The organism is Burkholderia sp. CpTa8-5 (assembly GCF_017815045.1).
GTDB classification, from domain to species: domain Bacteria; phylum Pseudomonadota; class Gammaproteobacteria; order Burkholderiales; family Burkholderiaceae; genus Burkholderia; species Burkholderia sola.
Map to the genome: position 1 here is coordinate 1 of NZ_JAGIQD010000012.1, position 113,101 is coordinate 113,101.

A 113,101-nucleotide genomic window follows, 5' to 3' on the forward strand; every position below is an offset into this window, starting at 1 on the left:
CGAGCCCGGCAGCACGTGCGGCGCCGCGCTCATGTTCTCCTGGCCGCCCGCGATCACGATCTCCGCGTCGCCCGCGATGATCGCGTTCGCCGCCAGCATCACGGCCTTCAGGCCCGAGCCGCACACCTTGTTGATCGTCATGCCCGGCACCGCGCTCGGCAGCCCCGCCTTGATCACCGACTGCCGCGCCGGGTTCTGCCCGGAGCCGGCCGTCAGCACCTGGCCCATGATCACTCCGCTGACCTGGTCGGGCTTCACGCCCGCACGCTCCAGCACCGCGCGGATCACCGTCGCGCCCAGTTCCGGCGCCGCAATCTTCGCGAGCGAGCCGCCGAATTTGCCGACCGCGGTCCGCGCGGCCGATACGATCACTACATCCGTCATGTTCAGTTCCTGCATCGAAATCAGTTCGTCGTGGCGACGCCGGCACGAGACGGTCGCACATGGCGATGGCGCCGCCCGCCGCCGTATTGGCGGACAGCTTCCGTCCGCACCGGCGGCACGGCACACCGCCGCACGGGCAACCGTGCACGGGCGTCTGGCGGCGAACCGGATGTTTGCCGGACCGCGCGTGGCACACGCGGCGGCCGGCGCCATCCGGCGCCGATCAATCGTGTCGCGCCTGCGCGCGACACGCATTCACGCGGTTACGCAGCCGAGTCGCGCGCAGCCGCAGCGTCCTTGCGAGCGGCCGCTGCCGTCTGCTTCGCGCCGCGCGTGGCCGTTTCGCTGACCGCATCGAAGCCGCTCTGCGCCGCCTCGATCGCCTGCCCCGTCGCTGCGCGCACGGAGTCGGCCGCGGCGCTCGCCGCCGACAGCGCCGAATTCAGCGCGGCCACTACCGGTGCCGAGCCGGCCGGCGCATGCTTCGTCAGTTCGCCGAGCACGTCCTTCAGGCGTTTGTCGTTCTGTTCGTACTGCGCCTGCGCGACCTTCGCCCATTCGGACTGCGTCGACACCGCGATGTCGAACAGATGGCGGCCGTACGACACGACCTTGCCGGCCGCGTCCTGCGGCACCGCGACCTGCTGCACGAAGCCCGCGGCCGGGTTGTTGCTGCTGAACGCGTTCTTCAGCTTGTCCTCGTATTCCTCGAGCGCCGTCCGGGCCGCTTGCAGGTTGAGTTCGACGACAGCCTCGAAACCGTGGATCGCCGGACGGGCGATCGCAAACCACGCGGCGATACCGGATTGATAATCGGCGGCGAGTTTTTCGGGGGCAAATACGGACATCGGGCACGCTCCTGTTGGCAATGCGAGAGACGACGTAAAGAAAAACGGAAGCTTGATCGACCGCTGCTTCCTTATTGACAGCCCGCACCTGTTTGAGCACGGGCAGTGGAAGGAAGTCATTCTAGATCGATTAATTGTCAATTAAATGGCATTAATACTAGGTATAAACCCTTATTACCCTTTTGACCAGCAGCCGAAGCCGCAGGCGCGGCGAAATCTCAGACAAGACGCCACCCTCAGCGGCCCGCCATTCGTTTTTACCTTTTTGCAGCATAGCGCATCATGACGTGGCGCAATATTTGCCAATTCATTATTCCGCTTATTAGAAAACCGGCACCCATTGAAAATGGAGCAATCATTTATGTAATATTTTTTCTCGATTTGTTGTGAAATCGTTTTCTTGATTATTAATGACGAAATCAATAATCGGATGAATGGCCGGTCGCGACAAAAAAGGCCGCTCGAAGCGGCCTCGGTCGATGCGGTCGCGCGCGGGATCAGCCGGCCAGTTCGCGATGCAGCGCGCGGAACTCCTGCGCGAGCTTGTGCGCCGGCTCGAGATGGATCACCGGCGTCGACTGCTGATGCGATTCGCGGATCTTCACCGAGGCGGACAACCGCGACGCGAGCACCGGCAGCCCTTCGTCGACGAGCTCGTCGACCAGCCGTTGCGGCAGGCTCGCGCGCGGCTGGAACTGGTTGATGACGATCCCTTCCACCTCGAGCGCCGCGTTGTGGTCCTGCTGGATTTCCTTCACGTTCTCGAGCAGCGTGTACAGCGCGCGGCGCGAGAAATCGTCGCAGTCGAACGGGATCAGGCAGCGCTCGACCGCGATCAGCGCCGAGCGCGTATAGAAATTCAGCGCGGGCGGCGTGTCGATGTACACGGCGTCGTACATGTCGAGTTCGTTCAGCGCGTCGCGCAGCTTGTAGATCTTGTAGCGCGATTCGAGCTTGCCGTGCAGCGTGTCGAGATCCGGATGCGCGGGCATCACGTCGAGCCCGTCGAACGGGGTCGCGTGGATGAACGACGCGACGTCGACCGGACGGAAGTTGAAGGTCAGCGCGGTTTCGAAGAAGCCGGCGACGCCCGGTTGCGCATCGTCCGCGGCGTCGCCGAGCAGGTAGCGCGTCGAGTTCGCCTGCGCATCGAGATCGATGACGAGCGTGCGCAACCCTTCGCTCGCGCTGATCGCCGCGAGGTTGCAGACGATCGTCGACTTGCCCACGCCGCCCTTCTGGTTGAATACGACCCGTCGCATGGCGCCTCCTCGATCGAAACGTCGAAACGGCCAGCTTAGCCGATCAATAATGGCGACCGCGTGACGCAGGTCGAATTGGACGCGACGAGTACGCGACTTGGACGCGCGATGTGTCAGACGCGCGGCACGGCGCCCGACACGTACCGGTTGCCGGGCACGCTCCACCGCCACGGCAGATCCTGGCCGACGCGAATGCCGATGCGCGGCCCGCCCGCCAGATCGGCGGGCGGCGCCATCCCGTCGTCGACGATCGCGAACCCGTCGCGCGCGCCGACCAGGTCGACGCCATCCTGCGCGCCGCCGATCCCCATCGCCTGCGTCAGCCGGGCCGGCCCGCGGCACAGGTCGCGATCGCGCGTGCGCGGCGGCCGCGCCGCCCGCATCTGGTCGAGCCCGTGCAGCGGCTCCAGCGCACGGATCAGCACGCCCGTTCCCGCGCCGTCCGGGCCGCACACGCAGTTGCAGCACCAGTGCATCCCGTACGTGAAATACACGTAGAAGTGCCCGGGCGGCCCGAACATCGTCGCGTTGCGCGGCGTCTTGCCGCGATAGGTGTGCGCGGCCGGATCGAGCGCGCCCGCATACGCTTCCACTTCGACGATGCGGCCGGCCCGGCCGTCCGCGGACGCGAGGATCTTGTTGAGCAATTGCGGCGCCGCCTCGGTGGCCATGCGGTTGAAGAATGCGCGCGGGACGATGGCGCCCGGCCATGGCGCCGGCGGCTTACCGCGTCGCATCGTGCCGCTCCGTCATCGCCGCGAGATGAAGCTCGCGATACGCGTCGACCAGATCGTCGAGCCCGAATGCGAGGTTTCTGCCGCTGGGGTTCGGCAGCACCCACACGCGTGCATGCCCGATGCGGGCCGGCTGCAATCCCCACGCGACCTCGCGTTGCCCCGACAGCGCCGAATACGCGGCCTTGCCGAGAAACGCGACGAAGCGCGGCGCATGCTGCGCGACCTTCTGCTCGAACCCGGCGCCCGCGGCCGCGAATTCCGCGCGCGACAGTTGATCGGCGCTCGCGGTCGGCCGCGACACCACGGCCGTCAGCCCGCAGCCGTAACCGAGTATCGCGCGATCGTCCTGCGGCGAAAGTTCCGTCGGCGTGAAGCCCGCGAGATGGATCACGCGCCAGAAGCGGTTGTTTCGCCCCGCGAAGTGATGGCCGGTCGCGGCCGCGAGCAGGCCGGGATTGATCCCGCAGAACAGGACGTCGAGATGGGGTGCGATGAGGTCGGCGAGTGCGTCAGCCACGTTTGATCCGGAGAGCGGCGTGCAGGCACGACGTAAACGAAGCAAGGCCCGAAAACCCGGGCCAAGCGACTGGCTTGACTCGGACGTTCGGGCCCATCGTGATGCGAGGGTGCGACCGGCGATCAGAACGGAATATCGTCGTCCATCTCGTCGAAGCCGCCGCCTGCCGGCGCGCTCGGACGGCTCTGGCCGCCGCCACCCGCACCGCCGCGCGCTGCGCCGCCGGCACGGCCACCGCCGCCACCACGCTCCGCCTGCTCGCCGCGACCGCCGCCACCACCACCGTAGCCGCCGCCATAACCGCCTTCGTCACCGCTGCCACCGCCGCCGCCCGAACCGCCGCGGCCGCCGAGCATCTGCATCTGTTCGGCGACGATTTCGGTCGAGTAACGGTCCTGGCCGTCCTGGCCCTGCCACTTGCGCGTACGGATGCGGCCTTCGATATAGACCGACGACCCCTTCTTCAGGTATTCGCTGACGATCTCCGCCAGACGGCCGAAGAACGCGACGCGATGCCACTCGGTCATTTCCTTGAAATCGCCGCTTGCCTTGTCCTTGTAGCGGTCGGTCGTCGCGAGACGGATGTTCGCAACCGCGTCGCCGCTCGGCAGGTAACGGACTTCAGGATCGGCGCCGAGATTGCCGACGAGGATGACCTTGTTGACGGATGCCATGTGTTTCTCCAGTAAATTCGATGCCGGGCCGCCCGCGCGTATCGCCGGAACGGCCCGCCGGACAGGCCGGCGCGCGGCCGATGCCTGCCCGAAACAAGATTCAGGCCTTGCGCGGCGGCGCTTTCATGCTGGCCGCGATTATAAGCCACGCGGCAACGAGCCCCGAGCACGTATAAAACACCGTGTTCGCGCCGCCGTGCTTCAGCAGCCAGCCGCCCACGATGCCGCCGAGCGCGAGCCCGATCGACTGCGTGGTGTTGTAGACCCCCGTGGCCGCGCCCTTGCGCGAACCCGGCGCGAGCTTCGACACGAGCGACGGCTGCGACGCTTCCAGGATGTTGAACCCGAGGAAGTACACGAACAGGATCGCCGCCACAATCAGAATGGTATGCGGTGCGCTGCCGAGCAACAATTGGCCGATCAGGATAGCCAGAATGCCGCCGAGCAGCACCGGCTTCATCTTGCCCCGTTTTTCCGCGACGATGATCGCCGGCACCATCATCACGAACGCGAGCCCCATCACCGGCAGGTAGACCTTCCAGTGCGCGGCGACCGGCAGCCCGCCGTCCACCAGGAGGCGCGGCACGACGAGGAACAGCGCCGTCTGCGTCGCATGCAGCACCAGCACGCCGAAGTTCAGGCGCAGCAGCTCGACGTTGTGCAGCACCTCGGCGAACGGCGCGGGCACGTGCACGGGCTTCGCCGCGTCGGGCACGATCCACAGCACGACGCCGATCGCGAGGATCGACAGCACGCCGACGATCGCGAACAGCCCGCTCATCCCGACCCAGTGGAACACGATCGGTGCGCCGACGATCGCGACCGCGAACGACACGCCGATCGAGCCGCCGACCATCGCCATCGCCTTCGTGCGGTTCTGCTCGGAGGTCAGGTCGGCGATGAACGCGAGCACCGCCGACGACACGGCGCCCATCCCCTGGATCACGCGGCCGACGATGATCCATGTGATGTCGTGCGCGAACGCGGCGACGAAGCTGCCGAGCGCGAAGATCACGAGGCCGGTGGCGATCACCGGCTTGCGGCCGAACTTGTCGGACGCCCAGCCGTAGAAGATATAGAACAGCGACTGCGTGACGCCGTAGGCCCCGAGCGCGATCCCGACGAGCAGCACGTTGTCGCCGCCCGGGATGGTTTTCGCGTAGACCGAGAACACCGGCATGATCATGAACAGGCCGAGCATGCGCAACGCGAAGATCGCCGCGAGCGACGTGGTCGCGCGCAGTTCGGGCGCAGTCATGCGGGAAGACGTGGCAGACGGATTGGACATCGGGAATGAATTTCGAATGATCGGAATGTCCGCCCGGCGGCGGGCGGCGGAAGATCAGGACCGGCGGCCTGGCGGCCTTTCGGACGACACGTCGGGGCCGGATGCAGGCGGCCTGCGGGCCGCGCGGAACGTGCGGCGCGACCGCTTTTCCCGGCGCAGGTGTCGCCTTGCTGCCACCTGCTGTAAAGGCTGGGGGCCGTAAACGACGGTCTCGAAAAGCCGTTATAGTAGCAGGTTTGGTTCCCTCCATTTTCGCCAGGTTCATGGAACAGATCCGTATCCGTGGGGCACGCACCCACAACCTGAAAAACGTCAATCTCGACCTGCCGCGCCACAAGCTGGTCGTGATTACCGGGTTGTCCGGGTCGGGCAAGTCGTCGCTCGCGTTCGACACCCTTTATGCAGAGGGCCAGCGCCGCTACGTGGAAAGCCTGTCCGCGTACGCCCGCCAGTTCCTGCAGCTGATGGAGAAGCCCGACGTCGACCTGATCGAGGGGCTGTCGCCGGCGATCTCGATCGAGCAGAAGGCAACGTCCCACAACCCGCGTTCGACCGTCGGCACGGTCACGGAAATCCACGACTACCTGCGACTTTTGTACGCACGGGTCGGCACGCCGTACTGCCCCGACCACGACATCCCGCTCGAGGCGCAGAGCGTGTCGCAGATGGTCGACGCGGCGCTCGCGCTACCCGAGGAAACCAAGCTGATGATCCTCGCGCCCGTCGTCGCGAACCGCAAGGGCGAGCACGCCGAGCTGTTCGAGGAGATGCAGGCGCAGGGCTTCGTGCGCTTTCGCGTGCGCTCGGGCGGCGGCGCCGCGAACGAAGGCGTCGCGAAGATCTACGAGGTCGAGTCGCTGCCGAAGCTGAAGAAGAACGACAAGCACACGATCGACGTCGTCGTCGATCGCCTGAAGGTGCGTCCGGACATGAAGCAGCGGCTCGCCGAATCGTTCGAGACGGCGCTGCGCCTCGCCGACGGCCGCGCGATCGCGCTCGAGATGGATACCGACCGCGAACACCTGTTCAGCTCGAAGTTTGCGTGCCCGATCTGCTCGTACTCGCTGCAGGAGCTCGAGCCGCGCCTGTTCTCGTTCAACAACCCGATGGGCGCGTGCCCGGAATGCGACGGCCTCGGCCAGATCACGTTCTTCGACCCGAAGCGGGTCGTCGCGCACCCGTCGCTGTCGCTGGCCGCCGGTGCGGTGAAGGGCTGGGACCGCCGCAACCAGTTCTACTTCCAGATGCTGCAGAGCCTCGCGGCGTTCTACGAATTCGACATCGACGCCGCGTTCGAGGATCTCCCCGAAAAGATCCGCAAGGTGCTGCTGTTCGGCTCGGGCAAGCAGACGATCCCGTTCTCGTACATCAACGAGCGCGGCCGCACGACGATCCGCGAGCACGTGTTCGAAGGGATCATCCCGAACCTCGAACGCCGCTATCGCGAGACCGATTCGGTCGCGGTGCGCGAAGAGCTGTCGAAGTACCAGAACAACCAGCCGTGCCCGTCGTGCGACGGCACGCGCCTGCGCCGCGAGGCGCGCCACGTGCGGATCGGCACCGGCGACCATGCCCGCGGCATCTATGAAATCAGCGGCTGGCCGCTGCGCGACGCGCTCGGCTATTTCGACGGGCTGACGCTCGACGGCGCGAAGCGCGAGATCGCGGACAAGGTGATCAAGGAAATCGTCGCGCGCCTGACCTTCCTGAACAACGTCGGCCTCGACTACCTGTCGCTCGAGCGCAGCGCCGAGACCTTGTCGGGCGGCGAGGCGCAGCGCATCCGGCTCGCGTCGCAGATCGGCTCGGGCCTCACCGGCGTGATGTACGTGCTCGACGAGCCGTCGATCGGCCTGCACCAGCGCGACAACGACCGTCTGATCGCGACGCTCAAGCATCTGCGCGACCTCGGCAACTCGGTGATCGTCGTCGAGCACGACGAGGACATGATCCGCACGGCCGACTACGTCGTCGACATGGGCCCGGGCGCGGGCGAGCACGGCGGCGTCGTGGTGGCCGAAGGCACGCCGAAGCAGGTGCAGTCGAACCCGCAGTCGCTGACCGGCCAGTACCTCGTCGGCAAGCGCGTGATCGAGTATCCGGACGAGCGCATGTCGCCCGACCCCGAGCGGATGCTGCGCATCGTCGACGCGCACGGCAACAACCTGAAGCACGTCGATCTCGAGCTGCCGGTCGGCCTCTTGACCTGCATCACCGGCGTGTCGGGCTCCGGCAAGTCGACGCTGATCAACGACACGCTGTATCACGCAGTCGCGCGCCACCTGTACGGCTCGTCGGCCGAGCCGGCGGCGCACGAGGCGATCGAGGGCCTCGAGCACTTCGACAAGGTGATCAACGTCGACCAGTCGCCGATCGGCCGCACGCCGCGTTCGAACCCGGCCACGTACACGGGCCTGTTCACGCCGATCCGCGAGCTGTTCTCGGGCGTGCCGACGTCGAAGGAGCGCGGCTACGATCCGGGCCGCTTCTCGTTCAACGTGAAGGGCGGCCGCTGCGAATCGTGCCAGGGCGACGGCGTGCTGAAGGTCGAGATGCACTTTTTGCCGGACGTGTACGTGCCGTGCGACGTGTGCCACGGCAAGCGCTACAACCGCGAAACGCTCGAAGTGCAGTACAAGGGCAAGAACATCAGCGAAGTGCTCGACATGACGGTCGAGCACGCGTACGCGTTCTTCAGCGCGGTGCCGGTCATCGCGCGCAAGCTGAAGACGCTGCTCGACGTCGGCCTCGGCTACATCCGCCTCGGCCAGTCGGCCACGACGCTGTCGGGCGGCGAGGCGCAGCGCGTGAAGCTGTCGCTGGAGCTGTCGAAGCGCGACACCGGCCGCACGCTGTACATCCTCGACGAGCCGACCACCGGCCTGCACTTCCACGACATCGCACTGCTGCTCGAAGTGATCCACCGGCTGCGCGACCAGGGCAACACGGTCGTGATCATCGAGCACAACCTCGACGTGATCAAGACGGCCGACTGGGTGATCGACCTCGGCCCCGAAGGCGGCGCCGGCGGCGGCCAGATCATCGCGCAGGGCACGCCCGAGCAGGTCGCGAAGACCAAGGCGAGCTTCACCGGCAAGTACCTCGCGCCGCTGCTCAAGCGTCCGACCCGCAAAGTCGCGGCCGGCTGACGCCGTTCCGCCCTTCCCGCGCGCGGCCGCCCGGCCGCGCGCGCGTCGAGGGCGGCCGCGCCCCCTCGTTTTCCCTTCTGCGTTTACACCACGCGCCAAACCCCCCGTTTGCGGCCCATAATGGCAGCTATACTTTACGGCCGTAAGGTTCGCCATCCGCACCAATCCGGTGCGGCGCCGGGCGACCCGCGCTCTGCCGCGTGCTCCGCGGCACGACACAGGGACAACAGGAATCCACGATGGAGAAGCAACAAGAGTCGCGCGACACGCAGAACCGCGAGCCGCACCTGCGCAGCGTGCGGCTGACGAGCGACTTGAGCCTGCCGAAGCTGTCGGCGCTCGAGATCGGCAGCTATCTCTTCGCGCTCGTCATGATGTGGCTCGTCCTCGAGCTCAAGCTGCTCGGCGGGATGCTGGCCGGCCTGCTCGTCTATCAGCTGATCCACACGATCGCACCCGTGATCGAGCGCCATACCACCAGCATGCGCGCGCGCTGGGTCGCGGTCGTGCTGCTGTCGATCGCGATCGTCGGCGCGCTCACCGGCCTGACGCTCGCGATCATCGAGCATTTCGAGCACACGGTGCCGAACCTGCAGAGCCTGCTCGGCCAGCTGATGCAGATCGTCGAGCAGACCCGCGCACGCACGCCGGCCTGGATCGCCAATCTGCTGCCCGTCGACGTCGAGCAGATGAAGACGAAGGCGGCCGTGCTGATGCACTCGCACATGGACCAGCTCCAGCAAAGCGGCAAGAGCGTCGCGCGCGGCTTCGGCCATGTGCTGTTCGGGATGATCATCGGCGCGATGATCGCGATCGGCGTCGAGCAGGGCAAGGTGCGCCGGCCGCTGTCCACCGCGCTCGTCACGCGCGTGTCGCGCTTCGCCGACGCGTTCCGCCGCATCGTGTTCGCGCAGATCAAGATCTCGGCGATCAACGCGGCATTCACCGGCATCTACCTGCTCGTCGCGCTGCCGATCTTCCATCAGCGGCTGCCGCTGTCGAAAACCCTCGTGCTCGTCACGTTCATCGTCGGCCTGCTGCCCGTGATCGGCAACCTGATCTCGAACACGCTGATCGTCGCGGTGTCGCTGTCGGTCAGCATGGGCACCGCGATCGCGTCGCTCGCGTTCCTCGTGGTCATCCACAAGCTCGAATACTTCCTGAACGCGAAGATCATCGGCGGCCAGATCGAGTCGCGCGCATGGGAGCTGCTGCTCGCGATGCTGATCATGGAAGCCGCGTTCGGGCTGCCGGGCGTGGTCGCCGCGCCGATCTTCTATGCGTACCTGAAACGCGAGCTGTACCTGCTGCGGCTGATCTGAAACCGCCCGCTCGCGCACGGCAAACAAAAACGCCGCGCCCCGTGAAGGGCGCGGCGTTTTCGCTTGCGCAGCCGGCCTTTCGCGGCCGACGGATCAGCGGAACACGACCGTCTTCGTCCCGTTCAGCACGATCCGGTGCTCCACGTGCCACTTCACCGCCCGCGCGAGCGTCACGCACTCGACGTCGCGGCCGATCGCGGTCAACTGGTCGGGCGTCATGCTGTGGTCGACGCGCTCGACTTCCTGCTCGATGATCGGGCCTTCGTCGAGATCGGTCGTCACGTAATGCGCGGTCGCGCCGATCAGCTTCACGCCGCGGTCGAACGCCTGGTAGTAAGGCTTCGCGCCCTTGAAGCTCGGCAGGAACGAATGGTGGATGTTGATCGCGCGCCCGGCGAGTTGCGCGCACATGTTCGGCGACAGGATCTGCATGTAGCGCGCGAGCACGACCAGATCGGCCTGGTGCTCGTCGATCACTTCCAGCACGCGCGCTTCCTGCGCGGCCTTCGCGGCATCGGACGAACCGCCGATCAGCGGGAAGTGATGGAACGGAATGTTGTAGCTCGCCGCGAGCTGGTAGAACTCCTTGTGATTCGACACGATCGCCGGAATCTCGATCGGCAACTGGCCGGTGCGATAGCGGAACAGCAGGTCGTTCAGGCAGTGGCCGATCTTCGACACCATGATCACGACGCGCGGCTTCACGGCCGCATCGTGCAGCTCCCAGCGCATCGAGAACTGTTCGGCGAGCGGCGCGAATTCCTTGCGAAGCGTGTCGAGCGCCGACGCGGCATCCTCGCCGCCGCCGTCCTGCTCGAAGTGCACGCGCATGAAGAACTCGCTGGTGCGGCTGTCGCCGAACTGCGCGGAATCGAGGATGTTGTTGCTGCGCTCGAACAGGAAGCCCGAGACCGCATGGACGATGCCGTGCCGGTCGGGGCACGACAGTTTCAAGATAAAGCTGTGATCGGTCGGCATGACCGCTACTCCCATTGTTTCCGTATTCGTCAAATTGCCCGCTTGCGCCGCCCGGCTGCGCGCGCAGCGCGCGTCACGCGCCCGGCACGAACAGCGCGTCGATGCCGGCCGCGTCGGCCGCCGCAATCCAGCGGTGGCGCAGCAGCGTGTCGAGCGTCGCGAGGCTCGCATCCATCGTCGCGCGGCCTTCGCGCAGCCACGCGATCACTTCGGGCACGCCGGCCAGCAGGTGCTCGGCCACTTCGCCGTCCTGGTTGCGCGGCGCGAAGTCGTGCGGCAGCGGCAGGTCGTACACGAGGATCAGTTCCGACTGCGTGCCTTCCGGCAGCGAGTTCAGCACCTGCACCGCACGGCCCGCGATCGCGCGCGCCGCCAGGTCGGCCGGAATCCCGGCTTCTTCCCAGCATTCCTTCGCGAGCGTCTCGTGAACACCGAGCCCCCAGCCGATCCCGCCGGCGACGACGTTGTCGAGCATGCCGGGGTCGGTCGCCTTGGTCTCGCTGCGACGGCCGAGCCACATCTTCGGCGCGGCCGCCGCAGGCGGCTCGCCCGGCGTAACCGCATATTCTACGATGCCGTTCACGTGCACCGCATAGGTCTGCGTGCCGAAGAAGCGCGACGCGGCGCGCTCGATGTACGCGAGCGGCGGATCGTCGAAGCGGTTGCGGATCGCGTAGATCTCGTCGCGCCAGCCGGGAATCGCGCCTTCGGCGGCGAGCGCGCCGATCGCGCTGGCCAGCGCCATGCTGCGCGCGTCGACCGAATCGTAGCGCGCCGACAGCACGACCCGCTCGGCGGTCAGCTCGAACACGTCGGGCCAGCGCGCGAGCTTCGCGACGTCCTGGCGGCGCACCCAGCCGACCGCCTGGCCGGCGATCTCGAAACGCAGGTGCGCGGCCGGATCGAAGCGGCGCGCGGCCGCGATGCACGGAAACGTCATCGCGCTCAGTCCTTCAGCGCGACGCGGATGCCGATCGCGATGAACGTCGCGCCGGCGATCCGGTCGAGCCACACGCCGGCCTTCGGGCGACGCTTCAGCCACGCGCCGATCATGCCCGCGCCGACGCCGAACAGCGAGAAGACGGCGGCCGTCTGCAGCATGAACAGCGCGCCGAGCTCGAACATCTGCAGCGTCACGCTTTGCGCGCCGTGCGGATCGACGAACTGCGGCAGGAACACGACGAAGAACAGCGTGACCTTCGGGTTCATCAGGTTGCCGATCACGCTCTGCCGGAAGATCGTGGCGAGCGGCTGCGGCGGGCGCGCATGCGCGTTCGCGAGGCCCTGGCTGCGCAGCGCCTTGATGCCGATCCACACGAGGTACGCGGCGCCCGCGAGCTTCAGGATCTGGAACGCGACCGGCGACGAACGCAGCACGGCCGCGACGCCGAGCGCCGCGAGCGTCGTGTGGAACAGGATCCCGGCCGTGAAGCCGAGCGCGGCGACGAAGCCGGCCGCGCGGCCCTGCGAGATGCCGCGTGCGAGCACCTGCAGGTTGTCGGGACCCGGCGCGAACGTGATCGCGACCGACGTGGCGAGAAACAGCATGAAGTTGGGCATCGTGACCTCGCTGCGGAAGGTGAACCAAGCGTGAACCGGGGCAAGCCGGCGCGGCTGGCCCCGGGAGCGGACCGGCGTTCAGTGGCCGGCGAATTCGGTAACGGTATAGACCGGCAGTCCGGCGTCGCGCAGCAGCGTCGAGCCGCCGAGATCGGGCAGGTCGATGATCGCCGCGCCTTCGACGACCACCGCGCCGAGCCGCTGCAGCAGGTTGCGCCCCGCCATCATCGTGCCGCCGGTCGCGATCAGGTCGTCCATGATGATCACGCGGTCGCCGGGCTTGCACGCATCTTCGTGGATCTCGACCGTCGCGCTGCCGTATTCGAGGTCGTACGATTCCGAGCGCGTCTTGTACGGCAGCTTGCCGACCTTGCGGATCGGCACGAAGCCGACGCTCAGCTCGTACGCGACGATCGGCGCGATGATGAAGCCGCGCGCGTCGAGGCCCGCGACGTAGTCGAGCTTCGCGTCGACATAGCGTTCGACGAACAGGTCGACCAGGATGCGCAGCGCCTTCGGGCTCTGCAGCAGCGTCGTGATGTCGCGGAACTGCACGCCCGGCTGCGGCCAGTCGGGCACCGTGCGGATCTGGCTGTGGATGAAGGCGACCGGATCGAGCGGTGCGCCCGACGACGAATGCGGCATGAAACTCTCCGAAAAAAACGGTGCGCGAAGATCGGGCACCGTTTCTGATCAATACGGGTCAGGTTGTGAATCGCGGCTCATGCGGCCGCGGCCGGCGGATCGCGCCGATGGCGCGACAACCGCTCCTCCGCGAGCGCGAGTGCCTCGGGCAGCCCGCGCAGCACCACGATGTCGCTCGCGCGCAGCTTGGTCTGCGGATCGGGTTCGACGCCGCGGATGCCGTGCCGGCGGATCGCCGTGACTTCCAGCCCGAGCGCGTACAGCCCGAGTTCTTCCAGCGAACGCCCGACTGCGTCCGCACGCGCATCGACCGGCACCGATTGTAGCCGCACCTGCTCGTGGTCGTCGTCGTCCGCATCGTCCGCGCCGCGGAAATAGCCGCGCAGCAGGCTGTAGCGCTCGTCGCGCATCTCCTCGACGCGCCGCACGACCTTGCGCATCGGCACGCCGACCAGCACCAGCGTGTGCGACGCAAGCATCAGGCTGCCCTCGACGATTTCCGGAATCACCTCGGTCGCGCCGGCCGCGAGCAGCTTCTCGAGATCGGCGTCGTCGACGGTGCGCACGATCGCCGGCAGCGTCGGCTCCAGCTCGTGCACGTGATGCAGCACGCGCAGCGCGGACGGCGTGTTCGCGTAGGTGATCGCGACGGCCGCCGCCCGATGGATACCGGCCGCGAGCAGCGATTCACGGCGCGCGGCGTCGCCAAACACGACCGATTCGCCGGCCGTCGCGGCCGCGCTCACGCGATCGGGGTCGAGGTCGAGCGCGACGTACGAAATACCTTCCTGCTCGAGCATGCGCGCGAGGTTCTGCCCGGCACGACCGTAGCCGCAGATGATCACGTGGCCGCGCTGCTTCAGGCTTTGCGTCGCGATCCGCGTCATCTGCAGCGACTGCTGCATCCATTCGGTCGACGACAGCCGCATCACGATGCGGTCGGCGTTCTGAATCAGGAACGGCGCGGCGAGCATCGACAGCAGCATCGACGCGAGGATCGCCTGCAGCAGCGTCGAATCGACGAGATGCCGGTCGAGGATCAGGTTCAGCAGCACGAAGCCGAATTCGCCGGCCTGCGCGAGGCCGATCCCCGTGCGCATCGCGACGCCCGGCGTCGCGCCGAACAGCCGCGCGAGCCCGGCGATCATCGTCGCCTTGAACAGGATCTGCCCGACGAAGAAGCCAAGCACGATCAACGGATGCTCCCAGATCACGCGCGGATCGAGCAGCATCCCCGTCGTCACGAAGAACAGGCCGAGCAGCACGTCGCGGAACGGCTTGATGTCCTCCTCCACCTGATGGCGGAACGGCGTCTCGGAAATGAGCATCCCCGCGATGAACGCGCCGAGCGCGAGCGACAGGCCGAACTTGTCGGTGATGAACGCGGCGCCCAGCGTGACGAGCAGCAGGTTCAGCACGAACAGCTCCTGCGAGCGGCGCCGCGCGACGACGTTGAGCCAGCGCGTCATGAAGCGCTGGCCGATGACGAGCAGCAGCGCGAGCGCGATCACGATCTTGACCGCCGCGACGCCGAGCGTGAGCGCGAGGTCCTTCGACGATTCGGCGCCGAACGCGGCGATCACGATCAGCAGCGGCACGACCGCGAGATCCTGGAACAGCAGCACGCCGAAGATGTTGCGGCCGTGCTCGGTCTCGATCTCGAGCCGCTCGGCAAGCATCTTCGACACGATCGCCGTCGACGACATCGCGAGCGCGCCGCCGAGCGCGATGCTGCCCTGCCATGTGAGATGCTCCCAGCGCTCGAACAGCGCGCCGAGCGCGAGCGCGAGTACCAGCGTCGCGACGACCTGCAGCAGCCCGAGCCCGAACACGAGCCGCTGCATCGACCTCAGCTTCGCCAGCGAGAATTCGAGGCCGATCGAGAACATCAGGAACACCACGCCGAATTCCGCGAGGTGCTCGGCCCGTTCGAGATCCGCCGTGATGCCAAGCGCGTGCGGGCCGACCAGAATGCCGACGGTCAGGTAGCCGAGCATCGGCGGCAGGTTCAACGAGCGGAATACGACGACGCCCACCACCGAGGCCAGCAGCAGCAGCAGGGTCATTTCGAGCGGGGAAATCACGGGCGAAGCGTCCTCGTTCGTCGGGGCCACGGCAATGCGGGCGCGGGGTGGTGGCGGTGGACAGGCTGCTTCGGACGAGTCCGAAGGCGCGGCGCGGCGAACAAACGCCTTTGCTATACTCCGCGCATGATAGCGAAAATCAATGATGATCGGGCGCTCGCGCTCGCCCGCGACGTGCTCGACATCGAGGCGGACGCCGTGCGCGCGCTGCGCGACCAGCTCGACGGCGGCTTCGTCGAGGCCGTGGCGCTGCTGCTCGGCTGCCGCGGCCGCGTCGTGGTCTCCGGGATCGGCAAATCGGGGCATATCGCCCGCAAGATCGCAGCCACGCTGGCCAGCACCGGTACGCCGGCCTTCTTTGTCCACCCTGCCGAGGCCAGCCACGGCGACCTCGGGATGGTCACCTCCGACGACGTCTTCATCGGCATCTCCTATTCCGGCGAATCGGAAGAACTCGTCGCGATCCTGCCGCTCGTGAAGCGGATCGGCGCGAAGCTGATCGCGATCACGGGCCGCGCGGAGTCGAGCCTCGGCACGCTCGCCGACGTGCACCTGAACGCCGCGGTGTCGAAGGAAGCGTGCCCGCTGAACCTCGCGCCCACCGCAAGCACGACCGCCGCGCTCGCGCTCGGCGACGCACTCGCCGTCGCCGTGCTCGACGCGCGCGGCTTCGGTTCGGAAGATTTCGCGCGCTCACATCCGGGCGGCGCGCTCGGCCGGCGCCTGCTCACCTACGTACGCGACGTGATGCGCTCGGGCGACGACGTCCCGTCCGTCGGGCTCGATGCGACGCTGTCGGACGCGCTGTTCCAGATCACCGCGAAGCGCCTCGGCATGACGGCCGTGGTCGACGCCGACGGCAAGGTCGCCGGCATCTTCACCGACGGCGACCTGCGCCGCGTGCTCGCCCGCGACGGCGACTTCCGCACGCTGCCGATCACCGAAGTGATGACGCGCAACCCGCGCACGATCGCGCCGGATCATCTGGCCGTCGAGGCCGTGGAACTGATGGAGCGCCACCGGATCAACCAGATGCTGGTCGTCGATGCCGACGGCGCGCTGATCGGCGCGCTGAACATGCACGACCTGTTTTCGAAGAAGGTGATCTGATGAGCGCAGCGCTGACTGCGGCCGAACGCGCGAGCCGCGTGAAGCTGATGATTTTCGACGTCGACGGCGTGCTGACCGACGGCGGCCTGCTGTTTACCGCGGCCGGCGACGCGATGAAGTCGTTCAATTCGCTCGACGGCCACGGCGTGAAGCTGCTCGGCGAAGCCGGCATCGCGACCGCGATCATCACGGGCCGCCGCTCGGAGATCGTCGCGGCGCGCGCGAAGGAAATGAAGATCGCGCACCTGTTCCAGGGCGTCGAGAACAAGCTCGCCGTGTTCGCCGACCTGATCGCGTCGCTCGGCCTGACGGCCGACGCATGCGGCTACATGGGCGACGACTGGCCCGACCTGCCGGTGCTGCTGCGCTGCGGCTTCGCGACGGCCCCCGCGAACGCGCACCCCGAGGTGATCGCCCGCGCGCACTGGGTCGCCGAGGCCCGCGGCGGCCACGGCGCCGTGCGCGAGGTCTGCGATGCGATCCTGCGCGCGCAGCGCCGCTACGACGCGCTGCTCGCCGCCGCCTGCGGAGCCTGACCGATGAGCACGCATTTCCGCTGGACCCAGATGCTGCCGCTCGCCGCGGTCGCTGCGCTCGCGGGCGTCACCTGGTGGCTGCTGCAGGCCACGCTGCCGCCGCCCGGCGAGGGCGTCGCGCAGCCGAAACGCCACACGCCCGACTATTTCGCGGACAACTTCTCGGTCACCGAGCTCGACCAGACCGGCACGACCCAGTACCGGCTGACGGCCGCGAAGCTGGTTCATTACGAAGACACGGAAGGCAGCGACCTGACCGATCCGGCCATGCGCGCGTTCCAGCCCGGCAAGCCGGTCGTGACGACCACCGCGAAGCGCGGCACCGTCAACGGCGACGTGTCGATCGTCGATTTGTACGACGATGCGCGCATCCTGCGCGCGGCCGGCGGCGGCGATCCGCAGATGCAGGCCGATTCGCAGCATTTCCGGATCTTCGTCAATGACGATGTGATCCAGACCGAAAAGCCGGTTAAACTTCAGCGCGGCCTGTCGCTCGTCAACGCGACCGACGGCATGAAGTACAACAACGTCACCCGGGTCATCGAGCTTTACGGCAACGTGCGCGGCACGATTGCCGCGGCGGACACGTCCGGCGGCTCGAAAGGTCAACCCAAGTGACGCATCCCTCACGTGACTGCATGAACGAACCGTTCCCTCGACTGATTTCCGGCGGCGCTGCGCGCGCCGTCCGCGCCGCGCTCGCCGCGACGCTCGTGGCGCTCCCGCTCGTCGGGCTGGCGCCGCTCGCCCATGCCGAGAAGGCCGACCAGAACAAGCCGATCAACGTCGAGGCCGACAACCTGACCTACGACGACCTGAAGCAGGTCACGGTCGCGACCGGCAACGTCGTGATCACGAAGGGCACGATCATCATCAAGGGCGATCGCGTCGAAGTGCGCCAGGACCCGGAAGGCTATCAGTACGCGACGTCGTTCGGCAGCGGCAAGAAGCACGCGACGTTCCGCCAGAAGCGCGAAGGCCTCGACGAATACATCGACGGCGACGCCGAGCGCATCGACTACGACGGCAAGCAGGACCTGACCACGCTGACCACCGCCGCGACCGTGCGCCGCCTGCAGGGCACGTCGACGGTCGCCGACACCGTGCACGGCAGCGTGATCACGTACGACGGCCAGCGCGACTTCTACACCGCGAAGGGCGGCAAGGACGTCGCGGCGCCGGGCAACCCGAACGGCCGCGTGCGCGCGATGCTGTCGCCGAAGAACGGCGGCCCCGCGCCGCTGAACGGCGCGCCGGCCAAGCTGTCGCCGTCGACCACGATCCAGGGAGCACCGGGCCAATGAACGCGCTTCCGAACCGCCAGCCGGCCGGCACGACGAGTTCGCTCGTCGTCCGCAACCTGAAGAAGCGCTATGGCTCGCGCACGGTCGTCAAGGACGTGTCGCTCGACGTGAAGAGCGGCGAAGTCGTCGGCCTGCTCGGCCCGAACGGCGCCGGCAAGACCACGTCGTTCTACATGATCGTCGGCCTCGTGCCGACGGACGCGGGCGAGATCTCGCTGAACGGCAGCTCGATCGGCCTGCTGCCGATCCACAAGCGCGCATCGCTCGGCCTGTCGTACCTGCCGCAGGAAGCGTCCGTGTTCCGCAAGCTGACCGTCGAGGAAAACATCCGCGCGGTGCTCGAGCTGCAATACGGCGAGGACGGCAAGCGCCTGTCGAAAGACGCGATTTCGTCGCGCACCGAAGCGCTGCTCGACGAGCTGCAGATCGGCCACCTGCGCGAGAACCCCGCGCTGTCGCTGTCGGGCGGCGAACGGCGCCGCGTCGAAATCGCACGCGCGCTCGCGACCAACCCGAACTTCATCCTGCTCGACGAACCGTTCGCCGGCGTCGACCCGATCGCGGTGCTCGAGATCCAGAAGATCGTCAAGTTCCTGAAGCAGCGCAACATCGGCGTGCTGATCACGGACCACAACGTCCGCGAAACGCTCGGCATCTGCGACCACGCGTACATCATCAGCGACGGGTCGGTGCTGGCCGCCGGCGCGCCGAGCGAAATCATCGAAAACGAAAGCGTGCGCCGCGTGTACCTCGGCGAACACTTCCGCATGTAACGTCCTCCTCGTGGCTGGCTGCACCCCGCCCGGCATCGCCGCGCGGGGCTGCGCCCCGCTTTGCATCCACGCCCGCGGCCCTGCCCGCGGCCGGGCGGCGCGCCGCGCGTAATCGCGGATGGCTCAATGCGCCTGGGTCGTGGCAAACTGCCGGTATGACTCCCTCCTTGCCATGAAAGCCAGCCTTCAACTCCGCCTGTCGCAACATCTTGCGCTGACGCCTCAGCTGCAGCAGTCGATCCGGCTCCTGCAGTTGTCGACGCTCGAATTGCAGCAGGAAGTCGCGATGGCCGTCGCGCAGAATCCGCTGCTCGAGAACGACGACGAATGGATCGCCAGCCCGCTGCGCGTCGCGGCGGACGGATCGCTGATCGCGCAGACGCCGCCCGCACAGAACACCGAGCCGGCCGCGACGAACGGCAGCAGCACGTCCAGCGACCGCGCCGAGCGCGACGAGCCGGCCGGCGCCGACGAATACGACGGTTACGGGTCCGGCGACGGCAACGACGGCCCGCAGTGGAACCTCGACGAATACGGCCGCTCGAGCGGCGCGTCCGACGACGACGACCTGCCGCCGCTGCAGGTGCAGGAAGCCGCGACGTCGCTGCGCGACCACCTCGCCGCGCAGTTGCGCGTCACGCAGGCCGGCCCGCGCGATCGCGCGCTCGTGATGTTCCTGATCGAATCGCTCGACGACGACGGCTACCTGACCGCCACGCTCGACGAAGTGCTCGCCGACCTGCCGCCCGAACTGGAAATCGACTGCGACGAACTGAATGCGGCGCTCGCGCTGCTGCACAGCTTCGACCCGGCCGGCGTCGGCGCGCGCTCGGCGTCCGAATGCCTGAAGCTGCAGCTGCTGCGCCTCGATCCGTCCCCCACGCGTACGCTCGCGCTGGAGATCGTGTCGCAGCATCTCGAGCTGCTCGCCGCACGCGACTTCACCCGGTTGCGCAAGCACCTGAAGGCGAGCGACGACGCGCTGCGCGACGCGCATGCGCTGATCCGCTCGCTGGAGCCGTTCCCCGGCGCCGCGTACGGCAAGGCCGAGGCCGACTACGTCGTGCCCGACATCATCGTGAAGAAGGCCGGCCAGGGCTGGCTCGCGGAGCTCAATCCGGAGGTCGTGCCGCGCCTGCGGATCAACAACCTGTACGCGAACATCCTGCGCAACAGCCGCGGCGATCCGTCGGCCGGATCGCTGAAACAGCAGCTCCAGGAAGCGCGCTGGCTGATCAAGAATATCCAGCAGCGATTCGACACGATCCTGCGTGTCGCGCAGGCTATTGTCGAGCGTCAAAAGAACTTCTTTGCGCACGGTGAAATTGCCATGCGCCCCTTGGTTTTGCGGGAAATAGCTGATACGCTGGGCCTACACGAGTCGACTGTCAGCCGTGTGACAACCGGGAAGTACATGCTGACCCCGTTCGGGACGCTTGAATTTAAGTACTTCTTCGGATCTCACGTCTCGACCGACACCGGTGGCGCCGCGTCGTCGACCGCCATCCGAGCCCTCATCAAGCAACTGATAGGAGCTGAAGACCCAAAATCGCCACTTTCGGACAGCCGCATTGCCGAGCTGCTGGCAGAACAGGGTTTCGTGGTCGCGCGCCGCACGGTTGCGAAATATCGCGAAGCCCTCAAGATCCCGGCAGTGAATCTGCGCAAGTCTCTTTAAGCCTGCTGCCTGCCCGGCGGCAGGCGTGTCCCGACCACCGCGCACACGGGGAACAGGCCGGGCGACCTGTCCGCGATACGCCGCCTTCGTGCGGCACGGGCAAGTCGACCGGAGCGCCGCCTCGATGCGGCCGGGTGGTCACTCGCTTGGAGAAGCACTATGAACCTGAAGATCAGTGGACATCATCTCGAAGTCACGCCTGCCATTCGCGAATACGTGATCACCAAGCTGGACCGGGTGCTACGGCATAGCGATCAGGTGATCGATGGCACTGTGATCCTCTCGGTCGACAACCACAAGGAAAAGGACAAGCAGCAGCGCGCGGAAATCAACCTGCACCTGAAGGGCAAGGACATCTTCGTCGAAAGCGCGAACGGCAACCTGTATGCCGCGATCGATCTGTTGATCGACAAGCTGGATCGCCAGGTCGTCAAGCACATGGAGCGCCTGCAAACGCATGCGCACGATCCGATCAAGCTGCAGCCGTCGATCGACCAGATCGAACTGCCGCCGCAATAACCGTCACCGCAACACGCACGCCGCCCGGTTCGCCGGGCGTTTTTTTTGCCACGCCGAGCACAGGTGCAACCGGTCCGTCCGTGCTGCGCCACGCACGCGGCTGTGCTCTATAATGTTCCGGTTATCGCCGGGGGGTGTTGGATGCGGTAGCGGCGTTGCAGGTTGCCATGCCACATGCCTTGATATCGCCGAACATGGTAAATCAGTCCGCCGCCGCAAGGAGACCCCAGGCCGCCCAATCGCCTGCCAACATGAATCGCCTAGCCAAAATCCTGCCCATAGAGAACGTCGTCATCGACCTCTCGGTCACCAGCAAGAAACGCGTCTTCGAACAAGCCGGGCTGATGTTCGAGAATCAGAACGGCATCGGTCGCAGCACCGTCACGGACAACCTGTTCGCGCGCGAGCGCCTCGGTTCGACCGGGCTCGGCGAAGGTGTCGCGATTCCGCACGGCCGCATCAAGGGCCTCAAGCATCCGCTCGCCGCGTTCGTCCGCCTCGCCGATGCGATCCCGTTCGAAGCGCCCGACGGCCAGCCTGTCGGCCTCCTGATCTTCCTGCTCGTCCCCGAGCAAGCCACCCAGCAGCACCTCGAGATCCTGTCGGAAATCGCGCAACTGCTGTCCGATCGCGACGCGCGCGAGCGTCTGCACAACGAAACGGATATCGCCGAGTTGCATCGCCTGCTCACTCAGTGGCAACCTTGAGTTGTTCCGGGCGGAATATTTCCCCGTACGAGGCGGCACGCGCCGCCGTCCAGGGCCGCCCGGCGCCGGCCCGGCATGGCGACGTCCGTCGCCGCGCGCCCGCACCGGCCCATTGGAGTGACGAGAGTCATGGATACGTCCAGCATCAACGCCCAGAGCATCTTCGACGACAACGCAGCGACGCTGAAACTGAGCTGGCTGACGGGGCATGAAGGCTGGGAGCGCGGCTTTTCGGCCGACACGGTCGGCAACGCAACGTCCAGCGCCGACCTCGTCGGCCACCTGAACCTGATCCACCCGAACCGGATCCAGGTGCTCGGCGAAGCCGAAATCGACTACTACCAGCGCCAGACCGACGAAGACCGCTCGCGCCACATGGCCGAGCTGATCGCACTCGAACCGCCGTTCCTCGTCGTCGCCGGCGGCGCCGCGGCGCCGCCCGAGCTGGTGCTGCGCTGCACGCGCTCGTCCACGCCGCTGTTCACGACGCCGATGTCGGCCGCCGCGGTGATCGACAGCCTGCGGCTCTACATGTCGCGCATCCTCGCGCCGCGCGCGACGCTGCACGGCGTGTTCCTCGACATCCTCGGGATGGGCGTGCTGCTGACCGGCGATTCGGGTCTCGGCAAGAGCGAGCTCGGCCTCGAGCTGATCAGCCGCGGCCATGGCCTCGTCGCCGACGACGCGGTCGATTTCGTCCGTCTTGGCCCCGATTTCGTCGAAGGGCGCTGCCCGCCGCTGCTGCAGAACCTGCTCGAAGTGCGCGGCCTCGGCCTGCTCGACATCAAGACGATCTTCGGCGAAACCGCGGTGCGGCGGAAAATGAAGCTGAAGCTGATCGTCCAGCTCGTGCGGCGCCCCGACGGCGAATTCCAGCGCTTGCCGCTCGAAAGCCAGACCGTCGACGTGCTCGGCTTGCCGATCAGCAAGGTCACGATCCAGGTCGCAGCCGGCCGCAACCTCGCGGTGCTCGTCGAGGCGGCCGTCCGGAACACGATCCTGCAGTTGCGCGGAATCGACACGTTGCGCGATTTCATGGATCGGCAACGACTCGCGATGCAGGACCCCGACAGTCAGTTCCCCGGCAAACTGGTGTAACCCGCACGCGCCGGCCGCGCAACGCCGACGCGTCGAGCCGGTGCTATGATGAAACGTCAGGATTCTCTGTTCCCATGCGCATCGTCCTCATCACCGGCATCTCCGGCTCAGGCAAGTCCGTCGCGCTGAACGCGCTCGAAGACGCAGGCTATTACTGCGTCGACAACCTGCCGCCGCACGTGCTCCCCGAACTCGCCCGCTACCTCGCGCAGGACGGCCAGCGCCGGCTCGCGGTCGCGATCGACGCGCGCTCGAGCGCGTCGCTCGACGAAATGCCCGGCCTGATCCGCGAGCTGTCCCGCGAGCACGACGTGCGCGTGCTGTTCCTCAACGCGAGCACCCAGGCGCTGATCCAGCGCTTCTCCGAAACGCGCCGCCGCCATCCGCTGTCCGGCTCGCGGTCGCACGATGCGGACGTCGGCCTGCTGTCGTCGCTCGAGGAAGCGATCGAGCGCGAGCGCGAGCTCGTCGCACCGCTCGCCGAATTCGGCCATCAGATCGACACCAGCACGCTGCGCGCGAACGCACTGCGCACCTGGGTCAAGCGCTTCATCGAGCAGAAGAACAACGACCTGATGGTGATGTTCGAATCGTTCGGCTTCAAGCGCGGCGTGCCGCTCGACGCCGACCTGATGTTCGACGTGCGCGCGCTGCCGAACCCGTACTACGACCACGAGCTGCGCCCGCTCACCGGGCTCGACCAGCCGGTCATCGCCTTTCTCGACGCACTGCCGATCGTCCACCAGATGATCGACGACATCCATGCGTTCCTGATGAAATGGCTGCCGCACTTCCGCGACGACAACCGCAGCTATCTGACCGTCGCCATCGGCTGCACGGGCGGCCAGCATCGCTCGGTGTTCATCGCGGAAACGCTCGCCGCGCGCCTCGCGCGCGACGCGAACGTGATCGTGCGGCATCGTGACGCGCCAGTGGATGTCGACGCGTCGTCGCGGCTCGTCTCCGAGGTCGACCGACCCTAGCGACACCCGCCCCCACGCCCGCGCGCCATGTCCTCCCTATCGACCACCCTGATCGACCTGCCGCTGTTTCCGCTGCACACGGTGCTGTTTCCCGGAGGGCTGCTCCCGCTCAAGGTGTTCGAGGCGCGCTATCTCGACATGTCGCGCGCCTGCCTGCGCGACGACGCACCGTTCGGCGTGTGCCTGCTCAAGAGCGGGCCCGAAGTCGCGCAGGATGGCGCGGTGTCGGTGCCCGAGACCATCGGCTGCATGGCGCGCATCACCGAGTGCGATACCGGCGAATTCGGGATGCTGTATCTGCAGGCGGTCGGCACGCAGCGTTTCGAGCTGCTGTCGTATCGCGTCGAAGGCAACGGGCTGCTGGTCGGCATCGCGGAGCCGCTGCCCGACGACATCCCGCTCGAAGGCGAACAGGCGCTCGCGCAGTTCGGCTCGTGCGCCGAGGTGCTCGAGCGCATCATCGACGCGCTGAAGAAATCCGATCCGCAGAAAATGCCGTTCGGCGAACCGTTCCGCCTCGACGATCCGAGCTGGGTAGCGAATCGCCTCGCGGAACTGCTGCCGCTCGACCTGCGCGCGCGGCAGAAGCTGATGGAGTTTCCGGACGTCGGCGCGCGCATCGACGCCGTGCACCACGTGCTCGACCGGCACGGCTGGCTGTAGCGACCGCTCGCGCATCGCGCGTCGCGCCCACCCGAAGGGCTTTCCTGCGTGCGGCAACGCCGCGCCTTCCCGAACGCGGCCCGCGCCGCACCCTTCCCCGTTCGTTACAGCAGCGGCCCGCTCAGCGCATCGAGCAGCTTGCGCACGGGCGCCGGCACGCCGTACGCGTCGAGCCGGCTCAGCGGCACCCACGCTGTGTCCGCGTCCCGCGCCTGCGACGGCAGGCCGCCGCCGTCCGCCAGATCGCTCAGCCGCGGCTCGATCTCGAGCCGGAAATGCGTGAACGTATGCGTGAGCGGCGCGAGCGGCACCGTGCCGCCGCCGCCGAAGCCGCGCGCGAGATCCGCGAGCGCGGCATCGCCGTCCGCTTGCGGCAGGCTCCACAGGCCGCCCCAGATGCCGGTCGGCGGCCGTCGCTCGAGCAGCACGGCGTCGCCGTCGCGCAGCACGAGCATCCACGTCTTGCGCGTCGGCACGGCCTTCTTCGGCCGCGCGGCCGGCAGTTCGCGCTGGCGGCCGGTCGATTGCGCGACGCAGTCGCCCGCGAACGGGCAGCGCGCGCAGTCGGGCTTGCCGCGCACGCACAGCGTCGCGCCCAGATCCATCAGCCCCTGCGTGTACGCGCTCACGTCGGCCGCGTTCGCGGCATCGGGCAGCAGCGATTCGGCGAGCGCCCACATGTCGTTCTCGACCCGCTTCTCGCCCGGAAAGCCCTCGACGCCGAATACCCGCGCGAGCACGCGCTTCACGTTGCCGTCGAGGATCGTCGCGCGCGCGCCGTATGCAAACGACGCGATCGCGGCAGCCGTCGAGCGGCCGATGCCGGGCAGTTCGGCCAGCGCGTCGGGCGTCGCCGGAAACGCGCCGCCGTGCTCGGCGACGACGACCTGCGCGCAGCGGTGCAGGTTGCGCGCGCGCGAGTAGTAGCCGAGCCCCGCCCACAGCGCCATCACGTCGTCGGTCGGCGCGGCCGCGAGCGCGGCGACGTCGGGGTAGCGGTCGAGAAAACGCGTGTAATACGGGATGACGGTCGACACCTGCGTCTGCTGCAGCATGATTTCCGACAGCCAGATCCGGTACGGATCGCGGGTGTTCTGCCAAGGCAGGTCATGGCGGCCATGCTCGCGCTGCCACGCGACGAGACGCGTGGCGAACGTGCGGTGCAGCGGCGTGACGGGGAACGGAGCGGGGGCGATGCGGGGCGGCTTCAAGTTGTCTGATCGTGGAAAAGGGTTTCAACGCTGGCACGTCGGGCAGAAATAGGTCGACCGCTGGCCCTGCACGATCTGGCGGATCGATGTGCCGCATACGCGGCACGGCTGGCCGGCGCGATCGTAGACGAAGCAGTCGAGCTGGAAGTAGCCGCTTTCGCCGTTGCTGCCGACGAAATCGCGCAACGTGCTGCCGCCGCGCTCGATCGCGTCGGCGAGCGTCGCGCGCACCGCATCGGCCAGCCGCTCGTAGCGCGGCAGCGACACCTTGCCGGCGGCCGTCGTCGGCCGGATGCCGGCGCGAAACAGGCTCTCCGACGCATAGATGTTGCCGACGCCGACGACCATGTCGCCCGCGAGCAGCGCCTGCTTGACCGACACCGTGCGGCCGCGCGTGCGCGCATGCAGCAGCACGCCGGTGAACGCCGGCGAGAACGGCTCGACGCCGAGGCTCGCGAGCAGCGGATGCGCATGCACGTCGCCGGCTTCGCGCGGGTGCCACAGCACGGCGCCGAAGCGGCGCGGATCGCGGAACCGCAGCACGAATTCGTCGAAGATCCAGTCGATGTGATCGTGCTTCGCGGCGACCGGCACGCCGGCCGCGGGCAGCACGCGCAGCGTGCCCGTCATCCCGAGATGGACGATGAACCAGCCCGCATCGACTTCGAACAGCAGGTACTTGCCGCGGCGCTCGACGGCGAGCACCTCGCGCGCGCGCAACTGCTCGGCGAGCCCCGCCGGCACGGGCCAGCGCAGCATCGCGGTACGGACGTCGACACGCTCGACGCGGCGGCCCGCGACAAAGGGCTCGATACCCCGGCGCGTGACTTCGACTTCTGGCAACTCTGGCATGTTTTGCGGGTCTGAGGCTACGGTCTGCTTACATGGTGAACGCGCATGCGCCGCCGCGAGAACGGCCGTTCTCGCGGCGACCCCGAATTAAACACGGGAATGCCCGAAATCGCCGGCCTGGCAGCACGCGAGGCGGGCGATTTCGGGCATTCGCATGGGGATTCCGCAGGTAAGCGGACCCTATCACGATCGTGCGTGTATTGTAGCGAGCGCGTTACAATCGGTTGAAACATCGAACGGATTTCCATGACTCTGCCCTCGAAGCTGCTTCAGAAGCGCCCCGCCGCCGTGCGCGGCGCGCGCGCCTTCCCGGTCCGCCGTGCACTCGGTGCCGCGCTGTTTGCCGCCTGGACCCTCACCGCCTTTCCGGCCCACGCGCAGGCTCCGGCATCGGACGACGCGGAGCCGCAGGGTGCGTTCGAGCATGTGATGCCGGACGAGCAGAAGAATCTCCCCGGCGTGCCGCTGACGAGCCAGATCGTCTATCAGGTGCTCGCGGCCGAGGTCGCGCTCCAGCGCAACCAGCCGGCACCGGCGTACCAGACCTACCTCGCGCTTGCCCGCGACACGCGCGATCCGCGCATGGCGCAGCGCGCGACCGAAATCGCGCTCGGCGCGCAGAGCCCGGCCGACGCACTGTCCGCCGCGAACCTGTGGCGTCAGTACGCGCCGGATTCGAACCGCGCGTCGCAGGTCGACGCCGCGCTGCTGGTGCTCGCCGGCAAGCCGGCCGACGCGCAGCCGATGCTCGCGCGCGAGCTGGCCCGCGCGACCGGCGACACGCGCGGCCCGGCGATCCTCGCGCTGCAGGCGCTGCTCGTGCGCGGCCCCGACCGCGTCGGCGGCCTCGCGGTGCTGAAGGACATGCTGAAGAACGACATGAATCGCCCCGAGGCGCAGCTCGCGATCGCGCGGCAGCAGCTCGCGGTCGACGACAAGGACGGCGCCGCGCAATCGCTGAAGCAGGCGCTGCAGATCCGCCCCGACTACCTGCCGGCGGCGCTGATGCTGTCGCAGATGGGGCCGGCGGAGCGCGCGGCGGGCATCGCGTCGTTCGAGAAGTATGTTCAGCAGAATCCGAAGTCGCGCGACGCGCGGCTCGCGCTGTCGCAGCTCTATCTCGCCGACGATCGCCTCGACGACGCGCAGAAGCAGTTCGAGACGATGCGCAAGCTCGACGCGAAGGATCCGACGCCGCTGATGGCGCTCGCGCTGATCAAGATCCAGCAGAAGAAACTCGACGAGGCGACCGGCTACCTGAAGCAGTACGTGCAGCTCGGCGACAAGCAGCCGAACCTCGACGTCGGCCAGGGCTACATCTACCTCGCGCAGATCGCGATCGACCAGAACAACGACGCGCAGGCGTCGCAATGGCTCGACAAAGTCGACCAGACGAGCCAGCACTACCTGCCCGCGCAGATCACGCGTGCGCAACTGCTGCAGAAACAGGGCAAGACCGACGAGGCGCGCAAGGTGCTCGACAACCTGCCGATCTCCGATCCGCGCGACGCGGCCGTGGTCGCGCGCACCGATGCGTCGATCCTGTTCACCGCGAAGCGCTATCCGGAAGCGGAAGCGCGGCTCGGGCAAGCGGTCCAGGACTTCCCGGACGATCCCGACCTGCGCTACGACTACGCGATGGCGGCCGAAAAGACCGGCCACTACGCGACGATGGAAAAGCAGTTGCGCGAGCTGATCCGTACGCAGCCCGACAACCCGCAGGCCTACAACGCGCTCGGCTATTCGCTCGCCGACCGCAACCAGCGGCTGCCCGAGGCCAGCAAGCTGATCGACAAGGCGATGACGCTCGCGCCGAACGACGCGTACATCATGGACAGCCTCGGCTGGGTGAAGTACCGGATGGGCGACACGGCCGGCGCGACGAAGGTGCTGCAGCGTGCATACGAACTGCAGCCGAACGCCGAGATCGGCGCGCATCTCGGCGAAGTGCTGTGGAAGAGCGGCGCGCAGGACGACGCGCGCAACGCGTTGCGTGCCGCGCAGAAGCTCGAGCCCGACAACGAAACGCTCGTGCAGACGCTCAAACGCCTGCAGATCAACGGCCTCTGATGCGGATGTTCCCGATGTTTTCCCGGTTCTCCCGCGCGCAGCGCATGCTGGCCGCGGCCGGCGCGGCGCTTGCGCTCGCCGGCTGCGCGAGCACGCCGCCGTCGGCCAACGCGCCGACGGGCGCCGCGCTGCCGACAGCGGCGACGCATGCGTACCATGGCCGCTTCGCGGTGCGGTACGACGATCGTCTCGGCAACCCGCAGAACGTGTACGGCAACTTCGACTGGCAGGAGCACGGCGACGACGTGTCGCTCGAGCTGCGCAGCCCGCTCGGCCAGACGCTCGCGGTCGTGAAATCGTCCCCGCGCGCGGCGTCGCTCGAATTGCCGAACCGCCCGACCCAATATGCGCCCGACGTCGGCGACCTGATGCAGAAAACGCTCGGCTTCGAGCTGCCGCTCGCGGGCCTGCGCTATTGGCTGCTGCCGACCGCCGCGCCCGCGACGCCCGCGGAAACCGTGCGCGACCCGGCCGACGGCACGCGCATCAAGCAGTTGCACCAGGACGGCTGGACGATCGACTACCTCGCCTACGCGGATGCCCCGGCCACGGGCGTCAAACGCGTCAACCTCGTGCGCGCGACGCCGCCGCTCGACATCAAGCTCGTGCTCGATCAGTGAGCACGCGCGCCTAGCCCCGATACCCGCATGACCGATTCGACCCGCTCGCTGCGCAACTGCCTGGCGCCCGCGAAACTCAACCTGTTCCTGCACATCACCGGCCGTCGTCCGAACGGCTATCACGATCTGCAGAGCGTATTCCAGCTGCTGAACTGGGGCGATACGCTGCACTTCACGCGGCGCGACGACGGCCGCGTCGCACGCGTCACCGACGTGCCCGGCGTGCCCGAGGAAAGCGATCTCGTCGTGCGCGCGGCGAACCTGCTGAAAGCGCATACGGGCACCGCGCACGGCGTCGACATCGAGATCGACAAGATCCTGCCGATGGGCGCCGGCCTCGGCGGCGGCAGTTCCGACGCGGCGACGACGCTGCTCGCGCTGAACCGCCTGTGGCAACTCGATGTGCCGCGCGCCGAACTCCAGTCGCTCGCGGTCAAACTCGGCGCCGACGTCCCGTTTTTTATTTTCGGAAAAAATGCGTTCGCAGAGGGTATCGGAGAAGAATTAGCTGAGGTACAATTGCCGACTCGCTGGTTCTTGGTTGTGACGCCACGCGTTCATGTCCCGACCGCTGAAATATTTTCAGATGAGTTGTTGACAAGAGATACGAAGCCCGTCACAATTGCTGACTTTCTTGCACAGCAAACCAGCGATGCGGAATGGCCAGACAGCTTCGGCCGGAACGATATGCAGGAAGTTGTAACAAGGAAGTACGCGGAAGTTGCGCAGGTGGTCAAATGGTTGTATGATGTGACCCCCGCGAGGATGACCGGCTCCGGAGCAAGCGTGTTTGCAGCGTTTCACAGCAAGCACGAGGCAGAAGCGGCGAAAGCCAAGCTGCCCGCCAGTTGGAACGGCGCAGTTGCCGAGAGTCTGAACGAGCATCCGCTCTTCGCTTTCGCGTCATGAAGTTTTACTTTGCCGAACGGCCTACACAAGTTCGGTGAAGTTATCAGTTAAGTGTAGGGGAGTCGCCAAGTTGGTCAAGGCACCGGATTTTGATTCCGGCATGCGAGGGTTCGAGTCCTTCCTCCCCTGCCAAAAATTTTCCCGCATTTCCCGCCCAAGCCTGAAGCAGGTGCACGATGAGCAGCCACAGCCATGATGGCCTGATGGTCTTTACTGGCAACGCGAATCCCGCGCTCGCCCAGGAAGTCGTCAGTATCCTTGGTATTCCCCTCGGCAAAGCGATGGTCAGCCGTTTCTCCGACGGCGAGATCCAGGTCGAGATCCAGGAAAACGTGCGCGGCAAGGACGTCTTCGTCCTGCAATCCACGTGCGCACCGGCGAACGACAATCTGATGGAACTGATGATCATGGTCGATGCGCTCAAGCGCGCATCCGCCGGCCGGATCACCGCTGCCATCCCCTACTTCGGCTATGCCCGTCAGGATCGCCGCCCGCGTTCGGCGCGCGTCGCGATCTCGGCGAAGATCGTCGCGAACATGCTGGAAATCGCCGGCGTCGAGCGGATCATCACGATGGATCTGCACGCCGACCAGATTCAGGGCTTCTTCGACATCCCGGTCGACAACATCTACGCGACGCCGATCCTGCTGGGCGACCTGCGCAAGCAGAACTATTCGGATCTGCTCGTCGTGTCGCCGGACGTCGGCGGCGTGGTGCGTGCCCGGGCGCTCGCGAAGCAGCTGAACTGCGATCTCGCGATCATCGACAAGCGTCGTCCGAAGGCGAACGTCGCCGAAGTGATGAACATCATCGGTGAAGTCGAAGGCCGCACCTGCGTGATCATGGACGACATGGTCGATACGGCCGGCACGCTGTGCAAGGCCGCCCAAGTGCTGAAGGATCGCGGCGCGAAGCAGGTTTTTGCCTACGCGACGCATCCGGTGCTGTCGGGCGGCGCCGCAGATCGCATCGCCGCATCGGCACTCGACGAGCTGGTCGTCACCGATACGATCCCGCTGTCGGCCGAATCGCTGGCATGCTCGAAGATCCGCTCGCTGACGAGCGCGAGCCTGCTGGCCGAGACGTTCTCGCGGATTCGCCGCGGCGATTCGGTGATGTCGCTGTTCGCGGAATCCTGATCGCGAATCGACGGAACAAAGCATGCGCGAAAAGCGAAGCGGCAACGCTTCGCTTTTTGCACAATCGGACGGGATAGACGAAACCCCGGCCGTTTCATCGGGGGCCGCTTGATGGCCCCGTTTTACTGCCTGGTCGCGGGCAGCACATGGAGAATCACATGAAAGTCGTCGCTTTCGAGCGCCAACAGCAAGGTACGGGTGCGAGCCGCCGCCTGCGCAACGCCGGTAAGACCACGGGTATCGTCTACGGTGGCGAAGCAGCCCCGCAAAAGATCGAACTGGATCACAACGCGCTGTGGCATGCACTGAAGAAGGAAGCCTTCCACTCGTCGATCCTCGACCTGGAAGTCGCTGGCCAGTCGCAACAGGTTCTGCTGCGCGACGTGCAATACCACCCGTTCAAGCAACTCGTGCTGCACGTGGACTTCCAGCGCGTCGACGCGAAGAAGAAGCTGCACACGAAGGTGCCGCTGCACTTCCTGAACGCTGAAGTCAGCCCGGCCGTGAAGCTGTCGAGCGCAATCGTCTCGCACGTCGCAACGGAAATCGAAGTCGAGTGCCTGCCGTCGGCCCTGCCCGAATTCCTCGAAGTCGATCTGTCGAAGATCGAAGCCGGTCAGTCGCTGCACGCGAAGGACATCGCGCTGCCGAAGGGCGTCGCGCTGGTCGCGCACGTCGACGCGGAAAACCCGGTTGTCGCATCGGCGACGGTCCCGGCGGGTGCCGTGTCGGACGCAGCAGAAGGCGAAACGCCGGCTGCCTAAGCGGCTGCCTGCACGCCCCATCGATCCGTTTCACGAAACGGTCGACGCAACCCGCCGCGGCTTGCCCGGCGGGTTTTTCTTTTTCTGCGCCCAGGCGGCCGCCGCCGCCTTCGAAACGTCATGATCAAACTGATCGTCGGCCTCGGCAATCCCGGGGCGGAATACACCGCGACGCGCCACAACGCCGGTTTCTGGCTGATCGACCAGCTCGCCCGCGAAGCCGGCACGACGCTGCGCGACGAACGCCGCTTCCACGGCTTCTACGCGAAAGCGCGCCTGCACGGCGAGGAAGTCCATCTGCTCGAGCCGCAGACCTACATGAACCGCTCCGGCCAGTCGGTCGTCGCGCTCGCGCAATTCTTCAAGATCCTGCCCGACCAGATCCTCGTCGCGCACGACGAGCTCGACCTGCCGCCCGGCACCGTGAAGCTGAAGCTCGGCGGCGGCAGCGGCGGCCACAACGGCCTGAAGGACATCACCGCGCACCTGTCGTCGCAGCAATACTGGCGGCTGCGGATCGGCATCGGCCATCCGCGCGACCTGATTCCGGAAAGCGCGCGCGCCGGCGCGAAGCCCGACGTCGCGAACTTCGTGCTGAAACCGCCACGCCGCGAGGAACAGGACGTGATCGACGCATCGATCGAACGCGCGCTCGCCGTGATGCCGATGGTCGTCAAGGGCGAACTCGAACGCGCGACGATGCAGCTGCATCGCAACTGACCGCACCGCGCACCGGCCCGGTGCATCGGCCGTCCGGCGCCATCCGGCGGCCTCGCCCGCCCCACCGCGACGCGCACATGCGGTAATCTGGACGTTTTGCCCGACAGGAGCCAAGCGGTGAGCCGTTACTGGAGCGACGTCGTTCAGCAACTCGTGCCTTACGTGCCGGGCGAACAGCCCGCGCTCGCGCACCCCGTCAAGCTGAACACCAACGAGAATCCCTATCCGCCGTCGCCGCGCGTCGTCGCGGCGATCGCACGCGAACTCGGCGACACCGGCGACACGCTGCGCCGCTATCCCGACCCGGTCGCACGCGCGCTGCGCGAGACGGTCGCGGCCTATCACCGCATCCAGCCCGAGCAGGTGTTCGTCGGCAACGGCTCCGACGAGGTGCTCGCGCACGCGTTCCAGGCGCTGCTCAAGCACGACCGGCCGCTGCGCTTTCCCGACATCACGTACAGCTTCTATCCGACCTACGCGCGCCTGTACGGCGTCGAGACCACGGTCGTGCCGCTCGCGGACGATTTCTCGATCCGCGTCGACGACTATCTCGACGACGCCGGCGGCGTGCTGTTTCCGAACCCGAATGCGCCGACCGGGCGCGCGCTGCCGCTCGCGGACGTCGAGAGGATCGCGGCCGCGAACCCGTCGTCGGTCGTCGTGATCGACGAAGCGTACGTCGATTTCGGCGCGCAGTCGGCAATTACGCTGATCGACCGCCACCCGAACCTGCTCGTCGTGCATACGACGTCGAAGGCGCGCTCGCTCGCGGGCATGCGCGTCGGCTTCGCGTTCGGCGATGCCGCGCTGATCGACGCGCTGAACCGCGTGAAGGACAGCTTCAACTCGTATCCGCTCGACCGGCTCGCGCAAGTCGCCGCGCAGGCCGCGTACGAAGACACCGACCATTTCAACGCGACTTGCCGGCGCGTGATCGACAGCCGCGCGCGGCTCACGCATGCGCTCGACGCGCTCGGCTTCGAGATCGTGCCGTCGGCCGCGAATTTCGTGTTCGCGCGCCATCCCGCGCACGATGCGGGCGCGATCGCGGCGAAGCTGAAGGAACGGGAAATTTTCGTGCGGCACTTCCGGCTGCCGCGGATCGACCAGCATCTGCGCATCACCGTCGGCACTGATGCCGAATGCGATGCGCTCGTCGCGGCGTTGCGCGAGCTGCTGGGCTGACACGAAAGAACCGGCGCCGGGCGGCGCCGATCCGAAAGAAAGCGCGGCGCGCGCGCCCGTCGATCGAAGCGCGCGCGTCAGCGCAGGGTCACGATGCGTCGTCGCCCTTCACGGCGATCAACGCGTGGTACTTCTCCATCAATTGCGCGTGCGACTCGTCATGCTGCGGATCGCGCGGAATGCATTCGACCGGACACACCTGCTGGCACTGCGGTTCGTCGAAATGGCCGACGCACTCGGTGCACTTGTTCGGGTCGATCACGTAGATATCCGGGCCCATCGAAATCGCGCCGTTCGGGCACTCGGGCTCGCACACGTCGCAATTGATGCACTCGTCGGTAATCATCAAAGCCATACTGATCTCACTTCTTCAGGCCGGCGGCCGGCTTCGCAACGAAACCGGCCGGCGCCGCGTCACGCGGCAGGGCCTCCCATCGCCGTGACTTTCTCGGTCAGCCACTTCTCGACGGACGGAAACACGAATTTGCTGACATCGCCGCCCAATTGCGCGATTTCGCGCACGATCGTCCCCGAGATGAACTGGTACTGGTCGGACGGCGTCATGAACATCGTCTCGACGTCGGGCAGCAGATAGCGGTTCATCCCCGCCATCTGGAACTCGTATTCGAAATCGGACACGGCGCGCAGCCCGCGCACGATCACGCGCGCGTTGTTGATGCGGACGAAATCCTTCAGGAGGCCGGTGAAACTCATCACCTTCACGTTCGGATAATGGCCGAGCACCTCGTTCGCAATCGTCAGACGTTCTTCGAGCGAGAAAAACGGCTTCTTCGCGCGGCTGTCGGCAACGCCCACCACCAGCGTATCAAAAATGCTCGACGCACGCCGCACGAGGTCTTCGTGCCCGCGCGTCAGCGGATCGAACGTACCGGGATACACGGCGACTACCATGTCGCTCCTCCTGTCATCACGCAAACGGGATGGCAGCCGTGCGATGCACACGCCGCTGCCGAGATGGGCATGCGTCGCCTTTGCGGCGCGCCGCCTCGTATGGAACGCGCATTATTCATCATTTTCGCGCCGCAGCAAATGATAGTGAACCGCACCGGCCTTGCCGTGCTTCACCACCTGCCAGCCCGCGAGCGCGTCGTGCGCGGCCGGGTCGAGTTCCGCCCCCGTTTCGACGTACAGCGCGCCGCCCGCCGCGACGAGCGGCGCCGCGAGCGCGATCGCGCGCTCGAGCGCGGCCAGGTCGTCGAACGGCGGATCGAGGAACACCACGTCGAACGCGCCCGGCGTGAGCCCGGCCGCGAGCCGCAGCGCATCGGCTTCGGCGATCTCGACCGACCGGGCGCCGAGCTTGTCCTTGATCGCACGCAGCTGCTGCGCGGCGCGCGGATGGCGCTCGATCATCACGACGCTCGCCGCGCCGCGCGACGCGGCCTCGAAGCCGAGCGCGCCGGTGCCCGCGAACAGGTCGAGACAGCGCCAACCGTCGAGATCCTGGCCGAGCCAGTTGAACAGCGTCTCGCGTACGCGATCGGGCGTCGGGCGCAGGCCGTCGAGATCGAGCACCGCGAGCGGCGTGCGTTTCCAGTCGCCGCCGATGATGCGGACCGCGTGCGGCTTGCCGCGACTGGAAGGGGCCGCGGGGCGGCCGGAAGAGGAACGGGACATACGGGATATCGACAACGGAGGGACCGGGCGCGCGCGAGGGGCGCGCCAAACAGGCGCACGTTACCACAGCGGCGACGCGCACTGACGCGAGCGCCGCGCCGCACTGATAAAATGCACGGTTTCGGCCACCGAGCGCCGCGCCCGCGCGAACGCAGAACGGCCCGTCCGGCGCCCCGCCCTCGGCGGCGGCCCGCCCTCTTCCCGACGCCAGACCATGTTCAGTTTCTTCAAACGATTCAAGAAAACGCAGGAGCCCGATCCGGCGGAATCGCAATCGGCCGACGCGCAGCAAGCGGACGAAGCGTCCGACGCCGACGCGCCCGCGCCGGAGGCGCCGGCCGCGGCCGACGTGCCGCAGGCGAACGCGCAAGCGGCCGCGCCGGCCGTCGTGGTGACGGTCACGCCGACCAACGACGGCCGCGACGAAGTGGTCGAGACGGTCGAGATCGTCCCGCCGCCGCTGCAGGACGCGTCCGCGAAGAAGTCGTGGCTCGCGCGCCTGAAAACGGGGCTCGCGAAGACGGGCTCGAGCATCACCGGCGTCTTCGTCAACACGAAGATCGACGAGGACCTGTACGAGGAGCTCGAAACCGCGCTGCTGATGTCCGACGCGGGCGTCGACGCGACCGAGTACCTGCTCGACGCGCTGCGCGAGAAGGTGCGCGCGGGCCGGCTGACCGATCCGCAGCAGGTGAAGGATGCGCTGCACGACCTGCTCGTCGAGCTGCTGACGCCGCTCGAGAAATCGCTGATGCTCGGCCGCGCGCAGCCGCTCGTAATGATGATCGCCGGCGTGAACGGCGCGGGCAAGACGACCAGCATCGGCAAGCTCGCGAAGCATCTGCAGAGCTTTGACCAGTCGGTGCTGCTGGCCGCCGGCGACACGTTCCGCGCGGCCGCGCGCGAGCAGCTGGCGGTCTGGGGCGAGCGCAATAACGTGACGGTCGTGCAGCAGGAAAGCGGCGATCCGGCCGCGGTGATCTTCGATGCGGTCAGCGCCGCGCGCGCGCGCAAGATCGACGTGATGATGGCCGACACGGCCGGCCGCCTGCCGACGCAACTGCACCTGATGGAAGAGCTGAAGAAGGTGAAGCGCGTGATCGCGAAGGCGCACGACGGCGCGCCGCACGAGGTGCTGCTGGTGATCGACGCGAACACCGGCCAGAACGCGCTCACGCAGGTGAAGGCATTCGACGACGCGCTGGGCCTGACCGGCCTGATCGTCACGAAGCTCGACGGCACCGCGAAGGGCGGGATTCTCGCCGCGATCGCGCGGCAACGGCCGGTGCCCGTCTACTTCATCGGCGTCGGCGAGAAGGTCGAGGACCTGCAGCCGTTCAGCGCGGTGGAATTCGCGGACGCGCTGCTCGGCTGAACGCCGCCGGCTCGCATCGCACGGGGCGCCTTCGGGCGCCCTTTTTCATGCGCGCCCGATCCTGCTCGCCGCGGGGCCGCCACACTCGTTCGGCGCTTATTCGGCGTCGGGCTGCACGCCCGGCTCGGCGGCCTTGAATGCATCGAGCGTCGCCGCATGGTCGGCGATCCGCTGGATCGTCGGGAAACGCGTGGTGTCGATCGCAAAGCGGTTCGCGTTGAACACCTGCGGCACGAGGCACACGTCGGCGAGCGTCGGCGTGTCGCCGAAGCACAGCTTGCCGGTGCGCGGATCGTTCGCGAGACGCGCCTCGAGCGTGTCGAAGCCCGCCTCGATCCAGTGCCGGTACCACGCGTTCTTTGCGTCTTCGGGCACATTCAGCGTGTGCTTCAGGTACTTGAGCACGCGCAGGTTGTTGAGCGGGTGGATTTCGCACGCGATCTGCAGCGCCACCGACCGCACGTACGCGCGATCGACCGGCTGCTTCGGCAGCAACGCCGGCTCGGGATGGGTTTCGTCGAGATATTCGATGATCGCGAGCGACTGCTGCAGCGTCGCGTCGCCATCGACCAGCGTCGGCACGACCCCATCCGGATTCAGCGCGCGGTATGCGTCCTTCAGTTGCTCGCCGCCGTCGCGCAGCATGTGCACGGGCGCATAGTCGAACGGCAGCCGCTTCAGGTTCAGGGCGATCCGCACGCGGTACGACGCGGAACTGCGGAAATAGCTGTAGAGCTTCATGGGATGTCTCTCTTTTGGTCGTATTCGGCCGGCGGCGGCACGGGCGCGGCGCAGCGGGTGCGTACGCCGCCGGGAACCAGAGTGTAGCGCGGCACGGTGCGCGGCCGCGCCCGTGCGATACTCGGGGCATTCCTCACCGCTCACCGCGCGGCCCGATGCCGGCCGCCCGCCCCACGTTCCGATGACCGCTTCCCACGATCCCGCCGTCGCTCCGTTCCCTTGCGCCCGCTTCATCAAGGAAATCGGCCGCGGCCCCAACGGCGCGCGCGCCCTGTCCGCCGAAGACACGTTCGAGCTTTATCGCGCGATGCTCGATGCGCGCGTGTCGGACGTCGAACTCGGCGCAATCCTGATCGCCTATCGGCTGAAAGGCGAATCCGCCGACGAACTGGCCGCGATGCTCGCCGCCGCGCAAGCGTCGTTCGAGCCCGTGCACGTACAGGACGCCGCGTTCCGCCCGGTGTCGATCCCGAGCTACAACGGCGCGCGCAAGCAGCCGAATCTCGTGCCGCTGCTCGCGCTGCTGCTCGCGCGCGAAGGCGTGCCGGTGCTGGTGCACGGGGTGGAGCGCGATCCGGGCCGCGTGACGAGCGCCGAGATCTTCTCGGCGCTGTCGCTCGCGCCGTCGACGTCGCACGATGCGATCGAGGACACGCTCGCCGAGCGCCGCGTCGCATTCGCGCCGATCGACGTGCTGGCGCCCCGCATCGCGCACCTGCTGTCGATGCGCGGCGTGCTCGGCGTGCGCAACTCGACGCATACGCTCGTGAAGATCCTGCAGCCGTTCGCGCCGGCCGGGCTGCGGCTCGTCAACTACACGCATCCGCCGTACCGCGACAGCCTCGCGCAGCTGTTCCGCGACCATCCGGACGCCGCGCGGGGCGGCGCGCTGCTCGCACGCGGCACCGAAGGCGAAGCGGTGGCCGACACGCGGCGCCAGGTGCAGGTCGACTGGCTGCACGACGGCGTGTGCGACACGCTGATCGACGCCGAGCGTTCGTCGACCGACGCGCCGCCCGTCGCGCTGCCCGAGTCGCGCGATGCGGCGACCACGGCCGCGTGGACGGACGCGGTGCTGCGCGGCGAGGTGCCGGTGCCCGACACGGTCGCGCGACAGGTCGCGACGATCGTGCAGATCGTCCGCGTCGCGCGCTGACGGCGCGGCGGCGACCTGCCCCTTTATCCCGACATTTGACACGCGAGCGCATCCTGGCATAGAGTGGCCGTCATGCGTTCCTTTCCGAACACCCTCCGAATTACCTCCGGCCGCCTAGCGCGGCCGCTATCGCTACGACTAGCCTAAGGCTGTCGTAGCGCCGTGTGCTGTTCGCACGGTCCTCCCAGCAGTTCCCCGCCGTACCCCTCTCGCAGTTTTTACAACCCGAAGTCGTCAGCATTCGTCCGTCCATCCGTCGGCCGATTCGCGAAGATCATCCGCATCCGCGGCGCCATCGCGCGCCGGGTGCGAGGCAGCGCCAACCGGCGCCCGTGCCGCGCGTCTTCGCTCGCGACTTGAGACCCGAGGTCCAGAAGATGATGCGCAATCCGCAAGACAAGTACCGTCCGTTCGAGCCCGTCCGCCTCAATGGCCGCCGCTGGCCGGCCCGCACCATCGAGCGTGCGCCCGTGTGGATGAGCACCGACCTGCGCGACGGCAACCAGTCGCTGATCGAGCCGATGAGCATCGAGCAGAAGCTCGAGTTCTTCGACATGCTGGTCGCGATCGGTTTCAAGGAGATCGAAGTCGGTTTTCCGTCGGCGTCGCAAACCGACTTCGATTTCGTCCGCAAGCTGATCGACGACAAGCGGATTCCCGACGACGTGACGATCGAAGTGCTCGTGCAGTCGCGCGAAGACCTGATCGCGCGCACGTTCGATGCGCTCGAAGGCGTGCCGCGCGCGATCGTGCACCTGTACAACGCGGTCTGCCCGTCGTTCCGCCGCATCGTGTTCGGGATGTCGAAGGACGACGTGAAGGCGCTCGCGATCGACGGCACGCGCATCATCAAGGCACACGCGGCCGCGCGCCCCGATACGCACTGGACCTTCCAGTACTCGCCGGAAACCTTCAGCATGACCGAGCTGACGTTCGCGCGCGAGATCTGCGACGCGGTCGCGCAGACCTGGCGCCCGACCCGCGACCACAAGATGATCGTCAACCTGCCGGCCACCGTCGAGGCCGCGACCCCGAACGTGTTCGCCGACCAGATCGAATGGATGGACCGCAACCTCGCGTATCGCGACAGCATCGTGCTGTCCGTGCATCCGCACAACGATCGCGGCACCGCGGTCGCGGCGGCCGAACTCGCGCTGCTCGCGGGCGCCGACCGCATCGAAGGCTGCCTGTTCGGCAACGGCGAGCGCACCGGCAACGTCGATCTCGTCACGCTCGCGCTGAACCTCTACACGCAAGGCATCGACCCGGGCCTCGACTTCTCCGACATCGACGCGGTGCGCCGCGTCGTCGAGCGCTGCAACCAGATTCCCGTGCATCCGCGCCATCCGTACGCGGGCGACCTCGTGTTCACCGCGTTCTCGGGCTCGCACCAGGACGCGATCCGCAAGGGCTTCGCGCAGCAGCGCCCCGACGCGATCTGGGAAGTGCCGTACCTGCCGATCGACCCGGCGGATCTCGGCCGCAGCTATGACGCGGTGATCCGCGTGAACAGCCAGTCCGGCAAGGGCGGCGCGACGTTCCTGCTCGAACGCGGAATGGGTTTCACGCCGACGCGCCGCGTCCAGATCGAGTTCAGCCACGCGGTGCAGACGCTCGCCGACGCCTCGGGCGAGGAAGTGACGGGCGACGCGATCTGCGCGCTGTTCGCGCGCGAATTCTTCGAGACCGACGGCCCGGCCGCGCGCCACGGCAGCGGCGCGCGCTGGCAAAACCGCGAGATCGCGGTGACGCCCGCCGCCGATGCGACACCCGACGACGCCGCGCGACATTTCGCCGCGGCATTGGCAGGGGCCGCTGGCGCCGCGATCGACGTCGCGTCGTGCGAGCACACGCGCACCGCGGACGGCCGGATCGCGGTATCGGTCGGCTGCCGGGTCGGCGACGCGCCGCTGCGGCATGGGGTCGGCGTGCACGCCGACGCGGCGGTCGCGGCGCTCGATGCGGTCGTCAGCGCGATCAACCGCTCGGCATGGCACTGCGCGGACCACCGCGCGGCGGCCTGACCGCTCAGGGTTGAAACGTCAGCGAGCGGTGCGTGACCGCCCGTGCGCCGCGCGATCCGCGCCGCACGAGACAGCAAAAAGCGGCTCAGAAGGCCGCTTCGGTCGGGACATGAAAACGAGCGCCACCCGCGCTCACGTCTCGGTCGCGCACCGCGTCGCCTGCCATGCGAGCAACCGCCACTGCCCGTGCTCGTGCGTGTGCACGGCCGTGTAGGCGATCGGAAACACGAGGCCGCCGTTGTTCGTTTCCATCTCGATCAACGCGCGCCCGGTCACGACGCAGGTGGCATCGCCGACGGGCAGCAGGTCCTGCGACTGGATCTCGATCTGACGATAGCGGCGGCGGCCGGCGACGATGGCGTCGATGAACTGCTGCTTGGTTTCTCGTTTGCCGTTGGTGTGCACGAAGAACACCTTGTCCGACAATTGCGCGTCGAGCGCCTCGCCGTCCCCGTCGACCATCGCCCGGAACCGATCGCGCTCGAGCGCGCGAATCGCATCGACCACCTTCGCCATCGCCTGACTCCTCGGCAACGCGCCCGCCGTGCGCCGGCGTGCGGATCAGAAGTTGTACTGCACGTAGAACTGGTGGAAATTTATACCAGGATTCGGCTCTTTGATACCCGCGTTAGACACATGTTGGAAACGGTAACCCACCTGATACTGTTGCCGTTCGCCGAACTGCGCGCCGACGCCGACGACGTCCGCGAACTGGAACGATGTCGACAGCGACAGATTGTTCGAGATCGTCGGATGCGTGAGGAACCGGATGCCGGCGCCGGCTTCGACGAACGGGCGAACCTGGCCCGCGCTCTTGACGAAACGGAACATCGGCGTCGCGCCGAATTCACCGATGTTGGCGTGCACGTTGCCGCCGGTGTGCCAGTAGCCGACATGGCCTTCCATCACGAACGCGAAGTGCCAGCCGCCGATTTCCCACCAGTTCCAGCCCGGATCCCAGACCACGCCGAGATCGGCCTTGTCGATCCCGTGGCGATCGGAAAATCCGCCGCCCGCCTGGATCCCCCACCGGTCCGCGAACGCGGCGCCCGATCCGCCCAGCAGCGACGCGGCCAGCAGCGCATGCAGCGCAAGCCGGTTTCGGGGCCGGCGGTTCTTCTTATTGTTCATCTGACACTCCAACTTTATGGGTTGAATGGAGCCTTGCCGCAGCGGCCGGCCCGAGCGAACTGAATGGTATGGTAAAGGACTTTTCGAATCGGCATCGCGAAGCGAAATTGTTTGCTTCCAAAACTACAAAAATCGAAAACGTCTACTGATTACTATCGGAAACAAGCACTTACGGAACTTCGTACCACCAGCGCGGTCGCAAATTAGACTATCGACTCGAACGACTCGATAGAAAACCGGGAACTTGGATGCCCCCGTGGCCTCTAAGGAATTAGCACTCGGATTGTGGGAGTGCTAAGATGGGCTCCGGAATCTCATCCGAGACCAACGGTTTGTCCCTGATTCCAAAGGAGTTTTTAGTGAGCCACGCCCTGACCCTTCCGAACACCCTGAGCCCGACGCCGGCCAAGGCCGAATCGGCAGGCTCGCTGGCGCTCGCAGCCCAATCGATGTTGCCGGGCCAGCTCGGCAACATCGACGCGTACATCCAGGCCGTCAACCGCATTCCGCTGCTGACCGCCGAGGAGGAACGCCGGTATGCAACCGAATTCCGCGAAAACAACGACCTCGACTCGGCGCGCCGCCTCGTGCTGTCGCACCTGCGTCTCGTCGTGTCGATCGCGCGCAACTATCTCGGCTACGGCCTGCCGCACGGCGATCTGATCCAGGAAGGCAACATCGGCCTGATGAAAGCGGTGAAGCGATTCGACCCGTCGCAAAACGTGCGCCTGGTGTCGTATGCGATTCACTGGATCAAGGCCGAGATCCACGAGTACATCCTGCGCAACTGGCGCATGGTGAAGGTCGCGACGACGAAGGCGCAGCGCAAGCTGTTCTTCAACCTGCGCAGCCACAAGAAGAGCATGCAGGCGATGACGCCCGAGGAAATCGACGGCCTCGCGCAGGAGCTCAACGTCAAGCGCGAAGAAGTCACCGAGATGGAAACGCGCCTGTCGGGCGGCGACATCGCGCTCGAGGGCCAGGTGGAAGACGGCGAGGAATCGTACGCGCCGATCGCCTACCTGGCCGACTCGCACAACGAGCCGACCGCCGTGCTCGCCGCGCGCCAACGCGACATGCTGCAGACGGACGGCATCGCGCAGGCGCTCGACGCGCTCGATGCGCGCAGCCGCCGCATCATCGAGGCGCGCTGGCTGCAGGTCGACGACGACGGCTCGGGCGGCTCGACGCTGCACGATCTCGCTGCCGAATTCGGCGTGTCGGCGGAACGCATCCGCCAGATCGAGGCGAGCGCCATGAAAAAGATGCGCACCGCCCTCGCCGAATACGCGTAAATCCGCGGCGATCCAAAGCGCCTCAGCGAAAACCGCTGCCCGACCGGCAGCGGTTTTTTTTCGTCCGGTTTCCGCAGCTTTTCCTCTGCTTTTCAGCCGTTTCGCTCTCCGTTTTTGCGTCGATTAATTGAACTGATTCATCAGGCATTACGCCATGTGCGGCGCCCTTCCGCATAACCTTGATCCATCTCAATTTTTACCCCCTGTTTCGCGACGGTCTGCCGCATCGCAGCACTCGGCATCGGAAAGCAGTCCTTTTAAAATTGGCATGTCAGGCGCAAAAGGATTAAAACAGCTTCACGGCCGTCATAAATCCGACGTAAAGTCGCCCCCAATCCGACGTAAATCGATTCAGGATAATCGCCTTGATCTCGATCAATAAAGAGCCTGCGCCGCCTTCGCGGCCGGCCGGCACGATCGGCTGGCGTGCGCGCATCGCCGCATGGGCACGCGGTCCCACCCTCGCCCGCGACATCACCCTGGTGCTGATCGTCAAGCTGATCCTCCTGATGTCGCTCAAATACGCATTCTTCAATCATCCGCAGGCCGAGCACATGTCGTTGCCGCCTGCCGCCGTGGCCGAGAAGCTGCTCTCGGTGCCGGCGCCTGCATCTACCGAGGGAGACCATCATGATAAGTAGTGAAGTCGTCGATCTGTCACGTCTACAGTTCGGCATCACGGCGCTCTACCACTTCCTGTTCGTGCCGTTGACGCTCGGCCTGTCCTGGCTGCTCGTCATCATGGAAGCCGTCTACGTGATGACCGGCAAACAGGTCTACAAGGACATGACCCAGTTCTGGGGCAAGCTGTTCGGCATCAATTTCGCAATGGGCGTGACGACCGGCATCACGCTCGAATTCCAGTTCGGCACGAACTGGTCGTACTACTCGCACTACGTCGGCGACATCTTCGGCGTGCCGCTCGCGGTCGAAGGCCTGATGGCGTTCTTCCTCGAATCGACGTTCGTCGGCCTGTTCTTCTTCGGCTGGAACCGCCTGTCGAAGGTCAAGCACCTGATCGTCACGTTCCTCGTCGCGCTGGGCTCGAACCTGTCCGCGCTGTGGATCCTCGTCGCGAACGGCTGGATGAACAATCCGGTCGGCGCCGAGTTCAACTACCAGACGATGCGCATGGAAATGACGAGCCTGTTCGACGTGCTGTTCAACCCGGTCGCGCAGGTGAAGTTCGTGCACACGGTGTCGGCCGGCTACGTGTCGGCGGCGATGTTCGTGCTCGGCGTGTCGTCGTGGTATCTGCTGAAGAAGCGCGACGTCGACTTCGCGCTGCGCTCGTTCGCGGTCGCGGCCGGCTTCGGCCTCGCGGCGACGCTGTGCGTGATCGTGCTCGGCGACGAATCGGGCTATACGACCGGCGAAGTGCAGAAGATGAAGCTCGCCGCGATCGAATCGGAATGGGAAACCCAGCCGGCGCCCGCGTCGTTCACGCTGATCGGCATTCCGAACCAGGCGGAACAGCGCACCGACTATGCGATCAAGATTCCGTACGCGCTCGGCCTGATCGCGACGCGCTCGATCGACGAACCGGTGATCGGCCTGCGCGACCTCGCGAAGCACAGCGAGGAGCACATCCAGAGCGGGATGATCGCGTACGGCGCGCTGCAGAAGCTCAAGCAGGGCGACACGAGCGACGCGACCCGCGCGCTGTTCGACCAGCACAAGCAGTATCTCGGCTACGGGCTGATGCTCAAGCAGTTCACGCCGAACGTGACCGACGCGACGCCCGAGCAGATCAAGGCCGCCGCGAAGAAGACGATTCCGCCCGTCGCACCCGTGTTCTTCTCGTTCCGGATCATGGTGTTCCTCGGCTTCCTGTTCGTCGCGACGTTCGTTGCCGCGTTCTGGTTCTGCGCGCGGCGGCAACTGCTGCAGGACAACCGCCGCTGGTTCCTGCGCTACGCGGTGTGGGCGATCCCGCTGCCGTGGATCGCGATCGAATTCGGCTGGATCGTCGCCGAGCTCGGCCGCCAGCCGTGGACGATCGCCGGCGTGCTGCCGACGCACCTGTCCGCGTCGAGCCTGCAGCCGAGCGACCTGTACCTGAGTCTCGCCGGGTTCATCCTGTTCTACACCGCGCTGTTCGTCATCGAGATCAAGCTGATGTTCAAGTACGCGCGCCTCGGCCCGTCGTCGCTGCATACCGGCCGCTATCACCACGAACTCGTCGCTGCCGGCGAGCGGGCCGCCGTCTGAGCACGCACTCGCAACGGAACAAGGAATCGCTATGGACTATGCAACTCTCAAGCTGATCTGGTGGGTGCTCGTCGGCGTGCTGCTGATCGGCTTCGCCGTCACCGACGGCTTCGACATGGGCGCGACCGCGCTGCTGCCATTCCTCGGCAAGACCGACGAGGAGCGCCGCATCATCGTCAACACGGTCGGCGCGACGTGGGAAGGCAACCAGGTGTGGCTGATCACGGCCGGCGGCGCGATGTTCGCGGCCTGGCCGCTCGTCTACGCGGCGTCGTTCTCCGGCTTCTACTTCGCGATGCTGCTCGTGCTGTTCGCGCTGTTCTTCCGGCCGGTGGGCTTCGACTATCGCAGCAAGCGGCCGGACCCGCGCTGGCGCGCGGGCTGGGACTGGGGCCTGTTCGCCGGCGGCTTCGTGCCGGCGCTCGTGTTCGGCGTCGCGTTCGGCAACCTGCTGCAGGGCGTGCCGTTCAAGTTCGACAGCGACCTGCGCGTGACCTACTACGGCGGCTTCTGGGCGCTCTTGAACCCGTTCGCGCTGCTGTGCGGGCTCGTCAGCCTCACGATGCTCGTCGCGCACGGCGCCGCGTTCATCAAGATGAAGACCGACGGCGTGATCGCGCGCCGTGCGTCGATCGCGCTGCGTGTCGCGTCGTTCCTCGCGGTCGTGCTGTTCGTGCTGGCCGGCGTGCTGGTGGCCTCGTATATCGGCGGCTTCCACATCACCCACGCCGCGCCGACGGACACCGTCGCGAACCCGCTGCTCAAGGACGTCGCCGCCGGCGCGGGCCTGTGGCTCGCGAACTACGGCGACTATCCGTGGATGATCGCCGCGCCCGTCGTCGGGATCGCGGGCGGCGTGCTCGCGCTGCTGCTCGCCGGCTCGAAGCAGGAAAAGACGGCGTTCTTCTGCACCGGCCTGATGATCGCCGGCGTGATCCTGACCGCAGGCTTCTCGATGTTCCCGTTCATCATGCCGTCGTCGCTCGACCCGCGCAGCAGCCTGACCGTGTGGGATTCGACGTCGAGCCACATGACGCTGCAGGTGATGCTGTTCGCGGTGATCGTGTTCCTCCCGATCGTGCTGATCTACACGGGCTGGGTGTATCGCGTGATGCGCGGCAAGGTCACGCACCAGACGCTCGAAGAAAACAAGCACTCGATGTATTGATGCATTGAACCGGCCGGGGCGCGCAGGCGCCCTCGCCTACCGTTTCGCAAGGAGTCTGACCATGTGGTATTTCAGCTGGATTCTCGGTATCGGCGTCGCGCTGTCGTTCGGCATCGTCAACGCGATGTGGCTCGAAGCGCGGCAGAAGACGCAGGAAGCGTCCGTGCGGGCGCGCCGCGACTGACACACCGATGCACTGACGGGTGACGCGCGCGGCCAGATCGATCGCGCGCCGCCGTCCGGAAGAGAAAGAACCTCGCTTCGCGCGAGGTTTTTTTTCGTCCTGGCCGCGCGGGCACACGTCGTGCATCGATGCCAATTTAGCGCCAGATTGATACCACTTGAATACCAATAAAAGGTTTCATAAGATCGTTGGACACGGCCGCTGACAGGCCGATTCCTTCTGGGTGGGGGAGACATGCGATTCCCGTGTGTGGCGTGCGCCTGCGCGCCGTGTCGACGTCCGTGTTCCACGGTGCGCGCCGTCGTCGTGCTCATGCTCGTGCGCGGCCAACCGGGCGCCGCCGGCCGCGGCCGCCTCGTCGCCGCGGCGAACGTCATGGGCCGCCGATGAATCCGCGCACGCCGCCGCGCCGATCCGATCGGCACGCATGCCCGCCTCCCGTTCCGTAACGCACGCCCCCGCGTGCCGATTGTGCGCGGGGCTGCCGCATCGCCCCGCGTGCTGGTATCTCCCGCAGCTCCACTGAAAGACCCGATCGCAGCGACGTCGCGTCACGGCGCCGCCACGCCCTCTTTTTCTCAGGAGTTCGAATTGAAGCGTACCTTGCCATCCCTCATTGCCGGTCTGCTGATCGCGGTGCTGTCGCCCGCTGCGATCTCGGCGCTGCCGGCGTCGGCCACCGCCGGCGCGACCGCCGGCAGCGCGCAAGCGGCCGCCGCCCAGGCAGCCAGCCTCGCGACGCAGCTGTCGAACGGCCTCGCGTTGCGCGTCGCCGTCGACAACAACCACGCGGCCGCGGCCGGCGTGCCGTGCGCCGATCTCGGCGCAGACGGCGCGGCCTGCGCGACGGGCCGCCTGATCCTGCAAAACCGCGGCCACCAGGCGATCGCCGACGGCGGCTGGAAGCTCTACCTGCACAGCATCCGCCGCCTGCTGCGGATCGATCGCCCCGGCTTCGCGCTGCGGCGGCTCACCGGCGACCTGTACGAACTGACGCCGCAGCCGGGCTCGGTGCGGCTCGCGCCCGGCGAGCGCATCGAGCTGCCGTTCGTCGCCGAATACTGGCTGCTGCGCTACAGCGACGTGATTCCGCGCCCGTACGTCGTCGTCGACGGCGCGCCGCCGGCCGTGCTGCGCTACAACGACACCGACAACGAGCTGCGCTACGTCGAATCGCTGCCGGCCGACGCGCAGAACAACTCGACCGGCAACGCGCCGCCGGTGGCCACACGGCCCGATCCGGCCCGCGCGCTGCCGAGCGTGAAGCGCGAATTGCCGCTGCCCGGCACGCTCGAGCTGCGCGGCGTCGAACTCGCGCTGCCGGACCTGCCTGACGCGCAGGTCGCGGCGCTGCGCGAGCGCGCGACGACTCTCGGGCTCGACGGCGCACGCGTGCCGGTGCGCGGCTTCGTCGCGCCGCGCCGGCTGCCGGCCGACCTCGCGACACCGGGCGGCTACCGGCTCGCGATCGGGCCGCGCGGCGTGCTGATCGAAGGCTACGACCGCGCGGGCCTCTACTACGGCGTGCAGACGCTCTATTCGCTCGCGCCGGCCGGCGGCGGCGCGATCCCGGCGATGCTGGTCGAGGATGCGCCGCGCTTCACGCATCGCGGGATGCACGTCGACCTCGCGCGCAACTTCAAGCAGCCGGCGACGCTGCGCCGCCTGATCGACCAGATGAGCGCGTACAAGCTCAACCGCCTGCACCTGCATCTGTCCGACGACGAAGGCTGGCGCATCGAGATTCCCGGCCTGCCCGAGCTGACCGAGATCGGCTCGCGCCGCTGTCACGACCCGGGCGAGACGCGCTGCCTGCTGCCGCAGCTCGGCTCCGGCCCCGACAACCGCTCGGGCGGCGGCTACCTGACGCGCGACGACTACGTGGCGCTCGTGCGCTACGCGGCCGCGCGCTTCGTGCAGATCATCCCCGAGATCGACATGCCCGCGCACGCCCGCGCGGCCGTCGTGACGATGGAGGCGCGCTACCGGCGGCTGCACGCGGCCGGCCGCGAGCAGGAAGCGAACGCGTATCGGCTGCTCGACCCGCAGGACACGACGAACCTGACGACGGTGCAGTTCTACGACCGGCGCAGCGACCTGAACCCGTGCGTGCCGGGCGCGCTCAACTTCGCGTCTAAGGTGATCCGCGAGATCGCGGCGATGCACGCGGACGCGCAGGCGCCGCTGCAAACCTGGCACTACGGCGGCGACGAAGCGAAGAACATCTTCCTCGGCGGCGGCTTCCAGCCGCTGAACGGCACCGATCCGAACAAGGGGCGCATCGACCTGGCCGCGCAGGACAAGCCGTGGGCGCGGTCGCCCGCGTGCACGGCGCTGCTCCAGCGCGGCGAGATCAAGTCGATCGACGAGCTGCCGACGCGTTTCGCGAAACAGGTGAGCGCGGCCGTCGACGCGAACGGGATCGGCACGATGGCCGCGTGGCAGGACGGCATCAAGCACGCGAACGGGCCGCAGGATTTCAGCACGCGCCACGTGATGGTGTCGCTGTGGGACACGATCTTCTGGGGTGCGTCGGACAGCGCGCGCGACCTGAGCGGCAAGGGCTACCAGACGGTGCTCGCGCTGCCCGACTACCTGTACTTCGACTTCCCGTACACGCTCAATCCGCGCGAGCGCGGCTACTACTGGGGCTCGCACGCGACCGACGAGTACAAGGTGTTCTCGCTCGCGCCGGAGAACCTGCCGCAGAACGCCGAAGTGATGGGCGACCGCGACGGCAACGCGTTCGAGGTGACGGGCACGGGCCCGGCGCCACGCATCGAAGGCATGCAGGGCCAGGCGTGGGGCGAGGTGATGCGCAACGACACCTTCCTCGAATACATGACCTACCCGCGGCTGCTCGCGCTCGCCGAGCGCGCGTGGCACCGGGCCGACTGGGAGCTGCCGTATGCGGCCGGCGTGCGCTTCAAGCGCGGCGACACGCATCACGTCGACGTCGCCGCGCTGCAGCGCGACTGGGCCGGCTTCGCGACGCTGCTCGCGCAACGCGAATTGCCGAAGCTCGAGCGCGCCGGCGTCGGCTACCGGAAGCCGACCTTCACGCTGACGAATCCGTGAACGGCTGAAGAAGGCATCTGGCGATGCGCGAGGCGGGCAAACGCATCGCGCATCGCCCGCCCCAAAAGAAAACGGCTTGCGACGCGTACGTCGCAAGCCGTTGTTCTTTTGACCACCGGCCCGGATCCGCCGCGCGGATCGCTCACGCCGGCTTCACCGCATCACGCCGGTTGTGCAGCCGCCCCGCCGCCCGACGGCGGCAGGCGCGCGCCGAGCTGTTCGGCATAGCGCGCCGCCGCGTTGCCGCAGACGATGTGGAACGTGTCGAGCGACACCCATGCGACGTCGAGCGTGCCGAGACGCTCGCGATCGACCGCCGACGGATCGCGCACGACCACGCGCAGGCGCGTGGTGGCCACCGCATCGAGCGACACGACGTTGGTCGCGCCGCCGAACACCGCGAGCCAGCGGGTCGGCTCCGGATCGAGCGGGCCGGCGGCCGCGCCGGTGACGGGCTGCGCGGCGGCGGCCGGCGCCGTTGCTGCCGCGCCGGTCGCGCCGCTGCCGATCGCGGCACGCATTTCGTCGGCGATGATGTCGGCCTCGGGCCCGATGATCACCTGCACGCTGTTGCCGCCGCGCTTGAGCACGCCGCGTGCGCCGATCGACTTCAGTTCCGGCTCCGATACCTTCTCCGGATCGACGACGGTCAGGCGCAGGCGCGTCGTGCACGCGTCGACGACCGACAGATTGGCCGCCCCGCCGAGCGCGGCGATGTAGCGTTGCGCGCGCGGTACGGCAGCCGGTGCCGCCGCGCCCGGTGCGACGAAGCCGCCCGATGCGTACGATTCCGTGGCCGCATCGGTCGATGCCGGCTCACGGCCCGGCGTGGCCATGTTGAACTTGCGGATGAAGAAGCGGAACAGCCCGTAGTACGCGACGCCGTACGCGATACCGAGCGGAATCGCGATCCAGCCCTTCGTCGACAGCCCGTAGTTCAGCACGTAGTCGATCGCGCCGGCCGAGAACGTGAAGCCGAGCTTCACGCCGAGGATCTGGCAGATCGCGAGCGACAGCCCCGTCAGCAACGCATGGATCACGTACAGCACCGGCGCGAGGAACATGAAGCTGAATTCGATCGGCTCGGTCACGCCGGTCAGGAACGACGTCAGCGCCATCGAGAACAGCAGGCCGCCGACCATCGCGCGGCGCTCCTTCGGCGCTTCGTGCAGCATCGCGAGACACGCGGCCGGCAGGCCGAACATCATGATCGGGAAGAAGCCGGCCATGAAAGTGCCCGCGGTCGGGTCGCCCGCGAAGAAGCGGTGCAGGTCGCCGTGCACGATCTCGCCGCCGGCCGGCGGCGTGAAGTTGCCGAACACGAACCACGCGAGCGAGTTGATGATGTGGTGCAGGCCGGTGACGAGCAGCAGGCGGTTCAGGAAGCCGAACACGAACGCACCGATCGCGCCCGCCGTCGTCAGCCACTGGCCGGCCGCGTCGATCGCATGCTGGACCGGCTGCCACACGTACCCGAATACGATCCCGAGTACCACGCACACCAGCCCCGTGATGATCGGCACGAACCGCTTGCCGCCGAAGAACGCGAGGTAGTCCGGCAGCTTGATGTCTTTATAGCGGTTGTACAGCAGGCCCGCGACGACACCCGCGATGATCCCGGACAGCACGCCCATGTTCAGCTTGGGATCGATGTCCTTCATGATCGCGGTTTCGATCAGGTAACCGATCGCGCCCGCGAGCGCCGCCACGCCGTTGTTGTCCTTCGCGAAGCCGACCGCCACGCCGATCGCGAACAACAGCGGCAGGTTGTCGAAGATCGCGCCGCCGGCGTCGGCGATCATCTTGATGTTGAACACGTCCGGCTGGCCGAGTCGCAGCAGGATGCCGGCGACCGGCAATACCGCGATCGGCAGCATCAGCGCGCGGCCTAGACCCTGTATTTTCAGAAACGGATTCCCGTTCATTCAGTCCTCCAATCCTTGTCTCGTCATGAATCGTCGTTGAGGTGATTGCTTTGGTAGTGATACGGGTCGCGCGCCTGCCGCCGACGTTCAGTCGAGCGGCCAGACCTCGCGGCTTGCTGCCCTTACCGCCTGTGCCGAATCGAGCGCGAGCAGATCCTGCGCGCGCTGACGGCACAACTGGTAATCGAGACGGCGCACACGCGCCTTGATGCCCGGCACCGACACCGGATCGACCGACAGTTCGGTCACGCCGAGGCCCACCAGGACCGGCACCGCGAGCGGATCGCCGCCGAGCGCGCCGCATACGCCGACCCACTTGCCGTGCTTTTCCGCGCCGCGCACCGCGATGTCGATCAGGCGCAGCACGGCCGGATGCAGGCCGTCGGACTGCGCGGCGAGATCGGCCTGGCAGCGGTCCATCGCGAGCGTGTATTGCGTGAGGTCGTTGGTGCCGATCGACAGGAAATCCGCGTGCTGCGCGAGCTGGTCGGCCAGCAGCGCGGCCGACGGCACCTCGATCATCACGCCGACCTCGATCGGCTCGGTGCGGCCCTGCGCGCGCGCGAATTCGTCGATGCGCTTTTTCAGCCGCACGAGTTCGCCTGCGTCGGTCACCATCGGCAGCAGGATGCGCACCGCGCCGAACGGCTTCACCGCGAGCAGGCCCTGCAACTGATCGTCGAGCAGATCGGGGCGCACCTGCGCGAGACGGATGCCGCGCAGGCCGAGCGCCGGGTTCGGTTCGGGCGGCAGCGTCAGGTAGTCGACTTCCTTGTCGGCGCCGACGTCGAGCGTGCGGATGATCGCCGTGCGGCCCTGCAACGCGTCGACGATCGACTGGTAGCTCTGCTGGTGCTCGACCGCCGTCGGCGCGGCCAGACGATGGATGAACATCAGTTCGGTGCGCAGCAGGCCGACCGCGTCGGCGCCGTTGTCGACTGCGGTATTCGCGTCGTCGAGCGTCGCGATGTTCGCGGCGACCTCGATCGCGCGGCCGTCGACGGTCGCGGCCGCCACACCTGCCAGTTGCCGGTTCGCGTCGCGCACGCCGTCCAGGCGCTGGCGTTCGTGCCGCGCGCGCTCGACGTCGAGCGCGGTCGGCGCGTGTTCGAGCCGGCCCGAGCTCGCATCGACGACGACCTGCGTGCCGTCCGGAATCGCGTACAGCGCATCGCCGACCGCCACCAGCGCCGGGATGCCGAGCTGCCGCGCGATGATCGCCGCGTGCGACGTCGCGCCGCCGCGCGCCATCACGAGCGCGGTCACGCGTTCGCGATCGAGCGACGACAGGTCGGACGGCGTGAATTCGTCGGCCGCGAGCACGGCCTCGTCGGGCAGCGCGCGCGCGGCGCCGTTCGTGTGACCGAGCGCGCGCAGCACGCGCTTCTCGATGTCGCGCAGGTCGGCCGCGCGTTCGGCGAGCAGCGCATCGTCGAGCTTCGACAGCGTGTCGATCTGCGTGCGGATCGTCGCGCGCCACGCGAAGCCCGCGCCCTTGCCGAGGCTGATCAGGTCGCGCGCCGCATCGACGAGCGTCGGATCTTCCAGCAGCACGCGATGCACCGCGAAGATGCCCGCTTCGCCGACCGCGCCGCGCGCCGATGCGTTGCGCACCGTTTCGCCGAGTTCGGCGTCGACCGCCTTCAGTGCCTGGTCGAGGCGGCGGCTTTCCGCGGCCGGCGTGCCGGTCGCCTGCTCGGGCGGCACGATGTCCGCATCGTCGAGACGCACCAGCGTGCCGACCGCGATGCCGGGCGCGGCGCACACGCCGGCGAGCGTGTTCGGGTCAATGGGCGCGCCATCGCGCGGCGCGCCGGCGTGGCGTGCGACCGTCTGCGGCGCGGGCGACTTCAGCCGCGCCGGCTTTTCCTCCACTTCGCCGTGCGCTTCGCGCAGCAGCTCGCGCTCGACCGCATCGACGGCCTGCTGCGCGTGCGCGCCGCGGCCGACCAACTCGACCGTCGCGCCTTCGCCGGCGCCGAGACCGAGCAGGCCGACGACGCTCGCGATCGACGCCTTGCGGCCGTCGAACAGCACGTCGACGCTCGCGTCGAGCCCGCGCGCGGCTTCCCGCGCCCGTGCGGCCGGCCGCGCATGCAGGCCGCCCGGCTGCGCGAGCACGATTTCGCGGCGCACTTCGTTGTGCGCGGCCGCGCCGGCCTGCGCCGCCTGCGCGGCGGCTTCGCCCTTGCCGCGCAGCGCGAGCAACGGCGTCTCGCCGGCCGTCGCGAAACCGCTCGCGCGATCGACGACCTCGAACGCGTCGGAATTCGCGATCGCGATCACCGACACCAGCGAATGCGCGTTTCGCGCGACCGCGTCCTGGTCGAACTCGATCAACAACGCGCCCGCTTCGACGCGCGCGCCGGCTTCGACGTGCGCGACGAAGCCCTGCCCGTTCAGCTCGACGGTGTCGATGCCGATGTGCAGCAGCACTTCCGCGCCTTGCGGCGTCGTGATCGTCACCGCGTGGCCGGTGCGTGCGAGATGCGACACGACGCCCGCGCACGGCGCGACGAGCCGGCCTTCGAGCGGGTCGATGCCGATGCCGTCGCCGAACATCCCGCCGGAGAACACCGGATCGGGCACGTCGGCCAGCGGAACGATCGGCCCCGTCAACGGGCTAAGCAGGACGATCTGATCGGGGTTAGGGCTCTTCAACTGGGATTCCTCGGCGCGTCTCATCGGCTTTCTCGACTGTCAGTGCGTTTCGGTGACTTTATTCAGGTGGCGCGGCGTGTCGGGATTGCGGCCGCGCGCGACGGCGAGATCCGCCGCCATCACGTAGAACGAAAGAATGGCGGCGATCGGGTCGAGCGCCGAATGGGCCGACTGCGCGAGCGGCAGCACGGTGCCCTTTGCGTCGGATGTGCCGGGCGTGCCGGCTGGCGCCGCGAGCAGCACGGCGGCGCCGCGTGCGCGCATGTCCGCGGCAAGCTGCAGCAGGCCGGCCTGCTCGGGCCCCGGCGGCGCGAACACGAGCAGCGGATAGTCGCGGTCGATCAGCTCCATCGGGCCGTGGCGGACTTCGGCGCTCGAGAATGCCTCGGCCTGGATGCCGGAGGTTTCCTTCAGCTTCAGCGCGGCTTCCTGCGCGATCGCGAGGCCGAGGCCGCGACCGATCACGATCATCCGCTCGACCCCCGCGAGCGCGGCGACGGCCTGCGACCAGTCGAGCCGGCCGGCTTGCGCGAGCACATCGGGCAGGCCGCGCAATGCGGTGATCAGCGCGGCGTCGCGCTGCCAGTACGCGACGATCTGCGCGGACAGCGACAGCATCGCGATATAGCTCTTCGTCGCGGCGACCGACAGTTCGGGGCCGGCCAACAGCGGCAGCTGGTGCTCGCACGCGTCGGCGAGCGGCGACGGCAGCACGTTGACGGCGGCGACGGTGCGCGCGCCGGCTTCGCGCAGCGCGGCCATCGTGTTGACGAGATCGGGGCTCTTGCCCGACTGCGAGAACGCGAGCGCGAGCTGGTCCTGCACCTTCAGCGGCGCCTGCTGCAGCGTCGCGACCGACATCGGCAGCGACGCGACCGGCACGCCGAGGCGGCTCATCGTCAGGCTCGCGAAATAGCTGGCGGCGTGATCCGAGCTGCCGCGCGCGACCGTCAGCGCGACGGCCGGCGGGTGATCGAGCAATTGGCCGGCGAGCGCTTCGACGCGCGCGGTGTCGGCGAGTTGCGCGGCGACGACCTGGGCGGACTCGCGCGCTTCCTTAAGCATATTCGACAATCGATTCTCCTTCGACGTAGGTCGCGGTGAGGTTCAGGTCGCGATCGAACACCGCGAGGTCGGCCCATGCGCCGCGCTCGAGGCGGCCGCGATCGGCGATGCCGAGGTAGTCGGCCGCGTAGCGCGACATGCGGTTCGACACGTCGGCGATCGGCAGGCCGAGCGACACGAGGTTGCGCAGCGCCTGGTCCATCGTCAGCGTGCTGCCGGCGAGCGTGCCGTCGGCGAGCCGCACGCCGCCGAGGCACTTCGTCACGTGCTGGCTGCCGAGCCGGTATTCGCCGTCGGGCATGCCGGTCGCGGACGTGCTGTCGGTCACGACGTACAGGCGCGGGATCGCGCGCAGCGCCGCACGGATCGCACCGGGGTGGACGTGCAGCAGATCGGGGATGATTTCCGCGTACTCGGCGTGCGCGAGCGCCGCGCCGACGAGGCCCGGGTTGCGGTGATGCAGCGGCGACATCGCGTTGAACAGGTGCGTGAAACCGCACGCGCCGTGCTTGAGCGCGGCGACCGCGTCGTCGTAGGTCGCGAGCGAGTGGCCGAGCTGCACGCGTACGCCGCGCGCGGCCATCTCGCCGATGATCTCGATGTGGCCGGCGATTTCCGGCGCGAGCGTGACGACGCGGATCGGCGCGATCGACAGGTACTTCAGCACCTCGTCGAGCACGGCCGACACGGCCGCGTCCGGCTGCGCGCCGAGCTTGCCGGGGTTGATGTACGGGCCTTCGAGATGCACGCCGAGCACGCGCGCGCCGCCGGGCGTGCGGGTACGGGCGACGATGCCGAGGTTCGCGACGACCTCCATCAGTTCGTCGCGCGGCGCGGTCATCGTCGTCGCGAGCAGGCTCGTCGTGCCGAATTGCGCGTGCGTGCGAGCGATCGTTTCGATCGCATCGCCGCCTTCCATCACGTCGGCGCCGCCGCCGCCATGCACGTGCAGGTCGATGAAGCCGGGCAGGATGTAAGGCGCGTCGTTCGTCGCGGGATCGACGGGCGTGCCGTCGAGCGTGGTGATGCGGCCGTTCTCGCTATCGAGCGAACCGAGAATCCAGCCGTCGGAGGTGAGGATGTTGCCAGTCAGCATGACGTTCTCTTGATGATCGGGTGACGCGGGCATCCGCGTCGTGATTGGCCAATCCGTTGCGATTCATTACGCGCGATTGCGTTCCATCGCGATTGCGCGGAGGGTGCGAGGTGTGTGGGCAGTCTCGCGCGTCAGCGTTTCAGTTCGGCGACGAAGTCGTAGTAGTCGTCGCGGCAATACGTTTCGGTCACTTCGATCGCGCGCTGGTCGGCGCCGTAGCCGATCCGCGTGATCACCAGCAGCGCCGAGCCCGGCTTCACCGCCATCCATTTCGCGATCGCGTGCGTCGCGTTCGCGGCGCGAAAGTGCTGCAACGCGCGCACGACGGTCATGCCGCGCGCCTCGAGGTATTCGTACAGCGACGCGCCGAGCGCCTGCGGATCGGGCACCACCGCGGCCGGCAGCGTCGAATGCTCGACCGCCATCACGATGCCGTCCGCGCGGCGCAGCCGCTCCAGCCGCGCGACCGTCGCGCCGGGCGCGAGGCCGAGATGCGTGAGCTCGTCGCGGCTCGCGGTGCGCAGCGTGCGCGCCAGCCACACCGAATCGGGCACGAAGCCGCGCTGCTGCATCTTCGCGGTGAAGCCGACGAGACGCGACAGCGGATCGGCGACGCGCGGCGTGATGAAGCTGCCCGCGCCGCGCGCCCGCTTGATCAGGCCCTGCTCGACCAGCAGCGCGAGCGCACGTCGCGCGGTGATCCGCGACACGCCGACCGACACCGACAGCAGCCGTTCCGACGGCAGCGCCTCGCCGGCCCGCCACGCGCCGGCGTGAATCGCGCTCGCCAGGTTGCGGGCGAGCTGCAGATAGAGCGGCGTGTCGTCGAGGGGATCGGGCGCCAGTTCGGACCAGCCGGTTTCCATGTGCCTCCGGGTGTCGGACGACGATCTCGGACCGTCGAAAGTGAACGCATTATATAACCACCATAATACCAGTCAACGAACTGGTATTAGCGCTGCGGAAATCGCCGAAAGCCTTGCGCGGCAAGCGTTTTAGTGCCAGCAAAGCCTTTGTTTACAACGCAGTACGGCATAGGGATTTACCCGAAGTGGTATGCAAAGGGACGGCTCAGGCGCCCGGTTCGGCGGGATTTCGGGTGTGAATATGAGACCGGAATAGAACCAATTTGGCCAACTGGTATGCACCTGCCGAGCAGGCCGGCGCGATGCAGGCGTCAGTGGAATTCGCGGCTCGACGTGCGCAGGCCGCCGAGCAGCGGCGTCAGATCCTCGAAATGTTGCGCGACGAGGTGCCGCACGTCGCTGACGACCTGCCACACGCCGGACGCCGCGAGCAGCCGCGAATCGAGCGTTTCGCGACGCTGCCGCGCGAGCAGTTCGGGCCGGACGATCACGTTCACGCAACCCGTTTCGTCTTCGAGCGTCATGAACATCACGCCCTTCGCGGTGCCCGGCATCTGCCGCGCGATCACGAGACCGCATGCGCGTGCGAGCCGGCCGTCGAGGCGATCGCGCAGCTCGGCCGCGGACGACAGCCGCTGCGCGCGCAGCGCCGGCCGCAGCAGCGCGACCGGGTGGCGATTCAGCGTGAGGCCGGTGGTGTGATAGTCGGCGAGGATGTCGTCGGCTTCCGACGGTGCGCCGAGCGCGGGTTGCTCCACCTCGTCGATCGGCGCGGCGGCGAGCAGGTCGCGCTCAGGCGCCGCGGCGACGGCCTGCCACAGCGCATCGCGGCGATGGCCGGCGAGCGTCGCGAGCGCGTTCGCGGCGGCGAGCGCTTCGAGATCGCGCCGTTCGAGCTGCGCGCGCCGGGCGAGGCTGTCGACGTTGTCGAACGGGCCGGCGGCGCGGGCGGCTTCGATGCGGCGCGCAGCGGCTTCGCCAAGACCGCGCACGAGCGACAGGCCGAGCCGCACGGCCGGCTGGCCGTGTGGCGGCGGCTGATCGGGCAGCGCTTCGAGCGCGGCCTCCCAGTTGCTTTGCGTGACGTCGATCGGCAGCACCTTCACGCGATGACGCTTCGCGTCCTGCACGAGCTGCGACGGCGGGTAGAAGCCCATCGGCTGGCTGTTCAGCAGCGCGGCGAGGAAGATCGCCGGTTCGTGGCACTTGAGCCAGCTGCTCGCGTACGCGAGTTTCGCGAAACTGGCCGCATGGCTTTCGGGAAAACCGTATTCGCCGAAGCCCTTGATCTGCTCGAAGATCTGCTCGGCGAATTCGCGCGTGTAGTTGCGTTCGAGCATCCCGCTGATGATCTTGTCCTGATATTTCTCGAGATTGCCCTTGCGCTTCCATGCGGCCATCGCGCGACGCAAGTCGTCCGCTTCGCCAGGCGTAAAACCTGCGGCGACGATCGCGATCTGCATCACCTGTTCCTGGAAGATCGGCACACCCAGCGTGCGAATGAGCACTTCCTTGAGCGCGTCGCTCGGATACGTGACCTCACCCTCCTCTTCGCCGGCCACGATCCTGCGCCGCTGCAAATACGGATGCACCGCGCCGCCCTGAATCGGGCCGGGCCGCACGATCGACACCTGGACCACGAGATCGTAATAGTGGCGCGGCCGCAGCCGCGGCAGCATCGACATCTGCGCACGCGATTCGATCTGGAACACACCGACGGTATCGGCGCGGCAGATCATGTCGTAGGTTGCTTTGTCATCCTGCGGAATGTGTTTCAGCGTAAACGGTTCGCCGTCCGGCTCCGGCGGCCCGCGCCACGCGGTGCGCAGGTCGAACGCGCGATGCAGCGCCGACAGCATGCCGAGCGCGAGCACGTCGACCTTCATCAGCCCGAGCGCCTCGAGATCGTCCTTGTCCCACTGGATCACGCGCCGCCCGTCCATCGCCGCGTTCTCGACCGGCACGAGCCGCGTGAGCTTGCCGCGGCTGATCACGAAGCCGCCCGAATGCTGCGACAGGTGACGCGGGAAGTTGAGCAAGCGCCCCGCCAGTTCGGCCCATGTGCGAATCAGCGGCGTTTCGGGATCGAGCCCGGTCGACGCGAATTGCTGCAGCAGATCGCGGCTGCCGTCGAACCAGCGATGCCCCTTCGCGACCCGATCGACCAGCATCGGGTCGACGCCGAGCGCCTTGCCGGTTTCGCGCAGCACGCCGCGCGGACGATACGTCGAAACGGCGGCCGCGAGCGCGGCGCGGTCGTGCCCGTATTTTTTGTAGATGTGCTGGATCACTTCTTCCCGGCGCTGATGCTCGAAATCGACGTCGATGTCGGGCGGCTCGCCGCGTTCCGCGCTGATGAAGCGCTCGAACAGCATCGTGCTTTGCTCGGGATTCACTTCGGTGATGCCGAGGCAATAGCAGACCACCGAATTCGCGGCCGAGCCGCGGCCCTGGCACAGGATGTTCTGGCTGCGCGCGTATTTGACGATGTCGTAGACGGTCAGGAAGAACGGTTCGTATTTCAGCCGGGCGATCAGATCGAGTTCGTACCGGATCTGCTGCTCTACTTTTTCCGGGATGCCGTTCGGATAACGCCCGGCCGCTCCCGCAAAGGTTTCCTGTTCCAGATAGCGCGTCGGCGTGAGCCCCTTCGGCACGATCTCGTCGGGATACTCGTAGCGCAGCTTGCCGAGATCGACGTCGCATGCATCGAGAATCGCGCACGTCTCCGCCATCTCGTTCGGCGAAAACAGTTCTGCGATTCGCTTCCGCCAACGCAGATGCTGCTCCGCATTCGGCGCGAGCGCATAGCCGCATTCAGAAACCGGCATCCCGACGCGAATCGCCGTCATCACGTCCTGCAGCGGTTTGCAGGAGCGCTTATGCATCGTCACGTCGCCAAGCGCGACGATGCGCACGCCGCGCCGTTTGCCGGCCTCGCGAATCTCGTCGCGCTGCGCACCATCCAGCGCACGCTGCAACTGCACGAGCCCGAGCCGCGCACGCTCGCCGAAGGTCGCGCGGAACCATGCGACCTGCGCATCGAGCACGGCCGCCCGCACCGGATACGTCGGCACGAGAATCGCGAAGCAGTCGGGCATGCCGCGCAGATGGGCGAATTTCTCAGGCGGCCTCGACAACATTCGCGACGTCAGCCGGTAAGTTCCCTTCGGCGACTCCATCCGCCGCCACGAAATCAACTCGGACAGGTTGCCGTACCCTTCGCGGTTCTGCGCGAGCAACACGAGCCCGAACGCACCGGGGCCCGGATCCTGGCCGGGCGCGACTTCATCCGGCGTGACGTCGAAATACGAACCGATGACAAGCGGCAGCCCTTTCGCCTTCGCGGCGACATGCATGCGCGGCGCGCCGGCGAGCGAGCATTCGTCGGTGATCGCGATCCCGCGATAGCCGAGTTCCGCCGCACGCTCGACCAGTTCGTCCGCATGCGACGCGCCATGCAGGAACGAAAAGTTCGAGCGGCAGAACAACTCCGCGTAATCGGGCAGCAAACTGAATTCCGCAGCCATCTCCGCTCACCCGAACAAACCGTGCAGGAACCAGCGCGGGGCAGCCTGACTGCTCGTCCGCTCCATGAATACCCAGTAGCACGCGCCCTCTTCGTCCTGCGCGACGTGGTAATCGCGTGCGATCAACTGTCCGTCGAACCACCCGGCCTCGATCCGCTCGGCCGACGACATCATCCGGAGTGGCGTATGAAATACCGGCCGCTCGCCGCGCATCAGAAGCGGCAGCGGTTCGGCGAGCAGCCACGCGGGACGCGGCGGCGCGGCGGGCGAACCGGCAACAGGCTTGCCCGCTTGCGCATCGAGCGGCAACCAGCGGTTCGCGACCTCGGGACGATGATCGGCGACAGGCGCCGCGCGCAATACGTTGTCCGTGCCGAGCCGCGCGACCAGCAGCTCGAGCAACCGCTCGCGGGTTTCCCGCGTACCGCCCGGCTCGGGAAAAAGATCGTCGGCCGGCGGCGCGACCGGTTCGACGCGCGTGGCCTTCAGCCGCACCGCGATCACCGCGGCCGGCAGCTCGACGCGCGCGAGCCGCTCGCCGAGCAGCCGCATGAAATGCGCTTCGTCGCGCACGGGCGCCGCGAACGCGAGTTCGAGCGGGGTCGGCGGCACGGCCTGGCGGCCGCGCTCGTGCTCGAGCTCGAACGTCATCGCGGCCAGCGACAGTTGCCGCGCGGCCAGCCAGCCGCACAGCTGCACGACGAGCCGCCGTGCGGCGAACAGCACGGCTTCCGCGTAGTCGACGCGCTCCGGCAATTCGAGCCGCACGTCGAACACGGGCGGCACCGCCATCCACGCGAGCGGCTCGACCGCTTCGCCGTACGCCCGATCGAGCGCGGCCAGCAGCGCGGGACCGCAGCGCCGCTGCAGCCCCGCGCGCGGCAGGCGGCGCAGATCGGCAAGCGTGCGACAGCCGAGGCCGTCGAACCAGCCCGCATACGGACGCGCGTCGGGCAGCAGCACGCAGGGCAGCCGGTCGAGCGTGCGGACGAGCGACGCGTGACGCGCGACGCGGCGCCGCATGCGCGAGCGCGCCGACGTGCGCGCGAGCAGCCACGCGCCGCGCCCGGTCGGCGCGGCGGACAGGCGCGCCGCATAGCCGAGCGCCGCGAGCGTCGCGCGCACCTGGCGGCACAGCGACGGCAGCCCGCCGAACAGGCGCAGGCTCGGGCCGACGTCGACGATCAGCGTGGCTTCGTCGTCGAGCGCGACGCACGGCGAGAAGCGCAGCAGCGCGAGCGCGACCGCGCGCAGCGCATCGGCTTCGCGGGCGGGATCGCGTTCGACGAGCTGCGTCGCGGGCGCGAGCGTCAGCACGCCGCCGCGCTTCATGCCCGCGCGCACGCCCTGTCGGCGCGCGGCCGCATCGGCGATCAGCACGACGCCCTGCTCGAGCACCGCACAGCCGGCGTCGCTAGCCTCGCCGGCCGCTGCGTCAGACGGCGGCGGGGCGCACACGTCGAGCGGCAGGCGCGGCAGATGGATGCCGAGCAAGACGCGCATAGCGGCTCTCCACGATGGGCGACGGCAAATCGAGCACGAGCGGCTCGCTGCGCGCGGGCCCGCGACGCTTGACGATGTCGAGCGACACGCCGCCCGGCACCGGATGCAGCGCGACGCGCAGCACGGCCGGCGACGGCTGCCGCGCGGCCGACAGCGGGCGCAGCATCACGAACAGCGTGTCGCCGGTGCGCGCGGCCGCGAGATGCAGGCGGCGCAGCGCATCGGGCCGCGCGTCCTGCCAGAGCAGCAGCGCGCCGCAACAGCCGGTCTTGAGCGCCTGCTCGGCGGCCCACAATGCATCGGTGCGGCTACCGGCGCGCAACCACAGCAGCGCGTCGTCCGGCACGCCGAGGCTGGCGAGCGCGGTGGCATGCGGTGACTGCGGCGGCGCGACGAGCGCGAGCGGCCGCCGCGCGCTGACGGCGCGGGCGAGCGCGGGCGCGAGCAGCCGCATCTCGCCGCAGCCCGGCTGCGCGGCCAGCAGTTCGACGAGGCCGCCGACCGGCCAGCCGCCGCCCGGCAGCTCGGCCGACAGCGGCGCGAAGCCGGTCTCGATCGTGCGCGGACCGCCGCGCGCGAGCTGCGAGCCGCGCCACAGCGACGGATGAAGGGACTCGGGAGAAATGGAGGATGCGAGCATGATGCCACCCACAACTGTATGGATATACAGTATATGGCAATGCGTCCGCGCCGCACAGCAGCGGTGTAAAACCGGTTTTCGTCGGAAGAAATCGGGGAGAAGCCGGCGCGCCCGTCATGCCACGGCGCGCCGGCCCGCAACGCGTCAGCCGCGTCGACCACTTTACGTTATGCTGTCCGCCGACCCGACCCACACCATCGGAGGGGACTTGAAACGAACGATTCGTGCGATCGCATGGGTGGCCGTCGCGCTGGCGCTGCCGGGAGCAGCCTTCGCGCTGACCGACGGCAGCGCGCAATACGACGACTGCATGCTCAATGCGCTGCGCGAGAGCCGCAACGGCGCCGCCGCGCAGCTGATCCAGCGCTCATGCGATGCGCTGTACCGCAACAACGCGATGCTGCTGCCGCGCGAACGGCGCTTTCACGAGTGCGTGGTGCAGTCGCTGCCGGGCGTGCGCGACAACTATGCGATCCAGCAGATCATGTCGATCTGCTCGCGGCGTGGGGAGATGTGAGCGGGGGCTGAACGCCACGCTGTCGGCCCTCCTTTACGCGCACCGATATGAAAAAGGGGCTGCGCGATGTTTGCAGCAACGCCGGACAGCGCCCCCCCGTCAGGTCGTAGACAAACTCGGTGAGCGGTCAGTCGTAGAGCCAGCGCCCCGCTTTTGCCGATGCGATCAGCATTCGAACATTCAGATCCGGAACACGATGGATCACTTTTTTCTTAAACGGATTGATCAAGTCAAGAAACGAAGAATCGTCTTCTGGATAATATTTCTTAATATCGAACCCACTTATATCAACATTAAATTTCGCCGAATACTCCCGCATCAGATCCTCGACCTCACAATCATCAAAACGCAAGTCCAGATCCAAATCGGTACTTTCCGTTATCTCATCGGCCATGAATGATATAGAGAATCCGGATTTTTTCCTTACAAACTCAATCACCCTTTTTTCAAGATCCACCATAACCTACCCCCTTCCCTTGCAACTCTATTGTAGTGAGCCACCGTCTTGCCGGCAATAATAGAAATATCCCTTGCAAGAATCACCCAACCAAGCACGGGGATCGTTCTTCCTACGAAGGTTCCGATGTTTCTAACCAGCCTGATTTTCAAATTTCGCACCGGTCCGCCTACCAGTGTTGGCAATTTCCAACCAAACGGGAATTGAGCCTTTTGAAAAACTCTTCCAGAAGAACAATTCTCCCGCAGTCAGATTGACCATCCCATAGTAATGGTAAGCCGCACTCAATTTCTCGACAGCACTCATTCAGCGTCCTCGTTCGTAATTTTTAAAAATGTTTTTTAGTCTAACGAAGACGTACGGTTACCGTGCCGACAAACCCGGCCGATCTGTTGACCGATCGCACCGCAACGACGGTGGAATCTCACGCGGAATAAATCGTCATTCTGCTCGACGCGAGCAATGACGGGGCGCAACGGGACGCCGGAGAGAGAAAGTGCATAGCGATTCCGAATTCGAGCGGTCGCGCACACGTTCCATACCAACGTGTCGAACCGTTACCAAACGGCTTTATCCATGAACGTCAATGCAATTGCGGCGTGTAATCTTCACGCTACTCCCGCATCTCGAAAGCATTCCGCTCGCACACGAAAAAAAGGCCTGCACACGTGCAGGCCTTCGTTCGATCAACCGATCGCGTTCAGAACGACGCGACCATCGAGCCCTTGAACTGCTTCTTGATGAATTCCTTCACTTCCGTCGACTGGTACGCCTTCACCAGCTTCTTCACCCACGGCTGATCCTTGTCCTTCGCACGCACGGCGATCAGGTTCGCGTACGGGCTCGTCAGCGCTTCGAGCGCGATCGCGTCCTTGGTCGGCTGCAGGTTCGCGGCCAGCGCGTAGTTCGTGTTGATCACGGCCGCGTCGACGTCCGACAGCACGCGCGGCAGTTGCGCGGCGTCGAGTTCGGAGATCTTCAGCTTCTTCGGGTTCTCGGCGATGTCGAGCACCGTCGCGTTGTTGCCGCCCGTGCCGGCGCCCGACTTCAGCTTGATCACGCCTTGCGTCTGCAGCAGCAGCAGCGCGCGGTTCTCGTTCGACGGATCGTTCGGCACCGCGAGCTTCGCGCCCTGCGGCAGATCCTTCAGCGACTTGAACTTCTTCGAATACACGCCGATCGGCGAAATGTAGGTCAGACCCGCGCTGACGATCTTGTAGCCGCGCTGCTTCACCTGGCTGTCGAGGTAGGGCTGATGCTGGAAGCTGTTCGCGTCGAGGTCGCCCGAATCGAGAGCCGCGTTCGGCTGCACGTAGTCGTTGAACTCGATGACCTTCACGTTCAGGCCTTCCTTCTCCTTCGCGACCTTCTGCACGACTTGCCACACTTGCGCATCCGGGCCGGCGACCGTACCGACCTTGATCACCTTGTCTTCGGCATGCGCGCCTGCCGACAGCGTCAGCGCGGCGCCGGTGGCCAGCACGGAAAATACCTTCAGGAGACTGCGACGCTTCATCTGTTTCTCGCTTTCTTGCTTACTTGAAATGGGGCGCGATACGGGTATGCCCGGACTCGCAGGAAGGGGCAAATGGTGTCACAGGATCGGCGGGAAGTGAAATACATCCCGCTCATATGGGTATGCACCAGCGCAGTGCCGGCGGCCGATGCCCGATTCGGCCGTTAGTTGCACTTTTTCGTCGATGCATCGGCTCATCAGCCCATCGGCCGACACCCGTCACGCCGCCACCACCTCGTCGACCGCCTCCGCGCCGCCGAATGCCGGTTCGGCCGCCCTGCCGCCGGCCTCGCGCGCCGACGGGCCGCCGGTATTGCCGACCCGGAACGAACCGACCGCATCGCGCAGCCGCGCGGCCTGTTCCTGCAGCGACGCGGCCGCCGCCGCCGCTTCCTCGACCAGCGCCGCGTTCTGCTGCGTCACCTGGTCCATCTGCGTGACGGCGCGCCCGACCTGCGTGATGCCGCTCGCCTGCTCCTCGGACGCGGCCGCGATCTCGCCCATGATGTCGGTCACGCGCGCGACCGCCTGCAGGATCTCGCCCATCGTCGTGCCGGCCTGGCCGACCAGCGTCGAGCCGTTGCGCACGCGCTCGACCGAATCGACGATCAGCGCGCGGATCTCCTTCGCGGCCGTCGCGCTGCGTTGCGCGAGCGAACGCACCTCGCCCGCGACCACCGCGAAGCCGCGGCCCTGCTCGCCCGCGCGCGCGGCCTCGACTGCCGCGTTCAGCGCGAGGATGTTGGTCTGGAACGCGATGCCCTCGATCACGCCGATGATGTCGGCGATCTTGCGCGAGCTGTCGTCGATCTCGCCCATCGTGCCGATCACGCGGTTCACGACGTCGCTGCCGGTGCGCGCGATGTCCGACGCATTGTTCGCGAGCCCGCTCGCCTGCCGCGCGTTGTCCGCGTTCTGCTTCACCGTCGCGGTCAGTTGCTCCATGCTCGCGGCCGTTTCCTCGAGCGACGCGGCCTGCTCCTCGGTGCGCTGCGACAGGTCGTCGTTGCCGGCCGAGATCTGGCGGCTCGCCGACGCGATCGCTTCGGCCGACTGGCGAATCCCGCCGATCGTCGCCTGCAGCCGCGCCTGCATGTCGTGCATCGCGGCCATCATGCTCGTGCGGTCGCCGGCGCGCACCGGCACCGGCTGCGTGAGGTCGCCCTGCGCGATGCGCGCCGCGAGCGCGGCCGCTTCGTCCGGCTCGCCGCCGAGGCTGCCGCGCACGTTGCGGATGATCACCAGCATCGCCGCGCTGATCACGAAGCCGATCACGAACACCACGGCCAGATGGCCGAGCAGCGTCCGGTAATAGACGGTGTCGATGTCCTTCAGGAACACGCCGCTCGAGATGTTCCAGTCCCACGGCGCGAACCGCGTGACGTAGCTGATCTTCGGCACGGCCGTCTCGCTGTGCGGCAGCCGCCCGCGATATTCGGCGAACCCGCTGCCGGTCGCCTTCGCCGCGTTCAGGATCGTCACGAACAGCGGCTTGCCGTCCGGATCGAGATAGTCGCCGACCTGCGTGTCGACGAGCTTCGGCAGCGTCGGGTGCATCAGCACGACCGGCTTCGAATCCATCACGAACACATAGCCCGAATCGCCGTAGCGCATCGCGGCGAGGCGCGCGAGCGCGTCGCGCTTCGCGTCGGCCTCGGGCATCGTGCCGCTCTGCGCGAGCGCGTGATAGGCCTTCACGATGCCCGCCGCCGAGTCGACGAGATTCGCGATGCCGGCCTTGCGTTCGGCGAGCATCGTCGCGCGCGTCTCGTAGGCGCTCCATGCGCCGACGCCCAGAAGACCGATCCATACCAGCGCAAGCGCGAGCCACAGCTTGCGGTTCAAACTCATTCTGCTCATCTGCGTGCCTCTGTCGATGTCGATGCATCCGGCGCGCGAACGGCCTGCCGCGCGCAAACGGTTGCTCTTTCATTTACGGCACCGAGGCTTACATCTTGAATACGCGCCGCCGCGGCGAACCGGCGATCGACAGGCACGCCGTCCGTCACGCGCCGGCGCCGGCGCGACAGCCCGCGTCCGCTGTGCTAAAAAGACCGGCGGCCGGCGCGCCAAGCGCCGGCATCATTCCAGGGCCATCCATGTACGTCATCGACATCCACTACACCGCGTCGCTCGAGCGCATCGACGACGCGCTCGAACGCCACCGCGCGTATCTGCAGCCGCAGTTCGACAAGGGCATCTTCATCGCGGCGGGGCCGAAGGTGCCGCGCTCAGGCGGCATGATCCTCGCGGCCCGCATCGATCGCGACGAACTCGACGCGATCCTCGAAACCGACCCGTTCGTCACCGAGGGGCTCGCCACCTATCGCGTGACGGAATTCCGGATCACGCGCGCCGCGTCCGGCTTCAACGTGCCGGCGCTGCCGTAACGCGGCTTCGGCGCAATACGCGCACATGCCGACGCGCCGCCCGGCGGGCAGCGCATGCGCACGACGAAGCGAGCGGGAAAACGTGACGGCGCGAAACGGCCGTCACGCGAAACGCCGGGCCGCGCGCCCGGCGGCTGCCGGTCAGTCGACCAGCAGCTTCAGGTCGTGGACCCACGGCGCCGGGCCCTGGCCGTCACGCACGAACAGGCGCAGCTTGCCGTCGCGGTCGAACACGTAGCTCGCGGCCGTGTGATCCATCGTGTAGCTGCCGGGCGTCTTGCCGGGCACCTTCGCGTAGTACACGCGGAAATCCTTCGTGACCGTCTTGAGCGCCGCTTCGTCGGCCGGCCGCAGGCCGATGAACGACGGATCGAACGCGGGCACGTACTGGCCGAGCAGCGCCGGCGTGTCGCGTTCCGGATCGACGGTGACGAACAGCACCTGCACGCGCTTCGCGGCATCGGGCCCGAGCTGCTTCAGCGCTTCGGACAGCTCGGCCATCGTGGTCGGGCACACGTCCGGGCAGTGCGTATAGCCGAAGAACATCACGACGGCTTTGCCCTTGAAGTCGGCGAGCGTGCGGACCTTGCCGGTCGTATCGGGCAGCGAGAAGTCGCTGCCGAACTGCGTGTTGCCGGTGATGTCGAGATTCTGGAATTTCGGCGCGTTGTCGCATCCGGCGAGCAGCAGCGCTGCCGTGAATGCGCACGCGAGCATCCAGCCTTGGCGCGCGCGGCGCCCGAACCGTGATGGGAGCATTGCGTTCAAACCGTGCGGTTACACGCCGAGCAGCGGGCGTGCATAGTGATCGACGAGCAGCGCGACAAACAGCAGCGACAGATAGACGATCGAGTAGCGGAAGGCCTTGCGGGCGAGTGCGTCCGAATAGTCGCGATGGATCTTCCACGCATACGCGAGGAACACCGCGCCGAGCAGCACCGCGCTCGTCAGGTAGACGGCCCCGCTCATCCCGGAAATGAACGGCATCATCGTGACCGCGAACAGGATCACCGTATACAGCAGGATGTGCAGCCGCGTGAACTTCTCGCCGTGCGTGACGGGCAGCATCGGCAGCCCGGCATTCTCGTAATCCTTGCGGCGATAGAGCGCGAGCACCCAGAAATGCGGCGGCGTCCACACGAAGATGATCAGCACGAGGATCCACGCGTCGCCCGGCACCGCGCCGGTGACGGCCGCCCAGCCGAGCGCCGGCGGCATCGCGCCCGACGCGCCGCCGATCACGATGTTCTGCGGCGTCATCGGCTTGAGCAGCAGCGTGTAGACCACCGCGTAGCCGACGAACGTCGCGATCGTCAGCCACATCGTCAGCGGATTCGTGAACGTGTAGAGCGTCCATGCGCCGACGCTGCCGAGCACCGCCGAGAACAGCAGGATCTGCGGCGTCGTGATCTCGCCGCGCGCGGACGGACGCCACGCGGTACGGCGCATCATCGCGTCGATCTTCTGTTCGACAAGGCAGTTGATCGCGAACGCGGCGCCGGCCAGCAGCCAGATGCCGACGGTGCCGCCGATCAGCACGTGCCACGGCACCATGCCCGGCGTCGCGAGGAACATGCCGATCACCGCGCAGAACACCGCGAGCTGCGTGACACGCGGCTTCGTCAGCGCCATGTACTGGGAAAAGCGGCTACCGGGCGATTGGGAGAGGGTGCTTTGCATGGAGACGGTCACGCCGGGGCGACGTCGCGCGCAGGCTGCGCGACACGGCCGGGGCGGCTTGAAAGGATGCGAAAGTTTAACATGACGACGAGCAGCAGCAGGATCGCGGCCCCGCCGTTGTGCGCGACGGCGACGGGCAGCGGCCACTGCAGCACGATGTTGGTCAGGCCCGTCACGAACTGCAGCAGCACGACCAGCAGCACGCCGTTCGCGGGCCGCCGCAGCGATTCGAAGCGGCGCATCTTCAGCGCGAACGCGACCAGGTACGCGACCACGACGAACGCGAACGTGCGATGCGTCCAGTGGATCGCGACCAGCGCGTCCTGCGTGATCGCGTCGCCGTCCTTCGTCATCCCGAGCGCGCGCCACAGGTGGAAGCCGTGCTGGAAGTCCATCGGCGGAATCCACTGGCCGTTGCAGGTCGGGAAGTCGGTGCACGCGAGCACCGCGTAGTTGGTGCTCACCCAGCCGCCGAGCGCGATCTGCACGACCAGCAGCACGAGCGCCGCGAGCGCGGCCGCACGGTAGCGGCCGGCCTCCGGGTCATGCGACGGCAGCGGCGTCTGCCGCGCCGCGAGCCAGCCGAGCGTGCCGAGCAGCGTGAGGCCGAGCAGCAGGTGGATCGTGACGATCACCGGTTGCAGCTTCATCGTGACCGTCCATGCGCCGAACGCACCCTGCACGAGTATCAGCAGCAGCAGGCTCGTCGGCCACCACGGCGACACGTGCAGCGGGCGGCGGCGCAGCCGCGCGGCCCACGCGATCGCCACCTGCGCGATGATCAGCACGCCGATCGCCATCGCGAAATAGCGGTGGATCATCTCGATCCACGCCTTCGTCATGCTGACGGGCCCGGTCGGCATCGCCTGGTGCGCGGCCGTGATCGCGGCGTGCGCGATGAACGGCGACGACGTGCCGTAGCAGCCGGGCCAGTCGGGGCAGCCGAGCCCCGAATCGGTCAGCCGCGTGAAGCCGCCGAACATCACGAGATCGAGCGTCAGGAACGTGGTGATCCACACGAGCTTGCGGAACTTGTCGTCGTCGGCCTTCACCCACACGTACGACAGCGGCAGCAGCGCGATGCACGCGCCGATCAGGCCGAGTTGCAGTAGATACGACATCGGAATGGTGCCTCGTTCTCTCGCCTTAACCGATGCTCGACCACTTCAGCAGCTTCGTCACGTCCGACTTGATCTTGCTGGGATTCGGGTCTTTCGGGAAACGCATCATCAGGTTGCCGTTCGGGTCGACCATGTAGATGTGGTCGCTGTCCTTCGTGCCGGCATCGGCCGGCAGCCACGCGGCCACCGCGGCCGGATCGGCGACGAGCCGGCGCGTGTCCGGGTAAGCATCCAGCACCTTCTGCGGCGTCGCGCCCGCATCGCTGCGCAGCCACACCATCGTGATCCGGTGCCGCTCGCCCGCCTGCGTGACGCGGATCTGGCGCATGAAATAGAGCTTCTGCGCGCACGCGTCGTCGCACGCGCTGCGGTCGGTCATCACGAACAGCCAGACCCCGCGCAGCGACGACAGCGGCACCGTCTTGCCGGTTTCGTCGGTGACCTGCAGATCCGCCGGGATCGGGCGCTGCGGCTCGATCAGCGTGCCGTAGTTCGTCGATCCGCCCTTCGGCTTGATTACGTAATAGGTGAAGTACGACGCGATCATCGGCGCCGCGCACACGAGACCGAGCAGCACGAGCATCCAGCGGCCGCGCTTGCGGGCCGCAGGCGACATCGGCGCAGCGGCCGGACCCTGACGGGAAGATTGCATGGACAAATCAGACCTCTCGAAACGAACCCGCGGCGCCGGCGCCGCGTCCTGGCATGACGCTCACGCGCCGGCCGACTTCTTCGCCGCACGCCGCGCGGCGTACAGGCCGAAGCCGAGCGCGGCCGCCGCCATCGCCCACCACTGAAACATGTAACCGTAATTGCGCTCGACGCCGGTCGTCGCCGCCGGCCAGTCGCGCACGAGCTTGTCGCCGTCGTCGCTCGTCTGCTGGATCACGAACGGCTGCAGCGGCAGCCCGGTTTCCTTCGCATACGCGGCGACGTCGAGGTTCTGCCGGATCTTCTGGTGCGCGGCCGACCCGCCTTCGCCGAGCTCGAACGCCCGCGACGCATCCGCGCGCGCGATGCCGACGATCTCGACGTCGCCCGCCGGCGTCGCGAACGGCTCGATCGCCGTGCGATCGGCGATGTTGCGCGGCAGCCAGCCGCGGTTCACGAGCACGACGCCGCCGCCCGTGAGTTTAAACGGCATCACGACGTAAAAACCCGGCTGGTCGTTATACGGCCGATTGTCGAGAAACACCGCCTGCTCGGGCAGGAAACGGCCCTTTGCCCGTACGCGATGAAACTCGATCGACGCGAGCGGCACCGGCTGCGCGCCGAGCTCGACCGGCGCCGCCTGCTCGTAGCGCGCGATGCTCGCCTGCAGCGCTTCCTTCTGGTGCGCGCGGTCGCGCTGCCAGAAACCGAGCCGGATCGTGACGGCGACGACGACGAGGATCAACAGCGCAGGCAGCCAGCGAATCTTCATCGGGCGGCCCGCCCGGCGCGTTCGCGAAAGCGAAGTGCGATAATTATCCTCTTCCTTTCGAATTGCCGTCGTCCGGTTCGCGTCATGCACATACTCGTTCCCATCGCCTTCGTCCTCATCATTGCCAGCATGGGCTCGGCGCTCTACTTCATGATGCACGACCGCGGCCATACGAAGCGCATGGTCTGGTCGCTCGCCACCCGCGTCGGGCTGTCGGTGTCGTTGTTCCTGCTCATCCTGTTCGCGAACTGGATGGGCTGGATCCATTCGACCGGTTTGCCGATCGGACGTTGATGCCGTCGCCGCGCCGGCCGCTGTGACATTTAGCCGCACGGCCGCGCCACCAAGTAAAAGCGCCGCCTGACTGAGTCGCGGCGGCGCCAGGGTGGTGTCGCGCGCAGCGTCGCCGCCGCGCCCGCGACACCAATGAAAACGGCCCGCGCATCGCTGCGCGGGCCGTTTTCCATTTACAGCCAGTAGACGACGACGTACAGGCCGAGCCAGACGACGTCGACGAAGTGCCAGTACCACGCGGCGCCTTCGAATGCGAAGTGATGATCGGGCTTGAAGTGGCCGCGGATCATCCGCACCAGCACCACCGCGAGCATCGTGCCACCGAGGAACACGTGGAAGCCGTGGAAGCCGGTCAGCAGGAAGAACGTCGAACCGTACACGCCCGAGTTCAGCGTCAGGTTCAGTTCGTTGTATGCGTGGTAGTACTCGAAGCCCTGCAGGAACAGGAAGCAGACACCGAACACGAGCGTCGCGGCGAGCCACGCGATCGCCTTCTTGCGATGATCGTCGCGCAGCGCGTGGTGCGAGATCGTCAGCGTCACGCCCGACGACAGCAGGAACGCGGTGTTCAGCGTCGGGATCGGCCACGGGCCCATCGTCTTGAAGTGACCGGCGAGCGCGGCGGGGCCTTCGTTCGGCCACACGGCGGAGAAGTCCGGCCAGATCAGCTTGTAGTCGAGGCTGCCGAGCTGGTGCAGCGCGATTTCACGCGCATAGAACAGCGCGCCGAAGAATGCGCCGAAGAACATCACTTCCGAGAAGATGAACCAGCTCATGCTCCAGCGGTACGACTTGTCGACGTTCTTGCCGTATTGACCGCCTTCCGATTCGGCGATCGCGTCGCCGAACCAGTGATACAGCGTGAAGAGCAACCACAGCAGGCCGAGCAGCGCCGCATACGGCGCCCAGTCGTGACCGTTGATCCACAGCGCTGTCGACCCGAGCATGACCAGCAGGCCGATGGCCGCGCTGATCGGATGCTGCGACGGATGCGGCACGAAATAGTACGGGGTCTGGTTTTGACCGCTCATGCTTGATTCTCCACTTCAGTCCAATTTGTGTACCGGAAACCGCTCCGGCTTTATTTCTTGCGCGGCGAGACCGCCACCGCTCTTCCCTGCACGCCGCGCCGTGGCGCCGCGCACTGCATTCTTTCGAGGCAGCGGGCCGCTAGCCGCGCGCCTTCAGCCCACGACCGCACGCACGATCAGGATCAGCACGCCGATGAACACGCCGGCCGCGAGCAACGCGACGATCAGCACGTGCAGCGGATTGAGCTGCGTCGCGTCGGCCTCCAGGTCGCGCCGCTTGCGCACCCCGAAGAACGACCACAGCACCGCTTTCAGCGCCTGACCGAACGTCCCGCTCCGCTTGGTTTCCGTCATCGCCCCGTCTCCTTCGTCATGCGTCCGGCTTCACCGCACCCTGCGCCGCCGTACTGCGCTGCGCCGGCGCCGGCGTGGCCGGGGTATTCAGCTCGAAGAACGTGTACGACAACGTGATCGTCTTCACGTCCTTCGGCAATTTCGGGTCGATCACGAACACCACCGGCATCTTGCGCGACTCGTTCGCGGTCAGCGTCTGCTGCGTGAAGCAAAAACATTCGATCTTCTTGAAGAACTCGGTCGCCTGCTTCGGCGCGTAGCTCGGAATCGCCTGTGCGACGACCGGCCGGCCCTGCCCGTTCGTCACGTCGTACACGATCGTCGTCAGTTCGCCCGGATGCACGTCGAGGCTGTTGTGCTCCGGCTTGAACCCGAGCGGCCCGCGTGCGTTCGCATCGAACTCGACCGACACCGTGCGGCTGGTGTCGACCTGCGAGTTCTTCACCTCGCGCTCGCTGACATCGCGCTGCACCAGGTTGTTGATGCCGGTGATCTGGCAGATCGCCCGATACATCGGGATCAGCGCGAAGCCGAAACCGAACATCAGCCCGGCCACGACGAAGAGCTTCACCAGCATCGAACGATTGAACGCGCGATCCACGGCGCCCGCTTCCGGCTCTTCCGGCTTCGACATACGACGACTTCCTCGCTACTGCGTCAGTTGCTGCATCAGTGGGTGGACAGCCACCACTGCTTGATCACGACACCCACGAAAAAAACGGCGGCGATGACGAGCAGGGTGAGGCCGAGCCGCTTGTTGCCCGCGCGAATCTGCTCGGGCGTTCGTCTTTCTGATGGATTCCGGGTCATCTGAAACTTCGCTGAAACTTCCGTTCCGCGCCCGCCGCGCCTGCCTGCGCGGCAGGCAGCGGCGGAACGCTCGGTGAAACTTACTCGACGTGCGGCGGTTGCTCGAACGTGTGGAACGGAGCCGGGCTCGGCACCGTCCACTCGAGGCCCGTCGCGCCATCCCACGGCTTGTCCGACGCCTTTTCCAGGTCGCCGCCGCCGCGGTAGGCCGGCAGCGCGACCGCGAACAGGAAGTACACCTGCGCGAGGCCGAAGCCGAATGCGCCGATCGTCGCCACCTGGTTGAAGTCCGTGAACTGCGCCGGGTAGTCCGCATAGCGGCGCGGCATGCCCGCGAGACCGACGAAGTGCATCGGGAAGAACGTCAGGTTGAAGAAGATCATCGACGCCCAGAAGTGGATCTTGCCGCGCGTCTCGTTGTACATCCAGCCCGTCCACTTCGGCGCCCAGTAATACCAGCCCGAGAACAGCGCGAACAATGAGCCGGCCACCAGCACGTAGTGGAAGTGCGCGACCACGAAGTAGGTGCCGTGATACTGGATGTCGAGCGGCGCCATCGCGAGCATCAGGCCCGTCAGGCCGCCGAACGTGAACACGAACAGGAAGCCGATCGCGAACAGCATCGGGGTTTCGAACGTCATCGAGCCGCGCCACATCGTCGCGAGCCAGTTGAACACCTTCACGCCCGTCGGCACCGCGATCAGCATCGTCGCGTACATGAAGAACAGCTGGCCGGTGACCGGCATGCCCGTCGCGAACATGTGGTGCGCCCAGACCATGAACGACAGGATCGCGATCGACGCCGTCGCGTACACCATCGAGCTATAGCCGAACAGCGTCTTGCGTGCGAACGCCGGGATCACCTGCGACACGATCCCGAACGCTGGCAGAATCATGATGTACACCTCGGGGTGGCCGAAGAACCAGAAGATGTGCTGGTACATCACCGGGTCGCCGCCGCCTGCCGCGTTGAAGAACGACGTGCCGAAGTGGCGGTCGAACAGCACCATCGTGATCGCGCCTGCCAGAACCGGCATCACGGCGATCAGCAGGTACGCGGTGATCAGCCACGTCCACGCGAACATCGGCATCTTCATCAGCGTCATGCCCGGTGCGCGCATGTTCAGGATCGTCACGACGATGTTGATCCCGCCCATGATCGACGACGCGCCCATGATGTGGACCGCGAAGATCGCGAAGTCCATGCCCGGGCCCATCTGCGTCGACAGCGGTGCGTACAGCGTCCAGCCGGCGGCCGTCGCGCCGCCCGGCGCGAAGAACGAGCCGACCAGCAGCACGGCCGCGACCGGCAGCAGCCAGAAGCTGAAGTTGTTCATCCGCGCGAACGCCATGTCGGATGCGCCGATCTGCAGCGGAATCATCCAGTTCGCGAAGCCGACGAACGCCGGCATGATCGCGCCGAACACCATGATCAGGCCGTGCATCGTCGTGAGTTCGTTGAAGAACTCCGGACGCATGATCTGCAGGCCCGGCTCGAACAGCTCGGCACGGATGCCGAGCGCCATCACGCCGCCCGACAGGAACATGATGAACGAGAACAGCAGGTACAGCGTACCGATGTCCTTGTGGTTGGTGGCGAACAGCCAGCGACGCCAGCCGTGCGGGGCTTCGTGCGCGTGGTCGTCGTGCGCGTGGTCCGCGGCTACGTCGTGCCCGATGCTAGACATGAGAATCTCCTAATGCGAATACGTCGACTAACTCAGCGACACGTCAAGCCGCCGGGCCGATCTCGACACGCCGGGCTTCCTTCGCGTCAGCCCCGCCCGTGATCGTTTCCGGCTTTTTGAGAATAATGTGGTCTTCCGCCACGCCTGCTGCCTTCAGCGCATCGCGCACGGCCTGCGCCCGATGCTTCGCCAGTTCGGCGTTCGCGTCGGCCGAGCCCGTCTTGTCGGTGAAGCCCGACAGCGCGAGCTTCGCGTCCGGATGCGCCTTCGCATAGTCGGCCGCGGCGGCGATCGCCGCCTTCGCGTCGGCCGGCAGCACGCTCTTGCCCGTCTCGAAGTAGATCGTCGACAACGCGGCCGATGCCGCTGCCGCCGGCTGCTCGGCGCCCGACGCGGCTTGCGCCGGCGCCGAAGCCGCTTCGGCCGGGGCCGTTGCCGTCGCCGCGCCTGCCGTGTCTTCCGGCAGCTTGCCGTTGCGTGCGTCGGCCACTTGCTTCGGCTGCAGCAGGTCGTTCTTGTGGTTGCCCCACGAGTTGCGTTCGTACGTGACGACCGAAGCGATGTCGAGGTCCGACAGCGACGCCCACGACGGCATCGCGCCCTTGCCGTGCAGCACGCGCTCGACGTGCGCGGCGATCGGGCCGTTCACGATCGGGCTGCCGTCCATCGCCGGGAATGCGCCGAGGCCCTTGCCGTTCACCTGGTGGCAGGCCGCGCAGTTCGCCTTGTAGACTTCCTCGCCGTGCGCGACGAGTTCGGCCATCGTGTAGACCTTGTTCGGATCGACCGCCGCGCCGGCCAGCTTGGCCTTCTGCGCGGTGACCCACTTCGCGTAATCGTCGTCCGACAGGACAACGACTACGACCGGCATGTATGCGTGTTCCTTGCCGCACAGCTCGGTACAGAAACCGCGGAACGTGCCGACCTTGTCGGCCTTGAACCACGTGTCGCGCACGAAGCCGGGGATCGCATCCTGCTTCACGCCGAACGCGGGCACGTACCACGAGTGGACGACGTCGTTCGCGGTCGTGATGATGCGGATCTTCTTGTTGACCGGCACGACGAGCGGATTGTCGACTTCCTGCAGATAGGTGTCGGTGATCGGCTTCTTGCCCATCACTTCGTCGCGCGGGGTGGTCAGCGTCGACAGGAAGCCGATGCCCTCGCCCGGGCCCTTCACGTAGTCGTAGCCCCACTTCCACTGGTAGCCGGTGACCTTGATCGTGAGATCGGCGTTCGTCGTGTCCTTCATCGCGACGACGGCCTTCGTCGCCGGCAGCGCCATCAGCACGACGATGACGAACGGCACGATCGTCCAGATGATCTCGACGGTCGTGCTTTCATGGAAATTGGCGGCCTTGTGGCCCTTGGATTTGCGGTGCGCGAAGATCGAATAGAACATCACGCCGAATACGCCGACGAAGATCACCGTACACAGGATCAGCATCATCGTGTGGAGATCGTAGAGCTCCTCGGCGATCTTCGTGACAGGCGGCTGAAAGTTGATCTCGTTGACACGGGGGCCGCCCGGGCTATCACCGACCGCCAGGGCCGCACCGGCAAAGAGCAATCCGCTGCATGCCAGCACGCCCGCGAGGGCTCGCTTGATTGTTTTCATAGCATCCTTACCCAAAATTTCCATTCAAACCCTCCCCCGTCGCAAGCCGCCGGCCCGTTCCGGCCGATGACCGCGCCTCGTCAGCCGCAGCGCCTGAGCGACACGCGCAGTTCGTCGGCGAACTGCGCACGCTTGTACTGCGCGAGATGCTGCCCGATCACGACGGTCTGCCCGCGCGATACCAGTCGAATCGGATCGCGTGGCGTCGCACCCGGCTCGACCCGCACCCAGCGCGGGTTGAATTCGATCTGCGTGAGCCGCTCCGCATCCATCCGCTCGATCACGAGCCGGTGCGGAAACAGCCTGATGCGCTCGTAATCGACCGCATGGCGAGCATAGATCGCAAATGCGACACCCACCGCCAGCAACTCGATGCCGGTGAAGGGCATGACGAGCCAGGCCCCTCTCCACATCAGCAACGCCGCGATCGCCAGCGAGAAGCCCGCGAGCGACGCATAAAACAGCACGAACTGGCGTGGCGACACCGAACAGTTGCGTTTCATCAGCCAGTCTTCGAGGACCGGTTCGCTGTCCGCCGTCTTCGCCAAAACGCTCGCTGCTTCCATCGCCGCCTCACGCGAATGGCATGCGATGCATGCCTGCATCGGACTCGTCGCCCCGTATTGCGGGGACCCCGGGACGACAAGCTGACGCATTATAGGCGGGTTCAATGGCATCCACAAGCAAGCGCCTATCGCCCGCCAAGCCAAGCGCGACAAGCTTTCCGGCCGTTTTTGCCGCCAATTCGACCCCGCTTTGCGCCGCTAATTTCGGACATAACAAAACCCCTCTTTACCGCTTTACCGATTCTTCGGACGCCCCTTGCCGATGTCCTCGATGCGCACGATCCCGTGCCCTTCCGCGGTCGTGCGCGGCACGGCCTTCCATGCGTGGCCGTAGATCACCTCGAACGTGAGCGGGATCGTGCCGTCCTCGCGCCGGCGCGCGTCGAGCGCATCGCCGAGCGCCGTGCGAAAGCGCCGCGTCGCATGCTGCGGCGCCGTGCGCTCGAACGGATAGGCGCCCCAGCGGCGCACGTCGGCGAGCAGCGTATCGGGGGATTGGTAGGTGACGGTCAGCACTTCCTGGTCCATCACGGGAATTTCGAAGCCGCTCTCGACGAGCATGTCGCCGAGGTCGTGCATGTCGACGAAATCGATCACGCGCGCGGCGGGCGGCGCGACGCCGAGCGCCGCTTCGGCGTCCGCGCAGGCCGCGCGCAGCTCGCGCAGCGTGTCGGGGCCGAGCGTGCTGAACATCAGCAGCCCATTGACGCGCAGCACGCGCTGCCATTCGGGGAAGACGGTATCGGGACGCGAATGCCAGTGGAGCGCGAGATTCGACCAGATCAGGTCGAACGCGCCGCCGGCAAACGGCAGCGCGGCGAAGTCGGCCTGCGCGACGCGCGCGCCGCGCTGGCCCAGCGCCCGGCCGAGCGACGCCGGCAGCCAGCGGCGCCAGGTGGTCTGCTCGACCTCGCGCTGACCGGCCCGCGCGAGCATCGCGCCGGACAGGTCCACGCCGAACACCGGCGCTTCCGGAAAGCGCGCGCGCAGCGCCGGCAGGTCGTCGCCCGGGCCGCAGCCCGCGTCCAGCACGGCCGCGGGGCTCACCTTGATGTATTCGAGGCGCTCGTTCATCCGCTGCGCGATCTCGCGCGGCAGGAACGCAACCGCGTCGAACGTGGCGGCACGGCGATCGAAGATCCGCCGCAGGCGCCTGGCGTCATTGGCCGGACGGCCGGTTGAAGTCGAAGCTGGGGACATGTCGGGCACACTGGCGAAGAGCCCGAAGTATACTCGCTCGCCTCGCAAGCTTCATTGAGGCGGCATGCCAGGAGTGTTGCGATGGTCCGCGGTTCCGCCGAGCGCACGATGCGCGTCGTTTTGTCGCAGGTTCGCGCGCTGGTCGTGCGCGTCGCCGCGGTCACGCTACCGAATCGCTGTGCATTGTGCGGCAATTTGTCACACGTGGTGATTTGCGGCGCCTGCGATGCCGCGTACTGGAATGAAGCGCGGCTGCGCTGCGAGGTTTGCGCGGTGCCGCTCGGTGTCGGGCACGCGCGGTCACGCGGCGGCGGTCGCAGCGGCGTCGGTAGCACGTCCGCGTACCGGTGCGAAACGTGCCGCACCGCGCCGCCGCCGTTCGACGCGACGCTCGCGCTCGCCGATTACCGCGCGCCGCTCGACGAGCTCGCGCGCGGCCTGAAGTTTCACGCACGGCTCGCGCTCGGCGGCGAATTCGCGGCCCGGCTGGCGCGGCTGGTCGACGATACGCGCGGCGCGAGCGGCTTCGATCTCGTCGCGCCGGTGCCGTTGTCGCACCGGCGACTCGTCGCGCGCGGCTACAACCAGGCGTGGGCGATCGCGCGTCCGCTCGCGCGCCGGCTCGGCGTGCCGGCGGACGCAGCCTTGCTCGCGCGCGTCGCCGACACCGCGCCGCAGTCGCGGCTCGACCGGCACGCACGGCGCGACAACGTGATGGCGGCTTTCGCGGTGGCAAGCGGCGTCGCCGGCCGCCACGTCGCGCTCGTCGACGACGTGATGACGTCCGGCGCGACGCTCGCGGCGGCCGCGCAGGCGCTGAAGGCGGCGGGCGCCGTGCGCGTGACGAATCTGGTTGCGCTGCGCACCGCCAGGGATTAATTAGATAGAGAGGCCGGCCGCCCGCAGGCGGCCGTCACGAACCGGCCGGCCGGGAACTCGCGCGCATCGCGCGGCCCCGTCGGCCCAGCCAAACCGAAACATGTTCAACGTCGTCCTCGTCGCCCCCGAAATTCCGCCGAACACCGGCAACGTGATCCGCCTGTGCGCGAACACCGGCGCGCACCTGCACCTGATCGAGCCGCTCGGCTTTCCGCTCGACGACGCGCGGATGCGTCGCGCCGGCCTCGACTATCACGAGTATGCGCAGATGCGCGTGCACCGCGACTGGGACGCGTTCGTCGCCGCCGAAGTGCCCGATCCCGCGCGGATGTTTGCGTTCACGACGCGCGGCTCGGGCCGCTTCCACGATCACGCGTTCCTGCCCGGCGACTGGTTCGTGTTCGGCTCGGAAACGCGCGGCCTGCCCGCCGAGCTGCTCGAACGCTTCCCGAACGAACAGCGCGTGCGCCTGCCGATGCGGCCGGACAACCGCAGCCTGAACCTGTCGAACACGGTCGCGGTGGTCGTGTTCGAGGCGTGGCGCCAGGCCGGCTTCGAGGGCGGCGCCTGACGCGCGCCGGACGCGCCCCGCGGCGCTGAAGGCGTCAGGTTCGCGCGAGCCGCGCGCAGTACAGGTCGTAAATGTCGGGGGAAAAGCACGCGAATATCACGCGTGCGAGGCTCGGCGCCTGCGGCAGCATTTCGGCGACGGTGCCGACTGCAATGTCGACGGCCTCGCCGGCCGGATAGCGATAAATACCGCAACTGATCGCCGGAAACGCGATCGACGTCGCGGCGACTTCCTCGGCCAGTTCGATCGCGCGCCGGTAGCACGACGCGAGCAGATCGGCCTCGCCGCGCGCGCCGCCGTACCAGACCGGCCCGACCGCGTGGATCACGTAGCGCGCCGGCAGCCCGTGGCCGCGCGTGAGCTTCGCGTCGCCGGTGTCGCAGCCGCCGAGCGTGCGGCACTCGGCGAGCAGGCCGGGGCCGGCCGCGCGGTGGATCGCGCCGTCGACGCCGCCCCCGCCGAGCAGCGAGCCGTTCGCCGCGTTGACGATCGCGTCGACGTCGAGCGTCGTGATGTCGACGCGTTGCGCATCGAGCGTGGTGGAATGGATCTGCAGCATGACACCCTCGCGGAACGCCGGAGACGATTCAAGCGTAGTCCGCTTTGGCGCCGCGCGCCCGGCGCAATCGTGCCGGCGATCGCGGCCCGTGCTACTCGGCGCGCGCGTCGCGGCGCAGCAAGCCGCTGACGGCGTCGCGCGGCGCGATCCCGTCGAACAGCACGCCGCACACGGCTTGCGTGATCGGCATGTCGATCGACTGCGCGCGCGCGAGCGCCAGCACGGCCTGCGCGCAGCGCACGCCTTCGGCCACGTGGCCGAGCGCGCCGAGGACGTCGTTCAGCGTGCGGCCGGCCGCCAGTTGCAGGCCCACCGTGCGGTTGCGCGACAGGTCGCCCGTCGCGGTCAGGATCAGGTCGCCGAGGCCCGTGAGGCCCGTGAAGGTTTCCGCGCGGCCGCCGAGCGCCACGCCGAGCCGCGACATTTCCGCGAGGCCGCGCGTGATCAGCGCGGCGCGCGCGTTCAGCCCGAGGCCGAGGCCGTCGGAAATGCCGGTCGCGATCGCCAGCACGTTCTTCACCGCGCCGCCGACCTCGACGCCGACCACGTCGTCGCCCGTATAGATCCGCATCGCGCCGTGATGGAACGCGGCAAGCGTGCGCTCGCGGCATTCGGCCGACGCGCTCGCCACCGTCAACGCGACGGGCAGCGACTGACCGACCTCGCGCGCGAAGCTCGGCCCCGACAGCACGCCGTTGCTCTGCTGTTCGGGCAGCTCGGCCGCGATCACCTGATGCGGCAGCAGATGCGTGTCGGCCTCGAAGCCCTTGCAGACCCAGACGACGTGCGCGGGCACGCAGCCCGCGTCGCGCATCGCGTGACACAGCGTGCGCAGCCCGGCCACCGGCGCGGCGATCACGCACAGCGCGTCGTCCGCGGCGCCATGCGCGAGCGCGGCGCCGAGATCGGCGTCGTAGCGCAGCGCGTCGGGCAGCGCGATGCCGTCGAGATAGCGGGAATTTTCGTGCCGGGCCTGCAGCCCGGCGATGAGCGCGGCGTCGCGCGCCCACAGAAGCGTATCGTGCCGCGCGGCCAGATGGCCCGCGAGCGCGGTGCCCCAGGCACCGGCGCCGAGAACGGCTACTTTCATACCCAGCACCGGTCCGAGCGAAACGTCAGTTCAGCGTCGTGCCATTCGGCGCGCCGTTCGGTGCACCTGCCGCGCCGGCCTGCTGCTGAAGCTGCGCGAGACGCTGCTCGTACAGCGCCTGGAAGTTGATTTCCGCGAGGTGGATCGGCGGGAAGCCGGCGCGCGTGATCGCGTCGGCGATGTTCGAGCGCAGGTACGGGAACAGGATCGTCGGGCACGCGATGCCGACGAGCGGATCGAGCTGTTCGTCCGGAATGTTGCGGATGTCGAAAATGCCCGCCTGCTTCGCTTCGATCAGGAACGCGACCTTGTCCTTCACCTTCGCGGTGACGGTACCCGACACGACGACTTCGAACACGCTTTCCGCGAGGCGGTCGGCCTTGACGTCGACTTCGACTTCAACCGACGGCATGTCCTGCTCGAGGAAGATCGCCGGCGAATTCGGCTGCTCGAGCGACATATCCTTCAGGTAGACGCGCTGGATGTTGAAGAACGGTTGGTTTTCGACGTCGGACATGGTGTTTCCCTAAAAGTGGTGACGGGGCGGCCCGGCTGTTCGCCGGCCGCCACGGATGAATCCTGCGCGCCCAAGCCGCGGCGCGGCCGGCGGCCATTCTGCCCTAATCAGGCCGCTTGCAGAAGCGGCACGAGGCCGCCTTCGCGGTCGAGCTTCGACAGATCGTCGTAACCGCCGACGTGCGTGTCGCCGATATAGATCTGCGGCACCGTGCGGCGCCCCGTGCGCGTCATCATTTCCTCGCGGCGGGCCGGATCGCGATCGATCAGCACCTTCTCGATCTGCTCGACGCCGCGCAGCTTCAGCAGGCGCTCGGCCTGCATGCAATACGGACACACCTGCGTGCTGTACATCAAAACCTTGTTCACTTCGCCACTCCTTGTTTGACGACCGGCATCCCGGCCTGCTGCCAGGCGGCCACGCCGCCCTCGAGCACGTGCACCTCGGCGTAACCCGCCGCCTCGACCTCGCGCGCCGCCTTCTGCGACTGCTGGCCGTTCTGGCAGACGAGCAGCACCGGGGTGCTCTTGTTCTTCGCGACCTGCGCAATTTTCGCGCCGATCTCGCCCGCCGCGACCTGACGCGCCGACGGCAGATGGCCGGCGGCGAAATCGGACGCGGTGCGCAGGTCGATCACGACCGCGTTGCGGCGATTGATGAGCTGCGTCGCCTCCGCGGCCGACAGGCCGCCGCGGCCACGGCGCAGGGCCGGCCATGCCAGCAGGCCGCCGGAAACCAGCAGGATCGCGATAAGGGCCAGGTTCGTGTAATTGGTAAAGAACGTCACGGAATGTCGCCGGAAAAAGAGAAATCGGATGAGGACAATCCGACCATTATAAAATAACCGCCTTGCGCGATGGCGGGCCCGGTCCGGGCGCCGCGCGACGCGCCCCGCTTCCCTCTCACTACCGACCGCAAGATCCATGTACAAACTCGTTCTCATCCGCCACGGCGAATCGACGTGGAACAAGGAAAACCGCTTCACCGGCTGGGTCGACGTCGACCTGACCGAACAGGGTCGCAACGAGGCCTACCAGGCCGGCGAATTGCTCAAGGAGGCCGGCTACACGTTCGACATCGCGTACACGTCGGTGCTCAAGCGCGCGATCCGCACGCTGTGGCACGTGCAGGACAAGATGGACCTGATGTACCTGCCGGTCGTCCATTCGTGGCGCCTGAACGAGCGCCACTACGGCGCGCTGTCGGGCCTCAACAAGGCGGAAACGGCCGCGAAGTTCGGCGACGAGCAGGTGCTCGTGTGGCGCCGCAGCTACGACACGCCGCCGCCCGCGCTCGAGCCGACCGACGAGCGCGCGCCGTTCAACGATCCGCGCTACGCGAAGGTGCCGCGCGAGCAGCTGCCGCTCACCGAATGCCTGAAGGACACGGTCGCGCGCGTGCTGCCGCTGTGGAACGAGTCGATCGCGCCGGCGGTGCGCGCCGGCAAGCAAGTGCTGATCGCCGCGCACGGCAACTCGCTGCGCGCGCTGATCAAGTACCTCGACGGCATCTCGGACAGCGACATCGTCGGCCTGAACATCCCGAACGGCGTACCGCTCGTGTATGAACTCGACGAGAACCTGAAGCCGATCAAGCACTACTACCTCGGCGACGCGGACGCGATCGCGCAGGCGCAGGCCGCCGTCGCGAAGCAGGGCAAGGCGGGCTGACGCCCGGCGCGGCGCCGGGCCCGGCCTCGGCCCGCACGCCGCGCGAACCTTCCCGGCCCTGCCGCGGTCGAATCCGCTTTCGAACCCCGCAGCGCGCCCGGCGGCGCCCCGGCCGGGCCCTCAGCGGCCTTTTCGACGCTTTTCGCGCCGTTCCACTGAGTAATCGGACGAACAGTTATACTTGTCCGCTACATCCCCGCTACCGCCACGCGCTTCCCGACCGCACCAGACTCTCTATGCGAATGAATTTGAAGAACATCGGCCTGATTGCCGCGGGCCTCGCCACGGGCGTGTTCGCCACGCTGCAGGTTTCCGCATCGGCCGAGCAGACCGCCACGGCGCCGCTTCCCCTCGACCAGCTCCGCCTGTTCGCGGAAGTATTCGGGCAGATCAAGCGCGAGTACGTCGAACCGGTCGACGACAAGAAGCTGCTGACGGCCGCGATCAAGGGCATGGTGTCGAGCCTCGACCCGCACTCGTCGTTCCTCGACAAGACCGACTATGACGAACTGCAGGAGCAGACGAAGGGCCGCTTCGCGGGCCTCGGCATCGAGATCTCGCAGGAAGACGGCCTCGTCAAGGTGATCTCGCCGATCGAGGATACGCCCGCGTTCCGCGCCGGCATCCGTCCGGGCGACCTGATCACGCGCATCAACGACAAGCCGGTGCGCGGCATGACGCTCGACAAGGCCGTCAAGCAGATGCGCGGCGAGCCGGGCACCAAGGTCACGCTGACGATCTTCCGCAAGAGCGACGACCGCACGTTCCCGGTCACCGTCACGCGCGCGATCATCAAGGTCCAGAGCGTGAAGATGAAGATGCTCGATCCGGGCTACGCGTACGTCCGCATCACGAGCTTCCAGGAGCGCACGACGCCCGATCTCGCGCAGAAGCTGCAGGACATCGCGCGCCAGCAGCCGAACCTGAAGGGCCTGATCCTCGACCTGCGCAACAACGGCGGCGGCCTGCTGCAGAGCGCGGTCGGCGTGGCCGGCGCGTTCCTGCCGCCCGACTCGGTCGTCGTGTCGACCAACGGCCAGATCCCCGATTCGAAGCAGGTCTACCGCGATACGTACGACAACTATCGCCTGCCGTCCTTCGACGGCGATCCGCTGAAGAACCTGCCGCCGGTCTTCAAGACCGTGCCGATGATCGTGCTGACGAACGCGTATTCGGCGTCCGCGTCGGAAATCGTCGCCGGTGCGCTGCAGGATTCGAAGCGCGCGCAGATCATGGGCAAGACGACGTTCGGCAAGGGTTCGGTGCAGACGGTCCGCCCGATGACGGCCGACACCGCGCTGCGCCTGACCACCGCGTACTACTACACGCCGAGCGGCCGTTCGATCCAGAACAAGGGCATCACGCCGGACGTGCCGGTCGATCAGTACGCGGACGGCGATCCGGACGACGTGCTCGTGACGCGCGAGGTCGACTACACGAACCACCTCGCGAACACGCAGGACCCGAACGAGAAGAAGGAACAGGAAGAGCGCGAGCAGCGCCGGCTGGATCAGCTGCGCATTCTCGAGGAGCAGAACGACAAGAAGACGCCGGAGCAACGCCAGAAGGATCGCGATCGCAAGCCGATCGAGTTCGGCAGCGCCGACGACTTCATGATGCAGCAGGCGCTCAACAAGCTCGAAGGCAAGCCGGTCCAGGCGTCGAAGTCGCTGCTCGCCGAGAGCACGACGAAGGGCCCGGCCGCCAAGGCCGCCACGGCGGCGAAGGCATCGGGCGCGAGCGCCGCGAAGCCGGCTTCCGCACCGAAGCCCGCGTCGGCGCCGCAGTAAGCGCCGGGCGGCATCCAACGGGCCATCGCGGGAAGACCGCGATGGCCCGTTTTTCATGCGCGCCTAAAATAACGAACGTCCGCCCGCCTCGCTCACGATTCCCCATGAACGACGATCAACTCCTTCGCTATTCCCGCCACATCCTCGTCGACGAAATCGGCATCGACGCGCAGCAGCGCTTTCTCGATGCGCATGCGATCGTCGTCGGCGCGGGCGGCCTCGGCTCGCCGGCCGCGATGTATCTCGCGGCGTCGGGGGTCGGCACACTCACGCTCGTCGACGCCGATACGGTCGACCTCACGAACCTGCAGCGGCAGATCCTGCACGGGACGGCGTCGGTCGGCCGCAGCAAGGTCGAATCGGGGCGCGACGCGCTCGCGCAGCTGAATCCCGAGGTGACGGTGAACGCGGTCGCGGCGCGCGTCGACGACGCGTGGCTCGATGCGCACGTGCCGCACGCGAGCGTCGTGCTCGACTGCACCGACAACTTCGCGACGCGGCATGCGATCAACCGCGCATGCGTCGCGCACGGCGTGCCGCTCGTGTCGGGCGCCGCGCTGCGCTTCGACGGCCAGATCAGCACGTTCGATTTCCGCGACGCAGCCGCGCCCTGCTATGCGTGCGTGTTCCCGGAAGACCAGCCGTTCGAGGAAGTCGCGTGCGCGACGATGGGCGTGTTCGCGCCGACCGTCGGGATCATCGGCGCGATGCAGGCGGCCGAGGCGCTGCGCGTGATCGGCGGCATCGGCAAGACGCTCAGCGGGCGGCTGATGATGCTCGATTCGCTGCGAATGGAATGGACGACGATGAAGATCGCGCGCCAGGCCGACTGCCCCGTGTGCGGGGGCCGGCACTGACGCGCGACGGGCATGCGCCAGAGCGCGCATGCGTGACACTTCTCTACCGTTAGCGGCGGCGAAAACGCCTACGCGGCCGCATCCGCGCGCGGCTCGGCGACCGACAGCCGCTGCAGCGCCGCCTGCACTTCTTCCGGCTCGAACGCAGCCAGCACGTCGGCCGTCGGCTTCTCGAGCGCCTTCAGGTGCGCGCGCAGGATCTCCTGCTTCACGACGAGCAACTGGCTCGGGTGCATCGAGAACTCGGTGAGCCCCATCCCGAGCAACAGGCGCGTGAGCGCCGGGTCGCCCGCCATCTCCCCGCACACCGACACCGACACGCCCGCGCGCTTCGCCTCGCGCAACGTGTACGCGATCAGGTGCAGCACGGCCGGATGCAGCGGGTCGTACAGGTGCGCGACCGCGTTGTCGGCGCGATCGATCGCAAGCGTGTACTGGATCAGGTCGTTCGTGCCGATCGACAGGAAATCGAAGCGCTTCAGGAACAGCGGCAGCGCGATCGCCGCGGCCGGAATCTCGATCATCGCGCCGAGGCGCACGTTCGGATCGTATGCGAGCCCCGCGTCGTCGAGCTGGCGTTTCGCCTCGCGGATCAGGTCGAGCGTCTGGTCGATCTCCTGCGCATGCGCGAGCATCGGGATCAGGATCTTCACCTGGCCGAACGCGGACGCGCGCAGGATCGCGCGCAACTGCGTGAGGAACATCTGCGGCTCGGACAGGCTCCAGCGGATCGCGCGCAGCCCGAGCGCCGGGTTCGGCGCCGTTTCGTAGCCTTCGTCGAGCGCCTCGAGCGGTTTGTCGGCGCCGACGTCGATCGTGCGGATCGTCACCGGCATGCCCTTCATCCACTCGACGGCGCGCTTGTATGCGGCGAACTGCTCCTCCTCTTCCGGCATCGCCTTCTGATGCATGAACAGGAACTCGGAGCGAAACAGACCAACGCCGACCGCGCCGGCCTCGACGGCCGCCTTCGCGTCGTCGGGCAACTCGATGTTCGCGTACAGGTCGATCTTCGTGCCGCACAAGGTTTGCGTCGGCGAAAACTTCAGGCGCTGCAGCTTGCGTTGCTCGAGCAGCTTCTCGGACTGGCGATACGAGTATTCCTCGAGGACGATCGGCGCCGGATCGACGATCACGATGCCCTGGTCGCCATCGACGATGATCAGGTCGTCCTGGCGGATCAGCGAACTCGCATGCTGGACGCCGACCGCGGCCGGAATGCCGAGGCTGCGCGCGACGATCGCCGTGTGCGACGTGCGGCCGCCGAGATCGGTGACGAACGCCTGGAACGACTGCGTCTTGAACTGCATCATGTCGGCCGGCGCGATGTCGTGCGCGACGACGATCATCTCGTTCGTGCCGTTGCGGGCCGCGCGATCGAGCGCCTGCGACGCGGACGGCGCGCCGGCGAGCGCCTTCAGCACGCGCTCGACCACCTGCTCGATGTCGGCCTTGCGCTCGCGCAGGTATTCGTCCTCGATGTCGTCGAAATGGCGCGTGAGCAGTTCGAGCTGCTCGGTCAGCGCCCATTCGACGTTGTAGCGGCGCGTGCGGATCAGGTCGATGGTTTCCTGCACGAGCATCTCGTCGCTCAGGATCATCGTGTGGACGTCGATGAATGCGCCGACTTCGCTCGGCGTGTCGTCGGTCAGGTCGGCGCGCAGCGCTTCGAGCTCGCGACGCACGACGTCGAGCGCCGTGCGGAACCGCTCGACCTCGGCGTCGGTCTGGTTGACCTCGATCAGGTAATGGGCGACGTCGAGCGCCGCCGGCGCGATCAGGTACGCTCGCCCGATCGCGATACCTCGTGAGACGGGAATGCCATGCAGCGTGAAGGACACGCGCACCTCCTCTGTACAAGTAAAGCCGCGGCACACTGCTGCGATGCGCTTATGACCCCGGTTAGCGATTATAAATTCCGCGACTCCCTGTTGACTGCATGCAGCGCAGCATTGCGCATTTCGCATCAATGCTTCCGACGAAAAAAATGCCGCGACATCCGCGGCATTCCGACTGGAAACGGCAACGATCGCGCGTCGCGATCACTGGCCTTCGCCAAACTTGTCGGCGATCAGCTTCAGCAGCGCGTCCATCGCTTCCCGCTCGTCGGGACCTTCGGTCTCGATCGTCACGGTGCTGCCGATGCCGGCCGCCAGCATCATCACGCCCATGATGCTCTTCGCATTGATCTTGCGCCCGTTGCGTGTCATCCAGACTTCCGACTGGAAGTTGCCGGCCAGTTGCGTAAGCTTGGCCGATGCGCGCGCATGGAGCCCCAATTTATTGACGATGGTGGTTTCTTGTTGAAGCATGATTCTCGGTCGGATCGGTCGGGACCGCCGGCGGCGCGCGCAGGCGGGTCGGTCTAAAACGAAAAACGGAGACGGAGGCTCAGGGCGATTCGGTGCGCGGCTGCGGTTCGGGCGGAATCGGCGCGCACTGGCCGCAGCCGGTTTCGCTCGGCGGCGGCGGCGTGCCGGACGACACCTCGTGGACGCCCTTCGCGCCGCCGGACAGCGCCTTGTCGACCAGCTTGTCGAGCGGCACGGTGCGGTAGCAGACGGCCCGCACGAGCATCGGCAGGTTCACGCCGGCCAGCACGCGCACGTTGTCGAGCTTCGCGAGCTGGCCCGCGATGTTCGCGGGCGTCGCGCCGTACATGTCGGTCAGCACGACCACGCCGTTCTCTTCGCGCAGCCGCGCAAGTTCCGCGTGCGCGAACGCCATCACCTGGGCCGGATCGCTGTCGGCCATCACGTCGATGCAGCCGATGCGGGCGGGCACGCCGCCGTAGATGTGCGCGATGCAGTCCCGCAGCGCGGTGGCGAGCGGCGCGTGCGCGATGATCAGGATCCCGGCCATGTCAGATCGCTCCCGGCCGCCCCTGGCGGGCCGATACCCCGCGGCGGGGCAATGAGCGTAGCGAGTATGGGGAACGTTTCATGTTCAGCCTTGCAACAGTGTCGGCCCGACCGCCGGGCCTTCGGTGCGCCGATCACGGCACCGGGCAAGCGGGCATTGTAGCAGGCCGGTCAAGCTGCTCCGGCGACGGGGGACCTGCGCGGCCGCCGCCGGAGTTGCGCGGGAGGCGGCCTACGCGGCCGCACGCTCCAGCGCGTCGATGAACATCGCGGCGACGTCGAAGCCCGTCTGTTCCATGATCTCGCGGAAGCACGTCGGGCTCGTGACGTTCACCTCGGTCAGCCAGTCGCCGATCGCGTCGAGCCCGACCAGCAGCAGCCCGCGCGACGCGAGCACCGGCCCCAGCGTGTCGGCGATCTCGCGATCGCGCGGTGTGAGCGGCTGCGCGACGCCGAGCCCGCCCGCGGCCAGATTGCCGCGCACCTCGCTGCCCTGCGGAATCCGCGCGAGCGAATACGGCACCGGCTCGCCGCCGATCAGCAGGATGCGCTTGTCGCCGGCCTTGATCTCGGGAATGAACTTCTGCGCCATCACCGAGCGCGTGCCGTCGTGGCTCAGCATCTCGACGATCGAGCCGAGGTTCATGCCGTCCGGCTTCACGCGGAACACGCCCATCCCGCCCATCCCGTCGAGCGGCTTCAGGATCACGTCGCCGTGCTCGGCGTGGAACGCGCGCAGACGCTGCGCGTCGCGCGTGACGAGCGTCGGCGCGACGAACTGCGGAAACTCGCCGATCGCGAGCTTCTCCGAATGATCGCGGATCGACTGCGCCTTGTTGAACACGCGTGCGCCGGCGCGCTCGGCCAGCTCGAGCAGCCACGTCGACGTCACGTATTCCATGTCGAACGGCGGATCCTTGCGCATCAGCACCGCGCCGAACGATTCGAGACGGCGCGCGTCGACCGCGCCGGCTTCGAACCAGGTGTCGCGATGCAGGTCGTCCAGTTCCCCGACGAACGTGATGCGCCGCACGTCGGCCTCGACCGCCGAGCCCGTCCACGCGAGATGGCGCGGTTCGCACGCGTACACCGCATGCCCGCGCCGGGCGGCCTCCGCCATCATCGCGTAGGTCGAATCCTTGTAGATCTTGAAACGCTCGAGCGGGTCGGCGATAAAAAGAATGTCCATGCGGGTCCTGTACGTAGCGAAGGTCCGTTACACCTGGATGGCTTCGGGGTCGGTCTTTTCCAGTTCGATCGACGACGCAATCAGCGACAGCCGCGCGACCACGCCATACATGTAGAAACGGTTCGGCGGCGCGGCGCCCGGCTTGGCGCCTGCATCCGGCAGCGCGGTGTGCTCGAAGCCGAGCGGCACGTAATGCATGCCGGGCGCGTTCAGGTTCTGGTCGCGCTCGCGGCCGCCGTGCGTGCGGTAGAAGCCGCCGACCACGTAGCGGTCGATCATGTACACGACCGGCTCGGCCACTTCGTCGCCGACGCGCTCGAACGTGTAGACGCCTTCCTGCACGATCACGTCGCGCACCGCGAGGCCGGCCTTCGATTCGGCCATCTGCGCGCGCTCGGCCTTCGTCATGCGGCCGATCTCGGCCGCGTCGTGCACGGTCATCACGCCGCGGCCCGCGGTGCCCGCGTCGGCCTTCACGACGACGTACGGCTTCTCGCTGATCCCGTATTCGCGATACTTGCGCGCGATCTTCTTCAGCACGCCGTCGATCGCGTCCGCGAGCGCCTGCTCGCCTTCATGCGCCTGCCAGTCGACGCCTTCCACGTGCGCAAAATACGGATTCACCATCCACGGATCGACGCCGACCATCTTCGCGAACTTCTTCGCGACGTCGTCGTAGCACGCGAAGTGCGTCGACTTGCGGCGCACGGCCCAGCCCGCGTGCAGCGGCGGCAGCAGATATTGCTCGTGCAGGTTTTCCAGCACGGCCGGGATGCCGGCCGACAGGTCGTTGTTCAGCAGGATCGAGCACGGATCGAAATTCTTCAGGCCGAGGCGGCGCTGCGAACGCTCGAGCGGTTCGAGCACGATCTTCTGGCCGTCGGCCAGCGTGATCGGCGTCATGTCGGTGATGCCGGGGTCGAGCGAACCGAAGCGCACGTGCAGGCCGGCCTGGCGCATGATCGTCGCGAGCCGCGCGACGTTTTCCAGGTAGAACGCGTTGCGGGTCGGCAGCTCGGGAATCACGAGCAGATTCTTCGCGTCCGGGCAGATCTTCTCGATCGCGGCCATCGCGGCCTGCACGGCGAGCGGCAGCACTTCGGACGGCAGATTGTTGAACGCGCCGGGAAACAGGTTCGCGTCGACGGGCGCCAGCTTGAAGCCGGCATTGCGCAGGTCCACCGAACAATAGAACGGCGGGGTGTGTTCCTGCCATTCGAGCCTGAACCAGCGTTCGATCGCAGGCGTCGCGTCGAGGATCTTCTGCTCGAGTTCGAGCAGCGGACCGTTCAACGCGGTAACGAGGTGGGGAACCATGAATCACTCGCGAGCGGGAGAATGAAGATTGTAGAGCAATTGCCTTGCCCATTTGGGGATTGTTCCCGGCTTCGCAAGGGTTACGAGGAAGTTTTCGGCTATTGACCCGATAGCGTGAAGGGTTATCCGCTACGGCAGTGGGTGACAGGAGAAAAAAAACCCGCCGGGTGGGCGGGTCGAAGTCGCTGCGCTCATTCGGGGCGGGCGCCGTCTGCGCGGCGGCCCGCCATTGATTCGTGTGACTTATTCCACGTGCTCGCCGTGCAGGATCACGTCGAGACCTTCGCGCTCTTCCTCTTCCGTCACGCGCAGGCCGATCGTCAGGTCGATCAGCTTCAGCAGCACGAAGCTCAGCACGCCGCTGTAGACCAGCGTGATCAGCACGCCCTTCGCCTGCAGCAGCAGGCTGCCGTCGAAGCCGCCGATGTCCTTGACCGCGAATACGCCGGTCAGCAGTGCGCCGAGAATCCCGCCGATGCCGTGCACGCCGAACGCGTCGAGCGAATCGTCGTAGCCGAGCTTCGACTTGAGCCACGTCGCCGACCAGAAGCAGATCACGCCCGCCGCGATGCCGATCACGAGCGCACCCGGTACGCCGACGAAGCCGGCTGCCGGCGTGATCGCCACGAGACCCGCGACCGCGCCCGACACGATGCCGAGCACCGACGGCTTGCCCTTGGCGATCCACTCGGCGAACATCCAGCCGAGCGCCGCGCACGCGGTGGCGACTTGCGTCGTCAGCATCGCGAAGCCGGCACGGCCGTCGGCCGCGACCGCGGAACCCGCGTTGAAGCCGAACCAGCCGACCCACAGCATCGAGCCGCCGATCATCGTCAGCACCAGGTTGTGCGGCGCCATCGATTCGCGGCCGTAGCCGACGCGCTTGCCGAGCACGAGGCACGACACGAGGCCCGCGATACCGGCGTTGATGTGCACCACCGTGCCGCCCGCGAAGTCGAGCACGCCGTCGGCCGACAGCCAGCCGGTCGGCTCCCACACCATGTGCGCGATCGGCACATAGACGATCAGCGACCAGAGCGTCATGAACACGAGCATCGCCGAGAACTTCATCCGGTCGGCGAACGCGCCGCAGATCAGCGCCGGCGTGATGATCGCGAACGTCATCTGGTAGACGAAGTAGACCGATTCCGGAATCGTCGACGCGAGGTGGCTGACGGTCAGCGTGGTCGCCTTGTCGCCCTTGATGTAGTTCATGCCGTGCAGGAACACGCGCGACAGGCCGCCGATGAAGCCGTTGCCCGGCGTGAACGCGAGGCTGTAGCCGACCACCGTCCACAGCACCGTGATCACCGCGGTGATCGCGAAGCTCTGCATCACGGTTGCCAGCACGTTCTTCTTGCGGACCATGCCCGCGTAGAACAGCGCGAGGCCGGGGATCGTCATGAACAGCACGAGCGCGGTGGACGTCAGCATCCACGCGGTGTCGCCCGCGCTGATCTTCGACGAATCGACCGAGAACGGGGCGGTGGGCGCAGCCGGGGCGGCCGGCGCGGACGCGGCGGCGGCAGCCGATGCGTCGGTCGCGCCCGAAGCCGGTGCGGCAGCGGCGGTGGCGGATGCGTCGGCGGCCGGCGCCGAAGCGGCCGGGGCTGCGGCAGCCGATGCGTCGGAAGCCGTGGCGGCGGGTGCCGAAGCAGCCGCGGTGGAACCAGCCGCGGCGGACGCCGCGTCGTCCGCGAGCGCGGAACCGACGCCGGCCGCGATCAGCGAGCCGGCCATCAGCAGGGACATCAGAAGTTTGCGCATCTTGGGTTTCCTCTTGTCGCTTGTCTTGTCTGTTCTGTTACAGCGCGTCCGCGCCTGTCTCCCCGGTGCGAATCCGGATCACTTGTTCGATCGGCGTGACGAAGATCTTGCCGTCGCCGATCTTGCCCGTGCGCGCGGCCCGCTCGATCGCTTCCACCGCCTGGTCGACGAGATCGTCGGACACGGCCGCCTCGATCTTCATCTTCGGCAGGAAATCGACCACGTATTCGGCGCCGCGGTACAGCTCGGTATGCCCCTTCTGGCGCCCGAACCCTTTCACCTCCGTCACCGTGATGCCGGAGACGCCAAGCGCCGACAGCGCCTCGCGCGTCTCATCGAGCTTGAACGGCTTGATGATTGCGGTAATGAGTTTCATGAAGTCCTCTCGCTGGGTTGTCCCGTCGAATAGAGTTGGAATGTTGTAACGGACTCTTCTCAGCAACTCGCATGCCATGTTGGCCCGAACACCGTCTCGAAGGGCTCCGGAGCGGGGTCATATCCCGCGGTGTAAGGCGCCGAAGCCCGGCCGAATGGCCAACATCGGCCGGTTTGCTGGCGCGGCGAAAGGATCGTTGCTAGAGTGCACGCACGTCCCGGATCGCCGGGCCATTCACCCATGCGGGCGCCATGCCCGGAATTCGCGCCCCGCGCGCACCATTTCCGGTCATGCGTGCATCATGGGCACGTACGCAACTGAAGATGCACATTTTTTGTGCAAGGAAGGGGAATCACATGAAGCAACCCAGCGACGTTTTCAACGATCTGCAGTCGCGCGTCAGCGATTTGCTGAAAAACTCGCCGGCCAAGGACGTCGAGCGCAACGTGAAGGCCATGCTGTCGCAAGGCTTCTCGAAGCTCGACCTCGTCACGCGCGAGGAATTCGACACCCAGGCACAGGTGCTCGCCCGCACCCGCGTACGGCTCGAGGAACTCGAAAAGCGCGTCGCGGAACTCGAGCAGAAGCTCGCCGCCCCGCAGGCCTGACGCCCTACCCGGCCGCAAGGTCCGGGCGCGGGCCGCGTCGTGCGGCCTGCGCCCGCCACCCGAAGCCGTTCCGCCCCGCTTCGTCGTCCGTCGTTCTTCGCTGCACCCTCCGCTCTTCGTAGTCCATCGCTCTTCGCAGTCCATCGCTGTTCGTCGTTCGCAACACCTCGTTCTTTCCCCGCGCCACGCCGGCAAGCGCGCACCGATTTCTCCGATTCCCGCGGCATGCGGCCCCGAACGGCCGTCGCCGCCTGTCATGCAGGAGCCTCGCCATGTCGCTCGCCGTGGTGCGCAGTCGCGCGCCCGCTTCCGGCCGCGCGCCGGACGTCACCGTCGAAGTCCATCTCGCCAACGGGTTGCCGTCGTTCTCGATCGTCGGGCTGCCCGATCTCGAAGTCCGCGAAAGCCGCGAGCGCGTACGCGCCGCGCTGCAGAACTGCGGATTCGAATTCCCGGTGCGCCGTATCACCGTCAATCTCGCGCCGGCCGACCTGCCGAAGGAATCCGGCCGCTTCGACCTGCCGATCGCGCTCGGCATCCTCGCCGCGAACGGCCAGATCCCGGCCGACGCGCTGGCCGGCCGCGAATTCGCGGGCGAGCTGTCGCTGACCGGCGCGCTGCGGCCGATGCGCGGCGCGTTCGCGATGGCGTGCGGCGCCGCGCGGGACTGGCGGGCGGACGCATGCGGCGCGGGCGTCGTCGGCGGCGCGGGCCTGAATGCCGGCGCACCGCGCGATTCCGTCGCGGCATCGCGTCCGCCCGAGCTGTACCTGCCGCTCGACAGCGCCGCCGAGGCCGCGCTCGTGCCGGGCGTGACCGTATTCGGTGCGCGCGACCTGCCCGCGCTGTGCGCGCACCTCGCCGATGCGCCGGACGGACGGCTCACGCCGGTCGCGACGCCCTGTCTCGACGGCCTGCCGGCGCCCGCCGCGCCCGACCTCGCGGACGTCGTCGGCCAGCGCGGCGCGCGGCGTGCGCTGGAAGTCGCGGCCGCGGGCGGGCATCACATGCTGATGGTCGGCCCACCCGGGGCCGGCAAGTCGATGCTGGCCGCGCGCCTCGCCGGGCTGCTGCCGCCGCTGACCGATGACGAGGCGCTGACCTCGGCCGCGCTGCTGTCCGCGAGCCGGCTCGGCTTCTCGCCTGCGCAGTGGCGCCGCCGGCCGTTCCGTTCGCCGCATCACTCGTCGAGCGCCGCCGCGCTGGTCGGCGGCCGCAATCCGCCGCAGCCGGGCGAAATCACGCTCGCGCACCTCGGCGTACTGTTTCTCGACGAACTGCCGGAATTCGACCGGCACGTGCTGGAAATGCTGCGTGAGCCGCTCGAAGCCGGCCGCATCACGATCTCGCGCGCGGCGCAGCAGGCCGACTTCCCTGCCGCGTGCCAGCTGATCGCCGCGATGAACCCGTGCCCGTGCGGCTGGCACGGCGATCCGTCCGGACGCTGCCGCTGCTCGCCGGACGTGGCCGCGCGCTATCTGCGCAAGCTGTCGGGGCCGCTGCTCGACCGCATCGACATCCAGATCGACCTGCCCGCGCTGTCGCCGGCCGAACTCGCGACCCGCGCGACGGCGCCCGGCGAGCCGAGCGCGGCGGTCGCCGCCCGCGTCGCACAGGCGCGGGCGCTGCAACTCGAGCGGCAGGGCAAGACGAATCACATGCTGAGCGGCCGCGAAACCGACGACCTGTGCCGGCCGACCGACGAGGGCGAGCGGCTGCTGCGCGAGGCCGGCGAGCGCTTCGGCTGGTCGGCGCGCGCGTATTTCCGCGTGCTGAAAGTCGCGCGGACGATCGCCGACCTGGCCGGCGACCCGCTGCCGACGGCCGCGCAGATCGCCGAGGCGATCCGCTACCGGCGTGCGCTGACGGCACTGTGAGTGCGCGAGGAGGACAAAATCAGGCTGTCAAGACTTGACTTATACACAATTCCACTCATCCGGCCCCGGATCGCGGCTCGCCGCGGCCTTTGCCGGACCGAATTCGTATCCTGTTGTTTTAATTGATTTTTCTCAAACGTCGAACGGGCGACCAAACGAGCCGGAAGGCCGTCCGGCGCGGCTTTGCGGGAAATACGCGCGACTTTTCAACAAAGTTATCCACATGCGCTGTGGATAGTCGAAAAACTCTCGCAAAATCCGGCGATTAGCGTCGAAAGCTGCGAATGAACTTTCAGTTGTCACCGCGTGTCTGAGCGCCCTCGCCGGCCACCGTCAATCGAGTTTGAACGAGCCGAAAAACTGGTCGAGCTGCTCCTGCGCGAGCGGCCCGTCGGCGATCACGACGGCCTGGTACGCGTGCCGGCCGCGCGCGGCAAGCCGCGCGACGATCGTCTTGCGCGCGCGATCGCCGCCGGCGGCCGCGCCCGCGATGCGCAGTTCGAGCCCGTTCACCGCGCCGCCGGCGGCGAGCGGCACCGGCACCGACGCCGTCTGCGGCGTGCCTTCGAGGTTGCGCGACAGTCCCGCGCGCAGGAAGTCGAGCGCCGCGCGCCGTGTGTCGTCGCGATCGTCCGGCAACGTCAGCGTGCCGACCGCGAATACCGCGCCGTCGACGTGCGCGGCCTGCATCCGCATCGGCATCGATTTGCCGCCGAGCGCGACCGGCTGCTCCTCGACGGTCGGCTTCGCCGGCAGGTCGATCGTGTAGCCGGCGTCGTTGTGCAGCGTGCGCCAGTCGTACGACGGCGAGCACGCGGCCAGCGCGGCGCTCACGCAGGCGAGCGCGGCGAAGTGCCGCAGCGGGCGAAAAAGGGGGCGCAACGAATCGGTGACGTCCTTCGGCATGGCATGGATCGCGGCAGGCAAAACGGCGATTATCCACCGAACCTGAAACGGGGGATGCGCGGCCGCCGCCGATGCACACGCCGCATTCGCGCTAAAATAAGCGCCGAATTTCGACGTCCTTTGCATCGATCCGCGTCATCGACCCCGAGAGCACCAAGATGAACACCACGCCTCCCGCCCGCCGCAGCACCGGCCCCGTCCGCTACCTCGTCGCGGCCGCCGTCGTCGCGGCGATCGCCGTCGCCGGCTTCTTCGCGTTCAACGGCAAGTCCAGCGTGCCGGACGCGACCTTCACGCTGCTGTCGGGCCAGAAGGTCTCGACCGGCGGCGACCTGAAAGGCAAGGTCTATCTCGTGAACTTCTGGGCGACGAGCTGCGCGACCTGCATGCAGGAAATGCCGCAGATGGTCGATACCTACAATCGCTTCAAGGGTCAGGGGCTCGAATTCGTCGCGGTCGCGATGAACTACGATCCGCCGATGTACGTCGCGAACTACGCGCAGACGCGTCAGTTGCCGTTCAAGGTCGCGCTCGACGACGGCAGCGTCGCGAAGCAGTTCGGCAACGTGCAGCTCACGCCGACGACCTTCGTCGTCGACAAGGACGGCAAGATCCTGAAGCGCTACGTCGGCGCGCCGCAATTCGCGGAACTCGACGCGCTGCTCAAGAAGGCGCTCGACGGCAACGCGGCCTGAGCGCCGCACGACAGGACTCGCAGGGCCGCACGCCGCGCCCTGCTCCGCGAAACGGACCGCACTGCGGTCCGTTTGCTTTTCAGCGCTCGGTTTCGCCTTTCGCCGACAGCCCGTAGCGCTTCATCTTCTCGTACAGCGTCGCCTTGCCCACATGCAGCCGGTCGGCCGTCGCCGCGACCGCGCCGCCCGTCTGGTTCAGCGCCTCGGCGATCACCGCGCGCTCGAACTGCTCGATGCGCTCCTTCAGCGTCTGGTCGTTGTCGGCGTCGTCGCCGGCGCCCGTTTCCGGCGGCATGTCGGCCACGCCGAGCACGAAGCGGTCGGCCGCGTTGCGCAGCTCGCGCACGTTGCCCGGCCAGTCGCGCTGCATCAGGCTCGCGCGCTGCCGGTCGGTGAGCACCGGCGCGGGCCGCCCGTAGCGCACGGCCGCATCGAGCATGAAGTGCTCGAACAGCGGCACGATGTCCTCGCGGCGCTCGGCGAGCGGCGGCAGCGCGATCGTCACGACGTTGAGCCGGTACAGCAGGTCGCGCCGGAACGTGCCGGCCGCGACGAGCTCGCTCATGTCGCCCTTCGCGGCTGCGACCACGCGGCAGTTCACGCGGATCGGCTGGTTCGAGCCGAGCCGCTCGAGCACGCCGTCCTGCAGCACGCGCAAGAGCTTCACCTGCAGCGCGAGCGGCATGCTTTCGATTTCGTCGAGGAACAGCGTGCCGCCGGACGCGTATTCGAGCTTGCCGACGCGCCGCTTCGCGGCGCCGGTAAACGCACCGGGCTCGTAGCCGAACATCTCCGATTCGAACATCGGCTCGGGCAGCGCGCCGCAATTCACCGCAATGAACGGCTTGTCGTGGCGCGGCGACAGCTCGTGCAGGCTGCGCGCGATCAGCTCCTTGCCGGCGCCCGTGTCGCCGTTGATCAGCACCGACGCGTCGGTCGGCGCGACGTTCGCGATCAGCTTGCGCACCTGCTCGATCGCGGGGCTGCGGCCGATGATGCGCGGCGCGACGACGTTCTGTCCAGCCAGCTCGCGCCGCAGCGCGTGGTTCTCGAGCACGAGCTCGCGGCGCTCGAGCGCGCGGCGCACCGTCTCGATCAGGCGCTCGGCCGCGAACGGCTTTTCGATGAAGTCGTACGCGCCGTCGCGCATCGCCTGCACGGCCATCGAGATGTCGCCGTGCCCGGTGACGAGGATCACCGGCACGTCCGGCACGCGCTCGCGGCACTGCGCAAGCACGTCGAGCCCGCTCGCGCCGGGCAGCCGGATGTCGCTGACGATCGCGCCGGCGGTATCCGCGACGATCGCCTTCTCGGCCGCCTCGGCCGATTCGAAGCCGGCGACGTCGAAGCCCGCCAGTTGAAGGCTCTGCACGCTCGCCCGGCGCACGAGCGCATCGTCCTCGATATAGATCACTTGCAGCCGGTTGGCCATCTTGGTCACTTGCTCCTGACAGGCGCAGCGCTCGCGCGCGGCGCTCGTTGATGCCGGTCGTTCGCCGACCGGGTCTGCGGCCTACGGCGGGCTCGCGCTAATGCGAGCCCGCCGGCTCGGACACGGAGTCCGGATGATGCGTGCGGGCGCGACGCAGCGTCAAGACGAACAGCGCGCCGCCCGACGGGGCGTTGCGTGCGGTCAGCGCGCCGCCCGCGTCGCTCGCGATCGACGACGAGATCGCAAGGCCCAGCCCGAGCCCGCGCCCCATTTCCTTGGTCGTGAAGAACGGCTCGAACAGGCGCGGCAGCAGATCGGGCGCGATGCCGGAGCCGTTGTCGCGCACCTCGACCGCGAGCGTCGCGGCCGACACCGCGATCGTCACCTCGATGGCCGGCGCCGCGACGCCGGCGACCGCGTCGAGCGCGTTGCCGAGCAGGTTGATCAGCACCTGTTCGAGGCGCAGGTCCTCGCAGCGCGCGACGAGTTCCGGATAGTCGCGCGCCAGATCGAGCGGCGCGTCCTGCGCGGGCGACACGGTCGCGTCCTGCAGCGTCAGCGTGAGGGCGACGCCGCGCAGGCGTTCGTCGAGCAGCGACAGCACGCTGCGCAGCGCGCGCACGACGAGCGCCTGCTCGTTGCGCGGCTTCGCGCGGCCGACGAACAGCTTCAGCTGGTTCGTGATCTTGCCCATCCGCTCGGTGAGCGCGGCAATCGCCTCGAGATTCTCGCGCGCGGCCGCCAGCTCGCTGCGATCGAGCAGCACGCGCGTGTTGTCCGAGAAGCTGCGCAGCGCCGCGAGCGGCTGGTTCAGTTCATGCGTGATGCCGGCCGCCATCTGGCCGAGCGCGGCGAGCTTGCTCGCCTGGATCAGTTCGTCGTGCGCGGCGCGCAGTTCCTGCTCCGCGCGGATCCGGTCGCCGACTTCCTTCTGCAACTGCTCGTTCGCCTCCGACAGGTCGGCCGTACGCTCCTCGACGCGCCGGTTCAGCTCCGCGTACGCCTGTTGCAGCAGCGCGCGGCCGCGGATCATCTCGCGCACGCGGGCGCGGCGCATCCGCCAGTAGAACGCGAGCAGCGCGACCGACACGAAGCCGAAGCCGGTGACGATCGTCGCGTTGCGCGCATCGGCATCGATCGGCGCGATCGGCGCGAGCGTGACGAGCTGCCAGTCGGGCTCGCCGATCCGCCGCTTGCTGGCAAGAAAGCGCGGCGCGCGCCGGCCGGCGCCCAGGCGCACGATTTCCGCATCGGCGCCGAGCGTCTGCTCGACGCGCAGCGGCAGCGGCGTGACCGGTTGCTGCGCGTACTGGCGCGTTTCGTAGATCGATGCGGCCACAGGCCCCGTGAGCGGGCGCAGCGTGTGGTACTTCCACGCGGGCACCGACGACAGGAACACGACGCCGTGATCGTCCACGACGACGAGCGGCTCGGACGCATCGGCGCCCTGGAACCATTCGAGGTTGAGCTTCACGACGACGACGCCCGCGATCTTGCCGTCGTGCCACACGGGCTGCGAGATGTAGTAGCCGGGATCGCGCGAGATCGTGCCGATCCCGAAGAAGCGGCCGACCCGGCCGTTCATCGCATCGAGGAAATACGGGCGGAAACGGTATTCGATCCCGACGAAGCTGTCGGGCGCACGCCAGTTGCTGGCGGCGACGCACAGGCCGTCCGCGCCGATCACGTAGGTGACGGTCGCGTGCGCGTGTTCGTTGAGGTCTTCGAGATAGCGGTTGACGCGGGCGGTGTAGTCGCCGCGCTTCGGCTCGGCGAGCAGATCCTGTACGTACGGATGGCTGCCGAGCAGATAAGGCAGCGATTCGTAGCGGTCGAGCGTGCTCTTGAGCGCGTTGGTGGTGCGGTCGACGCGCACCGCGGCATTGCGCTGCAGCTCGGCGACGCCGCGCTGCCAGGTGATCGCCCACGTGAGCGCGCACGCCGCAACGAGCGCGGCGGCGAGCACGACGAGGATGAGCAGGCGGCGCGTCACGGTCGAGGCTTCCTGGCGATGCGGATCGCCTATTGTGTCATAGGCCTGCTCGTCGATGCCCCGGCCGCCGCGGGCCGCACGGCCGGCGGGCAGCGCCGCCGCCTGCTCGCTCATCGGGTCAGACGCCGGCCGTCTTCTCGGTCGGCGCGACTTCGCCGCCGCCCTTCAGCGCCTGGCGCAGCTTGTTGCGGTCGAGCTCCTTCTCCCATGCCGACACGACGACGGTCGCCACGCCGTTGCCGACGATGTTGGTCAGCGCACGGCATTCGCTCATGAAGCGGTCGATGCCGAGGATCAGCACCATGCCCGACAGCGGGATCGTCGGCACGACGGCCAGCGTCGCGGCGAGCGTGATGAAGCCCGCGCCGGTCACGCCGCTCGCGCCCTTCGACGTCAGCATCGCGACGGCCAGCAGCGTGAGCTGCTGCATCCACGTCAGTTCGATGTTGGTCGCCTGCGCGATGAACAGCACGGCCATCGTCATGTAGATGTTGGTGCCGTCGAGGTTGAACGAATAGCCGGTCGGCACGACGAGGCCGACGACCGAACGCGAGCAGCCGGCCTTCTCGAGCTTTTCCATCAGCTGCGGCAGCGCGGCTTCCGACGAGCTCGTGCCGAGCACGATCAGCAGCTCTTCCTTGATGTACGACACGAAGCGGATGATCGAGAAGCCGGTGAAGCGCGCGATCGCGCCGAGCACGACCAGCACGAACACGACCGACGTCAGGTAGAACGTGCCGATCAGCTTGAGCAGCGGCACCAGCGAGCCGACGCCGTACTTGCCGATCGTGAACGCCATCGCGCCGAACGCGCCGATCGGGGCCAGCTTCGTGACGATGTGCACGATGCCGAACAGCACGCGCGTGAGGCCGTCGATGAAGTCGGTCACGACCTTGCCGCGCTCGCCGAGGTGCGCGAGCACGCTGCCGAACAGCAGCGCGATCAGCAGGATCTGCAGGATTTCACCCTGCGCGAACGCGTCGACCATCGTGTTCGGGATGATGTGCATCAGGAAGTCGACCGTCGACTGCCCGTGCGCCTTCGCCGCGTACGACGCGACGGCCTTGCCGTCGAGCGTCGCCGGATCGATGTTGAAGCCGACGCCCGGACGCAGGATGTGCGTGGCCGCGAGGCCGAGCAGCAGCGCGAAGGTCGACACGATCTCGAAGTACAGCAGCGCCTTGCCGCCGACGCGGCCCACCTTCTTCATGTCCTCCATGCCGGCGATGCCGGTGACGACCGTACAGAAGATGATCGGACCGATCACCATCTTGATCAGCTTGATGAAGCCGTCGCCGAGCGGCTTCATGTCGGTGGCGATCGACGGGTAGAAGTGGCCGAGGATCACGCCGACGATGATGGCGAAAATCACCTGCACATAGAGCACTTTGTAGAAGGGTTTCTTCTTCACGATGTTTCCTGCTGAAGTAGATGAGCCGTGGAAACGGCGTCACGCGCGCAGGCGAATGTCTCAGGGGAAAGGCATTCGCCCGCGCGGCTGCCGTGCCGCAACAAGCGATGCCTCAGGACATCCGGAGGGGGAGGAAGGCATTGGTCATCGGTTGTCTCCTTGCTTGCTGTAGTAGTTCGGCCGGGGGATGGCCGTGCGCTTTATATCGCAAGGTCGATGCCAGGTTTCCGGAACCCCTCAAGCCGTTGTTTTCATTGTATTTCCCATAATGCGGCAGGCAAGGAAATCCGGGATTCCGGATTTCCGGAAAATATCCGTCCGGCGATCCGGACGGATGCATCGTTTCATCGGATGAATCAATGGTGGACGGCGCGGCTCGCGAGCACGCCCGTCTGCGCATAGAACTCCTGCCGAGCGAACGCGTCGCGCTCGCGGCGTGCGCGTTCGCCGCGATCCGCGAGCGAGCCGACCACGATCCCGACGAACGCGAGCGGCACCGACACCAGCGCCGGGTTGTCGAGGAACACCGGCGCATGCGCATGGTGCAGCACGTCGACCCACACCGACTTCGACAGCACCGTGAGCGCGACCGCCGACACGAGGCCGAGGCCGCCGCCGAGCACCGCGCCGCGCGTGGTCATCCCGCGCCAGAAGATCGACATCGCGAGCACCGGGAAATTGGCGCTCGCGGCCACCGCCGCGACGAGCCCGACCATGAACGCGACGTTCACGTGCTCGAACAGGATCGACAGCGCGATCGCAATGGCCGACAGCCCGATCGTCGCCGCGCGAGAGATGCGCATCTCGCGCCGCTCGTCGGGCTTGCCGCGCGCCCACATCTGCGCATACAGGTCGTGCGAGATCGTCGTCGCGCCGGCGAGCGTCAGCCCCGCGACCACTGCGAGGATCGTCGCGAACGTGACGGCCGCGATGAACCCGTAGAACCAGTTGCCGCCCACCGCCTGCGCGAGCTTCACCGCGACCATGTTCGAGCCGCCGAGCAGGTCGTGCGTCAGGTTGAACGTGCCGTTCGCGCCGAGCCGGAAGAATTCCGGATGCTGCGCGAGCAGCACGATCGCGGAGAAGCCGATCACGAAGGTCAGCAGGTAGAAGTAGCCGATGAAGCCGGTCGCGTAGAGCACCGACTTGCGCGCCTCCCTCGCGTTCGGCACCGTGAAGAAGCGCATCAGGATGTGCGGGAAGCCGGCCGTGCCGAACATCAGCGCGATGCCGAGCGACAGCGCGTTGGCCGGGTCGCGGATCAGCTTGCCGGGCCCCATGATCGACAGCGCGCCCGGATGCACGGCCACCGCGCGGCGGAACATCTCGTCGACGCTGAAGCCGAATTCCCCGAGCGCGAGCAATGCGAGCAGCGTCGCGCCGCACAGCAGCAGCACGGCCTTGATCACCTGCACCCAGGTGGTCGCGGTCATCCCGCCGAAGAACACGTAGACGACCATCAGCACGCCGACGATCAGCTCGGCCGTGCCGTACGACAGCCCGAACAGCAGCTGGATCAGCTTGCCCGCGCCGACCATCTGCACGACCAGGTACAGCACGACGATCGTCAGCGCGTTCGCCGAGGTCAGCAGCCGGATCGGCCGCTGCGCGAAGCGGTACGCGACGACGTCGACGAACGTGAACTTGCCGAGGTTGCGCAGCGGTTCGGCGATCAGGAACATCACGAACGGCCAGCCGACCAGGAAGCCGATCGAGTAGATCAGCCCGTCGAAGCCGAACATGAATACCATGCCGGACAGCCCGAGGAACGACGCAGCCGACATGTAGTCGCCGGCGATCGCGAGCCCGTTCTGCAACCCGGTGATGCCGCCGCCGGCCGTGTAGAAGTCGCGCGTCGAGCGCGTGCGGCGCGCGGCCCAGCGCGTGAGCGCGAGCGTCGCGAACACGAACGCGAAGAACATCCCGATCGCGACGGGGTTCAGCTCGACCTTGTCGGGCATCGGGCCGGCAACGCCGGTCGCATGGGCGGTGGAGGAAACGAGGGAAACGAGGATGGCCAGCGCGCCGGGCGCGCTCGAAATGCATCGCATGTCGGGCTCCGTCACGAACGTTGCAGGATCGCGTCGACGCGGCGGTCGAACGCACGGTTCGCGCGCAGCACGTAGCACGCGGTCAGGCCGATCGCGACCAGGATGATCGCGACGCCCGCGGCGATCCCGACCGTCGTCGTCGCGCCGCGGTACAGCGGCGCGGCGAGCACGTGCGGCGCGAGCGCGACGAGCAGGATGAAGCCGTAGTACGTGGCGATCATCAGCGCCGTCAGCGTGAAGCTGAAGCGGCGCCGGGCCCGCACGAGCTGCTGGTAGTCGCGGCGCGCCGTGACCGATTCGATGACGGAAAGCTCCATGGTGTCTCCATTTCCGGCTCGTCATGGCGAGCGGTGTTGCGTGGCATGGTCGGCGCGCGTCGACTCACCGCCCGCGCCGCGGCGGAACAAGCGATCTACACGACGCGATCCGCCCGCAGCCGCGCGACGTCCTCCGCCGACATCCCGAGCCAGCCGCCGAGCACCGCGTCCGTATCGGCGCCGAGCACCGGCGGCGCACCGCGCACCGGCAGCCGCGCGCCGTCGAAGCGGTACGGCGGCGCGAGCACGTCGACGCCGCCCGCGACCGGATGCGGCTGCCGCGTGACAAGCCCGGCGCGGGTCGCGCGTTCGGACGTCAGCGCTTCGTGCAATCCGAGCACTTCGCCGCACGGAATGCCCGCCTCGGCGAGCGCCGCCAGCAGCGTCGCACGCGAGCGGCGCGCGAGTTCGCCGCGAATCTCGGGCAGCAGGCCGGCACGATTCTCCGAGCGGCCAAGGTTGGTCCTGTAGCGTTCGTCCGCGGCGAGATCGGGCCGCCCGATCGCATCGCAGAAACGCGCGAACTGCGTGTTGTTGCCGACCGTGATCACGAGCGGGCCGTCGGCCGCGTCGAACACGCCGTACGGCACGATCGACGGATGCGCGTTGCCGTAGCGGGGCGGGTCCTCACCCATCAGCAGCGCGTCGAGCCCGTAGTACGCGGTGATCATCAGCCCGCAGTCGAACAGCGCCATCTCGATGCGCCGGCCGCGCCCGGTCGCGTGGCGCTCGTACAACGCGGCGAGGATCGCCTGCGCCGAATACATGCCGGTGAACAGGTCGACCGCCGCGACGCCGAACTTCAGCGGCGGCTGGCCAGCCTCGCCGTTGAGCGCCATCAGCCCGGCCTCGCCCTGCACGACGAGGTCGTAGCCGGGCCGCACGGCCTCCGGGCCCGAGCGGTCGTAGCCGGAGATCGCGCAATGCACGAGCCGCGGATTCAGTTCGGCCAGCGCGTCGTAGCCGAGCCCGAGCTTCTCCGCGCCGCCGCACTTGAAGTTGTGGAGCACCACGTCGGCCTGCGCGGCCAGCTCGCGCGCGATGCGCTGGCCGGCTTCCGTCTGCAGGTCGACGCAGATCGACCGCTTGCTGCGATTCACGCTGTTGAAATAGGTGGTCTCGGTGTCGCCGATCCGCAGCCCCCAGTCGCGCGTATCGTCGCCGCGCGCCGGATGCTCGACCTTGATCACTTCCGCGCCGAAATCGGCGAGCACCATCGCGCACCACGGGCCCGCGAGCACGCGCGAGAAATCGAGCACTTTCACGCCGGCCAGCGGCAGCGCGCGCGTGTCGTTCGTCATCGTCGTCTCCTCCATTCGCGTTTTCCGCGCTTATTGTTTCGACAGCGCGATGTAGCGCGCGAGGTGGTGATCCTCGTCGCCGAGCTGATGATCGATCATCACGAGACGCTTCGCGTAATGCGACAGCGGCAGCTCCCACGTCATCCCGATCCCGCCATGCAGCTGGATGCTTTCTTCCGCGACCAGCGTGCCGATCCGGCCGATGCTGTATTTCGCCGCCGAGAGCGCGCGCTCGCGCACCGCGCGCGGCGCATCGAGCTGCGCGGCCGCGTTGATCACCGCCGAACGCGCCTGCTCGACTTCGAGCAGCAGGTCGGCCATCCGGTGCTGCAGCGCCTGGAAGCTGCCGATCGGCAATCCGAACTGCTTGCGCGTGCGCAGGTAGTCGAGCGTGTGCGCCTTTGCGGCGTCCATCGCGCCGAGCGCTTCCGCCGACAGCGCGAGCAGCCCGTAGCCGAGCACGCGTTCGAGCAGTTCGGCGCCCGCTTCGCCGTCGAGTGCATCCGGCGCGCCGAGCGCGGCATCGGCCGGCAGCGCGACACGCTCGAAGCGCACTTCGGCCGCGCGACCGCCGTCGATCTTCCTGTAATCGCGCAGCGACACGCCCGGCGCATCGGCCGGCACGACGAACAGGCCGATGCCGGCCGCGTCGTCGTCGTTGCCCGACACGCGCGCGCTGACGACGAAGAACGCCGCCTGCGCGGCCTGGTCGACGACGCCCTTCGCGCCCGTCAGCACCCAGCCGTCGCCCGACCGTTCGGCGCGCGTGCGCACCGTCGTCAGCTCGTAGTGCGAGCCCGGTTCGTCGTGCGCGAATGCGGCGCTCGCGCTGCCGTCGATCAGCGCGGCGAGCCGCTCGCGATGCGCATCGCCGCCGGCGAGCGCCAGCGCACGGCCCGCGAGCAGCGCGCCGAGGAACGGCTCGACGACGAGCCCGCGTCCGAGGCATTCGAACACCACGGCGATGTCGAAGCCCGCGCCGCCGAAGCCGCCGTCGGCTTCGGCAAACAGCGCGCCGACCGTGCCGAGTTCGGCGAAGCGCTGCCACATCGCGCGGTCGAAGCCTTCGGCCGACTGCGCGATGCGGTCGCGCACCGGGAACGCGTACTGTTCGGCGATGAAGCGGTTCAACGTGTCCGCCAGCATCCGGCGGTCTTCTGTGTGCTGGAAATCCATCGTCGCGTCCCTCTTACAGCCCGAGCATCATCTTCGCGATGATGTTCTTCTGGATCTCGTTCGAGCCGCCGAAGATCGACAGCTTGCGGTTGTTGAAATACTGCTGCGCGGCGCTCGCGGCTTCATCGGGGCCGACCGGTTCGCCGGCATAATCGGCGTCGAGCGCGTCGTCGACGAACGGCTGCGCGTACGGCCCCATCGCGCGGCGCATCAGCGCGGTGATCTCCTGGCGGATCTGCGTGCCGCGGATCTTCAGCATCGAACTTTCCGCGCCCGGCACGCCGCCGCCCGCGACCGCGGCCAGCACGCGCAGGTTGGTCGTGCGCATGTTTTCGAGCTCGATCTCGACGCGCGCGACGCGTGCCGCGAAGAACGGATCGTCGGCGAGCGGCCGGCCGTTCTTCGTGACCTTCGCGGCGACCGCGCGCAGCCGGTCGAGGGCCGCAGTCGAGAAGCCGATCCCGGCGATGTTGGTGCGCTCGTACGTGAGCAGGTATTTCGCGTAGGTCCAGCCGCGGTTCTCTTCGCCGACGAGGTTCTCCACGGGCACGCGCACGTCGGTGAAGAACACCTCGTTCACCTCGTGCTCGCCGTCGAGCGTGATGATCGGGCGCACTTCGACGCCCGGCGTGTTCATGTCGATCAGCAGGAAGCTGATGCCTTCCTGCTTGCGCACGTCGGTCGCGGTGCGCACGAGGCAGAAGATCATGTTCGCGTAGTGGCCGAGCGTGGTCCATGTCTTCTGGCCGTTCACGACGTAGTGATCGCCCTGCGCGTCCACACCCCGCACCGCGCTCGTCTTCACCGCCGCGAGGTCGGAACCGGCGCCCGGCTCCGAATAGCCCTGGCACCACCAGTCGGTACCGTCGAGAATGCGCGGCAGCCAGTGGCGCTTCTGCGCTTCGCTGCCGTACTTGATCAGCACGGGGCCGAGCATGTTCACGCCGAACGGCACGATGCGCGGCGCACCGGCGAGCGCGCATTCGTTGTCGAACAGGAACTTCTGCGCGACGCTCCAGCCGGGGCCGCCGTATTCGCGCGGCCAGTGACTCGCGAGCCAGCCGCGCGCGTTGAGGATCGCATGCCATTCGCGCATGTCGTCGCGCGTCAGGTGCAGGCCGCCCTTCACCTTGCGCGCAATGCGCTCCGGCAGTTCGGCTTGCAGGAAGCGCTGCACTTCCGTGCGGAACGCTTCCTCTTCGGGAGTGAAATTAAGGTCCATCGTGGGTCCGTGGCGAATGCGGTGGGCGTTCAGTCGATGCGGTTCAGGCTCGCGAAATCCGCGCCGCGCGCGACGAGATCGACGAGCAGCGGCGACGGCTTCCAGAACAGCGGATCTTCGTTCGCGAACGCGCGGATATCGGCGAGCACGTTCGCGAGGCCGACCGTGTCCGCGTAGTGCATCGGGCCGCCGCGATAGCGCGGAAAGCCGTAGCCGTACAGGAACACCGCGTCGACATCGAGCGGACGCAGCGCGATCTTCTCGTGCACGACGTTCGCGCCTTCGTTGATCATCGCGGCGAGGTAGCGGCGCAGGATCTCGTCATCGGTGAACGTGCGCGGCGTGACGCCCTTCTTCGCACGCTCTGCCGCGACGATCGCGTCGACTTCCGGGTCGGGCGTGCCGACGCGCGCGCCGTCCGGATACAGGTAGTAGCCGCGGCCGGTCTTCTGCCCGAACCAGCCGCGCTCGCACAGCCGGTCGGAAATCTCGACGTAGCGCGCGTTCGGATCGCGCGTCGCCGCGCGGCGCTTGCGGGTCGCCCAGCCGATGTCGCCGCCCGCGAGATCGACCACCTGAAACGGGCCCATCGGGAAGCCGAATTCGCGCACCGCGCGATCGATCTGGTACGGCGACGCGCCGTCTTCCATCAGGTAGTCGGCGGCAGTGCGATAGACGGCGAGGATCCGGTTGCCGATGAAGCCGTCGCACACGCCCGCGCGCACCGGCGTCTTCTTCAGTTGCTTCGCCAGCGCGAACGCGGTCGCGACGACGTCCGCGCTCACGCGCGCCGGCACGACGATCTCGAGCAGCTTCATCACGTTGGCCGGCGAGAAGAAATGCAGGCCGATCACGTCGGCCGGCCGGTCGATGCTCGCGGCCAGTTCGTCGATGTCGAGATACGACGTGTTGGTCGCGAGTACCGCCCCCGGCTTGCACACGCGCGCAAGCTCGGTGAACACGGCCTGCTTCACGGCCATGTCCTCGAACACGGCCTCGATCACGACGTCGGCCTGCGCGAGCGCGTCGTACGACGTACTGCCCTTGAAGCGCGCGAGCCGGGCCGCGTGCGCGGCCGGCGTCATCCGGCCTTTCGCGACGAGGCCGTCGTACACCTTCTCGACGTGCGCACGGCCGCGCGCGAGCGACGCGTCGTCGCGCTCGATCATCGTCACCGGCAGCCCGGCGTCGAGCGCCGCGACCGCGATGCCCGCGCCCATCGTGCCGCCGCCGACCACGCCGATCCGCTCGACCGGCCGTGCGCTCGCGCGCCGCGCCTCGGGCGCCTTCGCCGCTTCGCGCTCCGCGAAGAACGCATGCACGAGGCCCGCGCGCTGCGGGCTGTCGATGCACTGCAGGAACAGGCTGCGTTCGTACTTCATCCCGGCGTCGAACGACTGCGTGAGCGCGGCCTCGACCGCGTCGACGATCTTCGCCGGCGAGAAGAGCCCGCGCGACCTCTTCGGCAATTCCGCGCGCGCCGCGTCGATCGCGGCCTGCGCGGCCGCGCGGTCGGCCAGGCCCTGCGCGTCGCGCGTGCGGCGCACCGGCGCGCCGAGCGACACGAGTTCCTGCGCATAGGCGAGCCCTTCGGCGAGCGTGTCGTCGCTGTGCGCGATGCGATCGACGAGGCCGAGCACGAGCGCTTCGTCGGCGCTCGCATGGCGGCCCGTCAGCATCAGGTCGAGCGCGGCCTTCGCGCCGATCAGGCGCGGCGCGCGCTGCGTGCCGCCCGCGCCGGGCAGCAGGCCGAGCGTCACTTCGGGCAGCCCGAGCTTCGCGCCGGGCACCGCGAGCCGGTAATGGGCGGCCAGCGCGACTTCGAGGCCGCCGCCGAGCGTCGCGCCGTGCAGCGCGACCACGACCGGCTTGGCACCCGATTCGATCCGCTCGCACACGTCGGGCAGCGACGGCGGCACGGGCGGCTTGCCGAATTCCCGGATGTCGGCGCCCGCGATGAAGTTGCGGCCGGCGCCGACGATCAGCACCGCGCGAATCGCGTCGTCGGCCTGCGCGGCGTCGATCGCGTCGGCGAGGCCGCGCCGCACGTCGGCGGACAGCGCGTTGACGGGCGGATGGTCGATCGTGACGACGAGCACCTTGTCGCGCCGTTCGCGCGTGACGGCGCCGGTGGCGGATGTTTCGGGGGAAGCGGGTGAATTCATCGTGTCTCCAGGTGCGGTGCGCCGGGCGGAGCCGCGCGCCAGGCCGGCGGGCGACGCCGGTTCGCGAGCGGGCTCCCGCTCGGCGGGCAACGGTCCGGCGCGGTGGCCGGGCATGACTCGATTCTCGATTGATCGAGATTCATTGACAATTCCCGCACGCCTTTACAAGCTGTCAAGTCTGACTTGACATTGAATGCTTTCGAACCGTTTCGGCCCGTTATTTCGGCTCGTTAGCGGGACGGATCAGGAGACACCCGCATGGA

At 67.5% G+C, this 113,101-nt stretch carries 108 protein-coding genes and 1 tRNA gene (1 of these 109 cut by a window edge); 42 read left to right on the forward strand and 67 right to left on the reverse strand.

What is annotated here, in order from left to right; genetic code table 11:
- The 7 genes from J8I35_RS19185 to J8I35_RS19215 form a co-directional block, all read right to left on the reverse strand.
- A partial coding sequence (locus J8I35_RS19185; RefSeq protein WP_280884565.1) for a beta-ketoacyl synthase N-terminal-like domain-containing protein occupies positions 1-384 on the reverse strand: 384 nt, incomplete at its 3' end.
- 263 nt (positions 385-647) lie between these two features.
- Positions 648-1,232: a TIGR01841 family phasin gene (gene phaP, locus J8I35_RS19190; protein ID WP_209926584.1), complete on the reverse strand. Its 585-nt coding sequence runs from the start codon at positions 1,230-1,232 to the stop codon at positions 648-650.
- A gap of 497 nt (positions 1,233-1,729) precedes the next feature.
- Positions 1,730-2,494, reverse strand: a complete 765-nt coding sequence (locus J8I35_RS19195) for a ParA family protein (protein ID WP_050014907.1) — start codon at positions 2,492-2,494, stop codon at positions 1,730-1,732.
- 113 nt (positions 2,495-2,607) lie between these two features.
- Positions 2,608-3,231 carry a DNA-3-methyladenine glycosylase gene (locus J8I35_RS19200; protein ID WP_124680164.1) on the reverse strand — a complete coding sequence of 208 codons (624 nt, stop codon included), beginning with the start codon at positions 3,229-3,231 and terminating at the stop codon, positions 2,608-2,610.
- Positions 3,218-3,748, reverse strand: a complete 531-nt coding sequence (gene mug, locus J8I35_RS19205) for a G/U mismatch-specific DNA glycosylase (protein WP_050014903.1) — start codon at positions 3,746-3,748, stop codon at positions 3,218-3,220. Before mug ends, J8I35_RS19200 begins: the two co-directional genes overlap by 14 nt.
- A gap of 122 nt (positions 3,749-3,870) precedes the next feature.
- Positions 3,871-4,422 carry a single-stranded DNA-binding protein gene (locus tag J8I35_RS19210; protein ID WP_050014902.1) on the reverse strand — a complete coding sequence of 184 codons (552 nt, stop codon included), beginning with the start codon at positions 4,420-4,422 and terminating at the stop codon, positions 3,871-3,873.
- A gap of 100 nt (positions 4,423-4,522) precedes the next feature.
- Positions 4,523-5,710 (reverse strand): MFS transporter, encoded by a 1,188-nt coding sequence (locus tag J8I35_RS19215; RefSeq protein ID WP_021162585.1) that lies wholly within the window; start codon positions 5,708-5,710, stop codon positions 4,523-4,525.
- 263 nt (positions 5,711-5,973) lie between these two features.
- Here J8I35_RS19215 and uvrA point away from each other — a divergent pair, with 263 nt between their 5' ends.
- Positions 5,974-8,859, forward strand: a complete 2,886-nt coding sequence (uvrA, locus tag J8I35_RS19220; protein WP_124593407.1) for an excinuclease ABC subunit UvrA — start codon at positions 5,974-5,976, stop codon at positions 8,857-8,859.
- 239 nt (positions 8,860-9,098) lie between these two features.
- Positions 9,099-10,181 (forward strand): hypothetical protein, encoded by a 1,083-nt coding sequence (locus J8I35_RS19225; RefSeq protein ID WP_050014898.1) that lies wholly within the window; start codon positions 9,099-9,101, stop codon positions 10,179-10,181.
- Between the two features lie 93 nt (positions 10,182-10,274).
- Here J8I35_RS19225 and purU read toward each other — a convergent pair whose 3' ends face one another.
- The 5 genes from purU to J8I35_RS19250 form a co-directional block, all read right to left on the reverse strand.
- Positions 10,275-11,159, reverse strand: a complete 885-nt coding sequence (purU, locus tag J8I35_RS19230; protein ID WP_050014896.1) for a formyltetrahydrofolate deformylase — start codon at positions 11,157-11,159, stop codon at positions 10,275-10,277.
- Between the two features lie 73 nt (positions 11,160-11,232).
- A complete protein-coding gene (locus J8I35_RS19235) occupies positions 11,233-12,099 on the reverse strand; it encodes an NUDIX hydrolase family protein (RefSeq protein ID WP_209926585.1) in 867 nt (288 codons plus the stop codon).
- Positions 12,100-12,104: 5 nt separating this feature from the next.
- Complete coding sequence (locus J8I35_RS19240; protein WP_050014892.1) at positions 12,105-12,719, reverse strand: LysE family translocator; 615 nt, start codon at positions 12,717-12,719, stop codon at positions 12,105-12,107.
- 78 nt (positions 12,720-12,797) lie between these two features.
- A complete protein-coding gene (locus J8I35_RS19245) occupies positions 12,798-13,364 on the reverse strand; it encodes an adenine phosphoribosyltransferase (RefSeq protein ID WP_126363367.1) in 567 nt (188 codons plus the stop codon).
- Positions 13,365-13,441: 77 nt separating this feature from the next.
- Positions 13,442-15,448: a monovalent cation:proton antiporter family protein gene (locus tag J8I35_RS19250; protein ID WP_050014889.1), complete on the reverse strand. Its 2,007-nt coding sequence runs from the start codon at positions 15,446-15,448 to the stop codon at positions 13,442-13,444.
- 126 nt (positions 15,449-15,574) lie between these two features.
- Here J8I35_RS19250 and kdsD point away from each other — a divergent pair, with 126 nt between their 5' ends.
- The 11 genes from kdsD (at position 15,575) to J8I35_RS19305 (ending at position 24,819) form a co-directional block, all read left to right on the forward strand.
- Positions 15,575-16,558, forward strand: a complete 984-nt coding sequence (gene kdsD / locus J8I35_RS19255; protein WP_209926586.1) for an arabinose 5-phosphate isomerase KdsD — start codon at positions 15,575-15,577, stop codon at positions 16,556-16,558.
- Positions 16,558-17,094 (forward strand): HAD family hydrolase, encoded by a 537-nt coding sequence (locus tag J8I35_RS19260; protein ID WP_050014885.1) that lies wholly within the window; start codon positions 16,558-16,560, stop codon positions 17,092-17,094. Before kdsD ends, J8I35_RS19260 begins: the two co-directional genes overlap by 1 nt.
- 3 nt (positions 17,095-17,097) lie before the next feature.
- The gene (gene lptC / locus J8I35_RS19265; protein WP_012329238.1) at positions 17,098-17,712 is read left to right on the forward strand and encodes an LPS export ABC transporter periplasmic protein LptC; all 615 of its coding nucleotides are present in this window, start codon (positions 17,098-17,100) and stop codon (positions 17,710-17,712) included.
- Positions 17,713-17,732: 20 nt separating this feature from the next.
- Positions 17,733-18,398, forward strand: a complete 666-nt coding sequence (gene lptA / locus J8I35_RS19270) for a lipopolysaccharide transport periplasmic protein LptA (protein ID WP_050014883.1) — start codon at positions 17,733-17,735, stop codon at positions 18,396-18,398.
- Entirely contained in the window at positions 18,395-19,171 is a 777-nt protein-coding gene (gene lptB / locus J8I35_RS19275) for an LPS export ABC transporter ATP-binding protein (RefSeq protein WP_050014881.1), read from the forward strand. The genes lptA and lptB overlap by 4 nt, the downstream gene beginning before the upstream one ends.
- Before the next feature lie 172 nt (positions 19,172-19,343).
- Positions 19,344-20,849 (forward strand): RNA polymerase factor sigma-54, encoded by a 1,506-nt coding sequence (locus J8I35_RS19280; protein WP_089488830.1) that lies wholly within the window; start codon positions 19,344-19,346, stop codon positions 20,847-20,849.
- 159 nt (positions 20,850-21,008) lie between these two features.
- Entirely contained in the window at positions 21,009-21,368 is a 360-nt protein-coding gene (gene raiA, locus J8I35_RS19285; RefSeq protein WP_006477786.1) for a ribosome-associated translation inhibitor RaiA, read from the forward strand.
- Positions 21,369-21,535: 167 nt separating this feature from the next.
- Positions 21,536-22,075: a PTS sugar transporter subunit IIA gene (locus J8I35_RS19290; protein ID WP_209926588.1), complete on the forward strand. Its 540-nt coding sequence runs from the start codon at positions 21,536-21,538 to the stop codon at positions 22,073-22,075.
- A gap of 129 nt (positions 22,076-22,204) precedes the next feature.
- Positions 22,205-23,173 (forward strand): HPr(Ser) kinase/phosphatase, encoded by a 969-nt coding sequence (hprK, locus tag J8I35_RS19295; protein ID WP_006483133.1) that lies wholly within the window; start codon positions 22,205-22,207, stop codon positions 23,171-23,173.
- A gap of 74 nt (positions 23,174-23,247) precedes the next feature.
- Positions 23,248-24,156 (forward strand): RNase adapter RapZ, encoded by a 909-nt coding sequence (gene rapZ, locus J8I35_RS19300; protein WP_050014875.1) that lies wholly within the window; start codon positions 23,248-23,250, stop codon positions 24,154-24,156.
- A 27-nt stretch (positions 24,157-24,183) separates the two neighbouring features.
- Complete coding sequence (locus J8I35_RS19305; RefSeq protein WP_050014873.1) at positions 24,184-24,819, forward strand: LON peptidase substrate-binding domain-containing protein; 636 nt, start codon at positions 24,184-24,186, stop codon at positions 24,817-24,819.
- 104 nt (positions 24,820-24,923) lie between these two features.
- Here the strand turns inward: J8I35_RS19305 and mutY are convergent, their stop codons facing one another.
- On the reverse strand, positions 24,924-26,030 hold the full coding sequence (gene mutY, locus J8I35_RS19310) for an A/G-specific adenine glycosylase (protein ID WP_050014871.1): 1,107 nt from the start codon (positions 26,028-26,030) through the stop codon (positions 24,924-24,926).
- 24 nt (positions 26,031-26,054) lie between these two features.
- Entirely contained in the window at positions 26,055-26,882 is an 828-nt protein-coding gene (mutM, locus tag J8I35_RS19315; protein ID WP_126363384.1) for a bifunctional DNA-formamidopyrimidine glycosylase/DNA-(apurinic or apyrimidinic site) lyase, read from the reverse strand.
- 246 nt (positions 26,883-27,128) lie between these two features.
- Here mutM and J8I35_RS19320 point away from each other — a divergent pair, with 246 nt between their 5' ends.
- The 8 genes from J8I35_RS19320 to hisC all read left to right on the forward strand — a co-directional run bounded on the left by J8I35_RS19320 (position 27,129) and on the right by hisC (position 34,289).
- Positions 27,129-28,952: a tetratricopeptide repeat protein gene (locus J8I35_RS19320; RefSeq protein WP_050014867.1), complete on the forward strand. Its 1,824-nt coding sequence runs from the start codon at positions 27,129-27,131 to the stop codon at positions 28,950-28,952.
- Positions 28,952-29,572 (forward strand): lipoprotein insertase outer membrane protein LolB, encoded by a 621-nt coding sequence (gene lolB, locus J8I35_RS19325; RefSeq protein WP_209926590.1) that lies wholly within the window; start codon positions 28,952-28,954, stop codon positions 29,570-29,572. Before J8I35_RS19320 ends, lolB begins: the two co-directional genes overlap by 1 nt.
- A 27-nt stretch (positions 29,573-29,599) precedes the next feature.
- On the forward strand, positions 29,600-30,481 hold the full coding sequence (gene ispE, locus J8I35_RS19330) for a 4-(cytidine 5'-diphospho)-2-C-methyl-D-erythritol kinase (RefSeq protein ID WP_050014863.1): 882 nt from the start codon (positions 29,600-29,602) through the stop codon (positions 30,479-30,481).
- Between the two features lie 55 nt (positions 30,482-30,536).
- Positions 30,537-30,613, forward strand: a tRNA-Gln gene (locus tag J8I35_RS19335).
- 44 nt (positions 30,614-30,657) lie between these two features.
- Positions 30,658-31,620 carry a ribose-phosphate pyrophosphokinase gene (locus J8I35_RS19340; protein ID WP_050014861.1) on the forward strand — a complete coding sequence of 321 codons (963 nt, stop codon included), beginning with the start codon at positions 30,658-30,660 and terminating at the stop codon, positions 31,618-31,620.
- A gap of 158 nt (positions 31,621-31,778) precedes the next feature.
- Entirely contained in the window at positions 31,779-32,384 is a 606-nt protein-coding gene (locus J8I35_RS19345) for a 50S ribosomal protein L25/general stress protein Ctc (RefSeq protein WP_069620276.1), read from the forward strand.
- Positions 32,385-32,504: 120 nt separating this feature from the next.
- Positions 32,505-33,104: an aminoacyl-tRNA hydrolase gene (gene pth, locus J8I35_RS19350; protein WP_124593413.1), complete on the forward strand. Its 600-nt coding sequence runs from the start codon at positions 32,505-32,507 to the stop codon at positions 33,102-33,104.
- 117 nt (positions 33,105-33,221) lie between these two features.
- Positions 33,222-34,289 (forward strand): histidinol-phosphate transaminase, encoded by a 1,068-nt coding sequence (hisC, locus tag J8I35_RS19355; protein WP_209926592.1) that lies wholly within the window; start codon positions 33,222-33,224, stop codon positions 34,287-34,289.
- Between the two features lie 88 nt (positions 34,290-34,377).
- On the opposite strand, the gene J8I35_RS19360 is transcribed toward hisC, so the two are convergent.
- The 3 genes from J8I35_RS19360 to rsmD form a co-directional block, all read right to left on the reverse strand.
- The gene (locus tag J8I35_RS19360; RefSeq protein ID WP_006477774.1) at positions 34,378-34,644 is read right to left on the reverse strand and encodes a YfhL family 4Fe-4S dicluster ferredoxin; all 267 of its coding nucleotides are present in this window, start codon (positions 34,642-34,644) and stop codon (positions 34,378-34,380) included.
- A 59-nt stretch (positions 34,645-34,703) separates the two neighbouring features.
- Entirely contained in the window at positions 34,704-35,201 is a 498-nt protein-coding gene (gene coaD / locus J8I35_RS19365) for a pantetheine-phosphate adenylyltransferase (RefSeq protein ID WP_044847476.1), read from the reverse strand.
- A 111-nt stretch (positions 35,202-35,312) separates the two neighbouring features.
- Complete coding sequence (gene rsmD / locus J8I35_RS19370; RefSeq protein ID WP_209926597.1) at positions 35,313-35,927, reverse strand: 16S rRNA (guanine(966)-N(2))-methyltransferase RsmD; 615 nt, start codon at positions 35,925-35,927, stop codon at positions 35,313-35,315.
- 214 nt (positions 35,928-36,141) lie between these two features.
- On the opposite strand from rsmD, the gene ftsY reads away from it, so the two are divergent.
- Positions 36,142-37,302 carry a signal recognition particle-docking protein FtsY gene (gene ftsY, locus J8I35_RS19375; protein ID WP_209926599.1) on the forward strand — a complete coding sequence of 387 codons (1,161 nt, stop codon included), beginning with the start codon at positions 36,142-36,144 and terminating at the stop codon, positions 37,300-37,302.
- A gap of 96 nt (positions 37,303-37,398) precedes the next feature.
- Here ftsY and maiA read toward each other — a convergent pair whose 3' ends face one another.
- Positions 37,399-38,043: a maleylacetoacetate isomerase gene (gene maiA / locus J8I35_RS19380; protein WP_209926600.1), complete on the reverse strand. Its 645-nt coding sequence runs from the start codon at positions 38,041-38,043 to the stop codon at positions 37,399-37,401.
- Positions 38,044-38,224: 181 nt separating this feature from the next.
- Here maiA and ybiB point away from each other — a divergent pair, with 181 nt between their 5' ends.
- Both ybiB and leuA read left to right on the forward strand, forming a co-directional pair.
- Positions 38,225-39,199 (forward strand): DNA-binding protein YbiB, encoded by a 975-nt coding sequence (gene ybiB / locus J8I35_RS19385; RefSeq protein ID WP_209926602.1) that lies wholly within the window; start codon positions 38,225-38,227, stop codon positions 39,197-39,199.
- Positions 39,200-39,576: 377 nt separating this feature from the next.
- Complete coding sequence (gene leuA / locus J8I35_RS19390) at positions 39,577-41,223, forward strand: 2-isopropylmalate synthase (RefSeq protein ID WP_209926609.1); 1,647 nt, start codon at positions 39,577-39,579, stop codon at positions 41,221-41,223.
- A gap of 132 nt (positions 41,224-41,355) precedes the next feature.
- Here the strand turns inward: leuA and J8I35_RS19395 are convergent, their stop codons facing one another.
- The gene (locus tag J8I35_RS19395) at positions 41,356-41,739 is read right to left on the reverse strand and encodes a nuclear transport factor 2 family protein (protein ID WP_011886076.1); all 384 of its coding nucleotides are present in this window, start codon (positions 41,737-41,739) and stop codon (positions 41,356-41,358) included.
- A gap of 45 nt (positions 41,740-41,784) precedes the next feature.
- Positions 41,785-42,354, reverse strand: coding sequence for an acyloxyacyl hydrolase (locus J8I35_RS19400; protein WP_209926611.1), 570 nt, complete (start codon positions 42,352-42,354; stop codon positions 41,785-41,787).
- Positions 42,355-42,713: 359 nt separating this feature from the next.
- On the opposite strand from J8I35_RS19400, the gene rpoH reads away from it, so the two are divergent.
- The 6 genes from rpoH (at position 42,714) to J8I35_RS19430 (ending at position 50,290) form a co-directional block, all read left to right on the forward strand.
- Positions 42,714-43,649, forward strand: coding sequence for an RNA polymerase sigma factor RpoH (rpoH, locus tag J8I35_RS19405; protein ID WP_089488834.1), 936 nt, complete (start codon positions 42,714-42,716; stop codon positions 43,647-43,649).
- A gap of 359 nt (positions 43,650-44,008) precedes the next feature.
- The gene (gene cydP, locus J8I35_RS19410) at positions 44,009-44,290 is read left to right on the forward strand and encodes a cytochrome oxidase putative small subunit CydP (protein WP_027806881.1); all 282 of its coding nucleotides are present in this window, start codon (positions 44,009-44,011) and stop codon (positions 44,288-44,290) included.
- The gene (locus J8I35_RS19415) at positions 44,280-45,860 is read left to right on the forward strand and encodes a cytochrome ubiquinol oxidase subunit I (RefSeq protein ID WP_089488835.1); all 1,581 of its coding nucleotides are present in this window, start codon (positions 44,280-44,282) and stop codon (positions 45,858-45,860) included. Before cydP ends, J8I35_RS19415 begins: the two co-directional genes overlap by 11 nt.
- Before the next feature lie 31 nt (positions 45,861-45,891).
- Positions 45,892-47,028 carry a cytochrome d ubiquinol oxidase subunit II gene (gene cydB / locus J8I35_RS19420; RefSeq protein ID WP_050014841.1) on the forward strand — a complete coding sequence of 379 codons (1,137 nt, stop codon included), beginning with the start codon at positions 45,892-45,894 and terminating at the stop codon, positions 47,026-47,028.
- Between the two features lie 61 nt (positions 47,029-47,089).
- Positions 47,090-47,212, forward strand: a complete 123-nt coding sequence (gene cydX, locus J8I35_RS19425; protein ID WP_060733353.1) for a cytochrome bd-I oxidase subunit CydX — start codon at positions 47,090-47,092, stop codon at positions 47,210-47,212.
- A 591-nt stretch (positions 47,213-47,803) separates the two neighbouring features.
- The gene (locus J8I35_RS19430; RefSeq protein WP_209926613.1) at positions 47,804-50,290 is read left to right on the forward strand and encodes a family 20 glycosylhydrolase; all 2,487 of its coding nucleotides are present in this window, start codon (positions 47,804-47,806) and stop codon (positions 50,288-50,290) included.
- A 161-nt stretch (positions 50,291-50,451) separates the two neighbouring features.
- On the opposite strand, the gene nagE is transcribed toward J8I35_RS19430, so the two are convergent.
- The 8 genes from nagE to imuA all read right to left on the reverse strand — a co-directional run bounded on the left by nagE (position 50,452) and on the right by imuA (position 63,576).
- Positions 50,452-52,215, reverse strand: a complete 1,764-nt coding sequence (gene nagE, locus J8I35_RS19435) for an N-acetylglucosamine-specific PTS transporter subunit IIBC (RefSeq protein WP_209926621.1) — start codon at positions 52,213-52,215, stop codon at positions 50,452-50,454.
- Positions 52,216-52,302: 87 nt separating this feature from the next.
- Positions 52,303-54,900 carry a phosphoenolpyruvate--protein phosphotransferase gene (ptsP, locus tag J8I35_RS19440; protein WP_209926622.1) on the reverse strand — a complete coding sequence of 866 codons (2,598 nt, stop codon included), beginning with the start codon at positions 54,898-54,900 and terminating at the stop codon, positions 52,303-52,305.
- A 15-nt stretch (positions 54,901-54,915) separates the two neighbouring features.
- A complete protein-coding gene (locus J8I35_RS19445) occupies positions 54,916-55,941 on the reverse strand; it encodes an SIS domain-containing protein (protein ID WP_050014835.1) in 1,026 nt (341 codons plus the stop codon).
- Positions 55,934-57,037, reverse strand: coding sequence for an N-acetylglucosamine-6-phosphate deacetylase (gene nagA, locus J8I35_RS19450; protein WP_050014925.1), 1,104 nt, complete (start codon positions 57,035-57,037; stop codon positions 55,934-55,936). Before nagA ends, J8I35_RS19445 begins: the two co-directional genes overlap by 8 nt.
- Positions 57,038-57,168: 131 nt before the next feature.
- The gene (locus J8I35_RS19455) at positions 57,169-57,903 is read right to left on the reverse strand and encodes a GntR family transcriptional regulator (protein ID WP_050014833.1); all 735 of its coding nucleotides are present in this window, start codon (positions 57,901-57,903) and stop codon (positions 57,169-57,171) included.
- 311 nt (positions 57,904-58,214) lie between these two features.
- Entirely contained in the window at positions 58,215-61,433 is a 3,219-nt protein-coding gene (locus J8I35_RS19460; protein WP_050014831.1) for an error-prone DNA polymerase, read from the reverse strand.
- A gap of 6 nt (positions 61,434-61,439) precedes the next feature.
- The gene (locus J8I35_RS19465; RefSeq protein WP_209926624.1) at positions 61,440-62,936 is read right to left on the reverse strand and encodes a DNA polymerase Y family protein; all 1,497 of its coding nucleotides are present in this window, start codon (positions 62,934-62,936) and stop codon (positions 61,440-61,442) included.
- The gene (gene imuA, locus J8I35_RS19470; protein ID WP_209926626.1) at positions 62,869-63,576 is read right to left on the reverse strand and encodes a translesion DNA synthesis-associated protein ImuA; all 708 of its coding nucleotides are present in this window, start codon (positions 63,574-63,576) and stop codon (positions 62,869-62,871) included. Before imuA ends, J8I35_RS19465 begins: the two co-directional genes overlap by 68 nt.
- A gap of 208 nt (positions 63,577-63,784) precedes the next feature.
- Here imuA and J8I35_RS19475 point away from each other — a divergent pair, with 208 nt between their 5' ends.
- Positions 63,785-64,093: a VF_A0006 family four-cysteine protein gene (locus J8I35_RS19475; protein ID WP_050014825.1), complete on the forward strand. Its 309-nt coding sequence runs from the start codon at positions 63,785-63,787 to the stop codon at positions 64,091-64,093.
- A gap of 127 nt (positions 64,094-64,220) precedes the next feature.
- Here the strand turns inward: J8I35_RS19475 and J8I35_RS19480 are convergent, their stop codons facing one another.
- The 4 genes from J8I35_RS19480 to J8I35_RS19495 form a co-directional block, all read right to left on the reverse strand.
- Positions 64,221-64,553 (reverse strand): DUF1493 family protein, encoded by a 333-nt coding sequence (locus J8I35_RS19480; RefSeq protein ID WP_063772900.1) that lies wholly within the window; start codon positions 64,551-64,553, stop codon positions 64,221-64,223.
- Positions 64,554-64,682: 129 nt separating this feature from the next.
- Positions 64,683-64,856 (reverse strand): hypothetical protein, encoded by a 174-nt coding sequence (locus J8I35_RS19485; RefSeq protein ID WP_209926628.1) that lies wholly within the window; start codon positions 64,854-64,856, stop codon positions 64,683-64,685.
- 394 nt (positions 64,857-65,250) lie between these two features.
- The gene (locus J8I35_RS19490; RefSeq protein WP_124593422.1) at positions 65,251-66,066 is read right to left on the reverse strand and encodes a MetQ/NlpA family ABC transporter substrate-binding protein; all 816 of its coding nucleotides are present in this window, start codon (positions 66,064-66,066) and stop codon (positions 65,251-65,253) included.
- 219 nt (positions 66,067-66,285) lie between these two features.
- A complete protein-coding gene (locus J8I35_RS19495) occupies positions 66,286-67,926 on the reverse strand; it encodes a methyl-accepting chemotaxis protein (protein WP_209926630.1) in 1,641 nt (546 codons plus the stop codon).
- 239 nt (positions 67,927-68,165) lie between these two features.
- On the opposite strand from J8I35_RS19495, the gene J8I35_RS19500 reads away from it, so the two are divergent.
- Positions 68,166-68,456, forward strand: a complete 291-nt coding sequence (locus tag J8I35_RS19500; RefSeq protein ID WP_050014820.1) for a YciI family protein — start codon at positions 68,166-68,168, stop codon at positions 68,454-68,456.
- A gap of 141 nt (positions 68,457-68,597) precedes the next feature.
- Here the strand turns inward: J8I35_RS19500 and J8I35_RS19505 are convergent, their stop codons facing one another.
- From J8I35_RS19505 to J8I35_RS19525, 5 genes are read right to left on the reverse strand one after another with little or no spacing between them, the layout of a single operon-like run.
- Positions 68,598-69,215 (reverse strand): SCO family protein, encoded by a 618-nt coding sequence (locus J8I35_RS19505; protein ID WP_209926632.1) that lies wholly within the window; start codon positions 69,213-69,215, stop codon positions 68,598-68,600.
- 18 nt (positions 69,216-69,233) lie between these two features.
- Positions 69,234-70,136, reverse strand: coding sequence for a heme o synthase (cyoE, locus tag J8I35_RS19510; protein WP_050014816.1), 903 nt, complete (start codon positions 70,134-70,136; stop codon positions 69,234-69,236).
- 8 nt (positions 70,137-70,144) lie between these two features.
- On the reverse strand, positions 70,145-71,257 hold the full coding sequence (locus tag J8I35_RS19515) for a COX15/CtaA family protein (RefSeq protein WP_050014814.1): 1,113 nt from the start codon (positions 71,255-71,257) through the stop codon (positions 70,145-70,147).
- Positions 71,258-71,282: 25 nt separating this feature from the next.
- Positions 71,283-71,909: a cytochrome c oxidase subunit I gene (locus J8I35_RS19520; RefSeq protein WP_050014811.1), complete on the reverse strand. Its 627-nt coding sequence runs from the start codon at positions 71,907-71,909 to the stop codon at positions 71,283-71,285.
- Positions 71,910-71,969: 60 nt separating this feature from the next.
- Complete coding sequence (locus J8I35_RS19525) at positions 71,970-72,680, reverse strand: SURF1 family protein (RefSeq protein WP_244140617.1); 711 nt, start codon at positions 72,678-72,680, stop codon at positions 71,970-71,972.
- Between the two features lie 84 nt (positions 72,681-72,764).
- On the opposite strand from J8I35_RS19525, the gene J8I35_RS19530 reads away from it, so the two are divergent.
- Positions 72,765-72,974 (forward strand): twin transmembrane helix small protein, encoded by a 210-nt coding sequence (locus tag J8I35_RS19530; RefSeq protein WP_006477735.1) that lies wholly within the window; start codon positions 72,765-72,767, stop codon positions 72,972-72,974.
- 173 nt (positions 72,975-73,147) lie between these two features.
- On the opposite strand, the gene J8I35_RS19535 is transcribed toward J8I35_RS19530, so the two are convergent.
- The 8 genes from J8I35_RS19535 to J8I35_RS19570 all read right to left on the reverse strand — a co-directional run bounded on the left by J8I35_RS19535 (position 73,148) and on the right by J8I35_RS19570 (position 80,241).
- On the reverse strand, positions 73,148-74,005 hold the full coding sequence (locus J8I35_RS19535) for a cytochrome c oxidase subunit 3 (protein ID WP_050014804.1): 858 nt from the start codon (positions 74,003-74,005) through the stop codon (positions 73,148-73,150).
- Positions 74,006-74,158: 153 nt separating this feature from the next.
- Positions 74,159-74,359, reverse strand: a complete 201-nt coding sequence (locus J8I35_RS19540; RefSeq protein WP_050014802.1) for a DUF2970 domain-containing protein — start codon at positions 74,357-74,359, stop codon at positions 74,159-74,161.
- A gap of 16 nt (positions 74,360-74,375) precedes the next feature.
- Positions 74,376-74,993 (reverse strand): cytochrome c oxidase assembly protein, encoded by a 618-nt coding sequence (locus J8I35_RS19545; RefSeq protein ID WP_124593424.1) that lies wholly within the window; start codon positions 74,991-74,993, stop codon positions 74,376-74,378.
- Positions 74,994-75,028: 35 nt separating this feature from the next.
- Entirely contained in the window at positions 75,029-75,169 is a 141-nt protein-coding gene (locus J8I35_RS19550; RefSeq protein ID WP_089435671.1) for a cytochrome oxidase small assembly protein, read from the reverse strand.
- 80 nt (positions 75,170-75,249) lie between these two features.
- On the reverse strand, positions 75,250-76,857 hold the full coding sequence (gene ctaD / locus J8I35_RS19555) for a cytochrome c oxidase subunit I (RefSeq protein WP_050014798.1): 1,608 nt from the start codon (positions 76,855-76,857) through the stop codon (positions 75,250-75,252).
- Positions 76,858-76,900: 43 nt separating this feature from the next.
- On the reverse strand, positions 76,901-78,499 hold the full coding sequence (gene coxB / locus J8I35_RS19560) for a cytochrome c oxidase subunit II (protein WP_209926635.1): 1,599 nt from the start codon (positions 78,497-78,499) through the stop codon (positions 76,901-76,903).
- Positions 78,500-78,555: 56 nt separating this feature from the next.
- On the reverse strand, positions 78,556-79,080 hold the full coding sequence (locus tag J8I35_RS19565; protein WP_050014795.1) for a DUF2244 domain-containing protein: 525 nt from the start codon (positions 79,078-79,080) through the stop codon (positions 78,556-78,558).
- Positions 79,081-79,275: 195 nt separating this feature from the next.
- The gene (locus J8I35_RS19570; protein ID WP_209926636.1) at positions 79,276-80,241 is read right to left on the reverse strand and encodes a methyltransferase domain-containing protein; all 966 of its coding nucleotides are present in this window, start codon (positions 80,239-80,241) and stop codon (positions 79,276-79,278) included.
- Between the two features lie 81 nt (positions 80,242-80,322).
- On the opposite strand from J8I35_RS19570, the gene J8I35_RS19575 reads away from it, so the two are divergent.
- Entirely contained in the window at positions 80,323-81,120 is a 798-nt protein-coding gene (locus J8I35_RS19575) for a phosphoribosyltransferase family protein (RefSeq protein WP_209926638.1), read from the forward strand.
- 100 nt (positions 81,121-81,220) lie between these two features.
- A complete protein-coding gene (gene trmL, locus J8I35_RS19580; protein WP_124556154.1) occupies positions 81,221-81,691 on the forward strand; it encodes a tRNA (uridine(34)/cytosine(34)/5-carboxymethylaminomethyluridine(34)-2'-O)-methyltransferase TrmL in 471 nt (156 codons plus the stop codon).
- A 34-nt stretch (positions 81,692-81,725) separates the two neighbouring features.
- Here the strand turns inward: trmL and J8I35_RS19585 are convergent, their stop codons facing one another.
- From J8I35_RS19585 to J8I35_RS19605, 5 genes are all read right to left on the reverse strand, one after another.
- A complete protein-coding gene (locus J8I35_RS19585; protein WP_050014787.1) occupies positions 81,726-82,250 on the reverse strand; it encodes an O-acetyl-ADP-ribose deacetylase in 525 nt (174 codons plus the stop codon).
- Between the two features lie 91 nt (positions 82,251-82,341).
- Positions 82,342-83,340 (reverse strand): NAD(P)H-dependent glycerol-3-phosphate dehydrogenase, encoded by a 999-nt coding sequence (locus J8I35_RS19590; RefSeq protein ID WP_050014785.1) that lies wholly within the window; start codon positions 83,338-83,340, stop codon positions 82,342-82,344.
- 25 nt (positions 83,341-83,365) lie between these two features.
- The gene (gene secB, locus J8I35_RS19595) at positions 83,366-83,857 is read right to left on the reverse strand and encodes a protein-export chaperone SecB (RefSeq protein WP_006481561.1); all 492 of its coding nucleotides are present in this window, start codon (positions 83,855-83,857) and stop codon (positions 83,366-83,368) included.
- Between the two features lie 107 nt (positions 83,858-83,964).
- The gene (gene grxC / locus J8I35_RS19600) at positions 83,965-84,225 is read right to left on the reverse strand and encodes a glutaredoxin 3 (RefSeq protein ID WP_006477722.1); all 261 of its coding nucleotides are present in this window, start codon (positions 84,223-84,225) and stop codon (positions 83,965-83,967) included.
- Positions 84,222-84,644: a rhodanese-like domain-containing protein gene (locus J8I35_RS19605; RefSeq protein ID WP_050014781.1), complete on the reverse strand. Its 423-nt coding sequence runs from the start codon at positions 84,642-84,644 to the stop codon at positions 84,222-84,224. Before J8I35_RS19605 ends, grxC begins: the two co-directional genes overlap by 4 nt.
- 136 nt (positions 84,645-84,780) lie before the next feature.
- On the opposite strand from J8I35_RS19605, the gene gpmA reads away from it, so the two are divergent.
- The 3 genes from gpmA (at position 84,781) to moeB (ending at position 88,174) form a co-directional block, all read left to right on the forward strand.
- A complete protein-coding gene (gpmA, locus tag J8I35_RS19610; protein WP_050014779.1) occupies positions 84,781-85,527 on the forward strand; it encodes a 2,3-diphosphoglycerate-dependent phosphoglycerate mutase in 747 nt (248 codons plus the stop codon).
- Between the two features lie 236 nt (positions 85,528-85,763).
- On the forward strand, positions 85,764-87,317 hold the full coding sequence (locus J8I35_RS19615; protein WP_050014777.1) for a S41 family peptidase: 1,554 nt from the start codon (positions 85,764-85,766) through the stop codon (positions 87,315-87,317).
- A gap of 104 nt (positions 87,318-87,421) precedes the next feature.
- Positions 87,422-88,174, forward strand: a complete 753-nt coding sequence (gene moeB / locus J8I35_RS19620) for a molybdopterin-synthase adenylyltransferase MoeB (RefSeq protein ID WP_050014775.1) — start codon at positions 87,422-87,424, stop codon at positions 88,172-88,174.
- Between the two features lie 68 nt (positions 88,175-88,242).
- Here the strand turns inward: moeB and ptsP (J8I35_RS19625) are convergent, their stop codons facing one another.
- The 7 genes from ptsP (J8I35_RS19625) to J8I35_RS19655 all read right to left on the reverse strand — a co-directional run bounded on the left by ptsP (J8I35_RS19625) (position 88,243) and on the right by J8I35_RS19655 (position 95,684).
- Positions 88,243-90,015 (reverse strand): phosphoenolpyruvate--protein phosphotransferase, encoded by a 1,773-nt coding sequence (ptsP, locus tag J8I35_RS19625; RefSeq protein WP_050014919.1) that lies wholly within the window; start codon positions 90,013-90,015, stop codon positions 88,243-88,245.
- Positions 90,016-90,216: 201 nt separating this feature from the next.
- Complete coding sequence (locus tag J8I35_RS19630) at positions 90,217-90,486, reverse strand: HPr family phosphocarrier protein (protein ID WP_006477716.1); 270 nt, start codon at positions 90,484-90,486, stop codon at positions 90,217-90,219.
- Positions 90,487-90,565: 79 nt separating this feature from the next.
- The gene (locus J8I35_RS19635) at positions 90,566-91,036 is read right to left on the reverse strand and encodes a PTS fructose transporter subunit IIA (protein WP_050014761.1); all 471 of its coding nucleotides are present in this window, start codon (positions 91,034-91,036) and stop codon (positions 90,566-90,568) included.
- Positions 91,037-91,267: 231 nt separating this feature from the next.
- The gene (gene gshB / locus J8I35_RS19640; protein WP_124593426.1) at positions 91,268-92,224 is read right to left on the reverse strand and encodes a glutathione synthase; all 957 of its coding nucleotides are present in this window, start codon (positions 92,222-92,224) and stop codon (positions 91,268-91,270) included.
- Between the two features lie 27 nt (positions 92,225-92,251).
- Entirely contained in the window at positions 92,252-93,541 is a 1,290-nt protein-coding gene (gshA, locus tag J8I35_RS19645; RefSeq protein ID WP_050014757.1) for a glutamate--cysteine ligase, read from the reverse strand.
- 243 nt (positions 93,542-93,784) lie between these two features.
- A complete protein-coding gene (locus J8I35_RS19650; protein WP_050014755.1) occupies positions 93,785-95,308 on the reverse strand; it encodes an ammonium transporter in 1,524 nt (507 codons plus the stop codon).
- Positions 95,309-95,345: 37 nt separating this feature from the next.
- Positions 95,346-95,684, reverse strand: a complete 339-nt coding sequence (locus J8I35_RS19655) for a P-II family nitrogen regulator (protein WP_006398175.1) — start codon at positions 95,682-95,684, stop codon at positions 95,346-95,348.
- Positions 95,685-96,040: 356 nt separating this feature from the next.
- On the opposite strand from J8I35_RS19655, the gene J8I35_RS19660 reads away from it, so the two are divergent.
- Together J8I35_RS19660 and J8I35_RS19665 are read left to right on the forward strand one after the other, a co-directional pair.
- On the forward strand, positions 96,041-96,292 hold the full coding sequence (locus J8I35_RS19660; protein WP_006489451.1) for an accessory factor UbiK family protein: 252 nt from the start codon (positions 96,041-96,043) through the stop codon (positions 96,290-96,292).
- Between the two features lie 272 nt (positions 96,293-96,564).
- Complete coding sequence (locus tag J8I35_RS19665; RefSeq protein WP_209926640.1) at positions 96,565-98,169, forward strand: YifB family Mg chelatase-like AAA ATPase; 1,605 nt, start codon at positions 96,565-96,567, stop codon at positions 98,167-98,169.
- Positions 98,170-98,502: 333 nt separating this feature from the next.
- On the opposite strand, the gene J8I35_RS19670 is transcribed toward J8I35_RS19665, so the two are convergent.
- Positions 98,503-99,075: a hypothetical protein gene (locus J8I35_RS19670; protein WP_124556159.1), complete on the reverse strand. Its 573-nt coding sequence runs from the start codon at positions 99,073-99,075 to the stop codon at positions 98,503-98,505.
- A gap of 158 nt (positions 99,076-99,233) precedes the next feature.
- Between J8I35_RS19670 and J8I35_RS19675 the strand changes: the two genes are divergently transcribed.
- Positions 99,234-99,770, forward strand: coding sequence for a TlpA disulfide reductase family protein (locus J8I35_RS19675; RefSeq protein WP_050014745.1), 537 nt, complete (start codon positions 99,234-99,236; stop codon positions 99,768-99,770).
- Between the two features lie 79 nt (positions 99,771-99,849).
- Here J8I35_RS19675 and J8I35_RS19680 read toward each other — a convergent pair whose 3' ends face one another.
- The 9 genes from J8I35_RS19680 to J8I35_RS19720 form a co-directional block, all read right to left on the reverse strand.
- On the reverse strand, positions 99,850-101,202 hold the full coding sequence (locus tag J8I35_RS19680) for a sigma-54 dependent transcriptional regulator (protein ID WP_176016590.1): 1,353 nt from the start codon (positions 101,200-101,202) through the stop codon (positions 99,850-99,852).
- A gap of 97 nt (positions 101,203-101,299) precedes the next feature.
- Complete coding sequence (locus tag J8I35_RS19685; protein ID WP_209926642.1) at positions 101,300-103,309, reverse strand: ATP-binding protein; 2,010 nt, start codon at positions 103,307-103,309, stop codon at positions 101,300-101,302.
- 4 nt (positions 103,310-103,313) lie between these two features.
- A complete protein-coding gene (locus tag J8I35_RS19690) occupies positions 103,314-104,606 on the reverse strand; it encodes a dicarboxylate/amino acid:cation symporter (RefSeq protein ID WP_209926644.1) in 1,293 nt (430 codons plus the stop codon).
- A gap of 356 nt (positions 104,607-104,962) precedes the next feature.
- Complete coding sequence (locus J8I35_RS19695; RefSeq protein ID WP_209926646.1) at positions 104,963-106,657, reverse strand: cation acetate symporter; 1,695 nt, start codon at positions 106,655-106,657, stop codon at positions 104,963-104,965.
- Between the two features lie 11 nt (positions 106,658-106,668).
- On the reverse strand, positions 106,669-106,974 hold the full coding sequence (locus J8I35_RS19700) for a DUF485 domain-containing protein (protein ID WP_014895931.1): 306 nt from the start codon (positions 106,972-106,974) through the stop codon (positions 106,669-106,671).
- Positions 106,975-107,069: 95 nt separating this feature from the next.
- Positions 107,070-108,275 carry a CaiB/BaiF CoA-transferase family protein gene (locus tag J8I35_RS19705; protein WP_209926648.1) on the reverse strand — a complete coding sequence of 402 codons (1,206 nt, stop codon included), beginning with the start codon at positions 108,273-108,275 and terminating at the stop codon, positions 107,070-107,072.
- A gap of 30 nt (positions 108,276-108,305) precedes the next feature.
- On the reverse strand, positions 108,306-109,451 hold the full coding sequence (locus J8I35_RS19710; RefSeq protein ID WP_209926656.1) for an acyl-CoA dehydrogenase family protein: 1,146 nt from the start codon (positions 109,449-109,451) through the stop codon (positions 108,306-108,308).
- 13 nt (positions 109,452-109,464) lie between these two features.
- Complete coding sequence (locus J8I35_RS19715; RefSeq protein WP_209926658.1) at positions 109,465-110,673, reverse strand: acyl-CoA dehydrogenase family protein; 1,209 nt, start codon at positions 110,671-110,673, stop codon at positions 109,465-109,467.
- A 29-nt stretch (positions 110,674-110,702) separates the two neighbouring features.
- A complete protein-coding gene (locus J8I35_RS19720; RefSeq protein WP_209926660.1) occupies positions 110,703-112,838 on the reverse strand; it encodes a 3-hydroxyacyl-CoA dehydrogenase NAD-binding domain-containing protein in 2,136 nt (711 codons plus the stop codon).
- Between the two features lie 258 nt (positions 112,839-113,096).
- Between J8I35_RS19720 and J8I35_RS19725 the strand changes: the two genes are divergently transcribed.
- A protein-coding gene (locus J8I35_RS19725) for a LysR family transcriptional regulator (protein ID WP_209926663.1) crosses the window boundary here: on the forward strand, positions 113,097-113,101 show its beginning. Its footprint extends 958 nt past the window's final position; 5 of the gene's 963 nt are visible here — the first part of the coding sequence; the start codon lies at positions 113,097-113,099; its stop codon lies beyond the right edge, outside the window.

What these genes read in the sequence shown, in the direction of transcription:
- ptsP (WP_209926622.1), bottom strand. Translation starts at nt 54,900, where the DNA reads ATGAGACGCGCCGAGGAATCCCAGTTGAAGAGCCCTAACCCCGATCAG.
- lptC (WP_012329238.1), top strand. Translation starts at nt 17,098, where the DNA reads ATGAGCACGCATTTCCGCTGGACCCAGATGCTGCCGCTCGCCGCGGTC.
- nagA (WP_050014925.1), bottom strand. Translation starts at nt 57,037, where the DNA reads ATGCTGACTGGCAACATCCTCACCTCCGACGGCTGGATTCTCGGTTCG.
- J8I35_RS19460 (WP_050014831.1), bottom strand. Translation starts at nt 61,433, where the DNA reads ATGGCTGCGGAATTCAGTTTGCTGCCCGATTACGCGGAGTTGTTCTGC.
- lptA (WP_050014883.1), top strand. Translation starts at nt 17,733, where the DNA reads ATGAACGAACCGTTCCCTCGACTGATTTCCGGCGGCGCTGCGCGCGCC.
- J8I35_RS19340 (WP_050014861.1), top strand. Translation starts at nt 30,658, where the DNA reads ATGAGCAGCCACAGCCATGATGGCCTGATGGTCTTTACTGGCAACGCG.
- J8I35_RS19710 (WP_209926656.1), bottom strand. Translation starts at nt 109,451, where the DNA reads ATGGATTTCCAGCACACAGAAGACCGCCGGATGCTGGCGGACACGTTG.
- ftsY (WP_209926599.1), top strand. Translation starts at nt 36,142, where the DNA reads ATGTTCAGTTTCTTCAAACGATTCAAGAAAACGCAGGAGCCCGATCCG.
- J8I35_RS19235 (WP_209926585.1), bottom strand. Translation starts at nt 12,099, where the DNA reads ATGACGTTTCCGTGCATCGCGGCCGCGCGCCGCTTCGATCCGGCCGCG.
- J8I35_RS19225 (WP_050014898.1), top strand. Translation starts at nt 9,099, where the DNA reads ATGGAGAAGCAACAAGAGTCGCGCGACACGCAGAACCGCGAGCCGCAC.
- J8I35_RS19200 (WP_124680164.1), bottom strand. Translation starts at nt 3,231, where the DNA reads ATGCGACGCGGTAAGCCGCCGGCGCCATGGCCGGGCGCCATCGTCCCG.
- J8I35_RS19675 (WP_050014745.1), top strand. Translation starts at nt 99,234, where the DNA reads ATGAACACCACGCCTCCCGCCCGCCGCAGCACCGGCCCCGTCCGCTAC.
- lolB (WP_209926590.1), top strand. Translation starts at nt 28,952, where the DNA reads ATGCGGATGTTCCCGATGTTTTCCCGGTTCTCCCGCGCGCAGCGCATG.
- hprK (WP_006483133.1), top strand. Translation starts at nt 22,205, where the DNA reads ATGGATACGTCCAGCATCAACGCCCAGAGCATCTTCGACGACAACGCA.
- J8I35_RS19535 (WP_050014804.1), bottom strand. Translation starts at nt 74,005, where the DNA reads ATGAGCGGTCAAAACCAGACCCCGTACTATTTCGTGCCGCATCCGTCG.
- lptB (WP_050014881.1), top strand. Translation starts at nt 18,395, where the DNA reads ATGAACGCGCTTCCGAACCGCCAGCCGGCCGGCACGACGAGTTCGCTC.
- J8I35_RS19345 (WP_069620276.1), top strand. Translation starts at nt 31,779, where the DNA reads ATGAAAGTCGTCGCTTTCGAGCGCCAACAGCAAGGTACGGGTGCGAGC.
- kdsD (WP_209926586.1), top strand. Translation starts at nt 15,575, where the DNA reads ATGATAGCGAAAATCAATGATGATCGGGCGCTCGCGCTCGCCCGCGAC.
- J8I35_RS19395 (WP_011886076.1), bottom strand. Translation starts at nt 41,739, where the DNA reads ATGGCGAAGGTGGTCGATGCGATTCGCGCGCTCGAGCGCGATCGGTTC.
- J8I35_RS19630 (WP_006477716.1), bottom strand. Translation starts at nt 90,486, where the DNA reads ATGCTTCAACAAGAAACCACCATCGTCAATAAATTGGGGCTCCATGCG.
- J8I35_RS19515 (WP_050014814.1), bottom strand. Translation starts at nt 71,257, where the DNA reads ATGTCGTATCTACTGCAACTCGGCCTGATCGGCGCGTGCATCGCGCTG.
- ybiB (WP_209926602.1), top strand. Translation starts at nt 38,225, where the DNA reads ATGACCGCTTCCCACGATCCCGCCGTCGCTCCGTTCCCTTGCGCCCGC.
- J8I35_RS19490 (WP_124593422.1), bottom strand. Translation starts at nt 66,066, where the DNA reads ATGAAGCGTCGCAGTCTCCTGAAGGTATTTTCCGTGCTGGCCACCGGC.
- coxB (WP_209926635.1), bottom strand. Translation starts at nt 78,499, where the DNA reads ATGGAAATTTTGGGTAAGGATGCTATGAAAACAATCAAGCGAGCCCTC.
- J8I35_RS19585 (WP_050014787.1), bottom strand. Translation starts at nt 82,250, where the DNA reads ATGCTGCAGATCCATTCCACCACGCTCGATGCGCAACGCGTCGACATC.
- J8I35_RS19215 (WP_021162585.1), bottom strand. Translation starts at nt 5,710, where the DNA reads ATGTCCAATCCGTCTGCCACGTCTTCCCGCATGACTGCGCCCGAACTG.
- gshB (WP_124593426.1), bottom strand. Translation starts at nt 92,224, where the DNA reads ATGGACATTCTTTTTATCGCCGACCCGCTCGAGCGTTTCAAGATCTAC.
- moeB (WP_050014775.1), top strand. Translation starts at nt 87,422, where the DNA reads ATGAACGACGATCAACTCCTTCGCTATTCCCGCCACATCCTCGTCGAC.
- purU (WP_050014896.1), bottom strand. Translation starts at nt 11,159, where the DNA reads ATGCCGACCGATCACAGCTTTATCTTGAAACTGTCGTGCCCCGACCGG.
- J8I35_RS19720 (WP_209926660.1), bottom strand. Translation starts at nt 112,838, where the DNA reads ATGAATTCACCCGCTTCCCCCGAAACATCCGCCACCGGCGCCGTCACG.
- J8I35_RS19445 (WP_050014835.1), bottom strand. Translation starts at nt 55,941, where the DNA reads ATGCTTAAGGAAGCGCGCGAGTCCGCCCAGGTCGTCGCCGCGCAACTC.
- J8I35_RS19565 (WP_050014795.1), bottom strand. Translation starts at nt 79,080, where the DNA reads ATGCAGGCATGCATCGCATGCCATTCGCGTGAGGCGGCGATGGAAGCA.
- J8I35_RS19700 (WP_014895931.1), bottom strand. Translation starts at nt 106,974, where the DNA reads ATGGAGCTTTCCGTCATCGAATCGGTCACGGCGCGCCGCGACTACCAG.
- raiA (WP_006477786.1), top strand. Translation starts at nt 21,009, where the DNA reads ATGAACCTGAAGATCAGTGGACATCATCTCGAAGTCACGCCTGCCATT.
- J8I35_RS19260 (WP_050014885.1), top strand. Translation starts at nt 16,558, where the DNA reads ATGAGCGCAGCGCTGACTGCGGCCGAACGCGCGAGCCGCGTGAAGCTG.
- J8I35_RS19680 (WP_176016590.1), bottom strand. Translation starts at nt 101,202, where the DNA reads ATGGCCAACCGGCTGCAAGTGATCTATATCGAGGACGATGCGCTCGTG.
- imuA (WP_209926626.1), bottom strand. Translation starts at nt 63,576, where the DNA reads ATGCTCGCATCCTCCATTTCTCCCGAGTCCCTTCATCCGTCGCTGTGG.
- J8I35_RS19665 (WP_209926640.1), top strand. Translation starts at nt 96,565, where the DNA reads ATGTCGCTCGCCGTGGTGCGCAGTCGCGCGCCCGCTTCCGGCCGCGCG.
- J8I35_RS19400 (WP_209926611.1), bottom strand. Translation starts at nt 42,354, where the DNA reads ATGAACAATAAGAAGAACCGCCGGCCCCGAAACCGGCTTGCGCTGCAT.
- J8I35_RS19485 (WP_209926628.1), bottom strand. Translation starts at nt 64,856, where the DNA reads ATGAGTGCTGTCGAGAAATTGAGTGCGGCTTACCATTACTATGGGATG.
- J8I35_RS19305 (WP_050014873.1), top strand. Translation starts at nt 24,184, where the DNA reads ATGTCCTCCCTATCGACCACCCTGATCGACCTGCCGCTGTTTCCGCTG.
- nagE (WP_209926621.1), bottom strand. Translation starts at nt 52,215, where the DNA reads ATGAACGGGAATCCGTTTCTGAAAATACAGGGTCTAGGCCGCGCGCTG.
- J8I35_RS19500 (WP_050014820.1), top strand. Translation starts at nt 68,166, where the DNA reads ATGTACGTCATCGACATCCACTACACCGCGTCGCTCGAGCGCATCGAC.
- mutM (WP_126363384.1), bottom strand. Translation starts at nt 26,882, where the DNA reads ATGCCAGAGTTGCCAGAAGTCGAAGTCACGCGCCGGGGTATCGAGCCC.
- gpmA (WP_050014779.1), top strand. Translation starts at nt 84,781, where the DNA reads ATGTACAAACTCGTTCTCATCCGCCACGGCGAATCGACGTGGAACAAG.
- J8I35_RS19655 (WP_006398175.1), bottom strand. Translation starts at nt 95,684, where the DNA reads ATGAAACTCATTACCGCAATCATCAAGCCGTTCAAGCTCGATGAGACG.
- rapZ (WP_050014875.1), top strand. Translation starts at nt 23,248, where the DNA reads ATGCGCATCGTCCTCATCACCGGCATCTCCGGCTCAGGCAAGTCCGTC.
- ctaD (WP_050014798.1), bottom strand. Translation starts at nt 76,857, where the DNA reads ATGTCTAGCATCGGGCACGACGTAGCCGCGGACCACGCGCACGACGAC.
- J8I35_RS19455 (WP_050014833.1), bottom strand. Translation starts at nt 57,903, where the DNA reads ATGGAAACCGGCTGGTCCGAACTGGCGCCCGATCCCCTCGACGACACG.
- J8I35_RS19590 (WP_050014785.1), bottom strand. Translation starts at nt 83,340, where the DNA reads ATGAAAGTAGCCGTTCTCGGCGCCGGTGCCTGGGGCACCGCGCTCGCG.
- J8I35_RS19520 (WP_050014811.1), bottom strand. Translation starts at nt 71,909, where the DNA reads ATGCAATCTTCCCGTCAGGGTCCGGCCGCTGCGCCGATGTCGCCTGCG.
- J8I35_RS19650 (WP_050014755.1), bottom strand. Translation starts at nt 95,308, where the DNA reads ATGCGCAAACTTCTGATGTCCCTGCTGATGGCCGGCTCGCTGATCGCG.
- leuA (WP_209926609.1), top strand. Translation starts at nt 39,577, where the DNA reads ATGATGCGCAATCCGCAAGACAAGTACCGTCCGTTCGAGCCCGTCCGC.
- J8I35_RS19545 (WP_124593424.1), bottom strand. Translation starts at nt 74,993, where the DNA reads ATGTCGAAGCCGGAAGAGCCGGAAGCGGGCGCCGTGGATCGCGCGTTC.
- trmL (WP_124556154.1), top strand. Translation starts at nt 81,221, where the DNA reads ATGTTCAACGTCGTCCTCGTCGCCCCCGAAATTCCGCCGAACACCGGC.
- uvrA (WP_124593407.1), top strand. Translation starts at nt 5,974, where the DNA reads ATGGAACAGATCCGTATCCGTGGGGCACGCACCCACAACCTGAAAAAC.
- J8I35_RS19570 (WP_209926636.1), bottom strand. Translation starts at nt 80,241, where the DNA reads ATGTCCCCAGCTTCGACTTCAACCGGCCGTCCGGCCAATGACGCCAGG.
- phaP (WP_209926584.1), bottom strand. Translation starts at nt 1,232, where the DNA reads ATGTCCGTATTTGCCCCCGAAAAACTCGCCGCCGATTATCAATCCGGT.
- cyoE (WP_050014816.1), bottom strand. Translation starts at nt 70,136, where the DNA reads ATGCAAAGCACCCTCTCCCAATCGCCCGGTAGCCGCTTTTCCCAGTAC.
- rsmD (WP_209926597.1), bottom strand. Translation starts at nt 35,927, where the DNA reads ATGTCCCGTTCCTCTTCCGGCCGCCCCGCGGCCCCTTCCAGTCGCGGC.
- J8I35_RS19505 (WP_209926632.1), bottom strand. Translation starts at nt 69,215, where the DNA reads ATGCTCCCATCACGGTTCGGGCGCCGCGCGCGCCAAGGCTGGATGCTC.
- J8I35_RS19210 (WP_050014902.1), bottom strand. Translation starts at nt 4,422, where the DNA reads ATGGCATCCGTCAACAAGGTCATCCTCGTCGGCAATCTCGGCGCCGAT.
- coaD (WP_044847476.1), bottom strand. Translation starts at nt 35,201, where the DNA reads ATGGTAGTCGCCGTGTATCCCGGTACGTTCGATCCGCTGACGCGCGGG.
- J8I35_RS19670 (WP_124556159.1), bottom strand. Translation starts at nt 99,075, where the DNA reads ATGCCGAAGGACGTCACCGATTCGTTGCGCCCCCTTTTTCGCCCGCTG.
- J8I35_RS19360 (WP_006477774.1), bottom strand. Translation starts at nt 34,644, where the DNA reads ATGGCTTTGATGATTACCGACGAGTGCATCAATTGCGACGTGTGCGAG.
- gshA (WP_050014757.1), bottom strand. Translation starts at nt 93,541, where the DNA reads ATGGTTCCCCACCTCGTTACCGCGTTGAACGGTCCGCTGCTCGAACTC.
- J8I35_RS19615 (WP_050014777.1), top strand. Translation starts at nt 85,764, where the DNA reads ATGCGAATGAATTTGAAGAACATCGGCCTGATTGCCGCGGGCCTCGCC.
- J8I35_RS19240 (WP_050014892.1), bottom strand. Translation starts at nt 12,719, where the DNA reads ATGCCCAACTTCATGCTGTTTCTCGCCACGTCGGTCGCGATCACGTTC.
- ispE (WP_050014863.1), top strand. Translation starts at nt 29,600, where the DNA reads ATGACCGATTCGACCCGCTCGCTGCGCAACTGCCTGGCGCCCGCGAAA.
- J8I35_RS19705 (WP_209926648.1), bottom strand. Translation starts at nt 108,275, where the DNA reads ATGACGAACGACACGCGCGCGCTGCCGCTGGCCGGCGTGAAAGTGCTC.
- pth (WP_124593413.1), top strand. Translation starts at nt 32,505, where the DNA reads ATGATCAAACTGATCGTCGGCCTCGGCAATCCCGGGGCGGAATACACC.
- J8I35_RS19495 (WP_209926630.1), bottom strand. Translation starts at nt 67,926, where the DNA reads ATGAGCAGAATGAGTTTGAACCGCAAGCTGTGGCTCGCGCTTGCGCTG.
- J8I35_RS19575 (WP_209926638.1), top strand. Translation starts at nt 80,323, where the DNA reads ATGGTCCGCGGTTCCGCCGAGCGCACGATGCGCGTCGTTTTGTCGCAG.
- cydB (WP_050014841.1), top strand. Translation starts at nt 45,892, where the DNA reads ATGGACTATGCAACTCTCAAGCTGATCTGGTGGGTGCTCGTCGGCGTG.
- J8I35_RS19465 (WP_209926624.1), bottom strand. Translation starts at nt 62,936, where the DNA reads ATGCGCGTCTTGCTCGGCATCCATCTGCCGCGCCTGCCGCTCGACGTG.
- J8I35_RS19280 (WP_089488830.1), top strand. Translation starts at nt 19,344, where the DNA reads ATGAAAGCCAGCCTTCAACTCCGCCTGTCGCAACATCTTGCGCTGACG.
- maiA (WP_209926600.1), bottom strand. Translation starts at nt 38,043, where the DNA reads ATGAAGCTCTACAGCTATTTCCGCAGTTCCGCGTCGTACCGCGTGCGG.
- J8I35_RS19715 (WP_209926658.1), bottom strand. Translation starts at nt 110,673, where the DNA reads ATGGACCTTAATTTCACTCCCGAAGAGGAAGCGTTCCGCACGGAAGTG.
- J8I35_RS19685 (WP_209926642.1), bottom strand. Translation starts at nt 103,309, where the DNA reads ATGAGCGAGCAGGCGGCGGCGCTGCCCGCCGGCCGTGCGGCCCGCGGC.
- J8I35_RS19195 (WP_050014907.1), bottom strand. Translation starts at nt 2,494, where the DNA reads ATGCGACGGGTCGTATTCAACCAGAAGGGCGGCGTGGGCAAGTCGACG.
- J8I35_RS19415 (WP_089488835.1), top strand. Translation starts at nt 44,280, where the DNA reads ATGATAAGTAGTGAAGTCGTCGATCTGTCACGTCTACAGTTCGGCATC.
- J8I35_RS19480 (WP_063772900.1), bottom strand. Translation starts at nt 64,553, where the DNA reads ATGGTGGATCTTGAAAAAAGGGTGATTGAGTTTGTAAGGAAAAAATCC.
- J8I35_RS19695 (WP_209926646.1), bottom strand. Translation starts at nt 106,657, where the DNA reads ATGCGATGCATTTCGAGCGCGCCCGGCGCGCTGGCCATCCTCGTTTCC.
- J8I35_RS19660 (WP_006489451.1), top strand. Translation starts at nt 96,041, where the DNA reads ATGAAGCAACCCAGCGACGTTTTCAACGATCTGCAGTCGCGCGTCAGC.
- J8I35_RS19525 (WP_244140617.1), bottom strand. Translation starts at nt 72,680, where the DNA reads ATGAAGATTCGCTGGCTGCCTGCGCTGTTGATCCTCGTCGTCGTCGCC.
- J8I35_RS19245 (WP_126363367.1), bottom strand. Translation starts at nt 13,364, where the DNA reads ATGCCGCATTCGTCGTCGGGCGCACCGCTCGATCCGGTCGCCTTCATC.
- J8I35_RS19540 (WP_050014802.1), bottom strand. Translation starts at nt 74,359, where the DNA reads ATGACGGAAACCAAGCGGAGCGGGACGTTCGGTCAGGCGCTGAAAGCG.
- J8I35_RS19550 (WP_089435671.1), bottom strand. Translation starts at nt 75,169, where the DNA reads ATGACCCGGAATCCATCAGAAAGACGAACGCCCGAGCAGATTCGCGCG.
- secB (WP_006481561.1), bottom strand. Translation starts at nt 83,857, where the DNA reads ATGTCCGACGTCGAAAACCAACCGTTCTTCAACATCCAGCGCGTCTAC.
- J8I35_RS19635 (WP_050014761.1), bottom strand. Translation starts at nt 91,036, where the DNA reads ATGGCCGGGATCCTGATCATCGCGCACGCGCCGCTCGCCACCGCGCTG.
- J8I35_RS19320 (WP_050014867.1), top strand. Translation starts at nt 27,129, where the DNA reads ATGACTCTGCCCTCGAAGCTGCTTCAGAAGCGCCCCGCCGCCGTGCGC.
- J8I35_RS19530 (WP_006477735.1), top strand. Translation starts at nt 72,765, where the DNA reads ATGCACATACTCGTTCCCATCGCCTTCGTCCTCATCATTGCCAGCATG.
- J8I35_RS19290 (WP_209926588.1), top strand. Translation starts at nt 21,536, where the DNA reads ATGCCACATGCCTTGATATCGCCGAACATGGTAAATCAGTCCGCCGCC.
- cydX (WP_060733353.1), top strand. Translation starts at nt 47,090, where the DNA reads ATGTGGTATTTCAGCTGGATTCTCGGTATCGGCGTCGCGCTGTCGTTC.